Source organism: Microcoleus sp. FACHB-672 (genome assembly GCF_014695725.1).
Lineage (GTDB): Bacteria > Cyanobacteriota > Cyanobacteriia > Cyanobacteriales > Oscillatoriaceae > FACHB-68.
The window spans coordinates 1-115,343 of record NZ_JACJOU010000032.1; the positions used below are offsets into that span (position 1 = coordinate 1).

Genomic DNA, 115,343 nt, shown 5'->3' on the forward strand with positions numbered 1-115,343 from the left:
ATCAAAATAGAATATTCATTGTTTTCGCTCATGGCTTCCAGCATCCGCTCAACTAATGCCCCAACGGGTGAAGTCATGCCGGCGTGAAATCGGGGGTTTTGCCGCAATATTGCCGCTAGTAATGTGGAACCTGAACGCGGTAGTCCAGAAATAAAATGTATTTTATCAAGCATTGTATAGAACAAAAATGGGCAAGTTGAACAGATGGGAAGTATCTCAACAATCGCTACAGCTAAAGCTTTGGAATCTGTCTGAACTTAATTTGACTAAAAATACTCGATTCGATTGATAAGGGGTAAAAGCAAAGTTAATTTTCTGAGAACACATCCAGTCAAGGAAATCAGGAAAGCCACTAATTTTCATGGCTAAAGAAATTTTTGAGGTTGGACTTGGTTACTGCACTGCTGAAAACAATCTCCCTAAAGCGTGATGTACATTAATTTTTTTGCGATATGCGATGTCTACGTTAACTTATTAAAACCCGTATGTCCACTATTGACAAAATTAAAAAATATGTTAATAAAATAACAATTCTGTATTTTATGCTTTTATTTTTGGCTCTGTTTTATCACCAGCACTCAACCTCACCCATCAAGATCGTAAAAACCCTGGCTGGGCGAGAGATTGTTTCATCTCCACTTCCCCAAACCAGGGTTTCTAAAGTTCTGCTAAAAAAGCTGATTACTTAAGCTTTCGCAATGATAGTGCGGTGACGGGGACTGTTCGGTGTAATGGTTGGCGCTTCAAAACCGGCATCGATTAATGTTTGCTCAATGTCTAAAGCAAAATACTCATCCAAATAAGGTTCAGTGCTTTTGAGCAATGTCAAAATGTAAGGGGGCATTTTGGCATAGATTTCTGACTTTGGATTCATATCCATAATCGCCAAATGACCACCCGGACGTAATAACCGGCGAGCTTCCTTGAAAATCTGCACGGTTGCGGTTTGCGGCAGTTCATGACACATTAAAAAGGTGGAAACGAGATCATAAGAAGCGGCGGGTAAGCCGGTAGTTTCTGCGGCAGCATGAACCCAATTAATATCAACATGGCGCTGCTGTGAACGCAAGTTTGCAACTGCTAAGAAATAAGGGGATAAATCCACACCCGTAACATTTGCTTCCGGGTAAAATTCTTGCAGAGCAAACGAACTCATCCCCACACTGCAACCGAGATCCACAATATTCTGCGGTGGGTTTGGTAGATGGGTTTTGAGGATGTCATGATAACTTTGTCGCAGTTTGGCATCTCCCTCAGCACCGGCATCTGGCCAAATTTTGGCGTGGACTGCTTTTGCCGCTACTTCCACTTCAGTTGCCGCATCCCAGCTGAGGTTGCCGGTTTCGTAAGCGTGGAATGAACAGACGTAATACTCTGGATATTTCAGTTGAGGATTTTGCACTTTAGCCAATTCTGCATCCAAGTCTTGCACTCTTAAGGCTTGTGCTTCCTGTCTCCAATGTACCCCAATGGTCTCTGCGCGATCAATCATCATCTTACGCGCTTGGTGCTTGGCTAGATCTGCTAAAGGTTTGATGGAGAGGACACCATTAACCAGACGAGAAGCTAATCCTGGTCTTGTATTTGCAGCAACAGTCATAATAGGAGGTTGTTATTGTCAGTCTTTACTGGCCTGTTTCCAAATTTTATTTTAACGGTTAATAGTGCCGGCATGACTTATGCAGAATTGCGAAAACTTATGGCTTTAGGGGCTATTTTGGCTTTGAGAGCATCTATAAGCTTTTTGTAAAACTTGAGTCTTTGGATTTTTTTAACCTCACAATAACGTAGGGAAGCGCAGATAAGGTTAAAGAATTTATAGGCTTTTATTTAGGGTTTATATATTCTCGAGAAAGCTTAATTTTATTTTTTAAATTAGTAATATTATTGATAACAACTAAAGAAAAAATCTAAGTTTTATTTTTAACTAACATAGATTTAATCATTTGACAAGCACAAGCCTCTGGAATTTCCAGCACTTGCTCTAGCTGTCGTAAAAATTCCCGTTCACTTTCGACAATTGTGCCATCTGCAATAACCATATTTATAGCAACCGCGAATGCAGTTTCTCGAAGCTTAGGAGGAAGGGCGTCTTTAGCCGAGTCAACCAGTGTAGGTGCCCCTTTTTGCCGGAGTAAATCAAAGAGCTTTTCTAAGAGTTTGAGTCGCTGCCGGCTTGAATATTTCTTAAAAACTTGCAGATTAGACATTACAGAAAAAATACTTTGCCTTTCTTCTTCGAGCAGATAACCGTCTGCTGCGATGGCCGCGACTGCAATTGCTGCCAAAGCTTCGGCTTGCGAGAGTGAATTGGGGTCTAATTTATTATCCCTGAACAGTTTTCTAAACAAACCCACTGTATTTGTCCCTTTTTATAGCTTGATGTCTTAATGTCTCATTATTGTTGTTTCTATTGCACTACACAATAAGGCTGCCGGTTTGTTTACAATAATTTTAAAAAAGCAAGGAAATAGGGAATAGGGCAAGACTGCGCCTATAAGAATGCGAAGGGGATGGAAGACGAGAAATACCTATTGTCGAATTTTTCATCCCCTTCCCCCTAGCCTCTAGTCCCTATTTACTGCTGCGTTTGAGAGAAAACAACATTTCTAGCTGATTGGTTGTTTTATTTTCCCAAGCAGCCGTTACACCAACACCACGCATCGAGTTGAGGATGGCGGAGGCTTCCGGTGAGATGGGCTTACCAGATTGCTCGGTAAAGTTATTAACAACCGGCATGACTCGATCCATATCTAGGTAGAAATAGCCTTGATTGGACTTGGGTAAAGAGCCGGCAATTGCTTTAAAACTGGGGCTAGTGTCAAGAGGATTAGCCGGCTTATTGGCTATCACATCCACCAAGGGGCCAAGCGCCACAAAGAGGGAGTTGTCATCCAGCCAACCGTACCCTAATAAAGCACCTTGAGGGATTTTCCACTCGGTGATTTCTTTGTCTCCAATTTTTCGCTGATCAATGCTGAGAAATGGCAGATTTTGTTTAACCAATACCCCCAGTTTGTTAAAGGTACTTTCAGCGGTTTTGCGATCGCCGGTTTCTACAACCAAAGCACTGCCAAATCCAAACTGAGCTAAGATTCCCTGATTGGATGAAATCACACCCAGGCCAAATTCACCGTCCATCCAACCGAAAATTTCTTTATCAGCATCGAGATTAACGGTATTTTTGACCGACTGCCGCACCTGATCCACAGATGCTTTAATTTCAGGCGAGTTTTTTGACTGGGCCACCATTTGAGACCAATACTCACTGATTTTGTGGCCGGTGACTAGGGCCATTGTTTCAGCGGGAAATTCAGAGACCACGGTGCCTGGAGCCGGTTTAAACTCTTGGGTGATAGCTTGCGGGTTCATCTGTGCGTCTGCTTTCAGCCGCAGACCTTCATTATCTACCCCAAGGCCCATTACGACAGATTTTACTTGCTCTAGCTGCTTGAGTGTGGTTGCCGGCAGTTGTGGTGCATTGGGGCTGTTCGTGGCGTATTGCTTCACCACACTCGCCCAATCACTGACATAAACTTGAGCGATGGGATTTTGCACACCGGCACCTTTTTCCAACCCAGTTGCCACCTCACCTTTACTGGCAAAGGAAGGTTCCCCCTTAAATGTATCAATGGCGTTCTCTAGGATTTCTGGTTGAAAAGCCAACAGCAAATGATCTCCCAAGACAGTGGTGTGGTAATTGGTGCCGTTTTCCTCTTTAACATTGGAGACGGTGATGCCTTTGTACTGCTTTTCTTCAATCTTTGCCTTTTCTTGGGCTTTCAAGCGGTTGGAAAATTCTAGGGCTTTCAGTTTATTTTGAATGCCTACAACCATGAGGAGGTTAGGTTCTTTACCGACAGCCTTTTCTGGTGAAGGCATGATAGCGAACATCACCCCACCGATCCAAGGCTTCAAGTCCTTTTCATAATTAATGTTAGAGTCTGCCAGCATTTGAGCTTGGAAGTTCTGCAAGCCTTGAGTCACCAACTTTTGTGCTTCAGGGCTGCCAAACTGCTTCAATTTTGACCAACTTTGGGAATCGGTGGCGACAAAGGCTGTCATCAAGGCTTCATCTGGCACTAATTTGGCACTCTCAAGCGGAGTCGAACTTTTGCCGGGAAGTCCTTTAAAGTAAAGGTAGCCGGCCACACTTCCCGCTGCAACAACAGCCGCCGCAGCCACCAATAGCGGAGTTTTTTTCCCGGAAATTCTTTCTGTCATGGGATTCTTGTCAATCATTTAAACGGTATCAACCTCAGTGATGGTGTCACTACACACGCAAGCCGGTTGCTGCGTGCGGGCTACGCAAGCCGCCAGACGCGCTAATCTGGTAAAGAAAAGCGCAACGCCGCCCAACATCTAACATAACTAGCAGTAATCGGCCATTACAGGCCCTGAAATTCCCCATGTTGAACTCTTACTTTGATGCAGAAAATAACGGTAACAAATCCTTTGAGTTGCCAGGAGCTCATCCCCATTACAATCCCGATCGACCGGGCCAAGTAGAACATATTTTTCTTGACCTGATCCTGGAAATTCCCAAAAAAAGCTTCCACGGCAGTTGCACTATTCAGCTAATGCCTGTGCGTAGCGGGATTGACCGGCTTACTTTGGATGCGGTCAACTTGAACATTAAAAAAGTGAAAGTTGATGAAACCAAACAGTCCTTTGACTATGATGGCGAAAAGTTGCATATCCAGCTAGAGCAACCGACCCAAGCCGGCCAGCAATTAACGCTGAAGATCACGTACAAGGTAGACAATCCCCAGCGCGGACTTTATTTCATTGCGCCAGACAAGCACTACCCCGACAAACCTGTGCAAGTCTGGACGCAAGGGGAAGATGAGGACTCACGCTTTTGGTTTCCCTGCTTCGACTACCCCGGACAACTGGCAACCTCTGAAATTCGGGTGCAAGTGCCTAAGCAGTTCCTCGCCATTTCTAACGGGGAATTGATCGCCACAGAAGATGCCGGTGATGACAAAATTTACCACTGGTTGCAAAAACAGGTGCATCCCACTTACTTAATGACTTTGGCGGTGGGTGAGTTTGCGGAAATTAAGGATGAGTGGAACGGCTTGCCGGTTAACTACTATGTAGACAAAAGCCGGCAAGCAGACGCCCGTCGCAGCATGGGCAAAACACCCCGAATGATTGAGTTTTTCAGTCAAAAATTTGGCTATCCTTATCCGTTTCCCAAGTACGCCCAAGTTTGCGTAGATGATTTTATTTTTGGAGGAATGGAAAACACTTCAACCACGTTGCTAATGGATCGGTGTTTACTCGATGAACGGGCAGCGTTAGATAATCGCACCACTGAAAGTTTAGTTGCTCACGAATTGGCGCATCAGTGGTTTGGCGATTTGGTGGTGATCAAACATTGGTCACACGCCTGGATTAAAGAAGGAATGGCTTCTTATACCGAGGTGATGTGGACGGAAGAAGAGTATGGGTTGCAAGAGGCTGCCTACTATCGGCTCAAAGAAGCCCGCAATTATTTTGCGGAAGATAGCAGCCGGTATCGTCGTCCGATTGTTACCCATGTTTATCGCGAAGCAATTGAATTGTACGACCGGCACCTTTATGAAAAAGGCGCTTGTGTTTATCACATGATTCGGGCGGAATTAGGTGACGAACTGTTTTATAAGGCAATTCAAACCTTTGTTCAAGACAACGCCCACGCAACCGTTGAAACCATTGACCTGTTAAGAGCGATTGAAAAAGCTACGGGTCGCAATTTGATGTTTTTGTTTGATCAATATGTTTACCGAGGTGGTCATCCAGATTATAAAGTTGCTTATTCTTGGGATGGAGATAGCAAACTCGCTAAAATAACAGTCACGCAAACCCAGGTTAAAGATAGCAGCAATGGGGGCGGAAAAGAGTTATTTGATCTAAGATTGCCGATTGCATTTGGTTATATAAAGACCGGCATTGAGGAACTGGAAGATGAGGAAAAAACGATTGCCGCTGCTTCGGATGCAGGCTCTCAAATTCCTGATGTTAAAACTTTTACGGTTCGCGTCCACGAACGAGAGCAAAGTTTTTATTTCCCGCTGTCAGAAAAGCCCCAATTTATCAGTTTTGATGCCGGCAATCATTTCCTGAAAAAAGTCACGCTGGAGTATCCGGTTGCGGAATTAAAAGCGCAGTTAAAGTTCGATCCCGATCCACTTTCTCGCATTTACGCAGCAGCGGCGCTGGCCAAGAAAGGTGGTTTAGAAGTGGTGAAGGCACTATCGGAATCGCTTCAAAAAGAGGCGTTTTGGGGTGTGCGGGTGGAAGTGGCGAGACTGCTAGCTGGAATTAAGCTGGATCAAGCGTTTGATGCGTTAGTCGTTGGGTTGCAAGACAAAGATGCCGGTGTGCGTGAGGCGGTGGTGGAATCGCTAGCGAAAATTAAGACGCATGAGAGTTACAAGGCGCTTAAGCCAATCGTGGAAAAGGGCGATCCTAGTTATTATGTGGAGGCGGCGGCTATCCGGGCGATTGGGGCAATTGCGGCGGCAAAGCTGAATGAGAAGCCGAAGGAAAGTCAGGTTCTGAAGCTGCTGAAGTCGGTTCTTAAGGAACGTGCCGGCTGGAATGAAGTGGTGAGATCGGGTGCAATTGGGGGTTTGAGCCGGCTGAAAACGTCGGAAGATGCCCTGGATCTGATTTTGGAATATACGGAAGCCGGTGTGCCGCAACCCCTGCGATTGTCTGCGATTCGGGCTTTGGGCGCAATTTCGTCGGGGCAAACTGCGCTGAATCTAGAGCGGATTTTGGAACGACTGACTGAGTTATCTTGCGAAACGTTCTTTTTGACGCAAGTTTCCGTAGTGTCGGCGCTGGGGCAAATGGAGACAGCGAAGGCGATTGCAATCTTGAGTGCTTTAGCCGATCAAACGCCTGACGGGCGGGTGCGGCGCATTGCTGAGGAAGCGATTCAGAAGGTGCAAAAGAATGCCGGTTCCGATAAAGCGGTAAAGCAGATGCGGGAAGAACTTGATCAGCTCAAGAAGGAAAATCAGGAACTTAAGAGCCGGTTGGAGAATCTAGAAGCTAAGTCTAAATAGTTGTTTGTTGTGAGTGGAAAGAAATCCGGTTATTTATATAAACCGGGTTTCTTTTATTTTTTGCAGCTATTAAGTCATAACCAATCTCTTGTTTAGAAAAACTGCATTTGTCAAAATTCCTCATATTACTCACTTCTAGGTTAAAATTATTTACGGCTAGTCTTTTTCTAATTTGCAGTCGCCCCTCTATTGCCGGAATGCTTCTATCAGAAAGGAAGTCAGTCGTTTAAATTAGTAAAGATGCCTGCGAATATTCTCAAACGCCATAATGTAAAAGTCCTGGGAAAAGGCAATCAGACACTCATCTTCGCTCACGGTTTTGGCTCTAATCAAACCGCTTGGCGACATATTGTACCGGCTTTTGAGTCTGATTATCGCATCGTATTATTCGACCATGTGGGTGCCGGCAAGTCAGATTTGTCAGCTTACAACCCGCACCGCTACAACAGCCTTTCCGGATACGCACAAGATTTACTAGAGCTATGTGCTGAATTAAAATTGACTGGCTCGATTCTGGTCTGTCACTCAATTAGTGCGATGATTGGCTTGCTGGCAGCCATAATTGAGCCACATTGCTTCAGCCGGCTCATCATGATTGGTGCCTCTCCCCGCTACCTCAACGATACGGGATATATTGGCGGTTTCGAGCAGTCCGATCTGGATGCCTTTTATGCTGCCATGTCTGCGAATTACAATGCCTGGGTTTGTGGCTTTGCACCTTTGGTGGTAGGCAACCCAGAACAACCAGAACTCGCCATTGAGTTTGCCCATACACTACAAGATATGCGCCCGGATATTGCTTCAGTTCTCGCACGCATCATTTTTCAGTCCGACTTCCGCGACGATTTACCGCGTTTAACTGTCCCTACATTGATTGTACAATCGAGTCACGATAACGCTGTACCTTTGGAGGTAGGCCGGTATCTGGCAGCAAAAATTCCCAATAATCAGTTTGTGAATATCAATGCGAAGGGTCATGTCCCTCACTGGAGTGCGCCAGAAGAAGTGATTAAAATCATTCGCGCTTATTTAGTTCAATAGAGCGTTTATTCCTCTGTTTGTGAGTGTTGGGAAGCCGGCAACCAAGTCACTAAATCCCCCTCATTTGTGAAATCTAACAACGCCTCTGCTAAATCCTCTAATTGAGGCAAAGATAACTGCTGAATTCGCGCTTGTAACTCAGGAGAAACCGTACCAATTCGCCTTGGAAGTAGGCGCAGAATGAGTGAGAGTGTTGCCTCGTGTTTTCCTTGCTGCAAACCCTGTTCTATTCCTTCTTCCATCCAGCTTGTGACAATTCGCATAACTTCCTCCTGCTGAACCGGCTCCATCTTAGCAATTTCGTCCCGTAACAGCTTCTCCTCTTCTGCACCCAGGCGCAGATAGGTATCGATAAATCCAGAAATCAACTGCATCCGCGCTGGATCTAATCGCAAAGTTGCTAGCAATCGCAGACATTCAAATTTTACCTGCCGGCGCTCTGCCGGTGCTATGTTCATTTTTGCCATTAGCGCACTGGCAACCGGGTTGGGTTGCCGCAGAAAATCTCGCCAATTGAGGCGATTTAGCTGAATCACATCATAGTTGAACTGCAAAACCACTTTGTTTGGAAATGCCACTTGATGAACATTCGGTTCTGGGCGCGCGGGCGTCTCGTAAGAAAATAGCGCCACAGGATACACCGGCAGCCCAAATTTTTCATACAATCGCGCAAAATATCGAAACATTCGTTGATCGAAATCCGCTTCTGTTCGCGCCTGATGTTCCAGATGAATCAGAAAAAATGACTCCTGCCCTCGAAATCTGGCTTTCACCACTAAATCTGCTTCATATTTTTCGCCGGCTGTGACATCGGTAAACACTTCCTTATCTATAAATTCTATCGAATCGCCTTCTAGATAAGCCGCCACCTCCGGTAGAAACAACTCGATAAACTCCACAAAGAAAGTTGTTAGGAGTTCTTTAAACAATCGATCATGGTCAATCATTCGCATCTAAAAATGATCAATTTTATCATTTTGATCTCTCATTCTTTAGATTTTAACAAACGCCGCTACTTCGTTTCCATCCAATTTTGCCCTGCATGAATATCAACCAATAGTGGCACACTCAGCGGCAGAGCATTTTCCATCGCAGATTTAATCTTAGGTTGCAATTCTTCCCACTCATCAGGTAGAACTTCTAAGACTAATTCATCGTGAACTTGCAACAGCATTCGCGATTTATAATCACGTAAAACATCATGCAATTTTACCATTGCCAACTTGATAATATCCGCGCTAGAACCTTGGATGGGAGCATTTGCAGCCGAACGTAAAGCATCTGCATCATTCCTGCTATTCGCTTGAATTGCATCCAAATCGATTTCATCCCAAGGTGTTCCGAACTTGGCTCTCAAGCTAGAATTTTCAAACTTAACATATCGACGTCGGCCTAAAATCGTTTCTACATAATTTTGTGAAATGGCTTGTCTCTGTACCCGTTGTAAAAAATCAAAAACTTTGGAATATCGCTGCTTAAACCGATTAATAAATTCCCTTCCTTCTGCTGAAGTTTTGCCAATAGAACGGGCAAATCGGGTTGAACCCATGCCGTAAATTACGCCAAAGTTAATTGTTTTGGCGATGCGGCGTTCATCTGATGTTATTTTTTCTCGATCAAATAATAGCTGTGCCGTTACAGTATGCACATCCTGATTATTCCTGTAAGCCTCAACTAACACCGGCTCTTCACTTAAATGAGCCAAAATTCGCAACTCAATCTGTGAATAATCAGCAGAAACCATCAACCACCCGGATTCAGGGACAAACGCTTTGCGAATTTGCCGGGAAAATTCTGTTCGGATAGGAATATTCTGCAAATTCGGATTACTAGAAGACAGCCGGCCTGTAGTGGTTACCGCTTGATTAAAATCTGTATGCACTCGATGTGTATCTGTACGAACTAGCTTTGGCAAAGAATCGACATAAGTAGATTTCAACTTATCTAAGGTGCGGTATTCTAAGATCGCATCAACAACTGGGTGAGTGCCTTGCAATCTTTCCAGTGTCGCGGCATCTGTTGAGTAACCCGTCTTCGTTTTGCGAGATTTGCCGACATCAAGCTGTAGCTTTTCAAACAATATTTGAGCCACCTGTTTTGGCGATCCGATATTGAATTCCTCGCCGGCAGCCTCATAAGTTTCTCTTTCAACAGCCTCTAAATCCTTCTGCATCTGTTGCGAAAGTTGCTTCAGATAAGCGGTATCAATGTGGATGCCGGTGTATTCCATCTGTGCTAAAACCGGCTCCAAAGGCTGTTCCACCTCTAACAGCAATTTATGCAGTTTAGCAGCCTTATCCAACTCCGCTCGCAGCTTCGGCACCAATAAAAATGTTGTATATACGTCCATCCCACAATAATCAGCGACGGCTGCAATATCGATATCAGCCATCGTTTTATTCTTGGGGACTAACTGATCGTAACTTTTCGCGACAATCCCTAAATATTTGCTCGACAATTCACTCAGGCTGTGATTGTTTTCTGGATTAATTAAATAACTCGCCAGCATTGTTTCAAACACCACACCGGCAAGTTCAATTCCCTGACAGCGCAACACCAGCCGGTCAAATTTGGCATTCTGCAAAACTTTGGGATATTTTGCACTTTCCAAAATTGGACGTAGCGCATCTAAAACAAGCGATTTATCCAAATTCCCACCGGCAGCATGACTGATGGGAAGATAAGCCATATCCTCCGCACCGGCACCCCAACAGCAGCCAATTCCCACTAATTCCGCATCTCGTGGTTCCAGATCCGTCGTTTCTGTATCCCACGCCACCGGCATTGTTGGATCAGTATGAGTTTGCAGTCGTTGCACCAATTCTTTTAATTGTGCTTCAGTTTGAATGATGCGAGGCTCAATCAAACTCTTTTCCTGTTTCTTAGCCTTCTCTGTGTCAGCAGCAGTGAAAAACCACAGATCGTTATCCTCATTGCTGGCAGCAAATTCAAACTTTTGCTGTGCTTCTTTGCTGTCTTGTTCATCAGCACCGCCAAACTGCCTTTGTAGTTGCTTGACTTTGGGTAAGAACGACTTGAATTCCAACTTTTCCAGCATCGGAGTTAACTTTGCCTCGTCAAACCCCTGGAGCTTGCAATCTTCTATATCAATTTTCAAAGGCACATCTCTAATAATCTGCGCCATCATTTGAGAGTGATACGCCTCTGTTTTGCTTGTTTCTAACTTAGTTTTAACGGCACCCTTAAGTTGATCAATTGACGCATAAATCTCATCAAGAGAAGGGTAAGTAGTTAGGAGTTGCACCGCTGTTTTTTCACCAATGCCCCTAACTCCGGGAATATTATCAGATTTATCCCCGCACAAAGCTTTATAATCAACAACTTGTGCCGGCATAATGCCTAATTTTTCCTTAACCTGCTCTGGGCCATATTCCTTCGCTTTGCCGGTGCCAGAATAACCAAAACTATCTCGTCCCAAGCGCAGAACACTAATATTTTTTGAAGTATCAACCAGTTGAAATAAATCTTGATCGCCGGTAAGAATTTTAACCGTGTAACCGGCAGCACTCGCTTGCGTTGCCAACGTGCCTAAAACATCATCCGCCTCATAGCCGGGAGCGGTTACTATCTTGAGATTAAACGCTGCCAGCAATTCTTGTAAGTGCTTGAGATCGACGATAAAGTCTTCAGGTGTCTCCTCACGATCCGCTTTATAGGTATCGTCGGCTTCGTGGCGAAAAGTCGGCAACCCCAGATCAAACGCGATCACCAGAAATTGTGGGTTGTGCGCCGTCATCACCTCTAGCAGCGACTTGAGAAAGCCAAAACTGGCACTGGTGGGGATGCCGGTGGTTGTTCTTAACCCCCCATCCCGACTTTTGGCAAACGCAAAGTAAGACCGAAAGGCCAGCGAGTGGCCATCAACAAGGATAAAGGTCGAGTTAGAATTATCCGACACGTTCAAACCACTGGTAGAGTGTGACATCGTCTCTATTTTAGCTAGTCACTAGGCCGGCACCATCAACCCTCAAGCCGGTGGCAGCCTCAACCTAATAGTGCTAGCTTGACAAAAACTATATAAATTAGCATAAAACCGAACCGGAGAACCATAGCCAAGCATCTAACGACGCCTAACGGCACGCTGCGCTATCATCTGTGTTTAATCTGTGGTTAAAAAAAACAACCACTTTGGCAAAACCCACAATCCAAGCCTAAAATCACATGACCCACTATCAACAACTCCTAAAAATTCAAACAGCCGGCAAATCCCTTTGTAAAATCACAAGCAAAGTGCAAGCCGTGGTTGCCGAATCAAGTGTTAAAATTGGACTTTGCACAGTGTTTCTCCGCCACACATCAGCTAGCCTGGTAATCCAAGAAAATGCTGATCCCGATGTGCTCCGGGATCTGGAAAACTTCTTAGCAACATTGGTGCCAGAAGACAGCCGGCGGTATTATCATAATGATGAAGGGCCAGATGATATGCCGGCTCATATCCGCACGGCGCTGACGCAAACATCAGAACAGATTCCGATTTCTCAAGGTAAACTGATGTTAGGAACTTGGCAGGGAATTTACATTTGGGAACATCGGCAGCGCAGTCACGTTCGAGAAGTTGTCGTTCATATTGCCGGTGAGTGAATCCGCTCGTTCCGAAGGTTATAACTCGCACGATAATCAACGGTAAATCGATATAACAACTACTTAAAGAGAAGTTGAATACTGGGTTTAGTCCTTGCTGCTTAATTCGTTCCTTAAGTCTTCAAGAGTAGATACCATCTCTTGCAATATCTCACCAAAACCACTCATCTGTTCATCAAAGCTATCACCATTATTAACATAGAGATCATTCCTTCGTTCAAGTTCAAGCACTCCTTTTGCTTTAATTACCTCAGCGACATTGATGCTGTGCTTCTTCGCAAGTTTAACGGCATCTGAAAGAAAAGCATCAAGTTCTGAATCTGTCACGCGGCGATGGTTACGTTCTGGTTGGTCAAATAAAGTTCCCATTCTGGCTCCGAAAATATAACGATTGCACTCAGCGGCTGTAAATTACCTCTAAGCTATTTACGCTTACAATAAAACTAAGCATAATTTTTATTATATATCAGGCAAGTTACAGTCAAATCATTTGTCTCAAGCATTCGATCTCTGGCATATTAGATCCCAAATAGCTTTCCCACAGCCATTTTTGTCCAATGAATGCGAACACAATATCTCTATTGAGCCAGGAGTTGGCAGAATCTAGAGTATTCAAGTTTTCAATCCTCGTTAATTTACAAGAGGTCTATTGAGTAACTTGGCCATTCAAGTTTGGCATTTTCTGGGGGATCACCCCCAAAAAATAAAAAATAGAATCTGTGTGATAGTTTTTTTGATGAGCAGGGAAAAATATAGCATTACTGGCAGCTTTTGGGTAAACGATGAGGTGGAAACTTAAGGGGTTGCACAAAGAATAAGCTGTAGAGCCATTCACTTACGCTTGGGATCTGGGTTAGGGTTTTTCAAAAATTCTGAGCCAAACGCACGCACTTAAAAGGCAAAAAACTGCGTTTCAGTACACAAATTTAATGGTTTTCAGATAACTTTTAACAATGTTTTCAGATTCATTTTACACAAAATCATTTTGTATAGATGGGCACAAATTGCTCGGAAACATTAAAAATTAGCAGACAAATCCCAATCAAAAGCTGAGGCTAAGCGATGCTCGTGAATATTACCGAAATAAATGGCGTTAGTAGCTACAAATGGGCAGAAATAGACCAGTTTTTCAATTTTTCCCTGGATTTGCTCTGTGTTGCCGGCCCAGACGGCTATTTTAAACACTTGAATCCCACATGGGAAAGAACCCTTGGCTTCACGCAGCAAGAACTTTTGGCCACACCATTTATCGAGTTGATTCACCCGGAAGATCAGCAAGCAACCCTTGCGGAAGCGCAAAAACTCAGAGCCGGTCTCAACACGATCATCTTTGAAAACCGCTACCTATGCAAAGATGGCTCTTACAAGTGGCTGAAATGGACAGATGCTCAGCACACAGCAGACGGCTTGGTTTATGCCGTTGCCCATGACATCACCGAGCGCAAGCAGATGCAGAAGGCACTGCAAGAGAGCGAACAGCGCCATCAAAGCCTAGCAGAAATTGCGCCGGTGGGGATATTTCACACCGATGCTCAGGGAGAGTGTTTGTATGTTAACGAGCGATGGTGCGCGATCACCGGCTTGATGGTTCAAGAAGCAAAAGGAGCCGGTTGGATAAAAGCCATCCATCCTGACGATCAAGCTCGCGTCTTTGCAGAATGGTATCACTGTGCAAAGGAGAACTTGCCCTTTAAATCAGAGTATCGTTTCCAACATCCCGCCGGCACCACAACCTGGGTACTTGGTGAAGCGGTCGCTCAGAAAAGCCATACAGGAGAATGTGTTGGTTATATTGGGGCGATCTCCGATATCAGCGAACACAAGCGAACTGAACAAGCGCTGCAAGAAAGTGAAGCACGGCTGCAAGCAATTATTGATAATTCACCGACTGTCATCTTCGTCAAAGACACTCAGGGCCGGTATATTCTAGTTAACCAACAGTACGAAAACCTCTTTCATATTCATCGAGAACAAATCAAAGGAAAGACAGACTTCGATCTTTTTCCACGAGAAATGGCTGAAGCATTTTGTGCGAACGATCAAACAGTGATCGAAGCGGAAACACCTTTACAGTGGGAAGAAATTGTCCCTCAAGACGACGGTTTACACACCTACATCTCCAGCAAATTTCCGATTTACGACGCTGCCGGTGTCCCGTATGCAACCTGCGGCATTGCCACTGACATCACCGAACGCAAGCGAACTGAACAAGAACAGTTGCGGCTCGCCAATCATATCCAATTATTACTAGATTCAACCGGCGAAGGAATCTACGGAATCGATTTACAAGGGTGCTGCACCTTCATGAACAAAACAGCCGCTCAAATGCTGGGATATCAGCCTGCTGAATTAATCGGCAAGAATATGCACGAGTTAATTCATCACAGTCGCAGTGATGGCTCGTCTTATCCTAGTTGTGAGTGTCCCATCTTGTCTACCTTTCATAAAGGAATTAGTTCTCGGACAGACAACGAGGTTTTTTGGCGGCAGAATGGAACAGCTTTTGCTGTGGAATATTCTTCTTATCCAATTATTGAAGGAGAAGATATTAAAGGGGCTGTTATCACCTTTGTTGATATTACCGAACGCAAGCAGGCAGAGGAAGCACTGCGGATAGAGACAGCTCACACCCTCTCTTTACAAGAACGGTTGCAATATTTGCTCAATGCCGGCCCAGCCGTGATTTATAGTTGCAAGGCTGATGGCGAGTTTGGCGTAACCTTCATCAGCGAAAATGTTAGAGCGCAGATGGGCTATGAAGCGAGAGAATTTCTAGAAGATTCAAACTTTTGGTCACGTCACATTCACCCCGAAGATGCTGCCGATGTCTTAGCCAAAATTTCCCAGCTATTTGAGCGAGGGGAGGACTCCTTTGAATACCGTTTTCTCCACAAAGATGGCACCTACCGATGGACGCAAGATTGCATCAAGTTGGTTCGAGATCAAGCGGGAAATGTCTTAGAATTCATCGGTAGCTGGCAAGACATTAGCGAGCGTAAGCAGACAGAAATAGCACTACAGAAATCGATTAAACAATTAGCACAGTTCAAATGGGGCTTAGATCAGTCTGCCATTGTCGCCATTGCCGACTGCCAGGGAGGGATTACTTATGTCAACAACAAATTCTGTGAAGTTTCTAAATATTCTCGCCAGGAACTATTAGGAGAAAACCACCGTCTCATCAACTCCGGTTATCACCCTGTGGCATTTTTTAAGCAACTGTGGTCAACTATTTCCGCCGGCCAAGTGTGGCAAGGCGAAATTAAAAATCGCGCCAAAGATGGTTCATGCTATTGGGTAGATACCACAATTGTGCCAATTTTAAATAGTGCCGGCAAACTCGAGCAATATGTATCTATCCGATATGACATTAGCGAGCGCAAGCGGGTGGAAGAAGCCCTTAAACAAGCCAATGAAACTCTAGAAAGCCGAGTTGAAGAACGTACCGCTGAATTAAGGAATGCCATCCAACGACTGGAAGACGAAATGGCCGAGCGCCAGCAGGCAGAGTTATCGCTCAAACAAGCGACAGAAGAACTCGAAAAAAGCTATAGCCTCTTGCGAGGTGTGATTGAAGGAACCCCCGATCCCATTTTTGTTAAGGATATTCACGGTCGCTATGTGTTGGTTAACTCCGCGACTGCCCGCGCAATGGGAACAACCTGCGAGGAAATAATTGGCAAAGATGACAACGAGTTTGTTCCGCCTGAACTACTACCTCAAATTAAGGAAACTGACAACAGAATCCTGAGAACGGGCGTTTCTGAGACCTTAGAAGAAATTGTCCAAGCGCCAGACAGGAAGCGGACGTATTTATCTACAAAAAGCGTCTACCGTGACAAAGAAGGAAATGTCATGGGTCTGATGGGAATTGCACGGGACATCACTGATCGCCAGAACACAGCAGCAGCTTTGCGCGAAAGCGAGTCACGACTCAACAGCATTCTCAATTCCATGAAAGATTTGGTGTGGTCGGTTTCAGCTACCACCTTTGATTTGCTTTTCATGAATCCAGCGGTCGAGAAACTTTACCGACGCCCCCGCGCTGAGTTTTTTGAGAACAGGAACCTCTGGCTTGAGGTGATTCATCCAGAAGACCGCGATCGCGCCCTTGAAAACAATCAGAAGGTGATGCAAGAGGGCAGCCATGAAATAGAGTACCGGATTATCCGAGCAGATGGCCAAGTGCGCTGGGTTCACAGCCGAGCGTGGATGATTTATGACGAAAGCGGTGCTCCCCTCCGCATGGATGGTTTGAATTCGGATATCACCGAACGCAAACAAGCCGAGAAAACTCAGGCAAGATTAACAGCAATCTTAGAAGCAACGCCAGACTTTGTCGGCAGCTCTGATGACCAAGGCAACGTACTCTACGTCAATGGTGCCGGTCGGAAAATGCTAGGCATTAGTGAAGATGAAGACATCTCAAGCCTGCAAATTATGGAGTTCTGCGGCAAGAGTGCGGCTGAAATTATGATGGCTGAAGGAGTGCCGGCAGCCATCAAGGACGGGGTGTGGAGCGGCGAAACGGCTTTGCAGTACCGCAACAGCACAGAGATTCCTGTCTCCCAAGCAATCATGGCGCACAAGGGGGAAAACGGAGTGCTAGAGTTTATCTCCACCATCGCCCGCGACATCACTCCCGCCAAGCAAGCAGAGGAAGCTATCCGCCAAAGCGAAGCCAGACTTGCCGAAGCTCAAAAAGTCGCCCATGTCGGCAGTTGGGAATTCGATCTAGCAACTGGAGAAATTACTTGGTCGGAGGAACTGTTCCGTGTTTGGGGAATGGAACCGAGCCAACCTGTACCAACTTATGAAGAGTTGTTGCAAAAAATTCATCCCGATGACCGAGAAATTTTTGCATCAGCAGTTGGGCAGGCAATTACAGAAGGCGTGCCTTATGAATTTGACCACCGATTCTTTCGGCTTGACGGTTCGATCGCATATATGTTCACTAAAGGGCAGCCGGTTCGGAACTCAGAGGGTCAGGTCGTTAAATTATTGGGCGCGGGGCTAGATATCAGTGCTCGCAAGCACACAGAGGAAGCGCTACGCCAAAGCGAAGAACTGTACCGCGCCCTTGCCCGGAATTTTCCCAACGGTTCGGTGGCTTTATTTGACTCAGACTTGCGCTATGTGCTGGCGGACGGAAGCGAATTAGCAGCAATTGGACTTTCTAAGGAATTAATGGAAGGGAAAACGCTTTGGGAGGTTTTTCCACCGGAAACTTGCGAAGTTGTTGAGCCAATGTATCGAGCTGCCCTCGCCGGCAACAAGATGGTTTCGGAAATGCCTTATGGCGATAGAGTCTATCTAACGCAAATTTTGCCAGTTACCAACCAGCAGGGAGAAATCTTCGCCGGCATGACTTTAGTGCAAAACATCACGGAGCGCAAACTGGCAGAGGAAGCGTTGCAACAGCGCGAAGTACAACTGCGCCAGATCGTTGAGAATATGCCGGTGATGATGAATGCCTTTGATGCACAAGGGAGCATCACTGTCTGGAACCGCGAGTGCGAAAGGGTTACCGGCTACAGTGAACAGGAGATTGTTGGCAATCCTAACGTTTTGGAGTTGATATATCCAGATCCCACCTATCGTGCCTCAATACTGACCCTATGGGGTGAACTTGGCAATAACTACCGCAACTGGGAATGCGAAATCACGGCTAAAGATGGAAGTGTCAAAACCATCGCCTGGTCGAATATATCTGATGAATTCCCGATTCCCGGTTGGGGTACCTGGGGCATTGGTGTGGACGTTACTGATCGCAAGCGAGCACAAGAAGCTTTAGCCGAGAAAGCCCGCTTAGCAGCATTTCGTGCGGAGGTAGACACGGCTCTCACCCAGAGCGAGGGCTTGCCGGTGTTGCTGCAACGCTCTACTGAGGCTGTCGTTCAACATCTTGATGCTGCCTTCGCTCGCATTTGGACGCTCAACAACGAGGAGAAGGTACTAGAGTTGCAAGCGAGTGCAGGAATGTACACTCACCTTGATGGCTCTCACAGCCGCGTGCCGGTTGGTCAATTCAAAATCGGTCTGATTGCCCAAGAGTGCAAGCCTCACCTAACCAACTCTGTTCAGGACGATCCGCGTGTCGCTGATAAAGATTGGGCAAAAAGAGAGGGCTTGATCGCCTTCGCCGGCTATCCCTTGATCATCGACGGCCAACTGTTAGGAGTTCTGGCCATGTTTTCCCGGAAACCGCTCACTGATTCTACGCTCAAGGCGCTGGAATTTGCAGCAGACGAAATTGCATTAGGCGTTAAGCGCAAGCAAGCAGAGGAGGCGCTGCGGCACTCGGAAGCCCGATTTAGGCAACTCGCGGGGCGAGAGGCACTGCTCAACCGTTTGTCGAGCGATATCCGGAACTCCCTTGATGTCAACACCATATTAGGAACGGCTGTGGGTGAGATCCACAATTTGTTGCAGATTGACCGATGCATCTTTACTTGGTATCAACCCTCAGCAGATCAACCCGCCTGGGAAGTGGTGAAAGAAGCGAAGAACCCTGCTGTGCCTAGCTTCCTGGGCCGGCATCCAGCTTCAGCAAATTCTATCACTCAAAAATTCATTCGCTTGGAAATGCTGCGTGCTGAGGATCTTGCGGCGGCGACTGATCCACAGGAACGGGAACTGTATACGACTGGCGGCTACACCGCGATACTGACGCTGCCGGTTCAGACGCCTTCTGGTGAGATTGGGGTTCTCAGTTGCGGCCATCATAGCGGTTCTCGGCTTTGGACTGACGCTGAAGTGGAACTGTTGCAAGCGGTGATGGATCAACTGGCGATCGCCCTTAGCCAAGCGGAACTTTACACACAAGCCCAAGATTCTGCCAAAATCGCTCAAGAAAAAGCCCAACAACTAGAGCAAACTCTGCATGAGTTAAAACGTACTCAAGCCCAGCTAATTCAAACTGAAAAGATGTCTTCTCTTGGTCAGATGGTTGCCGGTGTTGCTCACGAAATTAACAATCCGGTTAACTTTATTCACGGCAATCTTTCTCACCTCAATGAGTACACGGCTGATTTAATCAATTTAATCAACCTTTATGGGGAATGCTACCCCCAGCCCAAACCTGAAGTGCAAGATTTACTGGCTGAACTTGACATGGAATTTATGAGTGAGGATTTGCCGAAGGTTTTATCCTCTATGAAAATGGGAACTGAACGTATTCGCAATATTGTGCTATCCCTGCGGAATTTCTCTCGGCTTGATGAAGCGGAGATGAAAGAAGTCAATATTCATGAAGGTTTGGATAATACGCTGCTGATTTTGCAAAGTCGGCTGAAAGCGAAATCTGACCAACCTGAGATTCAAATTATTAAAGAATATGGAGAGTTGCCTTTAGTTGATTGTTTTGCCGGCCAACTGAATCAGGTGTTTATGAATCTGCTGGCGAATGCCATTGATGCTTTAGAAACGATGCCCTGGCCTCGCACGATTACGATTCGTACTGGTGTGGTTCCGTCTCCTTTTGGACTAGGAAACCATGCTGTGATTTGCATTGCTGACAATGGTACTGGCATGAGTGAGGACGTCAGGCGACGGTTATTTGATCCGTTTTTCACGACAAAGCCGGTGGGTAAAGGCACGGGGTTGGGATTATCTATCAGTTATCAAATTGTGGTGGAAAAACATGGTGGTACTTTAACTTGCAGTTCACAGCCCGGTAAAGGGACTGAGTTTTCTATTGAGATTCCGATTCATCAACTCCCGTGAATAGGATATATAGGCTAGTCTTTCATTAGATTAGGTTTCCACAACTCCTCCTCGTCAGGGTAATTTTAGAGTAAATCTAAAATTTAAAATCTGCACATCAAATAAAAATAGACTTCTGGCTTAAGAAGAAGCGCGGCGGAATTTTACTTAAATTTGACGTTCGCATTGGCATACTTTGCTCCTAAACTTGCCCTTAAGCCAATTTTTCTACAAGTCTTATCTGGAGGCGGGCAGCCGGCATTGCCCCTAAACTCTCGTTTTTTGGAAATCAAGATTAAACTCTACAAAGTATCCCTTTGCTAGCAAGTGGTTCTTTATCGAAGATTTTATTGTCCTGTTAATAAATGGGTACAAATACGGAATTGCTATAAAACCTTGTGATTTTTAAGTTAGGTGCGTTAATATATCGCCATTAGTTTTCAATTTGAATGCAGAGAATTACCTGATCAAACTCTAACAATATCTTTTTGATGGGTAACTGTGAATATTAGGAAGTTATAGGGAGACATTTTTTATGAATTACCCACCTTCAAACAACAATTTAAAATCAACAAGTTCCCCTTCTTTGACCGATTGGAATAATAGTGCCCCTCAGCTTCCTAAAAATTGGTTAAATCGGCTGATCTGTCGCCTAGAAATTAGACAGAAAATTGGCTGGGGGTTTGCTTTAGCTTTGGGAGTAGCCATTGTCGGAGTAACCACAGGATTTCAGATCAGAAATTACTATGAACAACAAGCTGCAGAGCTTGAAAAGCACACCCAAGAAGAACTCAATCTTTTGCATCGCTTGCAAACCGCTGTATTGCAGTCACGGGGGCATCAACAACAATTCGCTGCTTTGATAGATAACCCTGATTCTTTGCAAGAAGAATATAACCATTTTCTTGAACACGCTACTGAAGTGAATCAGGTGTGGTCGGAGTTCAAATCCTTAGCCGGCAGTGTCAGCTATGCCAACGAGATGCACACTGAAGAAATCCCAAACTTGTACCAAATTTACGAGGGGGTGCCAGAAGCATATTTTAAGCAAATTGAAGCACTGCTTCGGCAAATAAAATTACCTGTATTAAACACGGAAGAAAGCGAGGCGGCACAACAACAGCTCTTAATTTTCAGCAAAAGCCCAACTGCGCTTAAATTTGATGGCATCTCAGACAATCTCACTGAACTTATTCAATCCTCTTATGAAGAACAAAAACAAGCAAGGGCGCAGTTAATTGCAGCGCGGAGAACCGGCATAGAGATCAGTGCCGGCAGCCTGATGCTATCAGTTGTAATAGCAGTAGCCCTAGCTCTCTATACTAGCCGGTTGATCGCTGGCCCCCTAGAAGCTACCACTAAAGTCGCTCGGCGAGTCACTGAGGAAGCGGATTTTAGTCTGCAAGCGCCAGTCACCACCCAAGATGAAGTAGGAAAGCTAACGCAGTCTTTAAACCTATTGATCCAGCGCGTCGCCACCTATACCCAGGAACTGCAACAGGCACACGCAGAGCGTGATCGCTTCTTTAATTTATCCTTAGAAATGTTTTGCATTACCGGCTTTGATGGCTATTTCAAACAGCTAAATCCGGCATGGGAAAAAACCCTAGGCTTTACAAATGAAGAACTGTTAGCGAAACCATTAATTGAGCTTGTTCACCCAGAAGATCAAGAAGCAACCTTAGCCCAAACACGGAAGCTCACCCAAGGGATAGACACTATCTCATTTGTGAACCGTTATTTATGTAAGGATGGCTCTTATAAATGGCTGGAGTGGGCATCAAATCCTTCGGCAGAAGAAAATTTAATTTATACAGTGGCGCGAGACATTACCGAACGCAAGCTTTCAGAAGCAGCCTTGCACGAAAGTGAAAAGCGATTTCGGAATCTGCTTTCCTATAGTCCCGTTGTCGTTTACAGTTGCAAAGCATCTGGTGATTTTGGCGCAACCTTCATGAGTGAAAATGTGAAGGAACACATGGGTCATGAAGCGAGAGATTTTCTGGAAGATTCAAGCTTTTGGGCAAATCGAATTCACCCAGAAGACGCCGCCAAAACTTTGGCGGGAATGTCGGATCTGCTGGTAGCCGGCACCCAGTTTCTTGAATACCGTTTCCTTTACAAAGATGGGCTGTATCACTGGATTCACGACGAACTGAAACTGGTGCGAGACGAAGCCGGCAACCCATTGGAGATTGTGGGCTGCTGGCGAGATATTACTGAACGAAAACAGATGGAATCAGCGCTAAAGGAGGCGAATGAAACGTTAGAAATTCGAGTGGAGGAGCGCACAGCCCAATTAACAGAAACTATTGAGCAGCGCGAACAAGAAATGGCAGAACGTCGCCGAGCAGAGGAAGCTTTATACAAAGAACAAGAATTCTTAAGCGCATTGCTCAATAACTTAGCCGATGGCATTGTTGCGTGTGATGCGAATGGAATTTTAACGCTGTTTAATCGAGCGACACAAGAGTTTCATGGGTTGCCGGCGCAACCGATCCCAGCAGGAGAATGGGCGCAACACTTTGACTTGTACCTGCCAGACGGGAAGACCCCAATGCAACGGGAAGACATTCCTCTGTTTCGCGCGTTGCAAGGAGAAGCGGTTCGGGATGTAGAGATGGTAATCGTGCCAAAACAAGGAAAAACGCGCATTCTCCTGGCAAATGGTCAAGCAATTATTGATGCAGCCGGCAAAAAATTGGGTGCGGTGGTGGCGATGCAGGACATCACAGATCGCAAGGAAGCTGAGGCCGCTTTAAGTAATAGTGAATCGCGGCTTAATAGTATTCTTAATTCTCTGAAAGATGTGGTGTGGTCAACTGCTTTTGACACCTTCGAGCTGCTTTACATGAACCCAGCAGCAGAAACGCTTTATGGACGCCCACAGTCTGAATTCTATAGCAAACCGTCTCTGTGGCTGGAGGTCGCTCATCCTGAAGATAGGGACAGAGTTGCCAAATCTGCGAGTGCATGGACAGAAGTTAACAGCCAAGAATTAGAGTACCGAATTATTCGAGCTGACGGGGACGTGCGGTGGATCAGAAGCAAGAGTTGGCTAATTTATGATGAAGCCGGTGTTGTTGTCCGCATGGATGGTTTAACATCCGATATCACCGAGTATAAAGAAGCTCAGAAAGCTCAAGCAAGACTGACGGCAATTCTTGAGGCAACGACTGACTTTGTGGGCGTTGCTGATGCAAATGGCCGCGCTCTCTATATCAACAAGGCAGGTCGCCAAATGTTGGGATTTGGTGAGGATGAGGATGTTACATCCATGTTTATTCCTGAGTTCATGGCGGAGTCTGTCCTTGATCTCATTCTTAATGAAGCGTGGCAGACTGTTGTGCGCGACGGGGTGTGGAGTGGCGAGAGCGCTTTGCGACACCGCACCGGCAGGGATATTCCTGTCTCGCAGGTTTGGATGAGCCATAAATCAGAAAATGGAGAGGTGGAGTTTTTCTCGACCGTAATCCGCGATATCAGCGAACGCAAGCAAGCAGAGGAAGCTTTGCAGCAGCGCGAAGAACAACTACGCCAAATTGTTCAGAATATGCCGGTGATGATGGATACTTTTGACGAACAAGGGAACATTACCGTCTGGAACCGAGAGTGCGAAAGGGTCACGGGTTTCAGTGCCGATGAGATTATTGGCAATTCCAAAGCAATTGAGTTGATGTATCCAGACCCAACCTATCGAGCCTCAATGATGACTTTATGGGCAACACTTGGCAATGATTACCGCAGTTGGGAATGGGAGATCACGGCTAAGGATGGGAGTGTTAAAACAATTGCCTGGTCGAATATCTCTGAGGAATTTCCAATTCCCGGATGGGCTAGTTGGGGGATTGGGGTGGATGTAACTGAGCGTAAGCAAGCAGAGGAGGCGTTGCGACACTCTGAAATCCAATCCAGACAACTTGCCCAACAAGCGCAAGAAAAAGCCCAACAGCTAGAGCAAACTTTGCACGAGTTAAAACGCACCCAAGCCCAGCTCATTCAAACTGAAAAGATGTCTTCTCTCGGTCAGATGGTTGCCGGTGTTGCTCACGAAATTAACAATCCTGTCAACTTTATTCACGGCAATCTTTCTCACCTGAATGACTATACGACTGATTTAGTGGATTTAATCAAGCTTTATAGCCAGTGTTATCCTAACCCGTTGCCGGCTGTGCAAGATTTACTTTCTCAACTTGATTTGGAATTTGTGACTGAGGATCTGCCGAAGGTTTTATCCTCTATGAAAATGGGAACTGAACGCATTCGCGATATTGTGCTGTCCCTGCGGAATTTCTCTCGGCTTGATGAAGCGGAGATGAAAGAAGTCAATATTCATGAGGGTTTGGATAATACGCTGCTGATTTTGCAAAACCGGCTAAAAGCGAAATCTGACCAACCTGAGATTCAAATCATTAAAGAGTATGGGGAATTACCTTTAGTTGATTGCTTTGCCGGCCAACTGAATCAAGTGTTTATGAATCTGCTGGCTAATGCTATTGATGCTTTAGAAACTGTTCCCTTGCCTCGCACGATTACGATCCGCACTTATGCAGTCCCATCTGCTTCAGGAGGGGGGAACCGGGCTGTAATCTGCATTGCTGACAATGGCAGCGGCATGAGTAAAGAAACCCAAGAACGGTTATTTGACCCGTTTTTTACGACGAAGCCGATAGGTAAAGGCACAGGATTGGGATTATCTATCAGTTATCAAATTGTGGTGGAAAAACATGGTGGTACTTTAACTTGCAGTTCACAGCCCGGTAAAGGGACTGAGTTTTCTATTGAGATTCCGATTCATCAAGTCTAGTGAAAATAAAGTCAGGGGCATTGTTAACAAACCGAATGATCGCTCACTTATTCCACGCTTAAATTCAGCCGGCTGAGAAAGCCACGCAAACGCTCACTTTGGGGATTTGTCAAAACTTCTCGCGCAGAACCCGACTCTTCTACTTTACCCTGATGTAAAAATAACACTCGATGCGCGACTTCCCGCGCAAATAGCATTTCATGGGTGACAACAACCATTGTCATTCCCTCTTCGGCAAGTTGTTGCATAACTCGCAACACTTCTCCCACTAATTCCGGATCAAGGGCGCTGGTGGGTTCATCAAATAGCATCACTTTGGGATTTACACACAAGCTGCGGGCGATGGCAACTCGCTGTTTTTGTCCTCCGGAAAGTTGTTGGGGATAGGCTTGGGCTTTTTCGGAAAGTCCAACTTTTTCTAAATAAAATCTTGCTTGCTGAATGCTTTCCTGACGCGATTTTCCTAAAACTTTTTGTGGGGCTAAAGTTAGATTTTCTAATACACTTAAATGCGGAAAAAGATTGAATTGCTGAAAAACCATCCCCACCTCAGTTCGTAACTGTCGTAGTCGGGTCCGGCTGAGGTTTGGGGGAGACAAATCGATGCCGCTAACAACCAACTGCCCGCCGTCAATTTTTTCCAGCCGGTTGAAACATCGCAGCAGGGTACTTTTGCCACAGCCCGAGGAACCGATGACGGCAACAACTTCACCTTGATTAACCGAGCCGGTGATTCCTTGCAACACTTGCAGAGAACCAAAGTTTTTCTGAAGATTTTCAAACGTGATCGTGGGAGTGGGATTTTCCATAAATCACTCAGACCCTTTTAGCTTTTAAGGTTTAATGATCCGTTAAATCTTTTTAACAGAAAGTGTTTTTAGCTAACATTTTAAAAAGTGAGCTGATATTAGCATAAAATTACTAAATTATCAATTCCTCAACCGATGGGTAATCCCAGCATTAAACATTAAAATGCCAAAAGAGAATTTATCGTTACCCCACCGGCACTTCCCTGGTTTGCCGGCAAAATCGCCAAAGTTGCTGCGCCGGCTCGCATTGGGTTTAAGCTGTCTACTGCTACTCGCCGGCTGCGTGTTAAACGCCAACCTTGCCGACACCCCCAAAACCCTCAAAGTTGCCACCGGCGCAGATTACCCTCCTTTTGAGTTTCAAGCACAAAATGGCGAATTAACCGGCTTTGATATTGATTTAATCCAAGCTATCGGCAAAGCCACGAACTTTAAAATTGAATTTCAAAGTATGCCCTTTGATGGCATTATTCCGGCATTGCAGTCAAGAACCGTGGATGCTGCTATTTGCGCCATGACGATTACGGCTGAACGCACTAAAACAATTTCTTTCTCCCGACCTTATTTTAAAGCCGGCATCGCAATTGCCATCAAAACGAACAACACAACTATTACTTCGTTTGATAGCCTCAAAAATAAAACAATTGCTGTGCAAATCGGCACAACCGGCGCTCAAAAAGCCAAAGAAATTCCTGGTGCAAAACTGCGAACTTATGATTCCGCCCCCCTGGCATTGCAAGCCTTGGTTAACGGGAATGTAGATGCTGCAATTAGTGATGCCCCCGTCACCCTTTACGCCATCAAACAAAGTAATCTCAAAGGCATCAAAATTATCGACCAATTGATTACAGAAGAATTCTTTGGCATTCCGGCACCTAAAAATTCTCCTTCTCTCGCCGCTATTAATAAAGGTTTAACAGCGGTTTTGGATAATGGTACCTACACCAAAATTTATCAAAAATGGTTTAATGTTCAGCCACCGGAACTACCGACAACCTTACCTTTTTTAAACTCAGACAATGCTGATATCGACACCGGGGGTTCAACCGGCAGGATCGTCGCCGCCTTGCCCAACTTGCTGCGAGGCGCATTAATTACGTTGCAACTAACGGCTTTCTCCCTATTTTTAGGGGCGATCGCAGGTTCTTTGATTGCCCTCGCCCGTCTTTCTTCCTATCGCCCTTTGAGTGTGCTGGCGCGGGTGTATATCGACTTTTTCCGAGGAACACCCTTGCTGGTGCAGATTTTTATGATTTATTATGGCTTGCCGGCGCTGGTGCAAGAGTTGGGATTGAGCTTTACCCTAGATCGCCTGCCGGCAGCCGTGATGGCGCTGAGTCTTAATAGTGCTGCTTACATTGCAGAAATTGTCCGCGCCGGCATTCAATCGATAGAACCCGGACAAGCCGAGGCTGCACAATCTTTAGGATTAGGGCCGGTGCAAACGCTGCAATATATTATATTTCCTCAAGCGTTGCGGCGAATGATCCCACCTTTAGGCAATGAATTCATCACCTTGCTTAAAGATACTAGCTTAGTTGCTGTGATCGGTTTTGAAGATTTATTCCGTCGCGGACAGTTAATTGTGGCAGAAAATTATCGCACGTTTGAGATATACACGGCTGTCGCCTTAATTTACTTAGCTCTTACCCTCTTGTCCTCTCAAGCTTTTAGCTGGTTAGAACGTTGGATGAACCCTGTTAAACGGCAATTTAAATGATATTCACCTTCTGGCTGCTCCATTACTACCCTTTTGGATAGATGAACTGCACTCGCGCGATCAGGCAAAGTAATTGAGTAATTCTCGCAGAGAATAAGTTTATGGCCAGCAACGGAAATACAGTGATCAGCAACCTGGAGTACGACTTGCTCACAGTGCTGCAAAACAAGTCCGAAGCTCTCGAAGCCTACGAAGCTTATATCAAAGACGCACAGGAAACGGGATATCAGCCTTGTGTGGAACTCTTCTAGAAGTTACAGCAGACAGAGATGCAGCAGGCGCAGGAGATCCGGCAGCATCTTCAGGAAGTGATGCAGAAGGGCAAAATGTAGGACTTAGTTTGCCTTGCTTGAGCGATGACCAGAGCCAGCCGGCTATATACTCCTCCCTGCTTAAACAGGCGGGCGAAAAGGTGAAATTATCAGGACATAAGTAACTTCTAAAAGCAGGCATCGGCAAGAGCAATAATGACAAAATTTACTGTCAAACTTGGAACTTCCCTAGGCCACCAGCTCCAGTCCTAATTTGCTCGGTCAGTCCTCACAATAAATGAGGCAAAACTAAACCAGAAAAAGGCAAAAATAAAACTAGGAAGTTTTTGTTTTTGTCTTTTATCCTGACTTTTAAATTCTCATTGTTTTATGCAAACTAAGTGCAAAATTATTTCTCCGTAACGGGTGATCGGGCAATGCCGGCCAATCAGGTACGGCCACGGATGCAATAAAGACGATCCAACGATAAAATCGTGGGGATCATTAGCCGGTCTAACCCCCAATATGAACGCGGTTGTCGAGACGGGTGCTCTACTCAACAAAATAGTTCCACTATTGAACAAACTCCTGTATCGCTTAGCCTTAGGCAAATGCAATCAGAATTGCTCACACAATTTTAGTTGCACTGGCTCAAGGGCAGGAGTAGGGTGCATCACGACAAACACCTTGGGGAAGCCGAAAAGTAGAACCTAGGCGGGTTTTTGCAGCGGATTTTGCACCGGCAAATCCTCCCAATCGCAACCCCAATCTAATGGCTCACAAAAAAATTCAGAGCCGCCTTTGGTTCGCTAACGCGCTAGAAAAATGGGCCATCTAGAGGTAAGCGATGTACACAGATCGACAATCATTCAGACACTGGAACGTCAGTAGTTCTGACAATGAGTTGATTCAACAGTGGGTGGGGTGCCAATCTCCCCGCCGACGGCGGTCTTCCTGGCGCTTGGCCAAACAGTTCCAAGCTTTTGCCGGCAAACCCTTCGCCCAAGTCACAAGAGCCGATATTCGGGCGTTTGGAACCGCTAAAGCGTCTGAGGGCGTTTCCCCCCAAAAAGTTGCACAGATGCTGTTGGGGATTAAGTCTTTGTTCACCTTGGGATACGAACTCGGTGTGCTGCCAGTGAACATCCCCCCAGAACGTTGGCCAAAAATTAGGCTCAAAAGGCGTTCTCGTCGTAAGAAACCTGCTCGGAAGTGGGGATTCGGTTTGGGGTTGAGTGTTTGTTGTTTAGCGCTGATAGTCCCAGGATTTCTTAACAACGTACAATCTACCCAACCGGCATTGAGTCTCACGGCGCGGGATTGGGACGAACCCAAAGTGTCGGGACAGTTAAGTGATTTATACGCCCAAACCGCAACACCCCTCAAAAGCGCTAACATCAAAGCTTTTCTAGACCTGATCGCTGTAGCGGAAGGAACGGCGGGATCAGATGGCTACCGCACTCAATTCACCGGCGTTAAATTTGATAGTTTCCGCACCCATCCTGATCAGGTGAACTGCGCCTACTCTAACGGGCGGCGCATTTGCTCAAGTGCGGCGGGGAGATATCAATTTTTAAAGCCAACGTTTGACCGGCTCAAACGAAAATTAGGATTGCCAGATTTTGGCCCCCGATCTCAAGATTTGGCAGCGATTGAATTAATTCGAGAACAAGGCGCGCTGGCAGATATTGAAGCTGGCAACATTAAAGCCGCTTTACGCAAAATCTCAGCCATTTGGGTTCATGTTGAAGGTGCCGGTTATGGGCAACCCGAACACCCTTTAGATAAGTTAGAGGCGATGTACTGGCGGGAGCGAAAAAAATATGAATCTCCCTCACAGGCACAGAAATAGGGGAATAAGCCACCCATAAGCGAATACCCTTCTCATTCATTCTTTTAGGGGATCACCTCAAAATCCCCCATTCCTCTCTACCCTTTAATCCAGCTTAATTGTCTTCCTTCCTTCCCTAAAAAAGTGGAAATTGAGAAGAGAGGGCAACGCATGAAATTCTCGCCCTTCGCCGGCTTTTTCCGCTCACCAAAGCGCTGTTATTTTTTACTTTTACGTTTATATGGGTCGCCCGGGATTCGAACCCGGAACTATTCGGTTAAAAGCCGAGTACTCTACCGTTGAGTTAGCGACCCAGTAAGTGTGCCTTTAAAACACCTTTACTAGATTAGCAGAGGTTTTTCTAAAAGACAAGTTATTTGTCTAAAAAACTTACCGTCATCCGAACGAGCGTCTCGCAACTGGCTCCGGGCTGTAAGCGAATCAGAGGTTTACCGACATTAAGGGCATTGCGGGGAGCGCTCCAAGGTTCAACACAGTAAAAGTCTTTACCCTTTACCGTCCAGAAAACCACCGTGGAATAGGTGCTGTTGTAGCTGAGGGTGATCCGCGTCTGCCGGCTGGCATCGGTGACACTGGTGGCTAAGCCCGTTAACTGGTTAAACGCCACATCAATTTCATCTTGCTCAAAGTCAAAGGTGCCGGTGAACGGGTGTTTCGTCTGTGCTCTTTGATCTTGGTATTGGACAGCAGGAATATTGAAACCCAACTGAGTTTTGTCAAGCGCCAAAAAGTAGGGATGCAAGCCGGTGGAAAAGGGCATTACCTCAGTCGAGCGATTTGTATAGCGCTGAAAAATTTCCAAGGCGTTACCTTTGATCTGGTAAGTAAAAGCCAGTTCAAAGTCAAAGGGGTAAACAGCGCGTGTTTGGTCATTGCTGGTCAAAACCAGCGTCATAGCGGCTCGCTCTTCAGTAATTTGCTCTCGCACTTCCCAAGGCAGATCGCGGGCAAACCCATGCTGTTTGAGGGTGTATGGCTGGTCGTTGTGAGTGTAGGTGTTGTCTGGCAAGTTGCCACAGATCGGAAATAAAATCGGAATTCCACCTCGCACACTCAAGTCTGGGTTGGCAAACCGGGCGGTATCTAAGTAAAGGATTTCTTGGCCTTTTACCCGCCAGCCGGTGATAATGCCACCCCGTTCTGGAACGACCTCTAGCCGAGATTCTGCGGCTTGGTCAGTGAGAATGTAGGTTTTATACTGCTGCTTTTTGACGGCGATCGCAAACACAGTGGTTATTTGTTAGTTATCAGTTGTCAGTCGGTACAAGTCAGTTGTCAAATATCAGTAGCGACTAACATTTAACAACTGACTGCGAGGCGATTTATCTCGCCTAGGCGAACACCGGCAGTTGAATCGTCTTGCGACGCATTTGCTCGGCTGCTAGGCTGAGAGTTTCCGCTTCTTTCTGCTTCCAATTCGACAGATTAAAAGAAGGCGGTGGAATTGCGGGTAGTTGACTTTGTTGATTTTCCGATGGCGGTGAGGGTAGGTTGGGAACGAACGGTTGTGTGATAAACGGCTGAGTGTTAATAAACTCATCCTCAGCAGCCGGTTCAGTTTCAGGAGAAGCCTCTAGCTGTTCCTTATTTTGAAGCACTTCAAGCTCCTCAGCATAGTTCCGCAGAATAATATCAGCGGGAAACACCGGCACTTTGATTGAAGAATTCGAGTTCTGGGCCGGCACTGGGGAAGAATTGGGTGCTGTTACAAGTGCCGGCGCAGAATTTGCGCCCCCTGTTGTAAATTGTGCATTCTGTAAAGCCGGCCCAGAATTTGCACCCTCTGCTGCGGCAATTGATTCGGTTCGCCGAGTGTTCAAGATCATCGGTGATGTCATTGGCCGCTCAAAAATATGAGAAATTTCCTCAATGTGGTTGAGAATTTCGTCGCCTCGCTCATCCTTAACAACGCTTGGCTGATACTGCCTCACTTCCACCGGCAGAAACTCTACCTTCATTTTTTTCCCTTTCAGCGATACTTTCAGCACGGCTGTATCGTAATCGCTGCGAGAATTCCCCCCGAAGATAAAATTTCCTAACGAGTAGGCAATGGGCCGGCCCTTATAAATCTCTGCACCCTGCAAAACGTGGGGATGATGGCCAACTACCACATCGGCTCCCTGATCGATTGTGAAATGAGCCAATTCTCGCTGCCAATCAGCAGGATAATCGGCGAGTTCCTCACCCCAATGGTAGTTCACGATAATCCAGTCTACCTGGTTCCGGATCGCACTGATATCTTCAGCGATTTGAGCTTCGAGCAAAGGGTTGGTGCCGGCTACTTTATCGGCGGCAGCGTGAGATTCTGGATCGTAGTACCCCAGATAGGCGATACGCTGACCTTTGACTTCGATAATTTCTGGGCGTCGTGCTTCTTTGATATCTCTGCCGGCACCCACGTAGCGAATTCCCGCCCCATCTAATGTTTGCAGCGTTTCCGCGAGTCCCGGTGCCTCATAATCCATCGTGTGGTTGTTGGCAAGGTTTACGATATCCACACCCCCCTCGGTCAGCGCTTGGACAGATTCGGGATCGGCTTTAAAATTAAATTCTTTACCGGGTCTAATCGTCTCGGATCGCGTCAGCGGATTTTCCAAATTGACCATCGCCACATCCACTTGCCGGTATAAATCCATTTGAGCGAAGGCCCATTTGTAATCCTTGCCGGCGACATCGGCAAAGGAATCTGATAGGGTAACATCGCCGGCAAACATCAGCGTCACAATCGGATCAGTCGGATCGGTTACCTGATTGTGATATTTCACGGGGATGGTTTCTAAAGCCGCCCGCACCTCTTTGGGGCGAGTTTGTTGGGTCAGCGTCACCGCCTCAGTCGGAATAGGAGTAGTAGCAATTTTATTATTTAGAATGGCGCGGTAACCAAACCAGCAGCCAAAGGTAAAAGAAGCAACTGCTGTGCCTACCACTAACATGGCACGCAGCACCTTAAAATTAATTTTCTCGCCCGGCAGCCAGCCAATCGAATGCCTTCTGGGCACCCCTTGTACGCGCCGTTGCTGGTTAGCTGGGGTGACGATGCGGACTGATTGTTTCCATACGATATCGGGTTGGCCGGCACAACGCGCCACAATCCGCACGCCATCTATTTCGTCAGAGTTCAGTTTCCAAATTTGGTGACAGATTGATTGCACAGTCCGCTGCTTGTCCACTGCTTGTCGGAACTCTACAAAGATTTGTAGACAGCCGGCCTGAGCGTTTTCTACACGGGCGTGAATGCCTTGAGGCAACAAATACGTGTTTATCCAATACGTCAGTGCCCGGAAATTCCCAGCCCGCGCTAAATCGATTACAGACGGTTGCCACACACTGTCTAGAGTCGTCATCCTGTTCAATCCTCAACACACGCTACGCTGCTTAAAACTAGCACCCTATTGAAAGTCAACTCAAGTATTCTCCGGCAATAGGAGGAGCTTGTTTAATGGCAGTTCAATCGTAGTTTACACCGGCACCTGTGATTCTACGGGCAGGTTTGATTAACCTAGCTGCAAGAAAGCGTATCGATCTCCACAGACACGACGTTGCCATCTTGCTCGCTCAACTCCCCCGTACCTGCCGGCGAAGGCATTTGCAGAACCCCAGCACCCTACAAGCTCGTTCCCAGACTGCAAAGATTGATACAAATTGTCAGTGACTTCAGTCACTTTGACACAAGCTTCACAATCACAGCTATCGGGGATCGCTATCAACTGATCTCTCGCTAAAATCTAGGATATTTAAGGCTAAGGAATTCACAGACTCAGGATGCTCATACTGCTATGATTCGCACCCTTGTAGAATCCGCATTTCAAACAGGTTGCCTCAGCGTCGAATCGGAAGGTCTTATCCGCCAAGTTTTAGCGCTCAAGGGCTATTGCTTAGACGATTTAGACGCACTTGCTAACCTTTGTGACGCTGTCAAGGCTGGTTACATTCAACGCGAAAGTCGGGGGAGAGTCTCGCTCTTTTTAGAGGAAGCTCGCAAACTCTCACAAAGTTTTCTTTTCGCCAACAGTTAAACGAGAAAACTTCACTCTAACAATTTCTACTAAGCGCTGAGAGAGTGGTTTCTCGGCGTTTTGTGCCGATGAACGGCCTTAGTCTTATCGGCGTTTTTGAGAGCGCGAGAGTTATATAAGGTATAAAATCCTCCGGAAAAGCGGTTGTTTCAGTGCCTTTTTAAGCATTCAAACAGTGGTAGGATTGGCGAAGTCGTTCATTACTTGGCTGAAATATTGCGATGGCAACTGCCACTTCCTATCCCAACGCACCTGATGTGTCAACCGAAGACTACCTGGTAGTAGGCTTAGCCACTTGCTTTATCAAAGAAGATGGCGAAGTCCATGAAGTTAAAATTATCGAGCCTATCCCTTCGGCAGCTTTAGAAGCAATTCTCAAAGGAATTCCCACTTCTTACCAAATGGCTTTGAGCACAACTGTGGGGGCTGTGTTAGATGGTGAAACCCCTCAAAAACCGGCCCAGTTTCCTGCAGAGGCTCAATTTTGCGATGAGTTTTCCTTCCGGACGATCGCGGCAACTCGCACCTACAAAAGCCGTACCAGCGCTCAATCACACCTTCCTTTGGGAACTGTGCGCGATGACTTTAATTATTCCCTGGATCGCAAGCGGGTGCTGAATTCCCAGCGAATTATTAAAACGGAAGACAATGTGAAGCAACACGAGTACACGCACAAGGTACTGTAGCAAGCATCAGAATTCAGAACCTTGTCAACCTTCTGAATTCTGATTTTTTAAGATTTTAATAGATTGTCGGCCTTGTCTCACCTCAAAGGTCAGCCAGCAGCTTCTCGGATGCTAAAAATACGCCGGCTTGAGTGATCAATGCTGAAGGCTCGTTTCGCCTGGAAATACAGTTTCCATTCCTCTGCCGGTTGAGGCAAAAAAGATAATTCACGATTAAATTAATTTAACCTTAAAGATAGAGGAAATTTTTCTCTATCTCAGACTTTGGAACACTTTAATAAAATTGAATGGAGTTATTTTGTATTCGCGCTTACTTGCTAAATTCACAGATAACTCTTTCTGTAGATACAAGTAAGAAACAAGATAAATTTGTTATTTTGAATATAAGTAATCATTAAATGCAAAGGCCAGCATGACTTGTTCAGCCTTGGCTGTTTCACCCTGGCTTTATTGAAGCTTCGGACACTAAGGGATTCTATTTTAATGGGATAATTATGCACTGACTCCGTGAAACAAAGTTATGCAGAAAAGACTAAGTAGCTTTAGCAAAAAAATTATCTTTATGCGAAAAATTTCTAATCAATAGAAATCACAGTCAATACAGCCCCTTTTTGATGTCAATTCTTATAAAGAGAATAGCCATTAAAAACGGCTGGTGATTGTAAAAATAAAGATAAAATCAAGGTTTTATGTAAAAATATTTTATAAATTATAAAATATTTAACAAATTAAAAATTTAACTTATTATAGCAAAAATTTATATTTATTAAATTAAAGCCTATAAAAACCAAACAATATTTTTATAGCTGAGTGTCTGAAACCTCTTATTATTTTACGAAGAATGAATATTATTTTGACTTTAAAATCCAAGAATAGGGGAAAAGAATGATCCGCTTATTAGTTAGTATCTTAGAAATTACTTTGGGCACATTTTACGGAAAACGTTTTTACGCCAAGTGCTTTGTGTTGGAGACGATCGCCCGTGTTCCTTACTTTGCTTATCTCTCAGTGCTTCACCTTTATGAAAGTTTTGGTATGTGGGATAAATCAGATTGGCTGAAAATTCACTTCGCTGAAACGTGGAATGAATTGCACCACCTGCGAATTCTCGAGGCGCTGGGGGGAAATGAGCGTATGATTGACCGCTATATCGCTCGAATTGGTGTTTTATTTTACTACTGGGTTCTTGTTTTTATTTATATGATTTCACCCAGATCGGCTTACTACTTTAACGAATTAGTGGAAGGAAAAGCCCACGACACCTATGATAAGTTTTTAAACGAGTTTGGGGCGGAACTTAAAACCCAGCCGGCACCGGCTGTGGCAATCACATATTACCGAGATGGCGATCTGTACATGTTTGATGAGTTTCAAACGTCTCATCTGCCGGCACAGCGCCGGCCAAAAATTGAAAATCTATACGATGTGTTTGTCGCTATCCGTAATGATGAAATGGAACACGTTATGACGATGAAGGCTTGTCAGAGATCGGATGCGAAGGAGATTATAAATAGCCCTCATAGTGCTGAGGCTAAAGCTCAATCTGAAGAAGATTCAGAGGTGTCCGATAAACATTTAGTTTAGTGGTTAGGGGAATTAGATTTTTTTTAACCGCAGATTAACGCAGATGTGGGCGATAGTCTGCTATTAGGTATATCCAAACAAGCTGAGGATTGGATGCAGTTTATCTATAGTTTTTAAGATTTCACCGGCAGTCTTAAGTAAATGAGACGGCTGGTTATTTTCCTGCGTCTTCAATTAGTTTTTTGAAGCAGAGATAGGCTTGTTCGGGCGTAAGGGGGGGAGATTCTTTTTCGTTGGGGATGTAGTATTGCCGACTATCTGGAAAATGACGGACGACAAAACTAGGAATTAGCCCTAATTGCATTGCTTTTTCCCCAAGGTTATCTGCGGTTTCTGAGAGAGTGTATTCATCGTGAAAAGGCGCTTCAGTCATAGATGCTTATCTCCTAAGCTGATAGTGTGTGCAATCTATTCTGTTATAATCGGCCCTCTGCAATTTGAGGTGCCGGCAAGATTTCTGGATCATCGTCCAGCGATAGCAAGAATTGTATTAACTGATGAATTGCTGGCCATTGCAATCAGCAGGCCGGCATTAAGGTCTGTATTCGTTGCGCCTTCTAGGATGCGCCCTGTATCTTCTTTAACGGCTGCATGACATAAGGCGTACGTCACACCGGCTATCACACCACCCAAAACGATATTGGTGCGAATTCCCAAGGGGATCAGGGAACTGGCTGCCACATCTAAGCCGATGTTAAGGAGGGTGCCGGCTTTAAAGGTTTTTCCGCCAACGGTAACATCCTTATCCAGGGGCACTTGCAGGTTTTGTGTCGGTTTTCCCTTGAGTGCCCAAATTGCTTTCGTTAGACTGCCCACATTAATCGGGCTATCAAGAATGCCACTGACATCATTGTATGAACCGATTTCTTTGGGTGCCGGTTTTTTGGAAGGAGTGTAGGTGAGGTATCCACTGGGCGGTCTTGCCGGCAAAGCCAGTTGAAGGCGGTAAGCCAGAAAGCCAATCACGAGGAGAATAAGTGACAGTAAAATAGCTGTACGCGATGATTTCCTTGTGGACTGTGTCTCACCCATAAGATGCCTCACCTACCACTTTTTTGGTTGTTCAAAGCCGGTTTTTCACCCACTCCAAGTACAAGGCAACTGAAGACAATTTGTCAGAAACTGTTGGGGCAAAAGTTGAGCGTTTAAATTTATCCTATTTTGCTCAAGACAGAGATATCTCTACCATCTAACTTCGCCCCACTCAGCACTCAGGACTCAGCACTCTTTCTGAGACTTTGCCCCACTAAGAACTGAGAACTCAGGACTCAGGACTCATTCTTACTTGCTTGCCGGTGGCGTGCAATTTTGGATCAGGTAGTGGTGCATCAGGACCCGGATCTGGGCCTAATGGCTGAGGATCTTCCACATACTTGAACTCGCCTTTGCCATCCATTGATTCGCCTTTCGCCCAGCGGCCTTCTGCGCTGTCTGTACCATCAGAATGGTTCCAGAATTGATAAGAAAACTCTGTCTTTTCCAACTCTTGTGGGAAAGAACTTGGCACCGGCGTTGTTTCCAGTCCGGAAGATTCCAAATCTTCAATCGCGGCTAACCACAGGTTTTGGTGCATGGTGTCGCGGGCGATCATAAAGCTGAGGGTATCTTTCACCCCTGGATCGTTTGACATTTCATACATCCGCACAGCCTGTAGCCGGCCTTGTGATTCCGCATGAAGATTTGAGCGGAAGTCTGCCAGTAAGTTGCCGCTAGCAACGATGAAACGACCGTTCCACGGATAACCGACACTGTCAGCCGCTGTTGCACCCCCACCTGTGACTATAGCGTGTTGGGGGTTCATGCTTCCCATGATCACATCGCGGGGGTTGCTGCCTCCCATCACCGCACCCACAACGGCATCTTTGAAGCCTTCTTCTTGCTGGGCAACCGGCGCTTTATCTAGCAAGTGGGCGATCATTGTCGCGAGCATTTCAATATGCCCAATTTCTTCTGTTCCCACATCAAGCAGCATATCGCGGTACTTAGCCGGCCCTCTACAGTTCCACCCTTGGAATAGGTACTGCATCATCACCGTCATTTCGCCAAAGGTGCCCCCGATCAATTCTTGAATTTTTTTGGCGTAGACTGGATCGGGATTTTCAGGCCGCTTGTAATACTGCAGTTGCTTTTTGTGATAAAACATCACGAACTCCTATATTTGTGTTTGCTTGATTGATCGCACCGCACATTCTGCAACACAATCCTCAAAAGGTAGCAACACATTCACAACAAGTGATTGATGTATTGCTATTTAACTTTTAACGTTATTGCGCGGCTAAGGTAATCGACCAATAGAAAGACAAAAATTTCAATAGGTGATTTTTTCTTATAACTTTGGATGAGGTTTATTCATCACGTCCATGAATTTGTGCCGGCAGACTGGTCGCTTCAATTGCTGTGAATGCTTCCAAAATTTTGTAGTGATGTTTAGCTGCTTTTGGCACAATCCAAGAATTACCAGGCTCAAGTAAAAGTGTCTGACCTTCTATGTGTAATTCAGCACGTCCTTCGATTACATAACCGACCTTTTCCTACTTACGTTGCGCTTCTGGTTTGGCTTCGCCTGGTTGCTCGCTTTCCCAAAGACGCATTGAAACACTTTTGCCTGAGGCAAGATATTTTTGCCCCATTTCCCCTTCTGGAGAATAAGCGGAGTCTACTTTTTTCACACTGGTATCAGCCGTCATCATCTCCCTGTTTTTAAAATGTGTCGATTAACACTAAATCTTGAAACATTCAGAGTCGGCAGTAGTGTGGCCTCCGGGCAAAGCATTCGGATAATCTTTAGTTTGTTCGCTTACTGATCGCCCAAATGCTTTGCCCCTACAGTTTATGCGGTTGTATAATCTGAATCCATCCAGCAGCGCGGCAGGCTTTCTCCGGAGGGGAAAATCAATTGACTCTTCTTAAATGAAGCTGTGCTTTGCTCTTCTTGTCCATCTTGATCGCGTCCTTGGATCTCCTGTTGAGTCGGCTTAAACAGCGCTTCAACATCTTCAATTTTAATTAAGCTGCCCGTTTCTTTGTCTTTCAAAAACATGGTTTCTCCTTATTTTGTGAGTGAAAAAGATAAAATAAAGGCACGTCAACCTTTATTCTTTTGTGAGCCGGCACCCCCTCCCCGTGTTAAGAGAAATTTAACGCTTCTCTTAACACGGAGGTTTGTTTGGTGGCACATCCATAATTCCTGACACTTTAATGAGTGCCGGCAGCCGGTAATTTTGGCATCAGCCATCCAAAATTTAAAATCTGCATCTCTAACGAATTACGGCTTCAGAACGATTTTGATGCAGTTGTCTTTTTTATTGCAGAAAATCTCATAGCCGTGCGGGGCTTGGTCTATTGGCAGACGATGGGTAATCACAAACGATGGATCGATGTCGCCATTTTGAACGTGATCGAGTAACTTCTGCAAATACCGATGTACATGGGTCTGTCCGGTTTTCATGGTTAAGCCTTTGTTCATGAAGGCACCCATCGGCATCTTGTCTACAAAGCCGGTGTACACACCCGGAACCGATACAGTCCCGCCTTTGCGACAAGCCACAATCGCTTGACGTAATACATTAGGTCGATCAGTTTCTAAACGGACTGCTTGCTTCGCTTTGTCATAGAAGCCCTCTAAACCGAGTCCGTGCGCTTCCATGCCGACCGCATCCATTACCGAATCTGGCCCGCGCCCGCCGGTCATTTCTTTGAGGGCTTCCCCGACCTCAATTTCCTCATAGTTTAAGACTTCTGCCCCGCCGTCTTTGGCCATCTGGAGGCGTTCCGGAACGCGATCAATCGCAATCACTCGTCCCGCGCCTAGCATGAGGGCACTTCTAATCGCAAACTGCCCAACCGGCCCGCAACCCCAAATCGCAACGGTATCTCCAGGTTCGATGTCGCAGTTTTCTGCGGCCATGTAGCCGGTGGGGAAAATATCTGTGAGAAATAGGACTTGGTCATCTGTCAGTCCATCGGGAATCTTGAACAACCCGACATCCGCAAAGGGAACGCGGGCATACTCTGCCTGACCGCCGGCATACCCGCCGGTTAGGTGGGAGTAGCCGAACAGACCGGATGGGGAATGACCCAGCATTTTTTCCGCCATCCAAGCATTGGGATTGGAATTATCACATAATGACGATAAACTGCGGTTGCAAAAGAAGCAGTTACCGCAAGAAATGGTGAAGGGGACAACAACGCGATCACCAACAGCGAGGTGTTTGCCTTTGTCATGGATATTTCCATTCTTAAAAGCACTACCCAACTCAACAATTTCCCCCATGAATTCATGACCCAGGATGTCGCCTGGTTTCATAGTGGGGTTATAGCCGTTATAGAGGTGCAAATCAGAACCGCAGATTGCAGTTGATGTGATTTTGATAATCGCATCACGCGGATTAATGAGTTTGGGATCGGGAACTGTTTCAACTTTTATATTGTTTGTGCCTTCCCAGCAAACTGCTTTCATGGAATTATTTCTCCTAAATATAAATGAGGTTGGCAAATCGTAAGTTCGCAACAAGCAAGCACAAGCTCGTTTGGTCAGAAAAAGTTGTAGCTTGTGCTTCTTGTTAAGTTGATCTTTTTAAACTCGCACTAGCCGATTTGATAAACGGTGTATCCCGTTTATTTGCGGCCAGATGTTTGGCCTTCTGTGGTTGCGAGTTCGCCAGTTTCCATGACTTGTTTGAACCGGCCCAAATCGTCGGCAACTTGCTGCGCGGGTTCTTCCCCAAAAAGTTTGGCAAATGCGGCGGCTAGTCCGCCCCCTGGCGGGTTATATTCCAGCACGACTTTTACTTCGGTGCCGCGATTTGCCGGTGCCGGTGTGAAGCGCACAAACCCAGAGTTGTCTATGTCTGCACCTTCTACAGACGCCCAGGAAATCAATTCATTTTCTCGCTCATTGATAATTTCTGCATCCCATTCAACGCTGTTACCTAAAGGTGCGCTGGCAATCCAGTGTGAGCGCTTGTCACTACTAACAGTTACAGATTTGAGATGCTTCATAAAATGCGGCAGATTCTCAAAATTACGCCAGAAACGATACAGCTCATCTGCCGATCTATTAATCGTTACGGTTCTTTCTACTTTGATGCTTTGATTCATACCAATTGCTTCCTGCGCTTGCTGTACAGTGCTTTGTTTCGTTACACCTTGATAAATCAAACCGCTGCCAGCGACAGCCATCAAAGCACCTCTCAAAGAGCGTTCTTTTAATGCCATAAGGACTAAAGCCCCGCCGCCAATTAAGGACGCCCAGCGTTCTGTTTCGCCAGCTTCTGTTGGATTTTGTGGCTGGCTGCTTTCATTTGATATCTGTTCCATCGATCTCCTCCTTTTACTTCAATTTATCTAAATAAGTTGATTGAGCTGATTTTTATTAAATCCAATAATCCTTTAAAAACTTATCTGTACTAATTCCCTCAAAACTGGTTATACGCGGATAAGTTTTTGATTTTTGGAAATTTTAGAGACTGAAGCCAACAGTAACGCCAGCAAACTTAAAGCGAACACATCCTTAAGAAAAACAGGTAAAATAAGGTATTTAGATAACCGACTCAGACATTCTGAGCTATCAGTTACTAAAGACATACTTTAAGGGTTTATCTAACGAGTCGTCGTCTATCTGAAGAAATAAAACGATTAATTATTAGCAAATACGAGGAGTGCAGGCTGAACATTGAGGGGCTGTTTTGTGGTTATGGATACATCTATTCTGCAAAACGATTGGCAATTGCAAGAGTAGTTAAGCATTTTTATGAAAAATTGTCGTTTTCTAAGCTTTAGTCATCCCCACAACGACACAAGTTTTGTGCAAAAGGTATCAGTCTTTTGTTAGAGTATATTCTTAATGAATTTCCTAAAATTAACAGCGGAGATTTATTATTGGCTACAAGAAATAATCTGAGAGCCGATTGATGCTGATTCGCTTTTACTTTCTGCTATTTTTGTGCTTTTCAGTTAGACTTATCTTCTACTTCTTTAGACAGAGAAGAAAGTTTCATCCGACGACTTTCACGAGAAATCGGTACTAAGGCTGGGGCTTTATTGATAACATGGTTATTTTGAAAATTTTCAATTAATTTTGAAAATTCTGTAATTGTTGGGGCTTCAAATACACTCCGCAAAGGTAATTCTATTTCAAAGGCATCACGCACTCTAGAAATTAGCTGCGTTGCTAATAAGGAGTGACCTCCTAATTCAAAGAAATTATCGTGAATGCCTAGGCGTTTGAGTCCCAAAATTTCAGCCCAAATTTTTACCAACCTTTCCTCAACCGGCGTACGAGGCGCGACATAAGAACCGGATAGTTCTGGTTTAATGGGTTCAGGTGCCGGCAGTGCACGGCGATCCACTTTTCCGTTGGGTGTGATTGGCAGGGACTCTAACACGACAAATGCTGAGGGAACCATGTATTCAGGCAATTTTTCGGTTAAATAACTCTGTAATTGCGGTACTAATTTACGGGCAGCTTTTGCTTGCAGAGGATTGTTTGCATAAGAATGCAAATTACCTTTCTTTACCATCAAATCAGCATTATTTGTTCTGCCTTGGAAGCTCAAAGAAGTTCTTTGATTGTTTAGGACTTCTTTTCGGACAAAAATCGCGTCATAGCAATCATTACCACCGGCCTCTGACCAGCTAATATTAAGTACATAGGATAATTTCTCACTCATCCCATACAAATCTTCTGGTTCAACTCCAAACTCTTGAAATTCTTGCAAAGCTCTCTGCAATTGACTTGCTGTTTTAAGTTTTCCGCCTTCTGACAGCCATTCTGCGGTTTTAACGGCTGCCATAACTCGCGCATTCGGTATCCGAGTAATACTGATAGCTTCGGGTTTAGTGGCAGTTAATAACTGGTGAATTTTAGAGAGTGTCAAATTATCTTCAATCCAGTCTAGACACTTTACTTCATCCCTAGTTTTGTTAACCGTTGCTTTTTCAGTCTTAATATGAAGTATGACATTATAACGAAACTGAGTTAATTCATTATGATGCCGGCCTCGCATTAGCTGAATTTCGATATCGCTAATTTCTGGCAAATGTTCCTTTAATGCAGTAAAGAAACCTGGATCGATGACTAACTCAGTTTCTTGGAAAACTTGCATTTGCACTCGTTGTTGCAACTGTTCGCGGGTGAGAGAAGGTTCTGCCTGATAAAGCTGCACTGAGGCGTGAAAAGCTTCCAGTAAGGGAAGGCTACGCACATCTCCGATGAAGATAAACCCACCCGGTGCAGTTGCTTGCACGGCTCCTTTCAACACTTGCGCTAGATAGTCAATATTGGGGAAATATTGCACAACTGAGTTGAGAATGACTGTATCAAATGTTTCGGCTTCTATTCCGTTAAAATCTGTGGCTATTTTCTGAAGTAGCGTGACTTGTGGCATTTCTTGCTTTGCCACCTGCTGCTGAATATAATGGAGTGCCGGCGCAGAGAAATCTGTCCCACAATATTGTGTGCAATGAGGCGCAACTCTAAAGAGAACTAAACCTGTGCCGCAACCAATTTCTAATACTCGTTTCGGTTGCAAAGCTAAAATTTGCGCGACTTGATTATTAACCCATTCACGCACGTGTTCTGCTGGAATCGGTTGGTCAGTATAACTGCTATTCCATCCGATAATATTGAAGGTTGGATCTGCCTCGGCTGCCGGTTGCTGATAAGTTTCGTCGTAAAGCATTTGCCACTGCAAAACCTGTTCATCTTGCAATTGCACCGGCTCTATAGACTCCGGCTGTTCCTTGCCTTCAGCATTGAGCGTAAGATAAGCAACTAAACGTTTTTCGCCGGCAGCATCCTCTCGCTCAACAGCCACTGTTTGCAATACGGCTGGATGCTGATTTAATACTGACTCAATTTCTCCCAATTCAATGCGAAAACCGCGAATTTTTATTTGATCGTCACTACGTCCTAAAAATTCAAGGTTTCCATCACCTCGATAGCGAACTAAATCCCCGGTTTTATAAAGTCTTGATCCCGGTTTATCACTAAAAGGATTCGGAATAAATCTCTCTGCGGTTAAATCAGGTCGGTTAAAATATCCTCGCGCTAATCCATCACCGCTAATATATAATTCCCCAGAAATTCCAATGGCTGCCGGCTGTAGATTGCTATCCAAAACGTAAACTTTAGTGTTGGCAATCGGACGACCAATCGGCGGCCCTAAATCCGCTTGATTTTCAATAGTAATCTGACCGGAAGTTGTGACTACTGTATTCTCAGCCGGCCCGTAATTATTCACGACCTGAAAAGGATATGAATTTAAAGGATATTCATGAAGTTTATCGCCGCCGGTGAGTAATAATCTTAATTGAGCATCTTTTGGCCATTCTATCTGCAAAACTTTCTCTGCCAGAGGAGTTGGTAAAAAGCTAATCGTAATTGCTTTTAACACTAACCAATCTCGCAATTTTTCCGGCGAGAGTCGAGTTTCATCTTCTGGGAAATAAATGCTCGCGCCGGCAGTCAAATAAGGCCAAATTTCCCACACGCAAGCATCAAAGGCAACACCGGCAATTTGTGTCACTCGATCAAGCGGTGAAACGCTAAAGGCTTGCTGATGCCAAAAGACGAGATTTAATAAGCCGCTGTGTTGAATTTGAACACCTTTTGGCTTGCCAGTTGAGCCAGAAGTGTAAATCACATAAGCCAGGTTGCCGGCGGTAACGCTGCTAATAGGATTATCTTCACTTTCTTGGGCAATTTTCTCCCAATCCTGATCCAAGCAAATGATACACGATAAGTCTATAGATGCAAACTTTTCCTTCTCTACCCAATCAGAAGCAGTCAAGACAATCGGCACTTGAGCATCTTTTAGAATAAAATTCAACCGCTCAGAGGGATAAGTGGGATCTAAAGGTAGATAAGCGGCACCGGCTTTGAGGATGCCTAACATTCCCACAATTATTTCTATCGAACGCTCAACACAAATTCCGATTAAATCTTCTGCTTCAAAACCCTGCTTTTTCAAGTAATGGGCTAATTGGTTGCTGAGTGTGTTGAGCTGTCGGTAAGTGTATTTTTTATCTTCCAAAACAAGTGCGATAGCATCTGGGGTGCGTTCTACTTGCGCTTCAAATAATTGATGGACGCACAATTTTTTAGGATAATTTGCTTCAGTGTTGTTCCACTCTACTAATAGCTGATCTAACTCAGATTCACTTAAAATCGGTAAGTCTGAGATTGGTTGTTCTGGATTACCAACAATGCCTTCTAAAAGTGTTTGAAAATGCCCCAGCATCCGTTCGATTGTCGCGTGATCAAATAAATCGGTACTGTAAACAACTAACCCGCTGATTCCGTCTGAGCGATCCACCCACAAGTCATTACCGGCAGACTGTTGCCACAGGTGAAACTCTAGATCAAAGCGAGTTGTACCGCTATCAAATTGCTGCGGCCTTAATATTAATCCAGGCAGCTCTAATGCTTCTACAGGTGCATTTTGCAGCGCAAAAACTACTTGAAACAAGGGATTTTGGTTCAAATTGCGCTCTGGATGCAACTCCTCTACCAGCTTCTCAAAAGGCAAGTCTTGATGGGCATAAGCGCCTAGGGCAACCTCTCGAACTCGGCTCAACAATTCCTGAAAGGTTGGGTTTCCCGAAAAGTCAGCACGCAGCACCAAACTATTAACAAAAAAACCAATTAACGGTTCTATATCACTACGGTTACGATTAGCAATGGGTGAACCCACTGCAATATCTTCAGCGCCGGTGTAGCGGTAGAGCAAAGTCTGAAATGCCGCTAATAAAGTCATGAATAAAGTCGCCCCTTCCTCCTGACTCAAAGCTTCTAGCGCTTCGCTCAAAGGTTTGGGTAAGCTGAGAGTTTGCGTTGCCCCTCGATAAGTTTGAATAGCAGGTCTCGGTCTGCTTGCCGACAAATTTAATATAGAAATATCGGATAATTGTTTTTGCCAATAAGCTAACTGAGTTTCTAACACTTTCCCTGGCAACCATTCACGCTGCCAAAGAGCAAAATCTGCATATTGAATGGGTAGCGCCGGCAGCGGAGAAGGCTTGCCGGTGACAAACGCGGCATAAAGCGCCCCCACCTCTCGAATTAACACGCCAATTGACCAACCATCAGAGACTATGTGGTGTAAATTCAGCAGCAGAACGTGCTCCGTCTCACCGAATTGCAACAACTTCACGCGCAGCAAAGGGCCATTTGTCAGATCGAAAGGACAGTGAGCTTCCTCAGTGGCGACACGACGTGCTTCGGTTTCCCGTTTCTGTGCCGGCACTTCTCGTAAATTTATAACAGGTATCGATAGTATTAAACTGGGGGAAATTTTTTGTACCGGCTGTCCATCTACTAACTGAAATGTGGTGCGTAAAGCTTCATGCCGGCGTACAATTTCGTTAAAAGTTTGCTCTAAAGCTGTTAAATTTAGCGTGCCGGTTAGACGAAATGCTGTAGGAACATTATAGAAAGCACTCCCTGGAACTAATTGGTCAAGAAACCACAGGCGTTGCTGAGCAAAAGAAAGCGGAAAATTTTTGTCATCCGCTCTAGAAACAGGGCTTATAGAAGTCGCATTTATATTAATATTAGCTTGGCGTAAAAATGAAATAATTTCTGCTTTGCGCTCAGCTAGCTGTGCCCGAATTTCTGGCGTTAGAGTTCCTTCCGGAGCATTACAGCGCAAACGATCTCCATCCACAAAAACCTGAATATCCAAGCTCCGAAGCTCTGATAGAAACTCAACAATATTCAAAATTACACCTCTGTTAGCTTATTCATCAAAGCCATCGCTCTTATCCTAAACCACCGAAAAGAAAGAGAGAAATTATTTGTGTATGTCTTCCGTATGCTGGGCTATCATCAATAGATATTAACATTAAATACTCAGTGCCAATTGACCTAAACCCTTCAACACACTCAAAACATCATACAAATCATTTCCCGGATTGAAAAGAGAAAACATTCTAGACATTGCATACTGCGGAGCCTGCCCTTTGACTAATTTAATAGATAGGAAATTTGCCCCATTTGTAACCAGCCCAAAGGTAGATTTACCCGATTGAGGATTTGCCAGCATATAACCAAGTAACTGCGCTATCCCTGTTTCTACAGAGAAAGCGGCTTGTTTAGATTCAATGACCAGAATCCAAATCTGTTCCAATAAAGTTAATACATCCATCTGTCCTTTGTAGCTCACTCCTTCATCTTCAAGAGAAATCTCCACAGACTTTTCTGACGTGATATGAAAGGGAGGTAGATAGAAGCCGGCTAAGTCTAACTGGGGAGAAAGCACCACCATTTTGACAGTATTTTCCAGCAGGGGCGGGTAATAAAGTAAATTAGTATAACTTGCCTTAACTCGGTCAAGCTGCTGCTTTTCTAACTCGGTAATTTCTGGCAAGTTATCTTGCCACTCTCGGAAAAATTGCTCATTTTCAATTAGCTGCAATCCAAATTTAGTTTTTAAGTCATGCAGGGTGACGTTTTTAATTGGAATTGTTTGAACCATAAGTTTTGTTGGTAAAAACAGGGAACTAGGACTTGGGAATTGAAAATGACCACTGACTCAGCTTTCCTGGCTCATCCTTTAGGAGGACTTGTGGAGGCTAGCACTTGCTATTGAATTGAGTGTGGTCTAATTTCTAGTATGACGTTGAAAGACAACGCTGTGAACATCCTATCGTAAGGTTTAAGCTCATGCTATTTATGCCTCTCAATATCCCGTTAATATGGCTGGTTGGACTGCTGTCCACCGGCATACTTGGCGGAGGAATCTACATTCTCTATGAGTGGTATGAAGGTGAACTGGTGGGAATGTCCTACTTATTGAGCGGACTGGCGATGGTTTTGTGGTCTTTTGGCGGTCGTTTTATTAGTTTGCCACTGTTACGCCGGCCTGGAAATGATGAACCTAAGCGAATGCGTTCTGAGACTGTAAAACGTGTGCAGAGACCTGATGGGAGTGTGCTTCAAGTAGAGTTTTATGGCCCTGAAGATGGTCAACCAATTATCCTGTCACACGGTTGGGGTCCTAACAGTAACGTCTGGTACTATGCCAAGCGACAATTGAGCAAACACTTCCGAGTCATTGTTTGGGATATGCCGGGTTTAGGAAAATCAACTAGGCCGAAAAATAAGGACTATTCGGTGGAAAAATTTGCTGGAGATTTGGAAGCTGTTGTTGCCATTGCAGGAGATAAGCCGGCGATTTTACTTGGACACAGCATGGGTGGCATGGTTGCCTTAACATTTTGCCGGCTGTTTCCTGAACTCTTGGGAAAAAGAGTTGCCGGTTTAATTTTGGTTGATACCACTTATACTAATCCCATCAAAACTTCTATTTTGAGCCGGTTGTTACGCAAGTTGCAAAAGCCAGTTTTAGAACCGTTGCTCTACCTTGCTATTTTGATATCACCTATTTTTTGGTTAATGACTTGGCTGAGTTATCTCAACGGAACGCTTTATATTAGTGTAGAAATATCTGGATTCACCGGCACTGAAACACGCGGTCAACTCGATTTTTCTGCTTTATTATCTGCCTTCGCTTCGCCCGCTGTTCTCGCTCGTGGTACGTTGGGAATGTTCAACTACGATGAAACCCAAACGCTGCCAACCATTAACGTGCCGGTGTTACTTGTTTGCGGCGCATCAGATATTGCTACGACTCCCCCAGCAAGCGTCCGCATGAACGCGGAATTACCTCAATCTGAACTCGTCATTTTAAAGCCGGCTGGCCACATGAGTTTGATGGAGCAAAATTCACAGTTTTCTGAAGCGGTTAGTGCCTTTTGTGATACCCGCTTGTAATTCTAATTTTAAATAAGCCATCATAATGATTTGTAGGTTAGATTCCAGCCTCAACCCAACCTACAAATCATATTTTAAAATTCGATTTCTTCTCGCTCATTTATCCCAGATTGGGTTAAATTCAAACCTTTTGCTGCCCAACAGACTGTTTCAATATACTTAGCAAGATGCGCCACAGTTGGGGCCTCAAATAAATTGCGTAACGGCAATTCTACTTCAAAAGCGTCCCGCACTCGGGAGACTAGCTGAGTTGCCAGTAGAGAATGACCTCCTAATTCAAAGAAATTGTCGTGAATACTCACTTGTTTTAATCCTAGAATTTCGGCCCAAATGCCGGCTAATACTTCTTCAGCAGCAGTGCTAGGTGCAACATAATTTTCGTTAATGTTTTCAAGGATATCTATCACCGACAGGCGACGACGATCTATTTTCCCGTTGAATGTGAGGGGTAAAGACTCCAGTACCACAAAAGCTGAAGGCACCATATATTCTGGCAAATTTTCAGCTAAGAATTGACGCAGAGTAGAGATGAGGGATGAGGGATGAGAAATGAGAGATGAGTTAGAAGGAACAATGTAAGCCACGATGCGCTTGTTAGCAGAGATATCTTCTTTCGCAATTGCAACTATTTGTTTAATCGCTGGATGTTGACTGAGGGTTGCTTCAATTTCTCCCAATTCTATGCGGAAACCCCGAATTTTTACTTGTTCATCAATTCGACCTAAAAATTCAATATTGCCGTCGGGTAAATAGCGAGCTAAATCACCTGTTTTATAAACCCGGCTTGAAGAGTTAAGCGATGAAATTATCCCTCTCTCCTTCTCGTCCCCAAAGGGATTCGGAATAAATCGCTCAGCCGTTAAATCGGGCCGGTTGAGGTAGCCTCGTGCCAATCTTTCACCACTAATATACAGTTCGCCGGCAACGCCAATGGGTGCCGGTTGTAGCTGTTGATCTAGCAGATAAATTTGCGTATCCGTAACAGGGCGACCAATGGGAATAGATGTAGCCGATTCTGGGATATCTCCTATGCAGTAAAAAGAAGAAAACGTAGTATTTTCTGTTGGCCCATACAGATGAATCAGTTGTTGCGGCGCACCTTTTTTAAGCACCTCTCGCACCCATTGCAGATCGGCCATTTCACCGCCAAATAGCAAATATATTAACTTATTGAAGGCTTGCGGAACAACGCTTGCCATTTGATTAAATAAAGCGGTCGTTAAAAACAAAATACTGATGTCATTATTTCTCAGTTGTCTTGCAAAGTTCTGAGGTGAAAGGATAACATTTCTATTAATTAGAACAAGCTGAGCGCCATGAAGTAATGCGCCCCAAATCTCAAAAGCTGCGGCATCAAAAGAAGTATTGGAGACTTGAGCAATTTTATCTGTCGGTTCTATTTTAATATAGTTTGGGTTTAAGAACGTCCTGACAGCAGCTTTATGGGAAATCGCAACTCCCTTCGGTTTTCCTGTAGAACCCGACGTGTAGATGACATAAGCTAAATTTTCTTCGTTTATGCTGTTTTTAAGATTTTCCCCGCTTTCTCGGTTAATAACTTCTTCATCTTTATCTAAGCAAACAAATTTTGTGTTTCCATAATCAATCTCTAATAATGAATGAGTGATTACTAAGGATACTTGAGCGTCTTCTAACATAAAACTCAAGCGTTCGCGAGGATAACTGGGATCTAAAGATAGATAAGCCCCACCGGCTTTCAAAATTGCCAGCATTGCCACGATGAGGCCGGCAGAAGGTTCTAGACAGATGCCGGTGACCACTTCCGAACCAACGCCCAATTTTTGCAAGTAGTGGGCCAGTTTGTTGCTGCGAATGTTTAATTCGCCGTAGGTGAGTTTTTCGTCCTCAAAAATAACTGCTAATTTATCTGGATTTTGCTCAACTTGTGCTTCAAATAGCTGAGGAATACTACCCTTTTGCTTAGAAATATAATTTTGATTATTTATTAAATTATTGTTGAACTCTACCAAAATTTGATGCTGTTCTAGATCGCTTAAAATTGATAAATCACCAATACGCTGATCGGGATTGGCAACAATATTTTTTAATAGTATGCTGAAATGCTCGATCATTCGGCTAATGGTAGCTTGATCGAATAAATCAGTGTTGTACACTACTATGCCTCTAAATCCTTCAGAATTCTGCCACTGCTCCCCATAAATGCTTCTAAAATCTGATGAGGATTTCCACAGATGAAGTTCCAAATCAAAGCGCGTTGTTTGAGTTTCGATATTAACCGAACTTACCGCTAAACCGGGTAACTGTAGCCCTTCCATTGGGGCATTTTGGAGAGCAAACACAACTTGAAACAGGGGATGCCGGCTCAAATTTCGCTCTGGATGCAGTTCTTCAACTAGCTTTTCAAAAGGCAAATCTTGGTGGGCATAGGCTCCTAGAGTTACCTCGCGCACTCTGGCGAGTAATTCTCGAAATGTAGGATTTCCTGATAGATCGGTACGCAACACTAAAGTATTGATAAAAAAACCAATGAGTTTTTCTATTTCGCTGCGATTGCGATTAGCGATGGGTGAACCAATTGCAATATCTTCTTGGTAGGTGTGGCGGTAAATTAGCGTCTGAAAAGCTGCCAAAAGAGTCATAAATAGGGTGACTTCTTCGTGCTGTGAAAGTTTTTCTAGTGACTCACTCAGCTCTTTTGAAATCTCCAAATATTGAGTAGCTCCCCGGTAAGTTTGGGTAGCCGGCCTTGGTCGATCAACCGGCAGGTTTAATACCTCGATGCCGGCTAATTGTTGCCGCCAGTAAGCCAACTGGGTTTCTAACACGTCTCCTTGCAACCATTCGCGCTGCCATTCTGCAAAGTCGGCATACTGCAACGGTAACGCCGGCATCAATGCAGGCCGGTTTTCAGCAAACGCTGTGTAAAATATTCCTAATTCCCGAATCAGCACCCCGATAGACCAATCATCGGCGACAATATGGTGCATATTCAGCAATAAAATATGTTCCCTCTCGTCTAGCCGCAGCAGTGTCACTCGCAACAATGGCCCTTGAGACAGATTGAAAGGACGCTCACATTCTGCTGTAATTAATCGCTTTGCTTCCGCCTCTCGTTCTGTTGTCGGCAATTGTTGCAAATCTAACACTGGCACAGCTACATTTAAGCTCGGTGCAATCGCTTGGAAGGGTTGCCCCTCTACGATTACAAATGCCGTGCGTAAGACTTCATGCCGGCGTACAATTTCGTTCAACGTCCGCTCTAGTGCCGTTAAATTTAGCGTGCCGGTTAAGCGAATCACGGTTGGCACATTATAGGCAGCAGTTCCGGGAATTAATTGGTCAAAGAACCAAAGTCGCTGTTGTGAGAAAGAGGCTGGAAAGATAAAAACTTCCTCTTCAGGAAGATTGACTTTTGTCTTTGCATCTGCAATAAAATTTTTAGAAATGTCCGGCATTATTTTTATTTCGTTTCACTGCTTTCTTGTCAAAAATTGTAGTGGTATAACTGTAATTTTTCAAAGCAATTGAATTCAAATTCTCAAGCCAGTGAAACAACACCAAGCACAGCAGTTGAGATAATGTAATGTAAAAGGCGGTCAGTGACTCGCACTAACCGCCAACGACAGAATATTCAAACCGGACTGATAGACATTTCCTAGTTCATAAGATCGGAAAAATGTACTTCCCACGCAAGATTGATTTTTTGAGGTGAGGGAGGGAGAGATAAGCGTTAGTCTGAAAAGAAATTTCTCTCGCTGGCATTTGCCGTAACTTTGCTTTGCCGGCACCGCAATCTATGCTCTATATCAACTACCCTAAAACACCATAATTAATTTCTCTCCCTCTTTCTGCCTCAATTCTCATTAAAAATTATCAGCAGAACTTGATATTAGTGCGGCTTCTTGCTCAAAGCGTGCCAAGTGCGAGAACCCACGATTCCATCAGCGAGCAAACCACTGTACTTTTGGAAAGCGCGCACCGCTTCTTCAGTTTTTAGCCCAAAGTTACCGTCAAGATTTCCGACATAAAAACCGGCAATGTGGAGAACCCGTTGCAGTGTGAAAACTGACTGTCCTAGGCTGCCTCTTTGCAACACCGGCATATTGACAGGCGCACCGCTATAAAGCGCTTGCCAAGTCACTGCCCCAACGATGCCATCTTCTTTCAGGAAAACACGGTGCTGGAAAGCTTTAACTGCTGTTTCCACCGGCAGATCAAAAATTCCATCTAGGCTATCAGTATAAATTTCCCAATGCCCTAGTAGTTTTTGTAATTCTACGACTGCTGTTCCTTTAGAACCGCGCTGAAGAACTGGCTTGGTAGTTTTAGCTTGAGTTGTAGCGGTAGAGGTTGCTTTCGGATTAATTGGAGTTTGCATTTGAGTTTCCTTGAATGTGTGTTCTTACCTTTTCAAGATACTCTGGGTTTCGCAGGGCCGGCTTCACCACATTGGCTCATCCAATGGGGTGATCTTGATCATAAATGCGTAGATTATTGAAATAAATTTAGATACTTCAGTTTCAACAAATTTAAGTTGCTGCTGCCATCACCCCAATGGGTGAATCCACAGGATGAGGTGCATTCGTATTTGCTGATTATCTTTCGATAAAAGGCGAATTTTATGAATAAATTATATTTCTGTAGCGTTCCCAAGCAGGAGCCTGGGAACTGAAAAAAGTTAACCCTGATTTCAAACAATGCCGGCACGAAGCGCCACCACAGCCGCCTGAACTCGATCATCGACCGCTAATTTGTTCATAATGCCACGGACGTGAGTTTTGACTGTGTTGGGACTGAGGTAAAGGTGAGTGGCAATTTCTGGATTGGTCAACCCTTCTACCATCAATTTCAGCACTTCTAACTCTCGTTGCGATAGCTGAGCGAAGTTGCCAGCGGGTGTTGGCGGTTTGAGATGATCGATGACTTTGCGAGCAATTTGGGGATCTAAATAGGTTGCTCCCTCATAAGCCGCTTCAATTGCCGTAAGGAGTCGGTCAACACTGGCTCCTTTAATACAATAAGCGTCTGCACCACTAGAAAGCGCTGCAATAATTTCTGTTTCTGTAGTGTGGGAAGTCAGCATAACCACTCGTACATTGGGAAGTGCTTCCTTAATTTTTTGAGTGGCGGCAATGCCATCAAGACGTGGCAAACCAATATCCATCACCACCACATCTGGCTGGAGTTCGAGTGCGGCTGCTACGCCTAAATAACCATCTTCAGCCTGTCCTACGATAGTGAGTTGGGGGTAAGCGGCTAAGGACTGCTCTAAACCCAGCTGCATCATGGGATCATCTTCGACAATCAAAACTCTTAGGACTAGAGTTTCAAGGGGAAGTTTCAGGGGAAATACAGTTTCGGGGGCCATAAGAATCGACAACAATTAAGGGTAAGACCGATAGCCAGATAAAAATAGGACTCGATGCTAACACAAGGAACAAACAAAGCAGTAGTGAGATCTAAGCTATAACCAATTCTTCCGGAACATAAAAGATCGATGTAACAAAAGTTATTGTGTACTTGCCGGTAACTGCCATTAGAGGGATCTTAGCGTTAGTGTAGCCTGCCGTTAGGCATAGCGGTGCGTCAGCCCTAGCATTCAGATGATAATGTATGGCTCGAATTACAGATTTATTGGCCGAATGCTATGCCCTCTGGGCCGGCTGCGTACCGTTCCTGCACCCAGCCAAAATTAATCTCCGGTTATCCTATCGGGATTATGTTGTATGCTTGAGCGAATTCTGCTACAATTTGTTTCAAAATAAAATTTATAGCAGTATATGACTGTTCAGCCTGGACATCTTCAAGCAATCCGGACACAATCTTTTACTCACTCCTCACAACAGCCGGCCCAAAGCGAACCAATGTTTTACTACTTTGCCTACGGTTCTTGTATGTGTCCTGTGGATTTGAAGCGTTCACTAGGCGAACACACTCATCCCTATGTCATCGGGCCGGCCACGCTTCAAGGCTACCGGCTGGGTTTTTACTGCCGATCGCGCCGGCGTAACTGTGGCGTCCTAGACGTGGTAAAAGACGCAGCAGCCTCAGTGGAAGGCGTCCTCTACCAATTGCCTTGGCGCTTGAGTGAACTGCTAGATGATCGCGAAGACGTTCCCCGTGGCGGCTACCGGCATGAAATGGTAGAGATTAACTGCCGTAACCAGGTATACGCCAACGTGCGTACCTATGTCGTGGTCGATAAATTAGCCGAAGAACTCGCCCCCAACGATTGGTACTTTAACGTCGTTCTGCGAGGTGCATTAACCTGCGGACTCCCCGAACAGTATTGCTGGCGCTTGTTCAATCACATGCACCAGCTACAGCAACGGGAATGGCAAACCCCCGTCCGACGCTCCGCGTAAGCCGGTTTTAAACTCCCCTAATCCCCATTTGGAAACACTTCAGCTAAGCGCTGCTGTAACATTTGGGGAAATTTCGCGTAATATTTCTGATTCAGCGGTGAAGGGTGCGGCAGCGGTTGCAGCGTTACTTGCCGCTGGCTATCCCCCGATTTCAGGGTAATTTGAATGCTGCCGGTGTAGCGATCGCTTTGCTCAAAAAAATCCTTCATCGCTCCTCTTTCACCATAAGGCAAAAACCATTTTAAAGCTTCATTTCCTAATGTAATTATCCGATTTCCTTGCCAATGAAAAACAAGAAATTGCTCTAAAAACGGACGAAAGCGCTTTTTGATAGCTTCTGAATAAGCTTTATTTCCAGGGGGTTTGTAAGGCACCGTGTTAGTAAATAAAACCTTATCTAGAACAGAATTTAAATCGGTTGTTTTGTCTGGTTCTTGATGATAAATCGCCCGATAAAGACCTTTACGAACATGGGTGCCGGCGGCTCCACGAAGCGGTTGTTTGGCGTGAACTTCATCCTTGCCTAGGTCACGGGCAAAAAAGCATAAATTGCTGTTAAGATTGCCGGCATATAAAATTGGCAGGGTTGGTTCGATGCCGGCAGCTTGATAAACCGGCTCATCGATAGGAAATGTTTCCCGTTGCGCTTCTTGCTGAATTTTGGCAATTAATTCTTGAATGTCTGACATAGTTGTTGATGTTTATTGCAACCGCTGACAGCCGATGTGTCAAAAGCTAGAGTAGCTTTGTGCCAAAATAACGGCAAGTGCGCGAGAGGCATGAGGGATGGTTTGGCCGGCAGGATACAAATTGCAAGGTGGTCAGTACACCATAGAAAAAGAACTGGGAGAGGGAGGCTTTGGTGTCGCCTATCTTGCTAGAAACGCCAAGGGCGAACGTGTTGTCATCAAAACGTTGAATGACACCGTACAACAACGCCCCGATTTTGACAAATTTCAGCAGGATTTCCTCAATGAGGCGCTACGACTAGCAAAATGCAACCATCCCCATATCGTGCCGATTCACCAAGTCTTCCAAGAGGGGAGGCTGTGGTGCATGGTGATGGAATACATCGAGGGGGAAGATTTAGCCACTCACCTTGAGAAGCAGGGTGTTTTGCCAGAAGCTGAGGCGTTGCGCTACATTCAGCAAGTTGGTGAAGCGCTGACGGTTATTCACAATAACAATTTGCTGCATCGAGATGTGAAGCCAAATAACATCCTTGTGCGTGCCGGCACTTCGGAAGCCATCTTGATTGATTTTGGCATTGCCCGTGAGTTTACCCCCGATCTGACTCAAACTCATACGCAATTTTTCTCTTCTGGCTTTGCACCAATTGAGCAGTATGACAGACTTGCAAAACGTGGCGCTTATACGGATGTTTATGCTTTGGCTGCGACACTGTATGTGATTTTAACAGGCCAGATGCCTGAGCCGGCCCCAGTCAGGGCTGCCGGTACGCCGTTAACGTCACCCAAGCAGCACAAATCCAGTATTAGCGACAATGTGAATCGGGCAATTCTCAAGGGGATGGCCCTAAAGGCAAAAGATCGGCCCCAGTCTGTGTCAGACTGGTTGAAATTGCTGGGCTTGGGTAGTAGTCCCACAAAAACTATTATTCAGAACCAACCACATCGCCGACAGTGGCCTGCTTATATTGCACTCGCAGGGGTGGTAGTTGCTATCTTCATCGCACTAACTCTGCAACCTGCGCCATCCGTTGTCGTATCACCTCCTAAGACTTCCTCACCCGAAACATTTGCTCTAGTCAATACTTTCACCGCTGGCCGCCATTCCGCCTCATTTAGTGATGTTGCATTCAGCCCAGACGGTCAAACTCTTGCTTCTGGTAGAGACAACATCAAACTGTGGAATATCCCCACCGGCCAATTAAAAACAACCCTCACGGGCCATGCCGACTGGGTTGATTCTGTTGCATTCAGCCCAGACGGTCAGACTCTTGCTTCTGGTAGCTCTGACAAGACTATCAAACTGTGGAATATCCCCACTGGCGAATTAAAAATGACCCTCACCGGCCATTTCAAGTGTGTTAATTCTGTCGCATTCAGCCCAGACGGTCAGACTCTTGCTTCTGGCAGTTGGGACGACACTATCAAACTGTGGAATATTCCCACTGGCGAATTAAAAACGACCCTCACCGACCATTCCAACGTTGTTGATTCTGTCGCATTCAGCCCAGACGGTCAGACTCTTGCTTCTAGCAGTTGGGACGGTACTATCAAACTGTGGAGTATCCCCACCGGCCAATTAAAAACGACCCTCAGCGGCGGTTTTTGGTTTGTTAGGTCTGTCGTATTCAGCCCAGATGGACAGACTCTTGCTTCTATTGGCGGAGGCAAGACTATCAAACTGTGGAATCTCCGCACCGACGAAATAGAAAGGACTCTCACCGGCCATTCCGACTGGGTTTTTTCTGTCGCATTCAGCCCAGACGGCCAGACTCTTGCTTCTGGTAGCTCTGACAAGACTATCAAACTGTGGAACCTCCACACTGGCGAATTAAAAACGACCCTCACCGGCCATTCCGACTCAGTTAATTCTGTCGCATTCAGCCCGGACGGGCAGACTCTTGCTTCTGGCAGTTGGGACGACACTATCAAACTGTGGCAGGCTTCTCCTTGAGCAATTTTAGATTTTGTATTTTGCATTGAGGATGATCAAATTATGAATTTAAATTTGAAGCAAATAATGGTTCCCCCCGGCAACATTTTACACCTGAAAGATATCTCTTGGAAAATGTTTGAAACCCTATTAGAAGAATTAGGAGAAAGTCGGGCGGCAAAACTTTCTTACAGTAAAGGCATCTTGGAAATTATGACACCTCTGCTAGAGCATGAGTTTGACAAAAAAATTATTGGCAGATTAGTAGAGATTCTTCTTGAAGAACTTAACATCGAATTTGTGCCGGCAGGTTCTACGACGCTCAAAAATGAAGCAATGCAGCAGGGGGTAGAACCTGATGAATGTTTTTACATCCAGAATGAAGCGGTAATGAGAGGAAAAAAGCGAATAGATTTAACGATAGATCCGCCGCCAGATTTAGCCATAGAAATTGAGATTACTTCCCGCACTCATTTAAATAACTATGAAGCCTTGGGCGTTCCTGAATTGTGGCGATATAATGGAAGCCGGCTGCAAATCAATGTATTGCAAGCGGGAAAATATACTGAATCTGAAATTAGCTTTAACTTCCCCCAAATCCCACAGATAAAATCTGCAATTCCCCAGTATGTTGAACAAAGTAAAACGGCTGGAAGAAACGCGAGTGTAAAAGCATTCCGAAATTGGGTGCGGGAGCAATTATAATCAAGTTGAATTAATTTTGTGAAACCGGCAAGATGCCGGCCCCATTATTTTTCCTACTTGCCGCCGTAATAAAAAGCGATTTCCTTCTCTTTAAGCGGTGCGAAATCGGCATCGGCAAGCATTTTGTTAAGTTCTTCCTGAGAAATGTGCTTTGCGCCAATCCGCACAATTCTCGAACGCATGGTATTGGATACACCACTGCGTTGCCGACCGGCTTCCAGCCCCATTACTTTGTGATACAGTTCTAGTTTGGCAGCAGGAATCGGAGAGCCATCAAAATCAGTTCCCTTTGCGATCGCTACATCAATCGCATCAGCGCCGGTGGTTGTTTGAGTTTCTGGATTGGTTTCGGGGGACATAGCAAAAAGGTAAACGGTAAAAGCAAATACATATTACCCGTTTACTCGCCCCTTTAAAAACTGCTGGCTATCTCGGCTTGACGACGAGAACCGAACAGGGTGCATCCGCGACAACCTGACTGCTGACTGATCCTTGCAAAATCCGATCCATGCCGGTTAATCCCCGGCTACCGAGTACAATCAGGTCGGCTTGGTAAATATTTGCCAAACGGATAATTTCTTCGGCGGGATCGCCGGTAACAATTTCCAATTCACTCTGACAAGGTAAATCCGCTTGGTACACTTGTAGCTGTTTTTCAATTTGTCGGTAGGGTTCCTCTGCAAATCTTGGCCGATCTGCCTCTATTTCCAGATCAGGGCTTCGTGGAGGTATCACATTGCTGAGGATGATTTTGGTTGCCGGCTGGAGTTGGAGTTCACGTAGCGTCTGAATAACTTCCTCTGATAAGTCTGAACTGTCAAGGGCCACCAAAATTGTCTTGAGCACTGCTCAAATCTCCTGAAAAGTGAAATGATTGCAGCCTGAATTTTACCCAAACCTCGTTTCAGATACAGCGCAGCAGTGTAAGCTCTGCTCGTTCACCTGAGTAGAGGATATTGAGAGACTTGTTACCCCAATCAGTTTAGCGGCATTTTGGTGTTGAATTTTTTGCGCCGGCAGATCCAACATCTCCGCGCACTTTCTCACTAATGTGAGGTTTGAGCGAGTCATGTGAGGAATGAAACCAAACATCTTGCACCCTTCTCACTCAGGCCCTCTCACCGCAAAAGCCCATTATAGTCGGCTAAATTTCCGGTTTTTGAAGGATTGAGTCCTCTTAAGGAGGGCTTTCGCTATTCGCCAAGAATTGGAGTCCCTGACGGTTAGTGAGATGGTTGCAAGATGTGAGGAGAAAAAGTGCTGATTCCTTTTCCCCTCTAATTTCCCATCCTACTCGTCATGCTTCATTCTTCATCCTGCGTCCGATCCCCGTCCCCTAACTCCCAAGTTCCATCCTTGTTTTGGGTTCTCAGTCGCACCGAGTCGGCGTGAGAGGAAAGCCCTTCAGCATTGGCTAATAGCTGGATGGCACTCGCTACCTTTTGCAAGGCTGTCGGTGAATACTGAATTAGGCTGGAATGTTTCATAAACGTTTCCACCCCCAGCGCTGAGGCATAACGCGCCGCCCCGGAAGTCGGCAACGTGTGGTTGGGACCGGCAAGATAATCTCCCACCGCTTCCGGCGTCGAATTACCCAAGAAAATCGCCCCAGCATGGCGAATTGATTCTAGCAGTGCCCAAGGATCGGCAACTTCTAGCTCTAAGTGTTCGGGAGCAAACTCGTTAGAGAGTTCTGCCGCCACTGTCAGCGACTCCACAATCACCACTAAGCCGTAATGGGCGATTGCTTTTTCCGTCAAGGTGCGACGGGGGTGTTCTGCCAGTTGCCGATCAACTTCCGCCACAACTTGCCTTGCCAGTTGAGAATCGGTTGTCAGTAAGATCGCCGCCGCCATTGGGTCGTGCTCTGCTTGGGCCAATAAGTCGGCTGCGACGTGTGCGGGCTTTGCCGCCCCATCGGCAATGATCAGCACTTCTGATGGCCCCGCTAAGGAATCAATTCCCACGGTGCCGTAAACCAGCTTTTTGGCCAACGTCACGTAGATGTTACCAGGGCCGGTGATCACATCTACGTTCGGAATAGTTTCGGTGCCGTAAGCCAAGGCGGCAATCGCTTGCGCGCCGCCCACCCGATAAATTTCGTGGACGCCGGCTTCCTGGGCCGCTACCAGCACCGATGAGTTGATCGTTTTCTCTGAACCCGGTGGCGTACACATAATAATGCGCGGCACACCGACCACTTTCGCTGGGATGGCATTCATCAACACTGAACTGGGGTAGGCGGCCCTGCCCCCAGGAATATACAGTCCAGCTTTATCGACGGGCGTATATCGCTTGCCGAGGACGATTTCATCGTCGCCAAACTTTACCCAAGATTTAGGGACGCGCTGCCGGTGAAATGCTTCGATCTGTCTTGCGGCTAACCGTATTGCTTCTAATAACTCTTTCGAGACTTGTTGATAGGCTGCATCTAATTCTGAGCCGCTGACACGCAGCTGCTCGGCATTGAGCGTTTGCCCATCAAATTCTTCTGTGTAATGCAGGATAGCTCGATCGCCTTGACGCTTCACGGCTTGGAGCACCTCCCGAACCGTTGCCTCTTTATGAACGACAGCGTCGTCATGGGTGCGATCGCAGATCCGCCGCAGTTCAGCCTCTGCCTCAGCCCGCTGAGTAATGATTCGCAGCATGGAGTAGGAATGCCAATCTAGGACTTACCCGTGAGAACGATTGGTCTAACATCGTGAATGAACTTTCAGCTGGCTGCCAGATGTTCGGCGGTCAGTTGTTTGCCCAAAGACCGCTGTATGGCTGGTTTGCGTCCCAATAAGTTAGTGAAGCTTACCGCCCTTACTGACCCCCGCCCGAAGTTGAGGGCCAAACATAACTGATGCCGGCTAAGTGTCCTTCCGATCCCAGACGAACCTTTGCTCGTTGTTTCTATAAGCTTAACTCGGATTTTCCGCCTGGTGCGCGATCTTGTCCGAGTTGATGTTATAGTAGTTTGTCCAGAGTTAAAATGTTCGTGCACTAATAGAGCTGTTTCAGGATCGACTGTGGCCAATATTAAGTCTGCCGTTAAACGCGTCAAAATTGCCGAACGCAATCGGCTACGCAACAAATCGTACACATCAGCTGTCAAAACGCTGATCAAGAAGTATTTTGCATCTGTGGATGAGTACGCTGCCAATCCGACTCCAGAGTTAATGCAACAGGTGCAAACTCGCATGGCAGATACTTACAGCAAAATTGACAAAGCGGTGAAAAAAGGTGTTTTGCATCCCAATAATGGGGCGCGGAAAAAATCCCGCTTGGCGAGAGTTCTCAAGCAACATACACCAAGCCAGCAGCCTGCCGGCACCTCGACAGAGGCAGCCCAAGCTTCCTAGGCGACCGCATAATCAGTGTTCAAAGTGAGAAGTGAGACGTGGGAAGTGAGAATTATTCCCCAGTCTCTCGCTTCTCAATTTTGTCTTTTTCCCCATTTCGTCTTTTCGCTCATGCAGTTGATCGATACCCACGTCCATATCAACTTTGACCTGTTTCAGCCCGATCTGGAGGCCGCAGCTGGACGGTGGCGGGAGGCAGGCGTTGTCCGCCTGATCCATTCCTGTGTCGAACCGGCTGAGTTTGCCGGCATTCAAGAACTGGCCAACCGTTTCCCGGAACTGGCCTTTGCCGTTGGTCTCCACCCCCTCGACGCTCACAAGTGGACGCCGGCAACCCAAACCGAAATTCTGGAGTTGGCAAGTTCCGATCCCAGAGTCGTGGCCATTGGGGAAACCGGCTTAGACTTTTATAAAGCAGACAATCACGATCTGCAACAAACCGCGTTTGAGGCGCAGCTAACCATCGCCCAGCAGTTGCAGTTGCCGGTGATTATTCACTGTCGAGACGCGGCAGAAGCGATGGCGAAGTTGCTGCAAGATTTTACAGATCGTCAAGGTTCGGTACGTGGGGTGATGCACTGCTGGGGCGGAACTCCTGAAGAAACCCAATGGTTTCTCAATTTGGGCTTCTATATCAGCTTTAGCGGCATTGTCACCTTTAAAAATGCCACTCAAATCCACGCATCTGCGGCGATGGTTCCGGGCGATCGCCTGTTAATTGAAACCGATTGTCCGTTCCTCGCCCCAGTTCCAAAAAGGGGTAAACGCAACGAACCGGCTTATGTACGCTATGTCGCCGAACAAGTGGCCCAAATCAGGAATGTTTCCCTAGACACCCTAGCGGCACAAACAACTGAGAATGCGTGCAATTTGTTTGGCCTTTCAGTCGCGCTGCCGGTGTCGGCATAGAAGGCAAAAGGTCGGGCAAAAAACTCCCGTATCCTTTCCCTGTGGCAAGCGACCTAGATGGTTACTTTGCCCCACAAATGCAGCAAGCTTGCGCCATAATGTATAGGAGGGAGAAATGGAATGAATAAATTGGTACGCTCAGTCTGTACGGTCAATACGTGGAAACCTCGAACTCCCCACATAAAGCGTGAAAAGTGAGTCAGGGGGAGGCAGCGAGTCAACCCTATACAAAAGTGCCAAGCACATCTATTTTTGCTTGTGCGATTGATTTATCCTTGCTTGACTTTTCACCTTGAAGCTTTCTAATAAACGTCGTTAAAGCCAAATAATCAGCCTCCAGAGATTGAAAAATCCCAGAAATTCCTGCCAAAACCATCTCTGTCTTGACGCACTAGGGCGCGTCTGGAATCTGCTATTAGGCGCTTTTCAACTCAGACTCCCAGATGGGAGTTAGTTGACATAATTGTGTAAATAATGTAAAGTACGGGGTTCGCGATCTCGCTAACCCGATCCTAGGAGACGCATGACTACTCAGACTCCCACCGCACCAGCCTTCGTCCTGCCAGACCTCGTGGAAATCCAGCGCTCTAGCTTCCGCTGGTTTCTGGAAGAGGGACTTATTGAAGAACTCAATAGCTTCTCGCCGATCACAGACTACACCGGCAAGCTAGAACTGCATTTCCTGGGCAAAGACTACAAACTCAAGCGCCCTAAGTACGACGTTGACGAAGCCAAACGCAGGGACAGCACCTACGCCGTTCAAATGTATGTGCCCACCCGCCTCATCAACAAAGAAACCGGCGAAATCAAAGAACAAGAAGTCTTCATCGGCGACCTGCCCCTGATGACAGACCGAGGCACTTTCATCATCAACGGTGCCGAACGAGTTATCGTTAACCAGATCGTCCGCTCTCCCGGAGTCTACTACAAATCTGACACCGACAAGAACGGACGTCGTACCTATAACGCCAGCCTCATCCCCAACCGAGGCGCATGGCTGAAATTTGAAACCGACAAAAACGACCTCGTTTGGGTGCGGATTGACAAAACCCGCAAACTCAGCGCCCAAGTGCTGCTCAAAGCTTTGGGACTGACTGACAACGAAATTTACGACGCCCTGCGCCACCCGGAATACTTCCAAAAAACCATTGAAAAAGAAGGGCAGTTCAGCGAAGAAGAAGCCTTGATGGAGCTTTACCGCAAACTGCGTCCGGGTGAACCCCCCACCGTTTCAGGGGGCCAGCAGCTGCTTGACTCTCGCTTCTTTGACCCCAAACGCTACGATCTTGGTCGCGTGGGCCGGTACAAGCTCAACAAAAAGCTGCGGCTCAACGTGCCAGATACCATGCGGGTACTGACCCCCCAAGACATTTTGGCGGCGGTTGACTACCTGATTAACTTGGAATTCGACATCGGCCAGACAGACGATATCGACCACTTGGGCAACCGGCGCGTCCGCAGTGTGGGTGAGCTACTGCAAAACCAGGTGCGGGTTGGGTTAAACCGGCTTGAACGCATTATCCGGGAACGGATGACCGTATCAGACGCTGACGCCCTCACCCCAGCATCCCTCGTCAACCCCAAACCCTTAGTCGCGGCGATCAAAGAATTCTTCGGATCGTCCCAGTTGTCCCAGTTCATGGATCAAACCAATCCTCTGGCAGAACTGACCCACAAGCGCCGGCTATCGGCCCTTGGCCCAGGCGGTCTGACGCGGGAACGGGCCGGCTTTGCGGTGCGAGACATTCACCCCTCCCACTACGGGCGCATCTGCCCCATCGAAACGCCTGAAGGCCCAAATGCCGGTTTAATCGGCTCCTTGGCCACTCACGCACGGGTGAACGCCTACGGGTTTATCGCCACGCCCTTCTACCCAGTCGAAAATGGCCGGGTGTTGCGCGATCGGCCTCCCCAGTTCATGACGGCAGATGAGGAAGATGACCTCAGAGTGGCACCGGGGGATATTACGGTCGATGAAAATGGCTACATCCAGGGTGAAACGGTGCCGGTGCGCTACAGGCAAGACTTTACCACCACCACACCCGACCAAGTAGACTACGTCGCCGTGTCGCCGGTGCAGATTATCTCGGTGGCTACATCTCTGATTCCTTTCCTGGAACATGACGATGCTAACCGCGCCCTCATGGGGTCTAATATGCAACGGCAAGCGGTGCCCTTGCTGCAACCAGAGCGGCCCCTAGTGGGAACCGGCCTGGAAGCGCAAGCAGCGCGGGACTCTGGGATGGTGATCGTGTCGCGCACGGATGGGGTGGTGACCTATGTGGATGCAGAGCGCATCCGGGTGAAACCAACGCCAGCGAACAACGGGCACAGCAATCAGTCAGACGGGGCGACAAGCCGGCCCTCCGCTGAACCGAAAGAACTTGAATACCAGCTTCAGAAGTACCAGCGTTCCAACCAAGATACCTGTCTCAATCAGCGCCCGCTGGTGTTTGAAGGCGATGACGTCGTTGCCGGCCAAGTGCTAGCAGATGGTTCGGCAACGGAAGGCGGAGAAATCGCCCTGGGCCAAAATATCCTAGTGGCTTATATGCCCTGGGAAGGCTACAACTATGAAGACGCGATCCTGATTAGCGAACGCCTCGTCATCGACGATGTCTACACCTCAATTCACATTGAAAAATATGAAATTGAGGCGCGGCAAACTAAACTCGGGCCAGAGGAAATCACGCGGGAAATTCCCAACGTTGGGGAAGATGCACTGCGCCAGCTAGATGAGGGCGGCATCATCCGGATCGGGGCGTGGGTCGAGTCGGGCGATATTCTGGTCGGTAAAGTGACGCCGAAGGGTGAATCTGACCAACCGCCTGAAGAAAAGCTGCTGCGGGCGATTTTCGGGGAAAAAGCTCGCGACGTGCGCGACAATTCCCTGCGAGTGCCCAATGGAGAAAAAGGCCGCGTCGTTGATGTACGGGTGTTCACTCGCGAACAAGGCGATGAACTGCCTCCCGGCGCAAATATGGTTGTGCGCGTCTATGTGGCCCAAAAACGGAAGATTCAAGTGGGCGACAAGATGGCAGGCCGGCACGGCAATAAGGGGATTATTTCCCGAATTCTGCCGGCTGAGGATATGCCGTACTTGCCCGATGGCAAGCCGGTTGATATCGTCCTCAACCCCTTGGGTGTGCCGTCACGGATGAACGTGGGCCAGATTTTCGAGTGCCTGCTGGGTTGGGCCGGCGAAAATTTGAACGCGCGGTTTAAAGTCGTGCCGTTTGATGAAATGCACGGGTCGGAAAAATCGCGAGAAACCGTGCATTACAAGTTGCAGCAAGCTCGTGAGAAAACCGGCAAAGATTGGTTATTTAACCCGGATAATGCCGGTAAGATTACCGTCATGGACGGACGCACCGGCGAACCCTTTGACAGGCCGGTCACAGTGGGCAAAGCCTATATGCTGAAGCTGGTTCACTTAGTGGATGATAAGATCCACGCCCGTTCCACCGGCCCTTACTCTCTAGTGACGCAACAGCCTCTTGGTGGCAAGGCGCAGCAAGGCGGCCAGCGTTTCGGAGAAATGGAAGTGTGGGCGCTGGAGGCGTTTGGCGCAGCCTACACCTTGCAAGAATTGCTGACGGTGAAGTCAGACGATATGCAAGGTCGTAACGAAGCGCTCAATGCGATCGTCAAAGGCAAGGCTATCCCCCGTCCGGGAACGCCAGAATCTTTCAAAGTGCTGATGCGCGAGTTGCAATCCCTGTGCTTGGATATTGCAGTGCACAAGGTTGAAACCAAGGAGGACGGCACCTCACGTGATGTGGAGGTTGATCTGATGGCGGATGTATCCACCCGCCGCGCCCCTTCAAGACCGACTTACGAGTCAGTTTCGCGGGAAGCGTTTGACGAAGCCGACGAATAGTTGTTAGCAGCCATCTGTCAGCAGTCCGTTGTTTTTGACGGCTGACTGCTGACAGAAGAAGCGCTAACCAATGAGACAATGAATTATCTTCGCCGGTGCGATTAACACCGCGAGATTCAAACCAACGTAATCTTATTTAAACCTCACGTTGATCATGTCTCATTTTGTCACATCCCCCTGGACTTGCAGGTTTAAGGACGGCAGCCGGTTGTATAGAATGGCAAGGCAATAAACTGGGAAATGGTTGCGGGCGCAAATGGATTAATGGCAAATCGGTATTCGTTCACCGATTACTTCTCGAATCCAAAATACCAGGATTCTTAGAATCGGGTAGTTTAGCTTGCCACACTTGTGATAACCCAAGCTGTATTAACCCAGACCATTTAGTACCGGGAATTGCCGCTGAAAATAGCTTGCAAATGATAGAGCAAAACCGCAAAACCTCTCGTAGCCAAACCTTTGCCGGGAGCAGCAAATTGAGTATTGACCAACTTTGGGAAATTCAGCTCAAATATTCCAACAAGTTCAAGCTATGCGGAGTCGTCGAATGAATGGCGACCGCATTCCCGATATGGCTGATGATTTTGGAGTGTCTCGAAGTGTCATTGACGACCTTAAAAACGGAGTGACCTATAAAGAAGTTTAACTTTATTAAGAATACCGTCAGCTCCCCTTTTGTTAGCGACCAGCTAAGAAAGCTGATAACTGAAGCGCGACTGATGATACCTGGTAAAACTTGGAAGCACATTGAAGGGAGATAAAGATAAATGGCAAAGCTTGAACAAAGATTTGACTACGTCAAAATTGGTTTAGCGTCCCCAGAAAGAATTCGGCAGTGGGGCGAAAGAACCTTACCTAATGGTCAAGTCGTGGGCGAGGTGACGAAGCCAGAAACCATCAATTACAGGACATTAAAGCCTGAAATGGATGGCTTATTTTGCGAGCGAATTTTCGGGCCGGCAAAAGATTGGGAATGCCATTGTGGGAAATACAAACGGGTTCGTCACAGAGGTATTGTATGTGAGAGATGTGGCGTAGAAGTCACCGAATCGAGAGTGCGCCGGCACCGCATGGGCTATATCAAATTAGCCGCGCCGGTCGCCCACGTTTGGTATCTCAAAGGCATCCCCAGCTACATGGCGATCCTTTTGGATATGCCACTACGGGATGTCGAACAAATTGTCTACTTTAACGCCTACGTCGTTCTCTCCCCCGGCAACGCCGACAACCTGCAATACAAACAGCTACTGACAGAAGATCAGTGGATGGAAATTGAGGATCAGCTTTATAGCGAAGATTCTCAACTCGCCAACATCGAAGTCGGCATTGGCGCGGAAGCACTGCAACGCCTGCTGCAAGACATTGAGCTGGAAAAAGAAGCTGAACAGCTGCGCGAAGAAATTGCCAACGCCAAAGGACAAAAACGCGCCAAACTGATCAAGCGCCTGCGCGTGATTGACAATTTCATCGCCACCGGCTCCCAACCCGATTGGATGGTACTGTCCGTCATTCCAGTAATTCCGCCGGATCTGCGCCCGATGGTGCAGCTCGATGGTGGACGTTTTGCCACCTCTGACCTTAACGACCTCTACCGGCGCGTCATCAACCGCAACAACCGACTGGCTCGACTGCAAGAAATCCTTGCCCCAGAAATCATCATCCGTAACGAAAAGCGGATGCTGCAAGAAGCCGTTGACGCCCTCATCGACAATGGACGCCGGGGACGAACAGTCGTAGGAGCCAACAACCGGCCCCTTAAATCCCTTTCTGACATCATTGAAGGTAAACAAGGCCGATTCCGCCAAAACCTGTTAGGTAAGCGAGTTGACTACTCCGGACGTTCCGTTATCGTCGTCGGGCCAAAACTCAAAATCCACCAGTGCGGCTTACCCCGTGAAATGGCCATCGAGCTATTCCAACCCTTCGTGATTCATCGGCTGATTCGTCAGGGACTGGTCAACAACATCAAAGCCGCCAAAAAACTCATCCAGCGTAACGATCCCAGCGTATGGGACGTGCTAGAAGAAGTCATAGAAGGGCACCCAGTCATGCTAAACCGGGCACCCACCTTGCACCGGCTAGGGATTCAAGCCTTTGAACCGATCTTGGTGGAAGGGCGCGCCATCCAGCTGCATCCCCTCGTTTGTCCTGCCTTCAACGCCGACTTTGACGGTGACCAAATGGCCGTTCACGTCCCCTTATCCTTAGAATCTCAGGCAGAAGCGCGGTTACTGATGCTGGCATCCAACAATATCATGTCACCGGCAACCGGACGGCCCATCGTGACGCCCAGCCAAGACATGGTGTTAGGCTGCTACTACCTAACCGCCGAAAGCCACGATCAGCAAAGAGGAGCCGGTCGCTACTTTGCGAACTTAGACGACGCGATCATCGCCTACGAACAAAAACAAATCGACCTCCACGCCTATATTTGGGTGCGCTTTGATGGAACCGTAGAAACAGATGAGCCGGATAACAGCCCCAAAGTCGAAAAATCCCCAGACGGTATCGTAACGAAACTCTATAAATACCGTCGAACTCGGGAAGACGCAACCGGCAACATCGTTAGCCAATACATCAAAACAACCCCAGGACGAATCATCTTAAACAAGACGATTCAAGAAGCGCTCAAATAGTCATTTGTCATTTGTCACTTATCAATTGTTAATTGTCAGCCGGTCAAAACCCAAAACAAAAGACAAAAGATAAGTGACAAAGCATCAACAACCAAGGGCAAAAAACGACCGGACAAAGGACACAGGACAAAAAAACATGGCAGATCAAAAGTCAATGGTTTTTCGCAATCGAGTTGTGGACAAAGGTGTCTTAAAAAAACTCATTGCCTGGGCCTTCACCAACTACGGGACAGCGCGGACAGCCCAAGTCGCCGACCTTCTTAAAGATTTGGGATTCCGCTACGCTACAAAAGCCGGCGTCTCCATCTCGGTAGACGACCTCAAAATTCCCCCCGGGAAACGTCAGCTGCTAGCAAAAGCAGAAGACGAAATTCGCGACACAGAAGCCCGCTACACGCGTGGAGAAATCACCGAAGTCGAGCGCTTCCAAAAAGTTATCGACACCTGGAACGGCACCAGCGAAGAACTCAAAGACGAAGTCGTACGTCACTTCAAAGCCGCCGATCCCCTGAACAGCGTCTACATGATGGCCTTTAGTGGAGCGCGGGGGAATATTTCCCAAGTCCGGCAGCTGGTGGGAATGCGGGGATTGATGGCAGATCCTCAAGGGGAAATTATCGACTTGCCCATCAAAACCAACTTCCGCGAAGGCTTAACTGTAACCGAATATATTATTTCCTCTTACGGGGCACGTAAGGGCTTAGTTGATACCGCACTGAGAACAGCCGACTCGGGCTATCTCACCCGCCGGCTCGTAGACGTATCCCAAGACGTGATCGTGCGGGAAATTGACTGCGGCACTAACCGAGGAATTCCAGTACGGGCAATGACCGATGGGGATCGGGTGTTGATCCCGCTGAAAAACCGCTTGCTGGGTCGGGTTTTAGCATTAGATGCGCCCCACCCCAAAACCGGCAAAATTATTGTCACCCGTAACCAACCGATATCGGAAGAACTCGCCCAAGAAATTGGCGATGCCAAAGTAGAAGAAGTGTTCGTACGCTCTCCCCTCACCTGCGAAGCCACCCGCAGTTGCTGCCAGCATTGCTACGGCTGGAGCCTTGCCCATGCTCACTTAGTAGACATGGGTGAAGCCGTGGGGATCATCGCCGCCCAGTCCATCGGCGAACCGGGGACTCAGCTAACGATGCGAACCTTCCACACTGGGGGCGTCTTCACCGGCGAAATCGCCCGTCAAGTTCGCGCACCCTTTGAAGGCACGATTCGCTATATTGGCCAACTACGAACCCGGCCCTTCCGTACCCGCCACGGGGAAGAAGCCCTGGTTGTAGAAAGTGCAAACGCCGAATTAGCCGTAGAGCGAGATGGACGGCGAGAAGTTTTTCCCATCACCCAAGGTTCCACCCTGTTGGTGCAAGATGGCAGTCACGTAAAAGCCGACGCATTTATCGCCGAAGTGCCGATTGCCGGTCGTACCGCCCGCAAAACCACGGAAAAAGCAACCAAAGACGTGGCCTCCGACTTGGCCGGCGAAGCGCTGTTTGCCGACTTGGTGCCTGAAGAAAAAACAGACCGGCAGGGCAACACCACCCGCATCGCCCAGCGCGGCGGCTTAATCTGGATTCTGGCCGGCGAAGTTTACAACTTGCCACCAGGGGCCGAACCCATCGTCAAAAACGGCGACCGGATTCAGCCTGGAAGCGTTTTGGCCGAAACCAAACTGATTACTGAACATGGCGGCGTTGTGCGCTTGGGTGGGGAAGACACTTCTGGCGAACACCCTCGCGAAGTGGAAATTATCACCGCTTCTGTCCTGCTTGACCGGGCCACTGTTCGCGAGGAAAGCTACCAGGGCCGGGAACACTATGTGATTGAAACCACCAACAACCAGCAGTTTTCCCTGAAAGCCACCCCAGGCACAAAGGTGCAAAATAATCAAGTGGTCGCTGAGTTGATGGACGGTCGCTATCACACCCAAACCGGCGGGATCATCAAATATTCCGGTGTGGAAGTGGCCAAGCGGGGTAAAGCCAAGCAAGGTTACGAAGTCGTTAAAGGCGGCACCCTGTTGTGGATTCCCGAAGAATGTCATGAAGTTAACAAAGACATTTCTTTGCTGCTGGTTGAAGATGGCCAGTATGTAGAAGCCGGCACAGAAGTCGTCAAAGACATCTTCTGCCAAAACAACGGGGTCGTGGAAGTTACCCAGAAAAACGACATCCTGCGGGAAATTGTCGTCAAGCCCGGTGAACTCCACATGGTAGATGATCCGGAAGAAGTGCTCAGTGCCGATGCCACGTTGGCGAATCCAGGCCAAGAAGTTATAAAAGGTCTGACGGTGCCGGAGTTACGCTACATCGAGTATGTGGAAACCCCTGAAGGCCCCGCCCTCCTGCTACGTCCGGTAACTGAGTTTCACGTGCCCGACGAGCCGGCTGTTCCTTCCCAAGAATCGCGCAAAGACCAAGACGGTTCCGCAATTGAGTTGCGTGCCGTGCAACGCCTGCCCTATAAAGATGGGGAGCGGGTTAAATCCGTTGAAGGTTTGGAGTTGCTGCGAACCCAGCTTGTTCTGGAAATTGGCAAAGACGCCCCTCAATTGGCAGCCGATATTGAGCTGGTGCCAGATGCGAATGACCCGTCTGTGATGCGGCTGCAATTGGTGATTTTAGAATCGCTGATCATTCGCCGGGATATGGCGGCAGACGCCCTGCAAGGCAGCACCCACACTCGCCTATTGGTGGAAGATGGCCAACGTATTGCCCCCGGCGCCGTCGTAGCCCGAACTGAAATTCAGTGTAAAGAAGCTGGTTTGGTTCGCGGGATTCGCGAGGGTGCGGAAGCAATTCGCCGGATTCTGGTGGTGCGCGATGCTGATTTGCTCACCCTAGAAGTCCCAGAACTCTCACCAACTGTTAAAGTCGGCACTTTACTGGTTGCCGGTAAGGATGAGATCGCGCCCGGAGTTGGACTTGAAGAGTCTGGCCAAGTGATCTCTATCATCAAAGATCAATCTTCACCGGCAGATGGAGATGCCCAATCCAAGCTGCAAAAACCGGCTAGCAAAGTCGTGATGCGGATCGCCCGCCCCTATCGCGTTTCTTCAGGTGCAGTGCTGCACGTTGAGGATGGCAGTTTGGTGCAGCGGGGTGACTTGTTGGTGCTGCTGGTGTTTGAGCGCACGAAGACGGGAGATATTATCCAAGGTTTGCCCCGGATTGAGGAACTGCTGGAAGCCCGGAAGCCTAAGGAAGCTTGTGTTCTGTCCAAACGACCGGGGACGGCTCAGGTTGAGTATGGTGACGATGACTCGGTAGAAGTCAAGGTCATTGAGGCTGATGGGGTGATTACAGAGTATGTGATGGGTCCGGGACAGAATGTGATGGTGTCTGATGGCCAGGAAGTCAAAGCCGGCGAGCCACTTTCAGATGGGCCTTCAAATCCCCATGAAATTCTGGAGGTTTTCTTTAATATCAACCGGGAAACGATGGGCGCGTATGATGCGGCGTTGAGTAGTTTCCAAGCCTGCCAGACATTTTTGGTGAATGAGGTGCAGTCCGTGTATCAATCTCAAGGAATTGATATTTCTGACAAGCACATTGAGGTGATTGTCCGTCAGATGACTTCTAAGGTTCGGATGGATGACGGCGGCGATACAACGATGCTGCCGGGTGAACTGGTGGAGTTGCGTCAGGTTGAGCAGGTGAATGAGGCAATGTCCATCACTGGCGGTGCACCGGCTCAGTATACGCCGGTGTTGCTGGGGATTACGAAGGCATCGCTGAATACGGATAGCTTTATCTCGGCGGCTTCTTTCCAAGAAACCACACGGGTGCTTACAGAAGCGGCGATTGAAGGTAAGTCTGACTGGTTGCGTGGACTCAAGGAAAACGTGATCATCGGACGTTTGATTCCTGCCGGCACGGGCTTCAATGCTTATGAGGACTTGATGAATAGTCAAGCCGACATGGATATGGGTTATGACTCTGCCGGTGTTCTGGATGAGGATGACGATCTTAAGGATGTCGTTCTCGATGACCGCAGCGCCCGTACCTTTAGCAGTAATGGCATCTTTGGCGACCGGACTGAGGAATTGCCTGAACGTCCCCCTCGTGCTGCTGCCGGCATCGGCTTTGACTTGGCCGGCGCTGACGCGTTCTCTCCCATTCTCGAAGATGATGTCTTGATTGATGATGAGGAAGAAGAAGAGGACGACGAAGAAGACGACGACTTTTAAATAAATGAAGGGTGAAGGGCAAGAAATTGCGCTTCACTTTTTCATTCCAAAAGTGAACAGTAGAGAGCTAAAAGTTGACTCTTTTTACTGTTCACTTTTTTTATTGACCGTGATTTTATCTGAATACAGTGCCGCCAACCGAGCCGGTTTACCAAAATAAAGAGTGATGTAATCAGCCAGATAAGTTGGCTAGAGAATGGCTTTTGCAATCTCAGTTGGTTTAGAACTTATCTGCATCTCAATAATAAACTGGGTTCCCTGTTCTGGCGTAGAAATACACTGCAATTGAGCACCATGTTTTTCTAACAAAATTTTCCGGCTAATTGACAACCCCATGCCTGTCCCTTTTCCAATGGGCTTGGTTGTAAAGAAGGGAGTAAAAAGTTTAGCGCGAACTTCCTCCGTCATACCAATGCCATTATCCGCAATGGTGATGCGAATGTGTGAACCGACAGCTATCCCGTCAGAGGAATTATGCGAGATGACTTCAGTGCGAATCAAAATTAGGGGTTGAAAAACTTGACTTTTTTCTTGGCTGACCCGTTCTTCTAACGCATCTATAGCATTGGCGAGCAAGTTCATGAATACCTGATTAAGCTGGCCGGCATAACAATTCACCGGCGGCAAGGCACCATAGTCTTTAATGACGTTAATCACAGGACGATCTGACTTAGCCTTAAGCCGGTGTTGCAATATCATCAAGGTGCTATTAATACCTTCGTGGATATCTACCGGCTTGCTTTCAGTTTCATCCAACCGCGAAAAATTTCGCAGAGACTGCACAATATTGCAGATCCGTTCGATCCCTAACTGCATGGAAGAAAGTAGTTTGGGTAAATCGTCTATGACAAATGGCAAGTCGGCATCTTCCATCTCATTGAGAATTTCTGGTTCGGGTTGGGGGTAATGCCGGTGGTAGAGATTCAATAGATGGATGAGTTCTTTACTATAGTCATTGGCGTGGGTGAGATTGCCGTAAATAAAATTCAGCGGATTGTTGATTTCATGGGCTACACCGGCAACGAGTTGACCCAAACTGGACATTTTTTCACTTTGCACAAGCTGAAGTTGGGCTTCCTGCAGCTCTTTTAAAGAACGTTCTAAGGCAATCGCTTTTTCGCGTTCTTTTTCCTGACTGCTTCGCAGCGCTATTTCTACTTCCTCACGTCGCTCTATTTCAGATTGTAACTTTTTACTCAAAGAAAAACTTCGTAAAGCAGTCAACACAGTCGTATATAGCTTTGATGTCGTTAATTCAGTCTTGGTTTTATAGTCGTTGATATCATAGCTAATAATTATGTTTTTTTCAGGTACTTGTCCCGGTTGACCTGTGCGTAAAATAATTCGCACGAATTGATTATTAAGCACTTCCCGAATATATTGAACCAACTCTAAGCCTGCATCATCAGTTTCCATAATGACATCAAGCAGAATGATAGCAACATCCGGATTTTCTTGAAGTAATTGTTTAGCTTCTCTGGCGGAGTAAGCACTAATAAAAGTCAAAGGCTTATTTTCAAAAGTAAACTTTTTTAATGCAATGTTTGTAGCCGTGTGAACTTGAATTTCATCATCTACAATTAAAACTTTCCAACTTTCTTTGAGTTGTTTTAAATCCTCTTCATTCGCAAAAAATAATTCATAATTGGATTCTTCTTCAAAAGTCAATAAATCTTGATCAGCAGATTGTCTAATTAAGAAATTGTCAGTTACACTTGCCATTGCTTTTCTCCCTTATAATTCAATGATCACTTTTAGTAACCAAATGCTTCTTTCGGATCTATTTGCATGGGCAACTTAATCACAAATTGCGTTCCCACTCCCACTTCACTCTGACACTCAATTTCACCTTTAAGTTTTTGAGTCACTAAATTGTAAACAAGATGTAATCCTAATCCACTCCCCCCCTGAGAGCGTTTAGTTGTAAAGAATGGCTCATAAATTTTGCTTAGGTTTTCAACCGGAATCCCTTGACCATCATCAGAGTATTTTAAGATCAGCTGATCGCCTTCTTGCTGAAAATGAATCAGAATTGTGCCCTCAACATCTCCTTTATATGCATGAGTTAAAGAGTTGATCAGCAAGTTAGCCACGATTTGCGAAAACGCACCTGGATAGGAATCTAGACTAATATTATTGTCGCCTAAAACTTCTATCGAATGTTTGGTATTTCGCAACTTTGGCTTTAGTTGCAACAAAATTTCATCGAGATAATTTTTGACTTGAAAAATTCGCCGTTCTTCGCTCGACTGATCGACTGCAACCTGCTTGAAGCTTTGAATTAATGCCGCAGCCCGCTGTAAATTAATCAGCAGGGTGTTGCTACTTTGGATCGCTATATCCAAAAATTCTTCTAACTCGGAGCGCTTCATTTTACCGCTCTTATAAATAGAACAGAATTCTGTGGTATGTTCTGCCAAAGCTGAAGCAACAGTGACCCCTACGCCAACGGGTGTATTAATTTCATGGGCAACGCCAGCGACTAATCCTCCTAGTGAGGCCATTTTTTCCGCTTCCACCAGTTTACTTTGAGCCGCTTTTAAGTTATCTAGGGCATCCGATAATTCTTGAGTGCGATCACCAACTAATTGCTCTAAGTTTTGATTAAACTCCTGTAAGTTTTTGTACAATTGGGCATTTTCAATAGAAATAGCAATTTGGGCAGATAAGAGTTTTAACAGCTCTAACCTATCGATGGTGAAAGCCCCTTCTGTCAGGTTATTCTCTAGGTAAAGAATGCCTGTTAGCTTGCCTTGGTGAAGTAGAGGCGTGCAGAGAATTGATTTCGGTTGAGTCGCAACCACATAAGGATCGCGGGTAAATTGTCCCTCTTGAGTGGCGTTATTTAAAACAACGTTTTCCTGGGTACGGATGACGTAGTTAGCGATCGCAACGACCAGTTTAGAAGTGTTTCCAGAAGCTGCTGTTGCATGGAGAGGAAGTGATCGCAGCACACTTACCTCATCTTCTTTAACCGAACCTTCCGCCTCGATCACCCAGTCTCCAGCTTTTTGCAAAATCAAAAAGCCTTTTTCAGCACCAGCATTTTCGATGGCAATTTTCATTAACCTTGTTAGCAACTTGCTCAAAACAATTTCACCTGAAATTGCTTGGGCGGCTTTCATCACGGTTGCTAAATCTAGAGTAGCTTCTAAGTTAGTGGTAGTGGTTGTAGGATGAGCAGTTGGTTGAGTAACTTTTGTTTTATTCGCACTCTGGCTTGAGGTTCTAAAGATTAATTGGGGATATTTCTTCTCTAGATTTTCTACTTTGCGTTTAGCCCCCCAGAGTTGATACCCATAGTGAGCCTTGGTTAGGTAAAGTTGGGCAAACTCCTCTTTGCCTTTTCCTAGCCAGAATTTAGCCGCGAGTTCTTCCCCTAAGGCTTCATTCTGAATAAAATCATGCTCTCTGGCTGAAGCAATTGCCCGATCATACAGATCCATCGCTTCTAAATCTTGGCCGGAAATGCGGGCAATCTCTGCTGCAACCAGCCAAAATTTGTGTGCGAAACTTTCTGGGCAGTTGTCTGCCCAAGTTTTTAGTTGTTTCTGATTCGCTTCTATTTGCTTCCAGTAATTTTTCTGCTCCGAGTCAGAGCCGGCTGGAAAGAGAGCAGTTAAGATCAAAGAGCGATAAAAATTATGGTGAGCGCTTGAAATGTGCCCCATCAGATAATCGATAATTTCCGACGCCTGATCTGAGGCTTTTTTGGCCTCATTATACTGTTCATCAAGATAAAAAGTCTGCGCTTTTAAAACATAAAACTCGCAGAGAGCGGCCATGCTCTTGCGGTTGTTAAAATTTTCTAAATGCTGTTTTTCACTAATTTCATCTTGTAGTCCCATGAAATTTAAAATTGCTAATTTGTTGGCATCAATGATATCGGTTGCCCACAAATTTTGGCTTTGAAGACAGAAATGGAGCGAGTTGGAAATATCTTCCAATAAGCTGTTCAAATTCATTCCCTGAAAGAAATAGGTAATGGTTTGAAACATTCTGTTATAACCCGTCCATTGCAAGTTGCCAGATTGCAAGCCAACTTTATATCCGTCGTTATTAATTTCGGCGGTGGTTTTAATGGGTTTAACCCAGCAGTTTAGGTAATTGGCAAAGATAACGCTATCTTGGCAGTTTTGCGACAGGTTATTTGAATTTTCGCTGAGGGTGAGAGCAAGCCGGCCAAACTCATAAGCCGAGTGGTAATCTCCTAAAATTGAATTCAGAATAATTCCATAACATGAGTAGCAGTAGGAACCTCCCGCGACAAATCCATATTTCAGAGAAATGTTAATAGCTTTGACAACAGTCAGTTTCCATAGTTCTTGAGACGAAAAAAATGTTAATGGACCCATGTTGCCCAATAACTTCATAGCCATTTTTTTCGCCGGCTCTTTCATCTTTTCGGCATTAATTAATGAAGAGATTTCTCGATTTGCTAAATTAGCCTTAGCTTCAGCAAGTTCGGTATTTACAGCCCCCGCTAAGTTCTCTTCAGCTAAGTCTATTTCTAACAAACGAAGTGCTTGTAACCCCGCTTGAATCGCTTCTTCATATTTGGTGAGTAGGGTGTACTGTACAATAAGGATGTTGTAAACTTCGGCTTTTTCGAGATTTGATTTGGACTGAGCCAAAGCGACTTCGATTAAAATCTTAGAATCTGCAAAGTTTCCGTTTAAATACTCCACATCTGCCAGTTCCTTATGCAAGGTAAAAGCCAGTTCGTAGGAGTCCTGCCAAATATTGCCTGGTAAAATTTCCAGCCCGATTCTTAAATAGTTTCTGGCAGCGGCATAAGCTGTTGCGTCTTTGGCTCTCCTCCCAGCAGTTATATTTAAAAGAGTCAGCTCAACTTTTTCTCGATCATCAGCAATTAACTTCCGTCCGGAATTTAAATGATCAACAATTTCAAAAATTCTTTCTGCTTGTCGCTCTGGAGAAATATTTGCTAATAATAGCCGGCCTATTTTGAGATGAACGGCTGTTTGTAGGTTTAAATCAATCAAAGCATAACCCGACTGCTGCACCCGGTCATGCAAAAACTTATAAGTTGTAATTACAAGTTGTGAATTAATGATCTCTTCTTCTGTCACACCCAATTCAGAAGTTGCAAGAATTAATCCATCTTGGATTGCCGGCAATAGCTCTTCAAAAGTTTGACCCGGAGACTTTTCATTAATAATTGCGAGAGTATTTAAATCAAAACTATTGCCAACGCAGGCAGCTAAGCGTAAAACTTGTTGAGTTAATTCCGGCATTTTTCTCAATTTGCCGATCATCAATTCGACAACATTATCGGTAATATCTAATGCTTCAATTTCTGAAAGGTTCCATTCCCAGTTTCTTTTGGCAAAATTGAAATTAAGAAGATTTTCTTGATAAAGCGTTTTAAGAAATTGATTAACAAAAAAAGGATTACCTTGGGTTTTACTGACGACTAACTCGGCTAAGGGCATCACTGAGTCTGTGTCTTTGTGTAAGGTTTCCGCAATCAACTTACCAATTTGCTGAATGTGCAAGGGAGTTAAGATAATTTGGCCGATCTTTGCACCTTGCTTTTGCAGTTCATCCAGGGTCATGGTTAACGGATGAGCGGGGTTAACTTCGTTATCTCGATAAGCACCCATTAGAAATAGATATTTTGTTTCCTCATCTGTCATCATGACTTGGAGCAGTTTTAGAGTAGCGGAGTCAGCCCATTGCAAATCGTCTAGAAAAATGACTAAGGGATGTTCAACAGAGCAAAACACGCGAATAAATTTTTGAAAAACTAAGTTAAAACGGTTTTGTGATTCTGTTGCTCCTAATTCTTGTACGGAGGGCTGCTTGCCAACGATGAGTTCTACTTCGGGAATAACATCGATAATGATTTGACCGTTTGCTCCAAAAGCAGCTAAAAGCTTTTCTTTCCAGGCATTGAGTTGGGTTTCATTTTCTGTGAGGAGTTGCTTGACGAGTGACTTGAATGCTTTGACAACAGCCGCATAAGGAATATTGCGTTGAAATTGGTCAAATTTGCCGGCAATAAAATAACCCTTTGCTTTAGTAATGGGTTTATAAACTTCTTGAACTAAAGCAGATTTGCCAATCCCAGAGTACCCCAACACTAACATCATTTCTGTTGTGCCCTTGCTGACGCGATCAAAGGCAACTAATAAGGTTTCAACTTCTCGCTCTCTTCCATAGAGTTTTTGCGGAATATGAAACTTGTTTGTAATATCTTTTTGGGCGATCTCAAACTCTGCAATTCTCCCCTCAGTTTGTAATTGCTGCAAGCATTCTTCTAAGTCAGCAATGATTCCCCAGGCACTTTGATATCTTGCTTCTGCCGTTTTGGCTAACAGCTTCATCACAATATGAGAAACAGCTAGGGGAATTGTGCGATTGATTTCATGGGGCGGGACTGCTTGTTTAGCAATGTGACAGTGGATTAATTCCATTGGATCGCTGTAATCGAAGGGCAGTTGCCCAGTTAGTAGTTCGTAAAACGTGACTCCTAATGAGTAAAAGTCTGTGCGATAGTCGATTTCGCGGTTCATTCTGCCGGTTTGTTCCGGTGAAATATAGGTCAGGGTGCCTTCTAAAACATTTGGGTTTTTAATGGTTGGATTTTCGCGAGTTAAGACCGTAGAGATGCCAAAATCTATAATTTGGATCAGGCCGTTGGTTGGGTTAATAATAATGTTGCTGGGATTAATATCTTTATGAATAATATTGTGGTGGTGAATTTCTCCCAATGCCTTGGTTATTTCAATGGCTGTTGATAAAAAAACCTTTAAACTAATGTTTCTATTATTTATCCATCTTTTCAAGGATTCTCCATTACAATCCTCGAAAACGATTACCAAAGTGTTCTGATATTTTTCTAAACTGTAGGCTTTCGGAACGCTGTCTAGGTTGAGGTTACAGGTAATTTCGTACTCTTGTTTGTATCTAACTAACGAAGCCGATGTTGGATAATCTTGCTTGAGAAATTTTAGAATAATCGGTTGATTGTCTAGCTTTCTTAAGCCTCGATAGACCAAAGAATTATTACTTTCATGAACGGTATTGAGAATTTCGTAGCCGGCTAAGTTAATCATTTTTAAATTAGTCCTTCAGTATTAATACGTAGTTTTTATTAGAGATTGGGGCGATTAAATTAATTTATTTCAATCATTAGATTATCCTACTTTTTTATTAAAGTTTATTCTTATTAAGATAAAGTTACATACAGTTAATATTTCGTTAAAATAGCATTTATATTTATTAATAAATACTGGGTATAAATACAGCTCCTATCGCAAAATTTCAGGATGTCAAGGAAGCTCTCACTGATTTATACTAAAAAAAATGCCTCTTATTCTTAAGAAGCGCTCTCTAATGACTTCAAATTTTTTGGGGTTATAATGCTTCCGGGTCACATTTATGTCTGATGTTGAGGCGCAAAGTCAGGGATCTAAGCATTGCGCCCTAACTTTGCGCCCCAAAAGATGTCTTGCGTCGAATTGAAAAGCGTTCAGCTCTTAATTAGACACTTTCTACTGAAGAGGAAAGTCTGGAAAAGTTCATAACTTTAGCAATAGGAAGCCGGCAATTATCTAGCATTGCTTTCCAGTTGCGCTGTCCGCATCGTTAAGGGGGGCAGGGTTTGGTTGCCGCGCTGCACTTTGAACGGCAATTGCTGACCTACCTGGCTATTTTCAACAATATTTTGCAACTGTTCTGCACTAGAGACCGTTTGGTTATTAACCTCAGTAATTACATCCCCCATGCGAATACCGGCAGCCGCAGCCGGCGTATTAGGCAGCACTCCCATGACTAAAACGCCATTAATTTCTGGCACAGTGAATGGAGAATTTGGAGCCTGATTATTTTCTCTGGCAATTTGTGGGGTTAGTGTCACCATTTGAACACCCACATAAGGATGGGCGACTTTTTCACCTTTTACCAACTGGGCGGAAACTGTTTTGGCTTTATCAATAGGAATGGCAAAGCCAATTCCATTGGCACCGGCACGAATGGCGGTATTAATCCCAATGACTTCTCCTCGCTCGTTGAGAAGTGGCCCACCGGAGTTTCCGGGGTTAATCGCAGCATCGGTTTGAATGAAATCCAGACGCTTATCAGGAATGCCGGCCTGAGCGCTAGAGCGTTTCAGGGTGCTGACAATTCCCAGGGTGACGGTGTTATCCAATCCCAAGGGGTTGCCGAGTGCGATCGCCCAGTCTCCCACCTGCACCTGAGTAGAATCTCCCAAGGGGGCAACCGGCAAGTTACCGCCATTGACTTTAACCACTGCTAAATCCGTTACTTCATCCGTACCGCGCACTTGTCCTTCTAAGGTGCGCCCATCCTTGAGTGTCACGGTTACCTTATCTGCATTGTCAACCACATGGGCATTCGTCAAAATCACGCCACTGCTATCAATGATGAAGCCCGATCCCTGTCCGCGCAAATGCTGTTCGCGGGGCAGTTGTTGCCCCAAGTCATCGCCAAAAAACCGGCGGAAGAAGGGATCATCAAACACGGGATCGGCGTTACGGGTGACGGTGCGTTCTGTATCGATTCTCACCACAGCCGGTCCCACCAAATTAACCGCTGCAGTCACAAAGCTACCACCCCTGGTTGCCGGGGCGTTTGAACCCTGAAGGGCGATGGGTGAGAGCTGCAAGGGAGCCGGTGCCGCCGCAGATGGCAGCACTTGTAGCGTACTCACGGCTAAAATGGCTCCGAGCAAGATAGCCACCACCTGGGTGATCGGGTGCCCCAAAGCGCGAAAAAACTTGAAAAATCCCATAGTCTTAATTGCCATCGGCCTAAATTTGTTGCAAATTTTCGTAATGGTTTTTTCATCACGAAAAGTGTTGCTACAGCTATTCTGACAATTCTGTGACCCCCAAGGGTGACGGATTTCAACCCCAATGCAGGATCGGGAGAAGTCCCACGGGGATATCACCTAGTTCGCAGTAACGCTTTAACTTTTTCCCTAACTCAGAACTTGGTTTTGCCCCTAGGCTAGAATCTTATTTACTATGCAGCTCAAAACGAATGATTGGAACTAACTCGTTCACTGATAAAACCTTGTCCTTAGCCGGCAAAGATGAACTGGGCCGGCTTCAGGATAAAGACGACCTCTACAGCGATCACACTCATAGGGATGGCCATACCGCTCACCCTCACGTTCACACTGAAGAATCGCTGCGACGCCTTGTGAACCGGCTTTCTCGTATTGAAGGACATATCCGGGGAATTAAGACAATGGTGCAGGAAAGCAAACCCTGTCCAGATGTCTTGGTTCAGGTTGCCGCAGTTCGGGGGGCACTTGATCGTGTGGCCCGGATCATTTTAGATGAGCATTTAACTGAATGTATTGCACGAGCCGCAAAAGAGGGAAATATTGATGATGAAATTGAGGAACTAAAAGCAGCTCTCGACCGATTTTTACCTCGAGAAAAGAAAAAAGATTCGGGAACGAAAAACTAGAAAAGGTAAAAGGAAAGAGTGAATCATTTTTTACCTTTTACCTTTTGTTAGTTCCAATTACCAATTAATGTAAACGCAGACCAGAAATAGGGATGCGATACATTCACACTTTTCGTCGCCACACCGCTGGGGAGAGTAAGAACTTGCTGGTCTGAACCGCGCAATTGACCTCCCTCCACTTGAACGGTTCCTGTTAACATAGACAATTGTGCTTGCCGAAGCGCCTCTGCTTTATTCGCTGTTAGTTTCAACTGCTTGTAAAACTCATTCATTAGGGCGAGTGTGCCGGCATCACTGACATACCAAAGACTTGCTAAAGCCGATTTGATGCCGGCTTGAACGGTTAATCCTGCAAAACCCAATTCAGCCTGTTCATCTCCCAAGGCAGTTCGGCAAGCACTCAAAACCAGCAGTTCCACCGGCGCTGTAGAAGCTGCATTCCAACCTAATTCTTGGGCAATTTGTGGCAGTTCATTCATCCGGAGTTTCTCATTCCAAAACTGGATATAAGAATTACTGACATTTCCCGGTTGAAATTCTCCGTGAGTGGCGAGGTGAATAATCTGGAAATGTTGCTGCCGGTTTAGTAATTTAAAGTTTTCGAGAGTAAACGCTTCATTAAGCAACTTTTGACCGCTCCACTTTCCCCCCTCTCCAACAATTTCAGATAACTCCACCGGCACTGCCGGCAAAGGATTTTGCTCGGTAAATTCTGAAGCCCCCATTGCTAAAACTTGCGCGTCCTTCAAGTTGATATAACGACTGTCTGTCAGGCCAAAGCTAGGAATTAAAGCAACTCCATATTTTTCAATGAGAAACTGTTTGCCATCGTGCAAAGCTGCGATTGGCATTGAGCGCAAACCAGCATCCATCGCAAATACAATAATATCGATATTATTCGCTTGTAATTCAGGCTCCATCGGAGCGATGATCCACTGATAAAGTTGTTGAGCAGATTTTAAGTAACTGGTGCTGCGGATATTTCTGGGATTGGTAACTTGAGAACGGAACTCTTGGAGAACTTTTTCAAGAGTAGGTCGCTTCGCTTCAGGAGTGAATTTCCGAGCAAATGGTTCATTAACTTGTTCAGTAGCCGCCGTTAGGCATTGCGGAAAAATTGTTAAAGTATCCAACCCCTTTTCGCCTGCAAAAATATAATTGATGGCTGGCTTTTTACTCGTGGCTTGATGGATATTACACAGTGCTTTTGCTATCTCATCAATTGTCGGCGCTTTTCCATAAAGAGGTATGCCAAGTTGATTGCCAAAATCTACTGCTTGTGCCTCTTCAAATGCCTGGACTACCTGATCCGTCTGTCCACCTTGCACGATCCCCTCAAAACCGCCTCTGTCAACTTCTTTTCCTGCGGTTACTGATGATGAGCTAGAAGAGCTAGAGGAGCTAGACGAACTAGATGAACCAGACGAGCTAGACGTTTCTGATCCAGATACTTCTGAGGATTCAATGGTTTGGTTAACACCTTGTGAGGGATCTGTAATCGAGGTTTCAGATGAGTTAGATGTTGTCGTTGTCGTATTAGTCATTTCTGGAAGATTCGGAAAGCCATCCGACTGGTTTCCAATTTGAGTAAGAGCAGGCCCGGCAGCAACTAAAACAAAGACAAAAGCTAAACAAAAATTGCGTAAAAACTTGAATTTTTTCATAGAATTTAACCTATCTAAAATAAAATCCGTAACCGATACCGAGGATAAATCTTGCCCCATCACCGGCATTGTTCGTAACATCCGTAACTGCCGGCGTAATGACTAAAGGTACATTCTGGAAAGGAACAAAAGAAACACCTAGTGTTAAATCCTGCCCCGTCCACTCAGCAATTGCATTCACCGGCTGAGCCACTCGCACTGCAACACTGCCGAACACACCGATTGTATCTTTATTGTCATTAATATCAAACTCAGAGCGAAATTGCCCATTACCGACTCCCGCAGAAAGATAAAGCCGACTAAAGGGTTTTTCCGTACTATCTTGAAGGCGAAACATTTTACTAGCAACGCCATAAACACTGCTGCCGGCATCCGTAAAACCCCAAACAATCGCATTCTGCCACCCAATTGCCACTGCAAAATCATCGGGAAGGGCACGGTGCAATTTGAAACTGACGCCTCCTCGATCCCCAAAACTATCTGAAAGATTGAAAATAGCAGCCCCAACATCCAAACCTACCGCTTTTTGAGCGTTTCCTAATCCAAAACCAACAGCAATTCCACCATCAGATTCGTCAGTGAATCGAGTTCGCGCCTGAAAACCGGCACCAACACCAACGCTTCTCCAAGATTTACCATAAGCGGATGGGGTAACAGAAGTGGTTCCAGGAGATGCCAGTAATTTCTGTCGTTGTGAAGTATTTGCAACTGGACGAAGAGGTATTCTTTCTGGTACAAATTGTTCTCGTCCCGGTACAATTGGCTGTGGTGTTAAATTCGGCGCGTCACCGGCACTGCTAGACGTGATGGGCGGAGGCGGCGTTTGTGGGGGTTCGTAACCCACAATATACTGAGATGCCTTATCAGAAACGCTCAGCTGCGGCAGTGCGCCGGTGTTAGCCAGTGCTTGATAAATAAAAGCCGCTACATCTGCCCGTGTGGCAACTTGATTGGGGTTGAGATTTTGCACATTTGGGTAATTAACAATTAGTTGATTTTCAGTGGCAACGGCGATACTATTTTGGGCATAGTTGGGAATACTAGAGGCGTCCTGAAACGAGCCAGATAAAATTGTTGTTGTCTCACCCGTTTTTGCCAGATTCAATCCATTAGCTAGTGAGACTAATACCTCAACACGAGGAATCTTTTGATCGGGCGCAAACACATTATTGGGGTAGCCTTCTAAAAACCCGATGCTGTAGGCTTCCTGAATCGCATCATAAGCCCAATAATTCGCCGGCACGTCGGCAAATTGAATCGGGTTACGAACAGAATTTCTGGCAAAAGCTTTTCGGATCAGTGCAGCAAACTGCGCCCGCGTCACCGGCGCTTCCGGGCGAAACGTCCCATCCGGAAACCCACGAATGATATCCTGAGCGGCAAGGGCTTCGATAAAACTTTGTGCCCAGTGATCCCGCACATCTGAAAATGTCAATTCTTGCGCCAAAAACTGGGGTGTTTGAGCAACTTGTGGGGCAGTGAGTGCCGGCATCGAGTTAGATAGTTGTCTTACTTCGCTTTGGCTAGAAGCCGGCACCCTTTGCCCTGCCGGCATCAATAATTCAGCGCCACTGGTTGCAAAGACTTGCAGCAACTCCTGCTTCAAAAGGTGAGGGTTAGAAATAACCGGCTTAAAAGAAGTGACTTTTTTTGCTGATTCTGCAAAAGATGCCGGTTGAGAAGCGATGAGTGAATTTTGTGATGAAAGAGACGCTGCAGGTTGCGCTGGTGAAAAAGTCTCTTCATCAAGCAAAGCAGATTGCTCAGGGTTAGCCGGCTGTGCGTGACTTGTTTCAAAACTAACAACAACCGCAGTAGCACCCATGAGACTCAAGAATATGAGCTTAGAAACCCTAATTTGTGACATTGACAATTTATCTAATAACACCGGCAGAAAAAGCGAACTAACATTGGCCAAAGATAAAAGGTGCACGACAGTCTGGATACACTTACCTGACGATGCGCTTTGCTTGAGCCTGCTTGAGGCTCTGGTCTTATTATTGAATTTCAGTTTAGTGTTTAGTGGATTTTTAGCTAATGTTTTAATTTTTGGCGCAATTTGGATTCCCTCGCTGTTTCAAAATAAAAGTTTCAACTTTCCTTAGCCGTAAAACCTTACTGCAAAGCCTGTCTGGAAGCTCACTTAGGGGTGCGGGAACCCTGCTTATCCAATACCAAACCCGAATTCGCTTTACACTTCTTCATCTATCAAGTGCAATTGCCACCGGCACGTTAAAAAAAATGATCTGGATCACAGGGAATAAAAGCTATTCATCACCCAACCATCAGACAATTATCACCCTTCCTCCCGGCAATGGGTCACTTTCTACTAAACAAAAGCCCTCGATACTATGAAACAGGATGCAGTGTACAAACTTAGAACACCTGGAGAGAATTAAAATATGAAAACTTGGAATGTTTGCTATCACAACTGGTTGATTTTAGCAATGCCTTTAGAAGGCGGATGGGCGATCAAGTGCTTGCCACCAGCGAGACACAAAACCAGTACAAATTGGCAAGCTTACAAAACCATTGATGAGGGAATGGCCAGTGCGAAAGAATACATCGACCGGACGATTGCGCTTTATGTTCTCGCAGACACGCTTCTGGAACTGTGCGAAACCGGCAAGATCCAAGAAAATGAATGCCAAGGCTTACTCCTATCTCTTGGCTATTGTTAAGCGATTAATGAGTTCAATCTCGCATAATTTGCCTGCTTGTTGTTAATCGCTTCGGTTAATTACCTTTAATGTGTATTCAAAAGTTATTTAGGTGTGAATGGATGTATGCCTTTGTGAGTCGGCTTTTTGTTCAAATTTTAAAAGAGATAGACTTTTATTGTTAAATAAGTATTTATACGGAGATAGCAAAATTTTGTCCCCTTATTCAGCGAGGGACACCGGCATGAACCACCATCTCAACAAACGTTCAGCTTGCCGTCCGCAGTTCCTCTTGCAACATTTCTTGATAAACTGCCGATAAAGAGCCGGTCATCGAATTGTCTTCGATTCCGTAGCCTAAACTCGTCCAAGTGCCAGAAAGCAATTTCAACACCTCTTGTAATCTTCCTTGGCGCAGCAGTTCGGGAATGTCCGTTCCCCAAGCCTCAGAGTCACTCAGCCAAGCGTAAACCACCGCATCCTGAAACTCTGGCTCAAAACTGTAGGAGTGCCAAAACAAAAACTGGGACGGATCAGGATGGTAGCGTTGTGCCATTTCATACCACGTCGTTGTCAGCATCTGATAGCGACCGGCAGCCGTGGTGCAATTGTTCACATTCGGGCCATTGACAATCTTCACACAGAGATCGGGATGATCGCTCAAATTCCCAGCATCCTCGCCACCATACAGAACAGAATAAGGTCTGGAAACATTAGACTCACTGGCCGAGATCGTTCGCATCAGCGCTCGAACATAGGGATCGCCTCCGCGCATTGCGAGCGGTTGGGGCTTCACAACATAGTCAAAACCCGATTGCGGCCACCGAGCCCCCGGCCAATGCGATAGTAAAAATACCAAACCGGCAGCAGTGGCACTGCCGGCAATAATACGCTTGAGTCTGCTCACGTTACTTGTCAGTTCCAAAACTCACCCTCGTGCGTCACCCGCACGCTTACTCAACAAAGGGTGACTTCAGTGGCTGAACGGCAGTTTCCGCAAATCAAGCAACGCTGGCAAATAGCTGCTCAAAGGATTTCTCCGGAGCCTCTGCTGCGGCAACGACTTCTACAATTTTATTACGGGCTGCCGGTTGAAACAACGCTTCAACACACACCTGTGCCACCTTTGTCCGGGGAATTCTACCATCGAACTGCGTATCCGCCGAAGACATCTTCACCGGCAAATCATTATCCTCATTCAGAAGGCCACCAGGCCGCACAATTGTGTAAGTCAGGCCACTACTCTGGATATACTCTTCCGCGCGTTTTTTCCACACCAAAATTAGCCAAAACAAATTCAGCGGATGGAAAAATTGGGAGGTACAGAGGGAAGACACCAAGACAAACTGCTGGATTCCCTTTGTTTTGGAAAGATCCACTAGATTTTTCGTGCCTTCAAAGTCCACTTTGTAAGGGCCGGTAGGATCGAAACCAGGACTTGCGCCGGTGGCACACAACACTACCGTACTGTCGCCAATCGCAGCGCTGAGGCTGTCTGCGTTCAGAACATCGCCAGTGACGAATTCCACCTCTGCCGGCAAAATTTCTCTAGCAGCCTCTACGTTCCGAACCAAAGCCCGGACGGGAATTTGGCGCTTGACTAACTCTTTGACGATCCGGCGACCTGTTTGGCCGGTAGCTCCTGCTACAAATGCTTTCATAAGTAATTGTTAGTTGTTAGTGGTTAATCGCAACGGGTCAACGCTAAAGTAAAAATCTCTCCTTTTCTTTCTCTGGATAGGGGGGCCATACTCTTGTTTAAAGATATATGTATTGATAGAGATCACAAACCAGACTGTAATTCAAGCACAAGAGAGCTTTGTAGAACCATCTATGGTGATTGAAACAGGAATTTCTCAGTACAGCCTCTACTGTTGGTTAGAAATCGCTCAAAACTCGGGCAAAATTACGGATTCCGCTTCCGGGCACAGAAATCTAAAGTAAGAAACAACTGTCGCCTCACAGCATTCTCAATCTAAGCAAACCGCAGTCATCTCAAGGATAGGGTGTCATGCAGTCGCAAGCCAGTCAACCTCAAATGTTTCAAGCTCCCAATGCCATTTTAGCTCCAGCCTCCATCGCAGTTAGCGAGCAATCAGAAGCCACTTCAGCGGAGGCGGCGGAACCGATCTGGTTTCGCACGCACTTTGTTGGCAGCATGGTCATGTATGCCGACGCTAAGACAGTTACCAAGTATTTTGACGCCCACCAAGATTGGTTTCGCCGGTGCGCTCATCCGATGAAAGCAGATCCCATTGGAGAGAGCGGTTATGCTTTGACAGTCGGACGATTTGGGGCACTTGGCTATCAGGTAGAGCCGAAAGTGGGTCTTAACTTGTTACCGCAGCAAGACGGCGTTTACCTGATCAAAACGATCCCGGTGCCGAATTATACTCCTCCAGGCTATGAAGTTGACTTTCAAGCCGCCCAAACGTTGGTAGAAGTCCCCGCCGATCTTTCAGATGCCACACACGGGCAAGCCGACAAACTCAGCAATGCCATGACTCGTGTGGAGTGGAAGTTAGACTTAGCAGTTGGCGTGTGCTTGCCCAAGTTTATCCGAGCGTTGCCCCAGTCCACGATTCAAAATAATGGGGATCGGTTGTTAGCCCAAATTGTCAAACAAGTGTCGCGCTGCTTAACCCACAAAGTGCAAGAAGATTTCCACGCGTCTTTAGGCAAGCCGGCGTTGGAATTCTTTAAGAAACAATCTTCTCAGAAGCGAAATGTGGCTACTTGCGAACAGTGTCATTAGGGCAAGGGGAATTGGGAATGGCGCATTGGATCAAAATTCACCAGGGCATAAGGAATCGCGAATAGCGCATTGGATCAGAATTCACCCTCTCCATTCTCCTATGCCCCGTGCCCCATGCCCCATGCCCCATGCCCATTACATTTTGCTGATAATCCTTTGAACAATATCCATGCCGGTTACAGCCTGCCACCCAAACAACCCCAACAGCGCTAAATTCAGAACGATGTGGGTGTAACGCGCCCAATTTTGTCCTTTTTGCATATAAGGCGACAGGGACGCAGCAACGGCAATGAGTCCCGTCATGCCCAAACCGGCCAATAAGTGAGGCCCGATAAATAGCTTACCGTTATTGATATAAGTCACGCCCATGCCGATCAATGTGGTGACAACCATCGCCCCTAAGAGCACCGAACCGACTTGGTAGTGCTTGACGTTGAACTTACCTTTGATCAGCTCTTTCTTTTTCTCACCGTCTGCGTTGCGAGTGCGCCGGACTAGCACACCCAAATACAGGGCGTAAAGAGAAGCCGCGAACAGCACCCACATCACAATGGGGTGGATAAATTGGCTCCAAACTTTAACTTCTGCCGGGATTTCCAAGCTCATAGGATTCGGACAATTTTTTAAGGAACTTTATAAAAATTATCATAATCGCTCTCACTTTAGGTGTAGTTGCCATTGCTACTAATTGTGGGTGAACATGAGCCGACCCTGAATAGAGTGCCGGCAGCGATACCACCGGCTCTTTCTTCGCCCTCCCACTTAATTTGCCACAGCAGCATCAGCAGGATAGGCGATAGAGCGATAATTTCGATTGAACCTGAGTAGAGTAGAATGAAGAGTTTTTCTAGGGAAATCGAACGATCTCTTCCTCTAGAACTTCCAGAAGCAAATGAGTCAACGCCACATTTTTGATCCCCAACTCACTCCTCTACTCACTCTCCTTAAGAGGAGTAGTCGAAATATCTAACTTTGGTTGGGTGGACGAAAATTAAATCCGCTGCAAAATTAAAGTATTCAAGTTTTTTTTACCGCTTGAAAAATAACCCAATGTAACTCTGACTTGTCGGCTCTCACGCCTCTGTGATGAATCGTTGACGAGCATAATTTCCATGAGTAAGGTAATTTTGTTTGAGCCGATTCTCGACCTAAAGTGTGAACAATGCCTCTCAGAGTTCTATGAAAAATATTTGGGACACTCGTTTTGAGCTAATTTAGCTCTGCACTGATTTAAATATCAATCAAATTATTTTCCTGAAGGAGAACTCAACATGGCTACAACGATAGATGATACAAAGCGGCTAGCAATTGGCGAAAGATTAGCCGACCTGTTAGCATTTCAAAAATTTGTGATCTCTAACGATCAAAAACTATTAGCAGATTGCCCTTACGAAGATATTCGTGAACGTCTCCAAAATATGCTTGAGGATGACCAAAAAAACCTAGGCATTGTAGAGACTGTAATCGTTCAATACGGCATCCAGTCTGAGTCAAATGATGCAACCAAGAAATTTCTGCAGCAGTTTGAGCAGATGATGGACGGCGAGGGGTTGTCTTACTACCAGCGACTCATTCAGCATGAACTACTCAAGCATGGTCAAGCCATGAGTGGAATCGTTATCCACAAAGCCGCGCAGGTGGTAGGAGCTGATATTGAATTAGCAATTGGGCCTTTGAATACCGTCAATTTCGAGGGTCGTGCTCACCAAGAACAGCTTAAAGGAATGCTCGAATTGGTGGGTGTGCGCGAAATGACCGGCAAAGATCCAGATCAGGGACTCTGGGCACGGGTGCAAGATGCAATCGCTGCATTTTCAGGGGTTGCCGGCAGCGTGATGACCCAAAATACTGACAAACAGGATATGAATATCCAGACCCTTATCCGGCTGGATCACAATAAGGTGAATACTATCTTCACCGAAATTGGAGCGACGAAAGATCCTCAAAAGCTCCAAGAGTATTTCGCACAACTGTACAAAGATTTGTTAGCACACGCTCAAGCTGAAGAAGAAATCGTCTATCCAAGAGTTCGCTCCTTCTATGGCGACGATAATACTCAAGAGCTGTTTGATGAGCAAAAAGAAATGAAGCGGATGCTAGACGAAATCAAGTCTATTGATACCGCTTCAGCCGACGAATTCCGCTCAAAAGTTAAACAGCTAATGGAGGCTGTTGGCGATCACATTCGTCAGGAAGAAAGCACGATGTTCGCAGCAATCGACAAAAATTGCAACGACTCGCAAAAAGAGCAAATGGCAACTGAATTCAAGGCTGCTAAAAAGAAAATTCAGGAAGAAATGGCAGCCTCTATGAAATAAGAGCAAGCATTTTGATGGACTGAGGGCTGAGCAGGGCATTGTTGATGGTTAACTAACAATGCAACAGCAAAGTTGCCAGCATTTGCTAGAACAGCAAAGAAGCTGAACTCAGGTTTTACAGGACAAAACTTCAGTCCATTCAAGAAAAGCTTTCTGTGTTCCATGTTAAGCTTGAACCCGGTAGTTTATAAAACTATCGGGTTTTACTCGTTAGAATGATCATTCTTTTTTTATGCCACAACTCATTGAACAACCAGTCCGTATTGAAGCAGTTGGTAACAAACCCAAACTGATTGACGAGTACATCGGTCGGATTAGCACGGAAACGGAAGCACTTAGCATCGCTCTCATGCGTTCTCCTAGCGGGTGGGTTGAACCTGGGCAATGTCCGAAATTTGATGAATTTACTGTTGTTCTTAAAGGCACGCTTTGCGTCGAGTTTGAAAACGGAAAGATGGAGGTGTGTGCGGGACAGGCTGTGATTACGAAAAAAGGAGAATGGGTGCGTTACAGCACACCGACTGAAGAAGGAGCAGAATATATTGCTGTTTGCTTGCCGGCATTTTCGCCCGATACTGTCTGTCGGGACTCTATTTAAAAGTTTGCACCTCCGTATATCGGATAACAAATTATTTGCCGTTATTAACCTATAACGGCAATCGTTTGGAATATTCTTGGAAGTTTATTAAATAAAAGGCTTTGAAACTTCTGCCAGTTTAAATGAATGATTGTCACAGTCAATAAATTAAATTAACTTAAACTATCTACAGGCAAACAAGCCCTCGGACTGATGGCTCCTTTAGGGCTTAATGATAATAATTAGTTAAAACAAGAAATAATCTGTTATTCGAGATTTTCCTATTTTGGCAAAAAGATAAACATGAATAGCTCAGATGTCAAGACGACCCCAGATCAGGCCGAGTTGTGGCAAATTTACCTGAAGGGAATGCAAAAATTAGCTCAGCTTTGGGCAGAATCACTAGAGCAATCATTAAAGATTGCCGGCAAAAAGATGGTTGGCGAACAATCAGGATTTCTCGAAATAACTGAACTCTACTGGAGCATCTATGAAAGAACCTTTGGCAGCGCTCTGCAAAGCCCAAACTTCGGGTACAGCCGTGAGTTTAACAACAAACTGCTGAAGGGTTTTGATGCTTGGATACAATTTACCAAGGCAACTTTTGATTATCAAGGCGTGCTGGTTGAGGTTTGGATGAAAGCCTTTGAGGAACTGATGCGGGAGTTGGCATCTTCCGAGGAAACGGGTAAAACCGTTCAAAACTGGCAGCAGCTTTTACAAGTCTGGAGTGGTGCATTTGACCGAGTATTCGCACAGAAATTTGGTTCAGAAGATGCTGTTGCACTTCAGGGGAAATTCTTAAACGCAGCCATGACCTATAAATTCCAGCAGCAACAGCTAACGGAAGTGTTTTTGAAAATGTATAATTTGCCGACCCGGAGCGAAATAGACGAGATTCATCGCAACATTTATGAGCTGCGGAAGGAAATTAAAAGCCTTAACAAAGCTTTGGTAGAATCCCAGGCTAAAGGTTGAACGATAAAAACTAATTCGTCTTAATTTTGTAATTCTCTTTAGTGTATTTTTCTACTTCTATAATTAGAGTAGACCAGCGAGTGAATGACTATCCGCTATGACTGCAAAATATCAAGTTAGCGATTGGGATCTAACCCAAAAGCTGGGCAGAGGCATGGAGATTTTAAATCGGCTGCGCGAGGAAGACATTCAGGTTGGGGTGACCCCCAAGGAAGAAGTCTACCGAGAGGACAAGGTGGTGCTTTACCGCTTTATGCCAAAGGTGGAATCTTCGCTTAACATCCCCATCCTGATTAGTTACGCTTTACTCAATCGTCCCTCTATTGTGGATTTACAGGAAGGGCGATCTCTCGTTGCTAACCTACTCAACCTTGGCCTGGATGTTTACCTCATCGACTGGGGTTATCCGAGTCGAGCAGATCGTTGGCTGACCCTCGACGACTACATCAATGGTTATATCAATAATTGTGTGGATGTAGTCCGCGACCGCCACCAGTTAGAGGCTATTAATTTGTTGGGGATTTGTCAGGGAGGAAGCTTCAGCCTTTGCTACAGTTCCCTTTACCCAGAGAAGGTGAAAAACCTGATTGTTATGGTGACTCCGGTTGATTTTCACATCAATGAGGGACTTCTCAACCTTTGGGGTGGATGCACTTTAGGTTCACAAGCTCTAGACGTGGATCTTATGGTGGATACGCTGGGTAATATTCCGGGTGACTTCTTGAACTTAGAGTTTATAATGCTGAAGCCTTTTCAGTTAGGAGTTCAGAAGTATATAGACCTTATAGAAACAATCGACTCTGAAGACAAGTTGCTCAACTTTCTGCGGATGGAAAAGTGGATTTTTGATAGTCCTGACCAAGCTGGAGAAGCCTACCGGCAGTTTATGAAGGATTTCTACCAGCAAAACAAACTTATTAAAGGTCAGGTCGAAATTGGGAAGAAGCGAGTGGATTTGGGTAATATTTGCATACCAATTTTGAACATTTACGCCGAGCAGGATCACCTAGTTCCTTCAGCATCCTCCTTAGCGCTTCAAAAATATATTGGTAGCGAAGATTACACAGTGCGCTCCTTCCCAGTTGGCCACATCGGAATGTACGTGAGTAGTAAGGTGCAGCGAGACCTTGCTCCAACGATCGCCGATTGGCTTAAGGTGCGAACCTAAAACAGTATTTGTTATTGTTTGATACTTGCTTCCTTGTTCTCGTTGCGGCGTCCGAACAGGGTGCGAACAGCAGTAAAAACTTCGGGCGCTGCGAGGACGATGGATGCCAACGAGGCAACCGTCGCAACTTGGCAATATTCACAAAACGCTTTGTTCTCGCTCCATTCTTCACGCGCTAGCTCGGCAGAAACAACTCCATCTAACACGAGCTTAACGCCCATTGCGATGGGGAGAAGCGGATTGCGCCTAGCGCGATCAAGACCACCCGCCGCAGCCAACCAGGCGCTAAGGGCATAGTTAACCACCATTATTGGCCCATCGGGTGAGTTAAACCGGCTGTAAGCGTAATTAGAAGCGTCAACGCGATCTGCATCGAAAAGCTTTTGTCCTGGAGGATCGGGTAGGTGACTGACGACGCCGGTTTGGTAGAGGGTAACGAGTTGTCCCATTGAACCTCCGAGCATAGACAAGCCGATAATTGCTCGCCGGCGCGTCATGTCGGGGTTCTTTCCTTTACGCAATTCCTCACTTAGTTGTAATGGCTCCATAAGGCGCAATCCTCTAAAACGTATGGGTTGGCAAGGCAGCAAGAAAACCGGGGTTTCCGAGGCAGTGCGTCAATGAGAGCGCTCTGCGCTTGCTGCGGATGAATTTCCTACTATTTTGGTGAATCCTGTTGAATGCGTACACTTACGCAGGAGGTAGTTTTAAAACGCTCTCTTGGAAAGGTGTGTATTTATTACTACAAGTCGGCTTAAGACTGTATCTTTAATCCCAAGTGTTTTAACTGGGAGCCGGCAAGATGATCTGCAAGGGAGAGCCAACGCTAAAGTGTAGGATAGGCTCTATTTTTCTTGATTTTCAGTTCGATTTTTATGAGTTAAGATTGGGCAAATTTGTTGAAGTTCAGCAGATTTTTATTGTTTAATTGTATTCAACATCACACAACCGATTAAGAGTGATTCCCTTCTCTAGATAGATGAGCCGACAAAAGTGATTAAAATTAATTCCCTACTTTAGATAGATGAGCCGAAAAAACAGAAAAGTTATAGTTTAGCTAATTGCTTTTTTTGAGGTTAAGAAACTTAAAGTTAAATAAAAAATTATTTCATTTAACAATGCTTTACCCTAAGAAATCTTTCCTAAACACTAGAGGGTTTTCTTAATAAACCAGAAAAATGTTTGTAAAGGCAAAAATTTAATAATGACTTTACAAACTGCCCATAGGAAAACTGAAGACAACTCTAGCAGTCACCCAGCTCTTTTGAGTTATCGCTTCCGTAGGATATTGAAGTAGCTTTCCCAAAATTGCTTTTGGGTTTCAATTGATAGACGAGCTACCAAAGCTTGGAACTCCAAAGAACTGGTCATCACCTGTTCCTGAAATTTTAAGGTGTTCTCGAATGTATCTCGAAAGTTTCACGTGTTGAAATTTTCCCTACCTGGTATCGTAGATGTCTAGCTATTTAAAATCCCTCGTCGTGTATCGCTCAACTGTCTTAAAAATTGGTCGAAGTCACTTCTCCAAATCATTATCTTTCTCCTTCGATTGTCTTATTTGATACAAATTGGCTTGTATACTGTTTAACCAACGTTGCAACTAATCATTTTAGTGAATTAAAAAGATAGTTTCAATGATATTAACTGTCTTAAGCAAAATCTCCTTTTTGCAGAACTCGCTTTTTAAAATTTTATCTAAAGTATAGAAAATTGTGAAATGAGTTATATTAATCCATAAAAAGTATCAAATAATTACTAAATCAACCCAGATAATTTATAAGTACAATAAAGTTAGATAAAGCTTTTATAAATGGTGAAAATTTGTTGATACTACCAATGAAATTCACTTTCACAAGCCTCTTGCTTTAAGTTGGTAGGGCTTGAAGACGCAACACTCTAAAAAATGGTGAAGATGTATGCAAGAAGCTTATATTGTCTCAGCAGTACGCACGCCGCTCGGTCGGTTTGGAGGAGTCCTTGCCGGCTTTTCTCCAGTGGACTTAGGTGCCCATGTCATGCGAGCAGCCTGGGAAAAAACAGGACTATCCGGGGACGCTTTAGATTTGTACATCTTTGGCAACGTACTCAGGGCGGGGCATGGGCAGTCCTTAGCCCGTCAGGCAGCTTTTAAGGCTGGAATTCCAGAGACGGTGAACGGGTATGCTGTGGATATGGTTTGCTCGTCGGGAATGATGAGTGTGATGAACGCTGCCACAACAATCCGCGCTGGTGAAGCCGAACTGGTACTTGCTGGGGGAATGGAATCGATGTCCCAAACCGGCTTTTTCCTATCTCACCGAGCGAGATGGGGTTACAAACTTTTGCTGGGTTCCCCAGAGCAACTCACCGATATCTTGCTCTACGATGGTCTCACCGATCCCACCACAGCTGAAGCGATGGGAGAGCAAGCTGAGCGGCTGGCAGAAGCTTACGATGTTAAGCGGGCTGACTTGGACAATGTTGCGCTTTACTCACAGCAACGAGCAGCGATTGCAACCGAAAAAGGCTGGCTGAAAAAGGAAATCGCACCGATTGAGATCGAAGGGAAAAAAGGGTTGCAAATCGTAGATAAAGACGAGGGAATCCGTCCCGAACTTACCTTAGAAAGTCTTGCCAAACTAAAACCGGCATTCCGGGAAGAAGGAGTGTTCACTGCCGGCAATAGCAGTCAAATATCAGACGGAGCAGCCGGTCTTGTCTTAGCAAGCGCTAGCGCTGTAGAACGTTACAACCTCCAGCCTCTAGCGCGGGTGATTGGAGGAACCTGGGTCGGTGGGGAAGCTTGGCGTTTTCCCGAAGTTCCGATCCTGGCAGTCAACAAGCTTTTAGACAAGCTCAAAATGAAAGTAACCGATTTTGACTTGTTCGAGAATAACGAAGCGTTCGCTCTAAGTAGCGTCCTGTTTAATCGCGTGCTGGGCATTCCTTACGAAAAGCTGAATGTTTATGGCGGCGCGATCGCTTTAGGGCATCCCATCGGCGCTTCTGGGGCACGAATTATCGTCACCCTACTTAATGCCTTGCAGGAGCGAAATGGGCATCGAGGGATGGCAGCCGTTTGTCATGGAACTGGTGGCGGAACGGCGATTGCGCTGGAGCGGCTTAGCTAATTTCAAGCTTTGAATAGCAATTCTGAAAAGGAGATTTCAAGATGCCGGCAGATTGTTGTTTTGATAATTCAGAAATCTCTAATTAAAGAGTGTAGCTCATGGCTTCTTTAAAACTGGAAGATAAAGTCATTTTAGTAACCGGCGGGAATCGCGGAATCGGAGCAGCCATTGTTGCTCTGTTACAGGAATTAGGCAGCAAGGTTGCCTACACCTACCGCAGTAATTGCGATGCTCAACAGGGGGCTTTGGCAATTCAAGCCGATGTTACCGACAAAGCAGCAATGGAGGCAGTGGCAGAACAAGTTGAACAGAAACTAGGGCCAATTTATGGCGTGGTGGCGAATGCTGGAATTACCAGCGACAACTTTTTTCCCAAACTGACAACTGAAGACTGGGATGCCGTAATCGACACGAATTTGAAAGGAGTTTACAACACGCTCACTCCCGTGATCCCCAAGATGTACGAGCGCACAGAAGGCTCTGTTGTTTGTATCTCCTCCATTTCTGGTGAACGGGGAAACCTCGGTCAAACCAACTACGCGGCATCTAAGGCGGCGGTGATTGGTTTCGCCAAATCCCTCGCGAGAGAGGCAGCGCGATACGGGGTACGAATCAACGCGGTTTCACCGGGATTCATTGAAACTGATATGGTCAAGTCAGTTCCAGACAAAGTCAAAGAGCGCATTGTATCCGAGATTCCCTTTCGTCGCTTCGGTAAACCGGAAGAAGTTGCCTGGGCAGTCGCCTTTTTACTGTCGCCGGTTGCTAGTAGCTACATAACCGGCGAAGTTCTGAGAGTCAACGGTGCCCATTACACATGAGGGTTAAATTGTAGGGAGTACCGGCGACAAGCCCCACGCTAATTACATTGAGATAATTGATAGGAGTTAACTGTGAAAATCGAGGTTGAAGAACGGCGAATTAATGTAAATGGTTTAACCACCCGCTACTTTAAAGCCGGCAATGAGGGTCTACCGTTAGTGCTGCTACATGGAGATAGTGCTAGCGCTTTGGATTGGTCTTGGGTGCTTGCCAAACTCGGAGCAACTCACACGGTCTACGCACCGGACTTTCCAGGTTTCGGCGACAGTGCTAAACCCAACCGCGAGTATTCCCTGGAGTTTCTCAAGCAGTTCCTGATTGATTTTATGGAGACGCTAGGAATCGAGCGGGCGGTGGTGGCCGGCAATTCACTCGGAGGTCAGATTGCCCTACGCTTTGCCCTGTCGCGTCCCGAACAAGTCGCAGCTTTGGTGCTGGTAGACAGTTCTGGACTGGGTTACTCAGTCACCCCCCTTTTGACTCAGTTCGCAATCCCTGTGTATGGTGATCTGGCGATCACTGGGTGCAAAACGCCTCCGGGCGCTAAGATGCGGTCTTGGTTACGGGCAACGCTGTTTTTCGCTCACCCTTCGCGGGTTCCTGATGTGTGGATAGCAGAACAAGAGCGAATGGCGCAAATGGGCGGTTTTCTGGAAGCCACTCTGTCCTCACTGCGTGCCCAGGTGAATGTATTTGGACAGTACCAGGTGTTGCTCGACTCGCTAGGGCAGTTGCAGATGCCGACGCTTGTGATCTGGGGGACGGAGGATCGGGTTTTCCCAAAAGAGCAAGCACAGGATGCAGTGAGCCGGTTAAAGCAAGGACAACTCGCCTTGCTCCCCGACTGCGGTCACTTACCTCATGTCGAGCGGCCAGAACTTTTTAGTGCCGAGCTGAGCAAGTTTCTCAATCAAGTTGTTGCTTAGACATCTCTTCCTCGCTGTCAACCTTGCGACTGATGTAGGTAAGTTGACTGTCAAGTAATTATTAAGAAAAGTAAATTTTCTAGATTTCTAGCAAACTCAACGTTTCTAGATTGACTGTACTTGGCATAGCGAAAGAATTTGCAGTAAGAACTTTAAGGAGTAACATCGATGCAACTGAAGCCAATTAATCAGCAAGTTGTTGCAGTCGTTGGGGCTTCCAGCGGCATCGGACGTGAGGCAGCCCTTCAATTTGCTAAGCGAGGGGCAAAGTTAGTGGTCTCGGCTCGCAATGAATCCAAGCTGGCGTCTTTGGTAGATGAGATTCAGGGCTTTGGCGCTGAGGCAACCGCTATCGTTGCCGATGTATCGGTATTCGAGCAGGTCAAGGCGATCGCAGACCGTACGGTTGAAGTTTATGGCCGGCTCGATACGTGGGTGCATTGCCCTGCCGTCGGACTCTTTGCCACATTCGACAACACCACACCCGAAGAGTTTAAGCAGGTCATTGATGTTGGCCTCATGGGACAGGTATATGGTGCAATGGCGGCACTCCCCCATCTCAAGCGTGAGGGACGAGGGGCGCTGATCCACATTTCTTCAATGGAAGGCGTGCGAAGTCTCCCCTACCAAAGTGCCTACTCCGCAGCAAAACACGGGGTCGAGGGATTTATCGAAGCGATGCGCGTGGAGTTGCAACATGAGGGCTTACCCATCAGCGTCACGAGTGTGAAGCCGGCAGTCATCAATACACCCTTTTGGAATAATGGTAAGACCAAGCTAGGCGTGAAGCCGGCAGGAATACCGCCCTACTACGACCCCAGGTTGGTGGCTGATGCGATCCTCCACGTCGCGGAACATCCAACGCGTGACTTCTTTGTTGGAGATGCGGCCAGACTTCTCGATGGACTACAGCGGATCTCACCCGAACTGGCAGATTCCTTGTTGCTGCTCATCGGCTTCCAGGGTCAACGCACCAACGTGCCGAAGTCCCCAGACGATCGCAACAACCTTTACGAGCCGTTTCCAGACGATGCCAGGGTTGATGGAGACTATAGCAATTTAGTGATACCAAGCCTTAGCGACTGGCTGGCGAAGAATTTTTCTTTCCTGTGAGGCGCAGGAAGCGAAGCTAACGCGTAAACAAATTGTGTTGCCAGGAAAGCTAGCCTTGCAACACAATTCCTTAGAAACGAAGCGTGACAATTATTTTTTTATCCGACAAATCATCTGTTATTCGACAGATGTATTGATTGAAAAGTTGAGTTTATAAATTTCAACTAAACGGTTCAGGCGTGAAGAATTTTGAATAAAAACTTTAAGGAGTAGCATTGATGCAACTAAAGCCAATTAATCAGCAAGTTGTTGCCATCGTTGGGGCTTCCAGCGGTATCGGACGTGAAACAGCCCTTCAATTTGCCAAGCGCGGGGCGAAGTTAGTTGTCTCGACTCGCAGCGAAGCGAAGATTGCACCCTTGGTAGATGAGATCCGTGGCTTTGGCGGTGAGGTAACCGCTGTGGTTGCGGATGTAACCGTATTTGAGCAGGTTAAGGCGATCGCAGACCGAACCGTGGAGGTGTATGGCCGGCTCGATACGTGGGTGCATTGCCCTGCGATCGCCGTTTATGCTGCTTTCGACAAAACAAAACCCGAAGAGTTTAAGCGCGTCATTGATGTCGGCCTCATGGGGCAAGTATATGGCGCGATGGCAGCCCTACCCCATCTTAAGCGTGAGGGGCGGGGGGCGCTGATCCATCTGTCTTCAGTTTTAGGCCGGCGAAGTGTGCCGCTTCAAAGTTCTTACTGCACGGCAAAGCACGGTATGGAAGGCTTCATCGAAGCGATGCGCGTGGAACTGCAACATGAGAAAATCCCTATCAGCGTCACGAGTGTGAAACCCGCCGCAGTCAACACACCTCTCTACAACAATGCCCTCACGAGGTTAGGCGTCAAACCGGCCAGCTTACCACCCTTTTACGAACCCAGTTTAGTCGCTGACGCGATTCTCTATGTTGCCGAACATCCCACCCGCGACTTCCTGGTTGGGGATGCAGGGAGAATGATAGATGTGCTACAGCGGCTTTCTCCATCACTGGTAGATTTCATATTAGAGCGCGTCGCCTTCCGATTGCAGCGCACTGACCAGCCGAAGTCTGAAGATGGGCCAAATAATCTTTACGAGCCTATCCCATCCCATGACCGAGTTGAGGGAGACTTCAAGAACTTAGTGATACCGAGCCTTACCGACTGGTTGGATAAGAATCCAGCGCTTAAATGGGGGGCACTTGTCAGTACCGTTGCCTTAGCGTTTCTGGCGGCACAAGCCTTCAAAACTGGGGGGCAAATTTAGCTTAAGCAGCATTCATCACCTTTACCGTTAACAAACTTGGGGGATAATCGGCACCTTCTTCTCAAAGGTACGATTTAGCGATAAGTTGACATTATTCCCGATGCAACCACCCCCAATCATGCCCTCGAAGAAGGACATTTTATTAATCCAGGCTGCGAGAAGTGGCGATATCGCCCAACTGCAAACTACACTCGCTCAGGGTGCTGATGTTAATGCAACGAATCAAGATGGCACCTCTGCTTTAATGTTTGCCGCCCAGTATGGCTACACCGAGATTGTTCGGCTGTTGCTGGATGCCGGCGCGGATGTCAATTTTGCCAGAAAACGCTTTGGGATTACGGCGTTAATGTTAGCCGCCGCTAATCAGAGAGTTGACACGGTGCGACTTTTGGTATCTAGAAACGCAGAGGTGAATGCTAAAAATGATGATGGCAGCACCGCGTTAATGGCGGCAGCACTTAAAGGAAATCTTGAGTGTGTGCGAATCTTGCTGGATGCTGGCGCACAGGTTAATGTCCAAGATAAGGATGATGATACTGCGCTGAAACTGGCCCTCAAGTCTTCTAACGCTGCTGTGGTAAAGCTTTTGCTTGAAAATGGGGCAGATGCGAATGTGATCGCAGAGGACGGCAAAACTGCGGTTATGCAAGCAGTTGAAGCAGGAAACTTAACTGTTGTAGAGGCTTTGTTAAATGCCGGCACTGATGTCAATGTCAACGACGAAGAAGGCGAGACAGCGCTGACATTAGCCGCAGATAGCGGTAATACCGACATCGTGCAAGCCTTACTGAATGCCGGCGCTGATGTTAACACCAAAAATCCGGATGGATGGACAGCGCTAATGGCGGCGGCAGCAGGGGGTTATACAGAGACTGTGACTGCCTTGCTGAATGCCGGCGCAGATATCAATGCCAAAAATAATGATGGGGAAACAGCCTTACATTTAGCGGCTGTGGAAGGTCATGCCGGCGTTGTAGAACGGCTTGTCAACCAAGGTGCAGATATATTAGCAAAGAATCGGCTGGGTGACACGGCTTTAATGGTTGCCGTCTTGCACAATCACAGCAAAACAGTAGAAATTTTGCTTCAAGGTGAGAAAGAGCAAGTGCAGTCTCTTTTGAAAGCAAGGAACACTGGGGAAACCGTATTAACTTTAGCTGCAAGTGCCGGCCATCTGGAAACCGTGCAAGTATTGCTCAAGGCCGGTGTTCATCCTAACACGCGTTCGGAGGATGGAAAAACAGCGCTGATGAAAGCTGCTGATCGTGGTAAAGCTGAAGTCATTCAAGCCTTATTAGCAGCCGGTGCCGATGTGAATCTTTTGGATAATGCCGGCGCGTCAGCGTTAATGTGGGCAGCGCATCGGGGGCATGAGGGCGCTATTAAGCAATTGCTAGATGCCGATGTGGATGTAAACGTAAAAAACCGGGGAGGTTACACCGCTTCAATGATTGCGGATTTCAACGGTTATAAAAATGTAGTGAAATTGCTTAAAGCTGCCGGTGCTCTAGAGTGAGATGAATTAGGGGAGGTTAAAAGGTTTGGGGACTTGTGGCAAAAACTAGGGATGGAATATTTAACCACAGATAAACACAGATAACACAGATGATAAACCCCCATTATCTGCGTTTATCTGCGTTTATCTGCGTGCATCTGCGGTTAAAATAATATACCTTTAACCCCCACAAATGATAAATCGGCTTTATCCGTATTTATCTCTATTTATCTATGTATCCCCCTATGCCGATGCCGATCCCTTCGGCACGCTACGCTATCATCTGTGGGAAAATATACTTCCGCAAAATATATGATTCTTTAACTTGGAAATAAATCCCCAAATCCCAGCTTCACCCCCAACAAACTACTAGAGAGTGCGAAGAAATGAAAATATTTGTGCCGGGACGACTTTGCCTGTTTGGCGAACACAGCGATTGGGCAGGCGGTTACCGCTCAATTAATCCCGATTTAGAAAAAGGATACGCCCTGATTGCCGGCACCAATCAGGGACTTTATGCAGAAGTTAAACCTCATCCAACTCAGTTCATTCTTCGCATCTCCCTCAGTGATGGCAGCCGGCAAGAAATACAGCTTCCGATGGATGAGAAAACACTGCTTGCTGAAGCTGAAAAAGGCGGTTTTTTCAGTTATGCTGCTGGTGTTGCTTATCAATTTCTCACCCAGTATGGCGTGTTCGGGCTAGAGATTGATAACTACTTAACTGATTTGCCGGCTCAGAAAGGGTTAGCATCCAGTGCTGCGATTTGTGTGCTTGTAGCACGGGCGTTTAATCGCGTATATAAATTAAAAATGATGGTTCGCCAAGAAATGGAATTGGCTTATTTAGGTGAAATCTTGACCCCCTCTCGCTGTGGGCGAATGGATCAAGCTTGCGCTTATGGAAGCCAACCTATTTTAATGATTTTTGATGGTGATTGTACGGATGTTATTGAGTTAAAGCTCCAGAAAAATTTATTTTTTGTCATCGTAGATTTGGGTGCCGGCAAAAACACAAAGGAAATATTAAACCGGCTCAATCAGTGTTATCCGTTTGCTGACAATGAAGTGCAGCAGAATGTTCAGAAATATCTCGGTGCGATTAATTCTGAAATTACACAGCAAGCAGTTGAAGCCCTAGAAAAAGGCGATGCTGAACAAATTGGGGCGTTAATGAAACGGGCACAGGCAGAATTCGATCAACATTTAATCCCTGCTTGTCCATCCGAATTAACTGCGCGGGTTTTGCACCAACTTCTGAATTACGAACCCATTCAACCTTTTATTTTAGGGGGGAAAGGGGTTGGTTCGCAAGGCGATGGTTCCGTACAGTTTATCGTAAAAGACGAGGAAAGCCAACAGCAAGTTGTTAAAATTATTGAGCGAGATTTTCCCCAAATGCAATCCTTAAAACTCACACTTCAGGCAGAGAAAAAAGTTCGCAAGGCGGTGATTCCGGCTGCCGGTTTTGGTACTCGTTTGTTCCCCGCTACGAAGGCGATCAAGAAGGAACTTTTCCCGATTATCGATAAAGATGGCAGGGCTAAGCCGGTGATTTTGGCAATTGTTGAAGAAGCCCTTAGCGCCGGCATCGAAGAAGTGGGGATTGTGGTGCAAACCGGCGATCGCGAGTTGTTTGAGAATTTCTTTAAAAATCCGCCGGCACCTGCACTTTTTAAGAAGTTATCTCAGCAGAACCAGGAATACTGCCGGTATTTAGAAGATTTAGGACATAGAATTACAATTCTGACACAAGACGTTCAAGAAGGCTACGGTCATGCCGTTTTTTGTGCCAGAGAATGGGTGGGAGATCAACCATTTTTGCTGATGCTGGGCGATCACGTTTATTCATCGGAAACAGAGACTTCTTGCGCTCGTCAAATAATCGAAATATACGAGCAAGTTGAGCAAAGTGTTTTGGGTTTAACGGTGATGTCGGCAGAAATTATTTCCAAAGCCGGTTGCGTTGCCGGTTTCTGGCAAGAACCCCAGTCGATCCTTTCAATCACGCAACTTTATGAAAAGCCCACAATTGAGTACGCACGCCAACATCTGCGTGTAGACGGAATGCCAGAAGATCAGTTCCTGTGCGCTTTCGGATTATATGTCTTCACGCCAAAGATTTTTGACAGCTTAGAAGAGAACATTAATAACAACTTGCGGGATAAGGGCGAATTTCAGCTAACATCCGGGGTAGAAAGATTGCGGCAGGATGAAGGAATCACCGGCTACCTTGTCAAGGGTAAATGTTTTGACACGGGATTACCAGAAACTTACTGGCAAACCCTGATTGATTTTAGAAAATCTGATGGCTAATTAAAGCATCATGAATATTCCATCCTGATGAGTATGACTCATATTGGTATTCAGGTTGCAGCCCTTGGAGTCAAACACATATATTGTCAGCAAGCGATCCCATCTAAAACTACAACATAGATCGCCGGCACAGTTAACCTCCTGCCACAGGGGCGCTGAGGGGCATCTGATCGCGCGTTCAATTGTTGCAAGGGTGCAGCAGAAAATTGCAGTGATCGCACGCGCAAATCATCCCAATTCGCATTCACTGAGACAACACGGGTTCTCGCTGTCCCACTTTAAGAGTACAGAGGGATAACCTCACTGAATGCAACTTGGTAGGAAGGATCAACTCCAGGGTTAATGCAGGTTGTTGAAACAATTAACAACCAATTTTCTGCATCAGTCGCGTTCAAAACTCAATTTAAGGCTGTGCCAATATTTACTGAATATGAGGAATTCCACCCCAGGTTTAAACTTGCAACGTCCCCGCAACTTCCTATTTGAAAAAACGCTGAGGCTGGGTTGGGTACTGCCCAGCTTTTTAGGGGTTTTTCTGCTAACATCGCCAGTCCATGCGAACCAGCAATCTTGGCAAAGTGATGTTGAGCAAAACCAGGCTTCTGTGGATCGGGAGACAGCGCAAACGCTCACATCCCAAAACACAGAACAACCGCCCAGTGAGCCGTTTACCGTCGCGGCGGCTGCACAAACTCAGCTTCAAAATATCGAAGTAACGTCAGAGGGGTTGATTATTCGCACCAGTGGGAGAAGTCCAGATATTAATATTAAGCGAAGTCAAAACCGCACTTCGACAACGATTGATATCGCCGGCACGACACTCTCGCCCCAGTTGCAAAGCCGCAATATTACAGTAAATAATCATGGCATCAGCAACCTGCAAGTCATCCAACTGAAAAGCTCACCGCCGGTTGCCCGCGTGATTTTAAATATGAACTCCTATAGTCCAGATGTGCAGGCATCTGCGAAGTCGGGGGGTGTGGTGGTGTGGCCTAGAGGAGGCGCAGCGCCCAGCATTGAGGCGTCTGCTCAACTGGCTACAATACAATCGATTCAGTTAGAAAATAACGGCACGCAAGTTTCTGTCAAAGCCGATCGCTCCCTTACCTTTACGACGGGATGGGATAGAGCAACTGCAGCTTACAAGATCACGATTCCCTCAGCTCAGCTAGCTCAGCAAATCACGAATATTCAGCCACCCGCCGGCAGCCTTGCATTATGGGTGCGTGTTTTGCAGGAAGATTCGCAAACCGTTAGCATCCTTGTGCAACCGGGTGCCGGTGTCCAAGTGGTCGGGGTGAATCAGCCAACTGGCCAATCCCTGTCCTTGGAAATGCAACGTTCACAAGTGGTTCTCCAGCCACCGATGCCGGATGATGATCCTGTGCCGGTGCGACAGCCAACTCCCGTACCACCTAGAAACCCGACTCAACCTGCGCCCTCGCGTCCGGTTCCCAAGGGACGAGTGGTGGTCGCCATCGATCCGGGACATGGGGGACGAGATCCCGGCGCAGTGGGAATCCGAGGTGTGCGGGAAAAGGATATTGTCATAGACATTTCCCGGCAGGTGACGCAACTGCTAGAAGAACAGGGCGTGCAAGCGATTATGACAAGAACAGATGACCGGGAAGTTAGCCTACAAGCGCGTGTGCAGATGGCTCAACGGGCGAATGCTTCCTTATTTGTCAGTATTCACGCCAATGCAATTAATATGAGCCGGCCTGATGTTAATGGCATCGAAACTTACTATTACAGCAGCGGTTTAGGCTTATCTCGCGCGATTCACAAAAGCATTCTTCAGAGTACAGGTTCACGAGATCGGGGGGTGAGACAGGCGAGATTTTATGTGCTTAGACAAACTTCTATGCCGGCAACTTTACTTGAAGTTGGGTTTGTCACCGGCGCGGAAGATGCTGCTAGGCTATCCAATGCCGGTTATCGCACTCAAATGGCACAAGCAATTGCACGGGGCATTCTCCAGTACATTCAACAAGGTCGTTGACAGCCGGTATCGTAGGGGAGAAGCATAAGCGTAGAAAATCTCCGATGTGAGCAAAATATTTAAACGCTCATGCTTCGCCCTTTCTTATGTTTTGCCCTTACAGTAAATAAGCATTTAAATATTTTCCTAAAATAAAATAAATTTTGCGCTCATACTTCTGCCTTACAGTGGATGAGCGCTTAAATATTTTGCTAAGATTACCAAGGTTCTATTCCCACTGTCCAAAAGATGGTTAACCATTTCTTAACTCCTCTATTGATCAAGGACGTAACAAATCATGGGATGATGAGGTGTAGGAGGAATTTTGGGCAGATCTAAAAAATCTTCAAGGTGTATGGTCAAGCCTGCACCGACAAGTTTTTCAGTTTTACTTTAAAATGGTGAATAGTCAAGAAGTCAGAACTTAAAAGGTTTACTTTTGTAAAGAGGAGTAACGAATATGTTAAACTTGCATCAATTTTTAACTAAAATTATTAATGCAGTAAAGGTAAGCCTATTATTAATAGTATTTTTAGGAGTATCTTCACTGAATGTAGATGCTGTTTACGCACAAAACTTCAGTAATAATAATATAAATTTTCCTGAAATTCACTTTTTTTCTGAGAATGCTCAACTTAAATTTTCTGATAATGCTCTAATCAAATCAGATGCCCTTTTAAGAATTGATAAAGGAATTGAAGCTCGTCTTTTTGAGTACCAAACAGATCAATCTAAAAACTTACCGCCCGATAGTCAACTTTTAAATGCTGGTTTAGAAAAAGCAAGTCAGAGTAAGTTTGAGGAAGCAATAACAATTTATACACAAGCTCTCCAATTTAATCCTAATTTTGCTAAAGTTTATGCTAGTCGAGCTTTTGCTCGGTCTCAGGTTGGAGAGTTAGAAAAAGCATTTCAAGATTATAATAAAGCTTTGGAAATTGATCCAAATTTAGTAGAAGCTTATATCGGACGCGGAAAGCTTTATTTTGGACAAGGTGAAAATCAAACGGCTTTTGAAGATTTCACTTCCGCGATTAGCATTAATAACAATTATTATAATGCTTATTTGAGTAGAGGTTCTGTATATTACGAAATGGGTAAATATGATGAAGCAATTAAAGATTTCTCTGAAGCTATTAGCTTGAATCCGCAATATTTAGATGCCTATATTCAACGAGGCTATGCGAAATTTTACTTCAAAGATTATGAAGGGATAGTAGAAGATTATAATAAAGCAATTAAATTAGATATCAACAAACAAGAATATGTAGCTTACAATAATAGAGGATTGGCTTTCTTTTCTTTAGAAAAAAACCAGGAAGCTTTGAAGGATCTGAACCAATGCTTGAAAATAAATCCTCGTTTTCCTGATGCCTATTATAATCGAGGATTGGTTTTAGAAAGGTTAGGGAAATATAACGAAGCAGTTTCCTCTTATGATCAAGCTTTACAATACAAACCTGATGATTATAATTCATGGTATATGCGAGGAAGTGCTTTAGTTAAATTAGAAAAATACGAAGAAGCATTTGTCTCCATTGCTAAAGCTTCACTATACAAACCGTTAGAAAAATACGAAGAAGAAGTTTCCTCCTTTGATCAAGCTTTACAATCCAAACCTGATGACTCTCAAGCGTGGATGGGGCGAGGAATGGCTTTAGCTGTTTTAGAAAAATACGAAGAAGCAGTTGACTCTTATGATCAGGCTTTACACTACCAACCTGATGATTATGAAGCGTGGGATCTTCGAGGAATGGCTTTAGCTGTTTTAGAAAAATACGAAGAAGCTGTCTCCTCTTACGATAAAGCGTTGCAGTATAAGCCTGATTACGATGAGGCATGGTATAATAAAGCCCGCATTTATGGATTGCAAGGAAACTTATCATTAGCGGTGGAAAATTTGAAACAAGCCATTACACTCAATCCACTATACAAAGAGGACGCAAAGACTGATAAAGATTTTGATTCAATTCGAGAACAGCCTGAATTCCAAAACTTGCTTCAGTCTTAGGATTTTTTGAGAAGTTGGGGAGAGGAAATAGCAAAAAACTAAGCTTATACTTCCTCCCTACAATTCATTTCTCACCGACGAATCCAGCCATTAATCGTAAATCGACTGTCTGTAAACGCTTGGGAAGGACAACTCACCGGCAGCACTTCGTGCATATACCGGCTCAGGAAAAACACAATACTATTGTTGCGCGGTTCAATGGTTTTAAAAGACTCTGCTTTCACATAATAATTATTCTCAACTCTGCTGTCATAAATCACCAACTCGCCCCCAGAAAAAGGCTTGGGTTCCCGATAAAAATAGTAAACATAGGTGAGAAATCGGGTTGCCGTATCTGGACTGCCACTATCGTTATGAACTTTGTAAAAATTTCCATCATTGTGAGCGGTTAGCTGTGCCTCGATTTGCGAGACAGTAAATGCCGGCAGCGAGAGTTTGCTCAAGACATCAGGCAAAACTGTGTGAATTCGTTTAATAATCAGTTCAGAAAACTCAGGAAACGAGTGCAGCACCCAAGAACGCCGATAATCTGCCGCGCCGGTTGAGGTGCTTGTCGGCACAAATTCTGACTCTTTTTGGAAAACAAATTTGAGCAGTTTTTCCTGTTCTGCCGGCAGGATAAAGTTATCGAGCTGCACGCACTCAGACGGGATAAAATTTGAAGCAACCGGACGCGCCGGCGGCACTTCTGGAGGAGCCGGCACCGGCGCTTTCTGCTGCACAAAAATGGGCGGTTCTGTGACAATCCCAACCAAATGATCGCTGGGAAAACACAAAGCCGAATGCCCTTCATCTACGGGAATTTGAAACAATATTGCAGAAGCTTGATTCTGGGATCGGTTGACCAGAACTTTTAATAAACTTTCCAACAGGGGGGAGTCGGACTTAAGCCATAAAATATACTCGTGTCCGCCACTTAAAAGCAGTTTAACTTTGACATCCATAGACTCAGATCGCTGGTAATCAGATTCCATAAAAGTTGTCAATGGTTAGTTTTCAGTGGTAAGGGCGAGTTGTGTAACTAGATTGTCTAGAGAAGTCAACTCGCCCCTACTGCTGATGAATTAATGCAAAAAGTGACGCACCCCTGTAAACACCATCACCAAGCCTAATTCATTGGCAGCTTTGATAGAATCGCTGTCTCGCAAGCTGCCTCCAGGCTGGGCAATTGCCGAAATACCGGCAGCCGCTGCTGTGCGTACCGAATCATCAAAGGGGAAAAAGCCATCACTAGCCAGAACACCGCAGGTGGCTTTTTCACCGGCTTGTTCTAGGGCAATTTTAACCGAACCCACGCGATTCATCTGACCCGCACCCACACCCACTGTTGTGCGCTGGCGAGTTACGACAATTGCATTAGATTTGACGTGTTTGGAAATCTTCCAAGCAAAGAGCAGTTCGGCGAGTTGGTCTTGCGTCGGTTGCAAATCCGTCACAACTTGCCACTGTGAAGGGTCTTCTACCGCATCATCAGAAGCCTGCACCAAAAACCCGCCCGCTATGGCTTTGAGAGTTTCCTGAGGGCCACTGTGCAAGTCTGGCAGCAGTAAAACTCGCACCTTAGACTTGGATTTGAGAATTTCCTCTGCATCTGGATCGCAAGCCGGTGCCACCACGCATTCTAAAAAGGTCTGGGTGAGTGCAGTGGCGGTGCGGGCATCAATAGGCCGGTTCAGGGCGACAATACCGCCGAAAGCGGAGACAGAATCGGCACTAAATGCCTTCTCATACGCCTCGACTAAGCTGTTTCCCAACGCAACGCCGCAGGGATTGGTGTGTTTGAGAATGGCAGCGGCTGGGTCACTTTCCGGGCCGGCAAATTCAGCAATGATGCGCCGTGCCGCTTCTAAATCGACTAAATTGTTGTAACTGAGTTCTTTTCCTTGAACTTTGACCGCAGATGCCCAGCCGGTTGGGTTGCTTCCCACTTGATACCAGGCTGCCGGCTGATGGGGATTTTCGCCATAGCGTAGGGGTTGCAACTGCCGGCCTGAAATTGAGAACTCTTGGGGTAGTGAAGATTTCTCCGCTTCTTCTTTGCTTTCCTGCTGTCCGGTTAAATAAGCGGAGATAGCCCGGTCGTAGGCGGCTGTGTGTTCAAAGGCTTTCAGTGCACATTTTTGTCTAAATGTCAAAGAAGCTTCGGAATTATTCTGCCGCAATTCTTGCAAGTATTCGTTATATTGAGCCGGATCGCACAGAACCGTCAGATAGTTAAAATTTTTCGCAGAGGCTCGTAGCAGAGTTGGGCCACCAATATCGATTTGCTCGATTGCTTCTGGCAAGGTGACACCGGCTTTGGCAATTGTTTGCTCGAAGGGGTAAAGATTGACGACAACCAAATCGATTGCTCTGATATCGTTCGCTTGCAGATCGGCGATATCTTCGGGGAAGTCCCGACGTGCGAGAATGCCGCCGTGAATTCGCGGGTGCAGTGTTTTGACGCGTCCCCCTAAAATTTCAGGGGAGCCGGTGTAGTCAGAAACTTTCGTAACCGGCACTCCAGCGTTTTTAAGGGCAACTGCCGTCCCGCCACTGCTGATCAGGTCAAATTGAAATTCTTCTACCAAGCAGCGGGCGAGATCGATTAAGCCGGTTTTATCAGATGTACTCAGCAGTGCTAGACGTGCCATCGTTGAGAATCCTTTGAAAAATCAGTGAGCAACCATGCCTTTCTAAGAATAGATCCAAGCTTGTTGGTTGTGTTAAAGCTTGTCCTTGCTTTAGTTGCTCACTGCCACTGCTGTCGGCAGCCCGTAGATTCTCTGAGCCGGCAGGTTAAGCGGGCACTCTATCAAACCCTAAATTTTTCTATTACACCCGATTTAGGATCGCTGTATAGATAAAGCGTTGAGAATTGAGAGCTAAAAAATTTCTCAATTCTCAATTTTCCCGGCTATTTTAGGACAGTCGGCTCAATTGGGTACTCACATCCACAACTAACATTTGACCCAACTGCAGCAGCCGGCGCAGTTGCCCAAGGTCAGTTATCTGTTCTGTTTGCAGCCAGTTGAAGTACAATTCCTGCGCCCGATCAATCTCTAAACCGAGATTCAATTGCCGGCCTAGTGCAATGATGCGCTCAATGCGTTGAAAATCCGCCTCAAATGTTGCACTCGCCCCATTTTGCAGCAACTCCCACAAAGAGCGCAACACTAGCTGCTCCAAAGTTTGCTTAACTTCCGGCAGATTTAACCGGCAGCGCAGGTGGTTTGCTTCCGTGGCGATTGCCTCTAGTTCTGCTAAATGACTCAGCCCCAGATGCCCCTCATTGCTTGACCCATCGCTAATTTCATGGTAAAGAGCCTTAGCTTCTGTGAGGCAGCGATGGCCCAAAGCAATCTCTGCAGCCACCTGCAACTCTTGGGGAACCGGCAGTTCATCCCGGTGGAAGCCCATCATCACGCCATAATTATCCCGGTAAACCTGGGTATAGAGCTGGTCTAGCCGCATCAGGGTTTCCTGACTTAGCAGGCGCATAATCCGGTGCCGTTCCTCGGCAAACAAGTCCCGCAGGCTAAAAGACTTACCATCAAAATACTGGTTCATCCCCAGAATCACATGAGCTGCACTTGCTTCTTGCAGTGCACCAAATAGTTGCTCCTTCATCTGAGTGTAAGCCCGCCGGCCCGCGAACGGCTGTATGCAGCAGTGGAAATCCCAGCCGCCCAAGTGTAATACCGCAAACACCAGTTGCACACTTTCCTGGGTAATCTCTGAAATTAGCTGCAACTGACCGACTGCAAGTGTCAGCGATCCCATACGCTGCAATTGGTAATCTTGCTGATGCGTGGTGTAGCAATAAACCCGGTGGTGTTGGGGATAGGCGGTAAATAACCCGCTGATGGCGTAGTGCGCCGCCACTTGTTCCAAACTAATTTGGGCAGTCAGAACTAAATGCCGGTAGATAGCCGCGCCATCTTTAAAAAATTCAACGTTACTGGGCGCAAAAGCCAGCATTTCGACAAACTGCTGTTCTAATTGCACACCGGCAATATCGCCGGCAAGTTCAATCGCACGGGCGGCATAGCGAAGAATCTGCACGCCTTCTGGACGGGATAGTTCTTCAAAAAACCAACCGCAACTGGTATACATCAACAGCGTGTGGCGCTGCATTTCCAATAGTCGCAGGGCGTCCACTTGTTCTGCCGGCGCAAGTGGGTGGGAATGGTGACGCGCTAGGAACCGCTCAACATTTTCCAAGCTGCGATCCCGAATCACTTGAATATACTCATCCCGCGCTAGCCAGGGATCGCGGAAGAACCGGCGACCGGCTTCTTCATAAACCTCAGAAAGCCGATCTCGTAGCCAATCTAGCGCCACGCGCAACGGACGACGCCATTTTTGATTCCACAACCCGCCGCCGCCGCAACCGCAGTCATCCTCCCACCGGCTAACACCGTGAGAGCAACTCCATGCGGTCACTGGCTTGAGTTCCACTTCCCAAGCCGGGGAGTTCAGGCTGAGGTAATGCGCGAAGTTTGTCACCGTCCAACTACGCCGGGGAAATTCCTCAATGAAGGCGTAGGCGAGGCATTTTTCAGTTCCTCCCTTGTGGTGGCCAAAGGTTTCGCCATCGGTGGCCACAGAAATCAGCTGACTAGGCCGGTGATCCCCATGTATCGCTTGGCCTAGGCGGGCGGCTAAGTGATGGGAATTACTGAGGACATCATTAAACCCCATATCCCGCGAGATCGGCCCATCGTAGAAAAAGATATCGATGTAGGGGGTAGAGTCCGTAGTTTGGGTATCTAGGGATTCAGCGCCGTTCTCACTGCCGGCAGATACACTGCTTGGTTTCAAATAACAGCGATAGGGACGAGTGGGATCAATTTGACCACCGCCAACCTCGTGCCATTGCGTCACCGGCTGTTCATCTTTGGGGATCGTCCGGCAGCGTTGTGCTTGAGAAGGTGCCAGAACAATAAATTTGATCCCCTCAGCAATTAAGACTTCTAAAGTGGCATAATCAACCGCCGTTTCAGCCAGCCACATTCCTTCGGGATCACGGCCAAATCGGGATCGGAAGTCTTCTTTACCCCAGCGAATTTGGGTGTATTTATCCCGTTCATTTGCCAAAGGCATAATGATGTGGTTATAAACTTGAGCAATCGCATTGCCATGACCATTTAAACGTTCGCTGCTTTTGCGATCAGCTTCTAAAATGCGCTGATAAACTTCTGCGTCATGGCGTT

The 115,343-nt window shown here is 46.1% G+C and carries 79 protein-coding genes, 1 tRNA gene and 1 pseudogene (1 of these 81 running past the window's edge); 38 read left to right on the forward strand and 43 right to left on the reverse strand.

The window, feature by feature from the left end:
• The 4 genes from H6F56_RS22770 to H6F56_RS22785 form a co-directional block, all read right to left on the reverse strand.
• Positions 1-173: sulfotransferase (locus H6F56_RS22770; protein ID WP_190673303.1), on the reverse strand; the 173-nt coding region annotated here is incomplete at its 3' end.
• A gap of 512 nt (positions 174-685) precedes the next feature.
• Positions 686-1,600 carry a class I SAM-dependent methyltransferase gene (locus H6F56_RS22775; protein WP_190673305.1) on the reverse strand — a complete coding sequence of 305 codons (915 nt, stop codon included), beginning with the start codon at positions 1,598-1,600 and terminating at the stop codon, positions 686-688.
• A gap of 310 nt (positions 1,601-1,910) precedes the next feature.
• Positions 1,911-2,357: a tellurite resistance TerB family protein gene (locus tag H6F56_RS22780; protein ID WP_190673307.1), complete on the reverse strand. Its 447-nt coding sequence runs from the start codon at positions 2,355-2,357 to the stop codon at positions 1,911-1,913.
• Positions 2,358-2,574: 217 nt separating this feature from the next.
• Positions 2,575-4,224 carry a DUF3352 domain-containing protein gene (locus tag H6F56_RS22785; RefSeq protein WP_199313197.1) on the reverse strand — a complete coding sequence of 550 codons (1,650 nt, stop codon included), beginning with the start codon at positions 4,222-4,224 and terminating at the stop codon, positions 2,575-2,577.
• A 185-nt stretch (positions 4,225-4,409) separates the two neighbouring features.
• Between H6F56_RS22785 and H6F56_RS22790 the strand changes: the two genes are divergently transcribed.
• On the forward strand, positions 4,410-7,061 hold the full coding sequence (locus tag H6F56_RS22790; RefSeq protein WP_190673310.1) for a M1 family metallopeptidase: 2,652 nt from the start codon (positions 4,410-4,412) through the stop codon (positions 7,059-7,061).
• A gap of 240 nt (positions 7,062-7,301) precedes the next feature.
• On the forward strand, positions 7,302-8,102 hold the full coding sequence (locus H6F56_RS22795; RefSeq protein WP_190673313.1) for an alpha/beta fold hydrolase: 801 nt from the start codon (positions 7,302-7,304) through the stop codon (positions 8,100-8,102).
• A gap of 5 nt (positions 8,103-8,107) precedes the next feature.
• On the opposite strand, the gene H6F56_RS22800 is transcribed toward H6F56_RS22795, so the two are convergent.
• Both H6F56_RS22800 and polA read right to left on the reverse strand, forming a co-directional pair.
• A complete protein-coding gene (locus H6F56_RS22800) occupies positions 8,108-9,049 on the reverse strand; it encodes a DUF4351 domain-containing protein (protein WP_190673561.1) in 942 nt (313 codons plus the stop codon).
• A gap of 65 nt (positions 9,050-9,114) precedes the next feature.
• Positions 9,115-12,048 carry a DNA polymerase I gene (gene polA, locus H6F56_RS22805; RefSeq protein ID WP_190673316.1) on the reverse strand — a complete coding sequence of 978 codons (2,934 nt, stop codon included), beginning with the start codon at positions 12,046-12,048 and terminating at the stop codon, positions 9,115-9,117.
• A 236-nt stretch (positions 12,049-12,284) separates the two neighbouring features.
• On the opposite strand from polA, the gene H6F56_RS22810 reads away from it, so the two are divergent.
• Positions 12,285-12,704, forward strand: coding sequence for a secondary thiamine-phosphate synthase enzyme YjbQ (locus H6F56_RS22810; RefSeq protein WP_190673319.1), 420 nt, complete (start codon positions 12,285-12,287; stop codon positions 12,702-12,704).
• 87 nt (positions 12,705-12,791) lie between these two features.
• Here H6F56_RS22810 and H6F56_RS22815 read toward each other — a convergent pair whose 3' ends face one another.
• A complete protein-coding gene (locus H6F56_RS22815; protein ID WP_190673322.1) occupies positions 12,792-13,073 on the reverse strand; it encodes a hypothetical protein in 282 nt (93 codons plus the stop codon).
• A 693-nt stretch (positions 13,074-13,766) separates the two neighbouring features.
• On the opposite strand from H6F56_RS22815, the gene H6F56_RS22820 reads away from it, so the two are divergent.
• Together H6F56_RS22820 and H6F56_RS22825 are read left to right on the forward strand one after the other, a co-directional pair.
• On the forward strand, positions 13,767-20,429 hold the full coding sequence (locus H6F56_RS22820) for a PAS domain S-box protein (protein WP_190673325.1): 6,663 nt from the start codon (positions 13,767-13,769) through the stop codon (positions 20,427-20,429).
• A 514-nt stretch (positions 20,430-20,943) separates the two neighbouring features.
• Positions 20,944-25,215 (forward strand): PAS domain S-box protein, encoded by a 4,272-nt coding sequence (locus tag H6F56_RS22825; RefSeq protein ID WP_190673328.1) that lies wholly within the window; start codon positions 20,944-20,946, stop codon positions 25,213-25,215.
• A 47-nt stretch (positions 25,216-25,262) separates the two neighbouring features.
• On the opposite strand, the gene H6F56_RS22830 is transcribed toward H6F56_RS22825, so the two are convergent.
• Positions 25,263-26,024: an amino acid ABC transporter ATP-binding protein gene (locus tag H6F56_RS22830; protein ID WP_190673331.1), complete on the reverse strand. Its 762-nt coding sequence runs from the start codon at positions 26,022-26,024 to the stop codon at positions 25,263-25,265.
• 163 nt (positions 26,025-26,187) lie between these two features.
• Between H6F56_RS22830 and H6F56_RS22835 the strand changes: the two genes are divergently transcribed.
• The 4 genes from H6F56_RS22835 to H6F56_RS25965 all read left to right on the forward strand — a co-directional run bounded on the left by H6F56_RS22835 (position 26,188) and on the right by H6F56_RS25965 (position 29,847).
• Positions 26,188-27,744, forward strand: a complete 1,557-nt coding sequence (locus H6F56_RS22835) for an ABC transporter permease subunit (protein ID WP_190673334.1) — start codon at positions 26,188-26,190, stop codon at positions 27,742-27,744.
• Between the two features lie 101 nt (positions 27,745-27,845).
• Positions 27,846-27,995, forward strand: coding sequence for a hypothetical protein (locus H6F56_RS26560; protein WP_242032136.1), 150 nt, complete (start codon positions 27,846-27,848; stop codon positions 27,993-27,995).
• Positions 27,977-28,180 (forward strand): hypothetical protein, encoded by a 204-nt coding sequence (locus H6F56_RS22845; RefSeq protein WP_190673577.1) that lies wholly within the window; start codon positions 27,977-27,979, stop codon positions 28,178-28,180. The genes H6F56_RS26560 and H6F56_RS22845 overlap by 19 nt, the downstream gene beginning before the upstream one ends.
• A gap of 662 nt (positions 28,181-28,842) precedes the next feature.
• On the forward strand, positions 28,843-29,847 hold the full coding sequence (locus H6F56_RS25965) for a glycoside hydrolase family 104 protein (protein ID WP_199313199.1): 1,005 nt from the start codon (positions 28,843-28,845) through the stop codon (positions 29,845-29,847).
• A gap of 221 nt (positions 29,848-30,068) precedes the next feature.
• Here the strand turns inward: H6F56_RS25965 and H6F56_RS22855 are convergent.
• From H6F56_RS22855 to H6F56_RS22870, 4 genes are all read right to left on the reverse strand, one after another.
• Positions 30,069-30,140: transfer RNA gene (locus H6F56_RS22855), tRNA-Lys, on the reverse strand.
• A 59-nt stretch (positions 30,141-30,199) separates the two neighbouring features.
• Positions 30,200-31,075 carry an aldose epimerase gene (locus tag H6F56_RS22860; RefSeq protein ID WP_190673337.1) on the reverse strand — a complete coding sequence of 292 codons (876 nt, stop codon included), beginning with the start codon at positions 31,073-31,075 and terminating at the stop codon, positions 30,200-30,202.
• Positions 31,076-31,178: 103 nt separating this feature from the next.
• On the reverse strand, positions 31,179-33,191 hold the full coding sequence (locus H6F56_RS22865) for a CapA family protein (RefSeq protein WP_190673340.1): 2,013 nt from the start codon (positions 33,189-33,191) through the stop codon (positions 31,179-31,181).
• A 150-nt stretch (positions 33,192-33,341) separates the two neighbouring features.
• A complete protein-coding gene (locus tag H6F56_RS22870; RefSeq protein ID WP_190673343.1) occupies positions 33,342-33,509 on the reverse strand; it encodes a hypothetical protein in 168 nt (55 codons plus the stop codon).
• Positions 33,510-33,623: 114 nt separating this feature from the next.
• On the opposite strand from H6F56_RS22870, the gene H6F56_RS22875 reads away from it, so the two are divergent.
• The 3 genes from H6F56_RS22875 (at position 33,624) to H6F56_RS22885 (ending at position 36,133) form a co-directional block, all read left to right on the forward strand.
• On the forward strand, positions 33,624-33,863 hold the full coding sequence (locus H6F56_RS22875) for a hypothetical protein (RefSeq protein ID WP_190673346.1): 240 nt from the start codon (positions 33,624-33,626) through the stop codon (positions 33,861-33,863).
• Between the two features lie 221 nt (positions 33,864-34,084).
• Positions 34,085-34,549 (forward strand): hypothetical protein, encoded by a 465-nt coding sequence (locus H6F56_RS22880; protein ID WP_190673349.1) that lies wholly within the window; start codon positions 34,085-34,087, stop codon positions 34,547-34,549.
• An 885-nt stretch (positions 34,550-35,434) separates the two neighbouring features.
• Positions 35,435-36,133: an alternative oxidase gene (locus H6F56_RS22885; RefSeq protein WP_190673352.1), complete on the forward strand. Its 699-nt coding sequence runs from the start codon at positions 35,435-35,437 to the stop codon at positions 36,131-36,133.
• 154 nt (positions 36,134-36,287) lie between these two features.
• Here H6F56_RS22885 and H6F56_RS22890 read toward each other — a convergent pair whose 3' ends face one another.
• The 10 genes and pseudogenes from H6F56_RS22890 to H6F56_RS22930 all read right to left on the reverse strand — a co-directional run bounded on the left by H6F56_RS22890 (position 36,288) and on the right by H6F56_RS22930 (position 47,610).
• Positions 36,288-36,506, reverse strand: coding sequence for a hypothetical protein (locus H6F56_RS22890; protein ID WP_190673355.1), 219 nt, complete (start codon positions 36,504-36,506; stop codon positions 36,288-36,290).
• 89 nt (positions 36,507-36,595) lie between these two features.
• Positions 36,596-37,165: a hypothetical protein gene (locus H6F56_RS22895; RefSeq protein ID WP_190673358.1), complete on the reverse strand. Its 570-nt coding sequence runs from the start codon at positions 37,163-37,165 to the stop codon at positions 36,596-36,598.
• 229 nt (positions 37,166-37,394) lie between these two features.
• Positions 37,395-38,276, reverse strand: coding sequence for a manganese catalase family protein (locus H6F56_RS22900; RefSeq protein WP_190673361.1), 882 nt, complete (start codon positions 38,274-38,276; stop codon positions 37,395-37,397).
• A 202-nt stretch (positions 38,277-38,478) separates the two neighbouring features.
• A pseudogene (locus H6F56_RS26990) lies at positions 38,479-38,649 on the reverse strand (cupin domain-containing protein); the annotation flags it as partial.
• A gap of 15 nt (positions 38,650-38,664) precedes the next feature.
• The gene (locus H6F56_RS25975; protein ID WP_199313201.1) at positions 38,665-38,823 is read right to left on the reverse strand and encodes a hypothetical protein; all 159 of its coding nucleotides are present in this window, start codon (positions 38,821-38,823) and stop codon (positions 38,665-38,667) included.
• Positions 38,824-38,963: 140 nt separating this feature from the next.
• The gene (locus tag H6F56_RS22910; protein ID WP_190673364.1) at positions 38,964-39,173 is read right to left on the reverse strand and encodes an acetyltransferase; all 210 of its coding nucleotides are present in this window, start codon (positions 39,171-39,173) and stop codon (positions 38,964-38,966) included.
• Positions 39,174-39,398: 225 nt separating this feature from the next.
• On the reverse strand, positions 39,399-40,592 hold the full coding sequence (locus H6F56_RS22915; RefSeq protein WP_190673368.1) for a zinc-dependent alcohol dehydrogenase: 1,194 nt from the start codon (positions 40,590-40,592) through the stop codon (positions 39,399-39,401).
• Positions 40,593-40,750: 158 nt separating this feature from the next.
• Complete coding sequence (locus H6F56_RS22920) at positions 40,751-41,452, reverse strand: SRPBCC family protein (protein WP_190673372.1); 702 nt, start codon at positions 41,450-41,452, stop codon at positions 40,751-40,753.
• Between the two features lie 632 nt (positions 41,453-42,084).
• Positions 42,085-46,854, reverse strand: a complete 4,770-nt coding sequence (locus H6F56_RS22925; protein ID WP_190673375.1) for a non-ribosomal peptide synthetase — start codon at positions 46,852-46,854, stop codon at positions 42,085-42,087.
• 123 nt (positions 46,855-46,977) lie between these two features.
• Complete coding sequence (locus H6F56_RS22930; RefSeq protein ID WP_190673378.1) at positions 46,978-47,610, reverse strand: restriction endonuclease subunit R; 633 nt, start codon at positions 47,608-47,610, stop codon at positions 46,978-46,980.
• 188 nt (positions 47,611-47,798) lie between these two features.
• Here H6F56_RS22930 and H6F56_RS22935 point away from each other — a divergent pair, with 188 nt between their 5' ends.
• The gene (locus H6F56_RS22935; protein WP_190673381.1) at positions 47,799-48,908 is read left to right on the forward strand and encodes an alpha/beta fold hydrolase; all 1,110 of its coding nucleotides are present in this window, start codon (positions 47,799-47,801) and stop codon (positions 48,906-48,908) included.
• A gap of 74 nt (positions 48,909-48,982) precedes the next feature.
• Here H6F56_RS22935 and H6F56_RS22940 read toward each other — a convergent pair whose 3' ends face one another.
• The 3 genes from H6F56_RS22940 to H6F56_RS22950 form a co-directional block, all read right to left on the reverse strand.
• Complete coding sequence (locus H6F56_RS22940; RefSeq protein ID WP_190673386.1) at positions 48,983-52,345, reverse strand: non-ribosomal peptide synthetase; 3,363 nt, start codon at positions 52,343-52,345, stop codon at positions 48,983-48,985.
• Positions 52,346-52,779: 434 nt separating this feature from the next.
• Positions 52,780-53,268, reverse strand: a complete 489-nt coding sequence (locus H6F56_RS22945; RefSeq protein ID WP_190673389.1) for a peptidoglycan-binding domain-containing protein — start codon at positions 53,266-53,268, stop codon at positions 52,780-52,782.
• A 312-nt stretch (positions 53,269-53,580) separates the two neighbouring features.
• Entirely contained in the window at positions 53,581-54,258 is a 678-nt protein-coding gene (locus tag H6F56_RS22950; RefSeq protein ID WP_190673392.1) for a response regulator, read from the reverse strand.
• 412 nt (positions 54,259-54,670) lie between these two features.
• Between H6F56_RS22950 and H6F56_RS22955 the strand changes: the two genes are divergently transcribed.
• On the forward strand, positions 54,671-55,255 hold the full coding sequence (locus H6F56_RS22955; RefSeq protein WP_190673396.1) for a gamma-glutamylcyclotransferase: 585 nt from the start codon (positions 54,671-54,673) through the stop codon (positions 55,253-55,255).
• Between the two features lie 17 nt (positions 55,256-55,272).
• Here H6F56_RS22955 and H6F56_RS22960 read toward each other — a convergent pair whose 3' ends face one another.
• Positions 55,273-55,944 carry a uracil-DNA glycosylase family protein gene (locus H6F56_RS22960; protein ID WP_190673399.1) on the reverse strand — a complete coding sequence of 224 codons (672 nt, stop codon included), beginning with the start codon at positions 55,942-55,944 and terminating at the stop codon, positions 55,273-55,275.
• A gap of 97 nt (positions 55,945-56,041) precedes the next feature.
• Here H6F56_RS22960 and H6F56_RS26565 point away from each other — a divergent pair, with 97 nt between their 5' ends.
• Together H6F56_RS26565 and H6F56_RS22970 are read left to right on the forward strand one after the other, a co-directional pair.
• On the forward strand, positions 56,042-57,898 hold the full coding sequence (locus H6F56_RS26565; RefSeq protein ID WP_190673402.1) for a serine/threonine-protein kinase: 1,857 nt from the start codon (positions 56,042-56,044) through the stop codon (positions 57,896-57,898).
• 42 nt (positions 57,899-57,940) lie between these two features.
• Positions 57,941-58,582 (forward strand): Uma2 family endonuclease, encoded by a 642-nt coding sequence (locus H6F56_RS22970; protein WP_190673405.1) that lies wholly within the window; start codon positions 57,941-57,943, stop codon positions 58,580-58,582.
• Positions 58,583-58,635: 53 nt separating this feature from the next.
• Here the strand turns inward: H6F56_RS22970 and H6F56_RS22975 are convergent, their stop codons facing one another.
• The 3 genes from H6F56_RS22975 to hisD all read right to left on the reverse strand — a co-directional run bounded on the left by H6F56_RS22975 (position 58,636) and on the right by hisD (position 61,233).
• Positions 58,636-58,941 carry a DUF4090 family protein gene (locus tag H6F56_RS22975; protein ID WP_190673408.1) on the reverse strand — a complete coding sequence of 102 codons (306 nt, stop codon included), beginning with the start codon at positions 58,939-58,941 and terminating at the stop codon, positions 58,636-58,638.
• 67 nt (positions 58,942-59,008) lie between these two features.
• Positions 59,009-59,428 carry a universal stress protein gene (locus H6F56_RS22980; protein ID WP_190673411.1) on the reverse strand — a complete coding sequence of 140 codons (420 nt, stop codon included), beginning with the start codon at positions 59,426-59,428 and terminating at the stop codon, positions 59,009-59,011.
• Positions 59,429-59,886: 458 nt separating this feature from the next.
• Entirely contained in the window at positions 59,887-61,233 is a 1,347-nt protein-coding gene (hisD, locus tag H6F56_RS22985; protein WP_190673414.1) for a histidinol dehydrogenase, read from the reverse strand.
• 366 nt (positions 61,234-61,599) lie between these two features.
• On the opposite strand from hisD, the gene rpsT reads away from it, so the two are divergent.
• Both rpsT and H6F56_RS22995 read left to right on the forward strand, forming a co-directional pair.
• Positions 61,600-61,932: a 30S ribosomal protein S20 gene (gene rpsT / locus H6F56_RS22990; RefSeq protein WP_190673417.1), complete on the forward strand. Its 333-nt coding sequence runs from the start codon at positions 61,600-61,602 to the stop codon at positions 61,930-61,932.
• 111 nt (positions 61,933-62,043) lie between these two features.
• Complete coding sequence (locus H6F56_RS22995; protein WP_190673565.1) at positions 62,044-62,841, forward strand: TatD family hydrolase; 798 nt, start codon at positions 62,044-62,046, stop codon at positions 62,839-62,841.
• 223 nt (positions 62,842-63,064) lie between these two features.
• Here the strand turns inward: H6F56_RS22995 and H6F56_RS23000 are convergent, their stop codons facing one another.
• Positions 63,065-63,211 (reverse strand): hypothetical protein, encoded by a 147-nt coding sequence (locus tag H6F56_RS23000; protein WP_190673420.1) that lies wholly within the window; start codon positions 63,209-63,211, stop codon positions 63,065-63,067.
• Between the two features lie 153 nt (positions 63,212-63,364).
• On the opposite strand from H6F56_RS23000, the gene rpoB reads away from it, so the two are divergent.
• The 4 genes from rpoB (at position 63,365) to H6F56_RS23020 (ending at position 73,555) form a co-directional block, all read left to right on the forward strand.
• Positions 63,365-66,721: a DNA-directed RNA polymerase subunit beta gene (rpoB, locus tag H6F56_RS23005; protein ID WP_190673423.1), complete on the forward strand. Its 3,357-nt coding sequence runs from the start codon at positions 63,365-63,367 to the stop codon at positions 66,719-66,721.
• Positions 66,722-66,885: 164 nt separating this feature from the next.
• Positions 66,886-67,272, forward strand: coding sequence for a hypothetical protein (locus H6F56_RS23010; protein WP_190673426.1), 387 nt, complete (start codon positions 66,886-66,888; stop codon positions 67,270-67,272).
• Positions 67,273-67,488: 216 nt separating this feature from the next.
• The gene (locus H6F56_RS23015; RefSeq protein ID WP_190673429.1) at positions 67,489-69,357 is read left to right on the forward strand and encodes a DNA-directed RNA polymerase subunit gamma; all 1,869 of its coding nucleotides are present in this window, start codon (positions 67,489-67,491) and stop codon (positions 69,355-69,357) included.
• A 136-nt stretch (positions 69,358-69,493) separates the two neighbouring features.
• Positions 69,494-73,555 (forward strand): DNA-directed RNA polymerase subunit beta', encoded by a 4,062-nt coding sequence (locus H6F56_RS23020; protein ID WP_190673431.1) that lies wholly within the window; start codon positions 69,494-69,496, stop codon positions 73,553-73,555.
• Positions 73,556-73,744: 189 nt separating this feature from the next.
• On the opposite strand, the gene H6F56_RS23025 is transcribed toward H6F56_RS23020, so the two are convergent.
• The 3 genes from H6F56_RS23025 to H6F56_RS23035 form a co-directional block, all read right to left on the reverse strand.
• A complete protein-coding gene (locus H6F56_RS23025) occupies positions 73,745-75,277 on the reverse strand; it encodes an ATP-binding protein (RefSeq protein WP_190673433.1) in 1,533 nt (510 codons plus the stop codon).
• A gap of 32 nt (positions 75,278-75,309) precedes the next feature.
• A complete protein-coding gene (locus tag H6F56_RS23030) occupies positions 75,310-80,637 on the reverse strand; it encodes an ATP-binding sensor histidine kinase (RefSeq protein WP_190673435.1) in 5,328 nt (1,775 codons plus the stop codon).
• A 494-nt stretch (positions 80,638-81,131) separates the two neighbouring features.
• Positions 81,132-82,334, reverse strand: coding sequence for an HhoA/HhoB/HtrA family serine endopeptidase (locus H6F56_RS23035; protein WP_190673568.1), 1,203 nt, complete (start codon positions 82,332-82,334; stop codon positions 81,132-81,134).
• Between the two features lie 251 nt (positions 82,335-82,585).
• Between H6F56_RS23035 and H6F56_RS23040 the strand changes: the two genes are divergently transcribed.
• Entirely contained in the window at positions 82,586-83,020 is a 435-nt protein-coding gene (locus H6F56_RS23040) for a metal-sensing transcriptional repressor (protein WP_190673437.1), read from the forward strand.
• Between the two features lie 47 nt (positions 83,021-83,067).
• On the opposite strand, the gene H6F56_RS23045 is transcribed toward H6F56_RS23040, so the two are convergent.
• Together H6F56_RS23045 and H6F56_RS25985 are read right to left on the reverse strand one after the other, a co-directional pair.
• Positions 83,068-84,765 carry a CHAT domain-containing protein gene (locus H6F56_RS23045; RefSeq protein ID WP_190673438.1) on the reverse strand — a complete coding sequence of 566 codons (1,698 nt, stop codon included), beginning with the start codon at positions 84,763-84,765 and terminating at the stop codon, positions 83,068-83,070.
• Positions 84,695-86,509: an S-layer homology domain-containing protein gene (locus H6F56_RS25985; RefSeq protein WP_242032138.1), complete on the reverse strand. Its 1,815-nt coding sequence runs from the start codon at positions 86,507-86,509 to the stop codon at positions 84,695-84,697. The genes H6F56_RS23045 and H6F56_RS25985 overlap by 71 nt, the downstream gene beginning before the upstream one ends.
• A 577-nt stretch (positions 86,510-87,086) precedes the next feature.
• On the opposite strand from H6F56_RS25985, the gene H6F56_RS23055 reads away from it, so the two are divergent.
• On the forward strand, positions 87,087-87,365 hold the full coding sequence (locus tag H6F56_RS23055) for a hypothetical protein (protein WP_190673440.1): 279 nt from the start codon (positions 87,087-87,089) through the stop codon (positions 87,363-87,365).
• Positions 87,366-87,612: 247 nt separating this feature from the next.
• Here H6F56_RS23055 and H6F56_RS23060 read toward each other — a convergent pair whose 3' ends face one another.
• Together H6F56_RS23060 and H6F56_RS23065 are read right to left on the reverse strand one after the other, a co-directional pair.
• Complete coding sequence (locus H6F56_RS23060; RefSeq protein ID WP_309236618.1) at positions 87,613-88,251, reverse strand: glycoside hydrolase family protein; 639 nt, start codon at positions 88,249-88,251, stop codon at positions 87,613-87,615.
• 94 nt (positions 88,252-88,345) lie between these two features.
• Positions 88,346-89,005, reverse strand: coding sequence for an SDR family oxidoreductase (locus H6F56_RS23065; RefSeq protein ID WP_190673443.1), 660 nt, complete (start codon positions 89,003-89,005; stop codon positions 88,346-88,348).
• Between the two features lie 350 nt (positions 89,006-89,355).
• Between H6F56_RS23065 and H6F56_RS23070 the strand changes: the two genes are divergently transcribed.
• A complete protein-coding gene (locus H6F56_RS23070) occupies positions 89,356-90,099 on the forward strand; it encodes a DUF1997 domain-containing protein (RefSeq protein WP_190673445.1) in 744 nt (247 codons plus the stop codon).
• Positions 90,100-90,234: 135 nt separating this feature from the next.
• Here H6F56_RS23070 and H6F56_RS23075 read toward each other — a convergent pair whose 3' ends face one another.
• Entirely contained in the window at positions 90,235-90,705 is a 471-nt protein-coding gene (locus H6F56_RS23075) for a DUF4079 domain-containing protein (RefSeq protein ID WP_190673449.1), read from the reverse strand.
• Between the two features lie 665 nt (positions 90,706-91,370).
• Here H6F56_RS23075 and H6F56_RS23080 point away from each other — a divergent pair.
• The 4 genes from H6F56_RS23080 to phaC all read left to right on the forward strand — a co-directional run bounded on the left by H6F56_RS23080 (position 91,371) and on the right by phaC (position 95,140).
• Entirely contained in the window at positions 91,371-92,417 is a 1,047-nt protein-coding gene (locus tag H6F56_RS23080) for a hemerythrin domain-containing protein (protein WP_190673452.1), read from the forward strand.
• A gap of 232 nt (positions 92,418-92,649) precedes the next feature.
• A complete protein-coding gene (locus H6F56_RS23085; protein WP_190673455.1) occupies positions 92,650-93,015 on the forward strand; it encodes a cupin domain-containing protein in 366 nt (121 codons plus the stop codon).
• Positions 93,016-93,297: 282 nt separating this feature from the next.
• Entirely contained in the window at positions 93,298-93,972 is a 675-nt protein-coding gene (phaE, locus tag H6F56_RS23090) for a class III poly(R)-hydroxyalkanoic acid synthase subunit PhaE (protein WP_190673459.1), read from the forward strand.
• Between the two features lie 97 nt (positions 93,973-94,069).
• Entirely contained in the window at positions 94,070-95,140 is a 1,071-nt protein-coding gene (phaC, locus tag H6F56_RS23095) for a class III poly(R)-hydroxyalkanoic acid synthase subunit PhaC (protein WP_190673462.1), read from the forward strand.
• A gap of 11 nt (positions 95,141-95,151) precedes the next feature.
• On the opposite strand, the gene H6F56_RS23100 is transcribed toward phaC, so the two are convergent.
• Entirely contained in the window at positions 95,152-95,688 is a 537-nt protein-coding gene (locus H6F56_RS23100) for a vitamin K epoxide reductase family protein (protein WP_190673465.1), read from the reverse strand.
• Between the two features lie 1,368 nt (positions 95,689-97,056).
• Here H6F56_RS23100 and phaA point away from each other — a divergent pair.
• From phaA to H6F56_RS27240, 7 genes are all read left to right on the forward strand, one after another.
• On the forward strand, positions 97,057-98,250 hold the full coding sequence (gene phaA, locus H6F56_RS23110) for an acetyl-CoA acetyltransferase PhaA (RefSeq protein ID WP_190673467.1): 1,194 nt from the start codon (positions 97,057-97,059) through the stop codon (positions 98,248-98,250).
• A 98-nt stretch (positions 98,251-98,348) separates the two neighbouring features.
• Entirely contained in the window at positions 98,349-99,071 is a 723-nt protein-coding gene (gene phaB / locus H6F56_RS23115) for an acetoacetyl-CoA reductase PhaB (RefSeq protein ID WP_190673470.1), read from the forward strand.
• Positions 99,072-99,143: 72 nt separating this feature from the next.
• On the forward strand, positions 99,144-99,998 hold the full coding sequence (locus H6F56_RS23120) for an alpha/beta fold hydrolase (protein WP_190673474.1): 855 nt from the start codon (positions 99,144-99,146) through the stop codon (positions 99,996-99,998).
• 168 nt (positions 99,999-100,166) lie between these two features.
• Positions 100,167-101,111, forward strand: a complete 945-nt coding sequence (locus H6F56_RS23125; protein ID WP_190673477.1) for an SDR family oxidoreductase — start codon at positions 100,167-100,169, stop codon at positions 101,109-101,111.
• Between the two features lie 218 nt (positions 101,112-101,329).
• Positions 101,330-102,346, forward strand: a complete 1,017-nt coding sequence (locus H6F56_RS23130; RefSeq protein ID WP_190673481.1) for an SDR family oxidoreductase — start codon at positions 101,330-101,332, stop codon at positions 102,344-102,346.
• A 100-nt stretch (positions 102,347-102,446) separates the two neighbouring features.
• Positions 102,447-103,862: an ankyrin repeat domain-containing protein gene (locus H6F56_RS23135; protein ID WP_309236619.1), complete on the forward strand. Its 1,416-nt coding sequence runs from the start codon at positions 102,447-102,449 to the stop codon at positions 103,860-103,862.
• Positions 103,863-104,227: 365 nt separating this feature from the next.
• Positions 104,228-106,156 carry a sugar phosphate nucleotidyltransferase gene (locus H6F56_RS27240; RefSeq protein WP_190673487.1) on the forward strand — a complete coding sequence of 643 codons (1,929 nt, stop codon included), beginning with the start codon at positions 104,228-104,230 and terminating at the stop codon, positions 106,154-106,156.
• A gap of 86 nt (positions 106,157-106,242) precedes the next feature.
• Here the strand turns inward: H6F56_RS27240 and H6F56_RS23145 are convergent, their stop codons facing one another.
• Positions 106,243-106,404 carry a hypothetical protein gene (locus tag H6F56_RS23145; RefSeq protein ID WP_190673490.1) on the reverse strand — a complete coding sequence of 54 codons (162 nt, stop codon included), beginning with the start codon at positions 106,402-106,404 and terminating at the stop codon, positions 106,243-106,245.
• Between the two features lie 182 nt (positions 106,405-106,586).
• Here H6F56_RS23145 and H6F56_RS23150 point away from each other — a divergent pair, with 182 nt between their 5' ends.
• Entirely contained in the window at positions 106,587-108,158 is a 1,572-nt protein-coding gene (locus H6F56_RS23150; protein ID WP_190673493.1) for an N-acetylmuramoyl-L-alanine amidase family protein, read from the forward strand.
• Positions 108,159-108,597: 439 nt separating this feature from the next.
• Entirely contained in the window at positions 108,598-110,148 is a 1,551-nt protein-coding gene (locus tag H6F56_RS23155) for a tetratricopeptide repeat protein (RefSeq protein ID WP_190673496.1), read from the forward strand.
• A 71-nt stretch (positions 110,149-110,219) separates the two neighbouring features.
• Here H6F56_RS23155 and H6F56_RS23160 read toward each other — a convergent pair whose 3' ends face one another.
• From H6F56_RS23160 to H6F56_RS23170, 3 genes are all read right to left on the reverse strand, one after another.
• Positions 110,220-111,122, reverse strand: a complete 903-nt coding sequence (locus H6F56_RS23160; protein ID WP_190673499.1) for a 2OG-Fe(II) oxygenase — start codon at positions 111,120-111,122, stop codon at positions 110,220-110,222.
• A gap of 90 nt (positions 111,123-111,212) precedes the next feature.
• Complete coding sequence (gene purH, locus H6F56_RS23165) at positions 111,213-112,781, reverse strand: bifunctional phosphoribosylaminoimidazolecarboxamide formyltransferase/IMP cyclohydrolase (protein ID WP_190673502.1); 1,569 nt, start codon at positions 112,779-112,781, stop codon at positions 111,213-111,215.
• A gap of 268 nt (positions 112,782-113,049) precedes the next feature.
• Positions 113,050-115,343 carry the 3' portion of a DUF3536 domain-containing protein gene (locus H6F56_RS23170; protein WP_190673507.1) on the reverse strand. Its footprint extends 412 nt past the window's final position, so 2,294 of the gene's 2,706 nt are visible here — the last part of the coding sequence; the start codon falls outside the window, past its right edge — the gene reads right to left on this strand; the stop codon is at positions 113,050-113,052.

Coding starts and splice junctions, on each gene's coding strand:
- H6F56_RS22775 (WP_190673305.1), bottom strand. CDS start 1,600: ATGACTGTTGCTGCAAATACAAGACCAGGATTAGCTTCTCGTCTGGTT.
- H6F56_RS22785 (WP_199313197.1), bottom strand. CDS start 4,224: ATGACAGAAAGAATTTCCGGGAAAAAAACTCCGCTATTGGTGGCTGCG.
- H6F56_RS22790 (WP_190673310.1), top strand. CDS start 4,410: ATGTTGAACTCTTACTTTGATGCAGAAAATAACGGTAACAAATCCTTT.
- H6F56_RS22795 (WP_190673313.1), top strand. CDS start 7,302: ATGCCTGCGAATATTCTCAAACGCCATAATGTAAAAGTCCTGGGAAAA.
- H6F56_RS22800 (WP_190673561.1), bottom strand. CDS start 9,049: ATGATTGACCATGATCGATTGTTTAAAGAACTCCTAACAACTTTCTTT.
- polA (WP_190673316.1), bottom strand. CDS start 12,048: ATGTCACACTCTACCAGTGGTTTGAACGTGTCGGATAATTCTAACTCG.
- H6F56_RS22810 (WP_190673319.1), top strand. CDS start 12,285: ATGACCCACTATCAACAACTCCTAAAAATTCAAACAGCCGGCAAATCC.
- H6F56_RS22815 (WP_190673322.1), bottom strand. CDS start 13,073: ATGGGAACTTTATTTGACCAACCAGAACGTAACCATCGCCGCGTGACA.
- H6F56_RS22820 (WP_190673325.1), top strand. CDS start 13,767: ATGCTCGTGAATATTACCGAAATAAATGGCGTTAGTAGCTACAAATGG.
- H6F56_RS22825 (WP_190673328.1), top strand. CDS start 20,944: ATGAATTACCCACCTTCAAACAACAATTTAAAATCAACAAGTTCCCCT.
- H6F56_RS22830 (WP_190673331.1), bottom strand. CDS start 26,024: ATGGAAAATCCCACTCCCACGATCACGTTTGAAAATCTTCAGAAAAAC.
- H6F56_RS22835 (WP_190673334.1), top strand. CDS start 26,188: ATGCCAAAAGAGAATTTATCGTTACCCCACCGGCACTTCCCTGGTTTG.
- H6F56_RS26560 (WP_242032136.1), top strand. CDS start 27,846: ATGGCCAGCAACGGAAATACAGTGATCAGCAACCTGGAGTACGACTTG.
- H6F56_RS25965 (WP_199313199.1), top strand. CDS start 28,843: ATGTACACAGATCGACAATCATTCAGACACTGGAACGTCAGTAGTTCT.
- H6F56_RS22865 (WP_190673340.1), bottom strand. CDS start 33,191: ATGACGACTCTAGACAGTGTGTGGCAACCGTCTGTAATCGATTTAGCG.
- H6F56_RS22875 (WP_190673346.1), top strand. CDS start 33,624: ATGATTCGCACCCTTGTAGAATCCGCATTTCAAACAGGTTGCCTCAGC.
- H6F56_RS22880 (WP_190673349.1), top strand. CDS start 34,085: ATGGCAACTGCCACTTCCTATCCCAACGCACCTGATGTGTCAACCGAA.
- H6F56_RS22885 (WP_190673352.1), top strand. CDS start 35,435: ATGATCCGCTTATTAGTTAGTATCTTAGAAATTACTTTGGGCACATTT.
- H6F56_RS22890 (WP_190673355.1), bottom strand. CDS start 36,506: ATGACTGAAGCGCCTTTTCACGATGAATACACTCTCTCAGAAACCGCA.
- H6F56_RS22895 (WP_190673358.1), bottom strand. CDS start 37,165: ATGGGTGAGACACAGTCCACAAGGAAATCATCGCGTACAGCTATTTTA.
- H6F56_RS22900 (WP_190673361.1), bottom strand. CDS start 38,276: ATGTTTTATCACAAAAAGCAACTGCAGTATTACAAGCGGCCTGAAAAT.
- H6F56_RS25975 (WP_199313201.1), bottom strand. CDS start 38,823: ATGATGACGGCTGATACCAGTGTGAAAAAAGTAGACTCCGCTTATTCT.
- H6F56_RS22910 (WP_190673364.1), bottom strand. CDS start 39,173: ATGTTTTTGAAAGACAAAGAAACGGGCAGCTTAATTAAAATTGAAGAT.
- H6F56_RS22915 (WP_190673368.1), bottom strand. CDS start 40,592: ATGAAAGCAGTTTGCTGGGAAGGCACAAACAATATAAAAGTTGAAACA.
- H6F56_RS22920 (WP_190673372.1), bottom strand. CDS start 41,452: ATGGAACAGATATCAAATGAAAGCAGCCAGCCACAAAATCCAACAGAA.
- H6F56_RS22930 (WP_190673378.1), bottom strand. CDS start 47,610: ATGGTTCAAACAATTCCAATTAAAAACGTCACCCTGCATGACTTAAAA.
- H6F56_RS22935 (WP_190673381.1), top strand. CDS start 47,799: ATGCTATTTATGCCTCTCAATATCCCGTTAATATGGCTGGTTGGACTG.
- H6F56_RS22940 (WP_190673386.1), bottom strand. CDS start 52,345: ATGCCGGACATTTCTAAAAATTTTATTGCAGATGCAAAGACAAAAGTC.
- H6F56_RS22945 (WP_190673389.1), bottom strand. CDS start 53,268: ATGCAAACTCCAATTAATCCGAAAGCAACCTCTACCGCTACAACTCAA.
- H6F56_RS22950 (WP_190673392.1), bottom strand. CDS start 54,258: ATGGCCCCCGAAACTGTATTTCCCCTGAAACTTCCCCTTGAAACTCTA.
- H6F56_RS22955 (WP_190673396.1), top strand. CDS start 54,671: ATGACTGTTCAGCCTGGACATCTTCAAGCAATCCGGACACAATCTTTT.
- H6F56_RS22960 (WP_190673399.1), bottom strand. CDS start 55,944: ATGTCAGACATTCAAGAATTAATTGCCAAAATTCAGCAAGAAGCGCAA.
- H6F56_RS26565 (WP_190673402.1), top strand. CDS start 56,042: ATGGTTTGGCCGGCAGGATACAAATTGCAAGGTGGTCAGTACACCATA.
- H6F56_RS22970 (WP_190673405.1), top strand. CDS start 57,941: ATGAATTTAAATTTGAAGCAAATAATGGTTCCCCCCGGCAACATTTTA.
- H6F56_RS22975 (WP_190673408.1), bottom strand. CDS start 58,941: ATGTCCCCCGAAACCAATCCAGAAACTCAAACAACCACCGGCGCTGAT.
- hisD (WP_190673414.1), bottom strand. CDS start 61,233: ATGCTGCGAATCATTACTCAGCGGGCTGAGGCAGAGGCTGAACTGCGG.
- H6F56_RS22995 (WP_190673565.1), top strand. CDS start 62,044: ATGCAGTTGATCGATACCCACGTCCATATCAACTTTGACCTGTTTCAG.
- rpoB (WP_190673423.1), top strand. CDS start 63,365: ATGACTACTCAGACTCCCACCGCACCAGCCTTCGTCCTGCCAGACCTC.
- H6F56_RS23015 (WP_190673429.1), top strand. CDS start 67,489: ATGGCAAAGCTTGAACAAAGATTTGACTACGTCAAAATTGGTTTAGCG.
- H6F56_RS23020 (WP_190673431.1), top strand. CDS start 69,494: ATGGCAGATCAAAAGTCAATGGTTTTTCGCAATCGAGTTGTGGACAAA.
- H6F56_RS23025 (WP_190673433.1), bottom strand. CDS start 75,277: ATGGCAAGTGTAACTGACAATTTCTTAATTAGACAATCTGCTGATCAA.
- H6F56_RS23030 (WP_190673435.1), bottom strand. CDS start 80,637: ATGATTAACTTAGCCGGCTACGAAATTCTCAATACCGTTCATGAAAGT.
- H6F56_RS23035 (WP_190673568.1), bottom strand. CDS start 82,334: ATGGGATTTTTCAAGTTTTTTCGCGCTTTGGGGCACCCGATCACCCAG.
- H6F56_RS23040 (WP_190673437.1), top strand. CDS start 82,586: ATGATTGGAACTAACTCGTTCACTGATAAAACCTTGTCCTTAGCCGGC.
- H6F56_RS23045 (WP_190673438.1), bottom strand. CDS start 84,765: ATGTTACGAACAATGCCGGTGATGGGGCAAGATTTATCCTCGGTATCG.
- H6F56_RS25985 (WP_242032138.1), bottom strand. CDS start 86,509: ATGGGTGCTACTGCGGTTGTTGTTAGTTTTGAAACAAGTCACGCACAG.
- H6F56_RS23055 (WP_190673440.1), top strand. CDS start 87,087: ATGAAAACTTGGAATGTTTGCTATCACAACTGGTTGATTTTAGCAATG.
- H6F56_RS23065 (WP_190673443.1), bottom strand. CDS start 89,005: ATGAAAGCATTTGTAGCAGGAGCTACCGGCCAAACAGGTCGCCGGATC.
- H6F56_RS23070 (WP_190673445.1), top strand. CDS start 89,356: ATGCAGTCGCAAGCCAGTCAACCTCAAATGTTTCAAGCTCCCAATGCC.
- H6F56_RS23075 (WP_190673449.1), bottom strand. CDS start 90,705: ATGAGCTTGGAAATCCCGGCAGAAGTTAAAGTTTGGAGCCAATTTATC.
- H6F56_RS23080 (WP_190673452.1), top strand. CDS start 91,371: ATGGCTACAACGATAGATGATACAAAGCGGCTAGCAATTGGCGAAAGA.
- H6F56_RS23085 (WP_190673455.1), top strand. CDS start 92,650: ATGCCACAACTCATTGAACAACCAGTCCGTATTGAAGCAGTTGGTAAC.
- phaE (WP_190673459.1), top strand. CDS start 93,298: ATGAATAGCTCAGATGTCAAGACGACCCCAGATCAGGCCGAGTTGTGG.
- phaC (WP_190673462.1), top strand. CDS start 94,070: ATGACTGCAAAATATCAAGTTAGCGATTGGGATCTAACCCAAAAGCTG.
- H6F56_RS23100 (WP_190673465.1), bottom strand. CDS start 95,688: ATGGAGCCATTACAACTAAGTGAGGAATTGCGTAAAGGAAAGAACCCC.
- phaA (WP_190673467.1), top strand. CDS start 97,057: ATGCAAGAAGCTTATATTGTCTCAGCAGTACGCACGCCGCTCGGTCGG.
- phaB (WP_190673470.1), top strand. CDS start 98,349: ATGGCTTCTTTAAAACTGGAAGATAAAGTCATTTTAGTAACCGGCGGG.
- H6F56_RS23125 (WP_190673477.1), top strand. CDS start 100,167: ATGCAACTGAAGCCAATTAATCAGCAAGTTGTTGCAGTCGTTGGGGCT.
- H6F56_RS23130 (WP_190673481.1), top strand. CDS start 101,330: ATGCAACTAAAGCCAATTAATCAGCAAGTTGTTGCCATCGTTGGGGCT.
- H6F56_RS23135 (WP_309236619.1), top strand. CDS start 102,447: ATGCAACCACCCCCAATCATGCCCTCGAAGAAGGACATTTTATTAATC.
- H6F56_RS27240 (WP_190673487.1), top strand. CDS start 104,228: ATGAAAATATTTGTGCCGGGACGACTTTGCCTGTTTGGCGAACACAGC.
- H6F56_RS23150 (WP_190673493.1), top strand. CDS start 106,587: ATGAGGAATTCCACCCCAGGTTTAAACTTGCAACGTCCCCGCAACTTC.
- H6F56_RS23155 (WP_190673496.1), top strand. CDS start 108,598: ATGTTAAACTTGCATCAATTTTTAACTAAAATTATTAATGCAGTAAAG.
- H6F56_RS23160 (WP_190673499.1), bottom strand. CDS start 111,122: ATGGAATCTGATTACCAGCGATCTGAGTCTATGGATGTCAAAGTTAAA.
- purH (WP_190673502.1), bottom strand. CDS start 112,781: ATGGCACGTCTAGCACTGCTGAGTACATCTGATAAAACCGGCTTAATC.